Below are 110,902 nucleotides of genomic sequence, written 5' to 3' on the forward strand. Positions count from 1 at the left end.
CGACCGACCGTGTCCGCCGCCTCCCGCCCGTTCGGCAAGCACGTCACCAAGACCCACGCCTTGGAGTCGCTGGTGATCGCCGCGATCGAGCAGGTCTTCCCCGCCGCGCTGCGCCAAAGATGTCTGATCCATCGCCTGCGCAATGTCATGGCGAAGACTCCTGCGGGGATGCAGGCCGAGATCCGCGACAGCTACTGGGTCGTCTTCGACACCAGCGATCTGAAGACCGAGCCCGGTCCGCAACTGGTCGAGCTGATCGACCACCGCCTGAGCGAGTTCATCGACCGCTACCGCGCCACCTACCCTGCCGCGTAACCAGCTCGTGGACGGTCCGGTGATCGTGGCCAAGGTCTTTAGGATTGTGCGCCATCCGGCCCTGGCCCGGCGCCAACTCGTTAGATCATGCCCCCGGCGGCGTTGATGGTCTGGCCGGTGATCCAGCGGGCGGCGTCGGAGGCCAGGAACGCGACGACGTCGGCGATGTCGGCTGGTTCGCCCAGGCGGCCCAGCGGTGTGCGAGCCTTGGCATCGTCAATGACGTGCGGGGGCACGGTGTCGATGACGTCGGTACGGGTCAGGCCGGGCAGGACGCTGTTGACCGTGACGGATCTGGAGCCCACCTCCCAGGCCAGCGTACGGGCGAGCTGGTCACCGGCGGCCTTGCCGGCGGCCAGCAGCGCCATGCCGGGCAGCGGCGACACGGTCAGCGCGGAAGAGATCAAGATGATCCGGCCGTGATCGTTGATCCGCTGCGCGGCCTCGCGCAGGGCGACGAACGTGGCCCGCACGTTGGCGTGCAGGTATTGGTCGAAGTCGTCATCGGTGGCGCGGGCCAGCGGCCCAGCGGTCGCCGTGGCCGCGTTGTTCACCCACACATCCACCCGGCCGTACTGGCTCTCGGCCGCATCGAACAACTCCTTGACCGCCTCGGGGCGGGTGATGTCGGCGCGGACCGCGGTGGCCAGCCCGCCCGCGTCCTTGATCTGGTCCACCGCCTGCGCGGCCGTCTCCTGGTCGCGGGAGCCGATGACGACGCGCATTCCCGCCGCGGCGAGCCGGTCGCTGATAGCCCGTCCGATGCCGCGCGATCCGCCGGTGACGACTGCGACCCGATCGTCGATACGCATAACCTCTCCAATTGGTCGATGCCATGGATAGTCCACAGCATCGACTAATTTGGTAGAGAGTGTCAACTGTCCAGGTAGTAGACTGCCTGCCATGGCCGCCACACCCGATGACGAACTCGTCGAGACGCTGATCGGCGTCTTCATGGAGATCGACGGCCTGTTCAGCACGGCGAGCCGCCGGCTTGGACTAACCCCCCAGCAAGCGCAACTACTGTGCTTCGCCCAACATCTGCAGCCATCCTTCGGCGAGCTCGCGACCCTGCTGCACTGCGACAAGACCAACATCACCGGCCTGGTCGACCGGCTTCAGCGACGCGGCCTGCTCACCCGCCAACCCGACCCCAACGACCGCCGGATGACCCGTGTCCATCTCACCCCCCAGGGCGAGGCGGTCACCGGCCAATTCCAGCAAGCCATCAACACCACCCTGACCACCCGCTTCAGTTCCTGGCCCAGCACCCAACGCGACAGCCTCGTCCGCCTGCTCCAATCCGCCACAGCGGCACTACGTTCCTGATCTCAGCGGCCATCTCCGACCCCAACACGCCACCGGCCCGCAAAGACGATCACACCGAACCGCCACCGCACCGCGTGACCTCACCATGAAGCCGGAACCACACCCCCGATTCACACCGGACTCCGGACGCCACCGAAGGCCGTGTGCGGGTCCCGAGCGTCGGTTCGTCGGATCAGCCTGGTGCCGGCGTGCAGTTCATGCGCGTCGGCTACCGCAACCCATGAGGACACGGCAGACGACGATACGTTGAGCGTCACTAACGTCTGGAATGGAGCGGATGATGACAGGATCCGACGGGCCAGTGATGGCTGAGCTGGAGGACCTCATCGCCAAGGGACGCAAGCACGGGGCGCGCAAGCGGGTCATTCTGCTGCAGGCCGCCCGCCTGTTCGTCGAGCGCGGCTACGACGTCACCGGGATCGACGACATCGGCGCTGCGGCTGGTGTGAGTGGGCCTGCGGTCTATCGGCACTTCGCGGGCAAGCAGGGCATTCTCATCGCTCTGATCGAGTTGTCGATGGAGCGGTTGCAAGAAGGCAGCCGTGTCGTGCTGGAGGCTCGAGAGCGGGAGCCGGGGGAGCGGCTGGTCATGCTGGTGGACTGGTTTTCGGCCTTCGCTCTGGAGAACCAGGAGTTGATGCTGATCCTGCAGGGGGAACTGTCGAGACTGCCTGAGGAGGATCGGCGGCGTCTCCATCGCCAGATGCGGACTTTGCGTGAAGAGTGGGGCGCCCTGCTCGTCGAGGTGCGGCCCGATCTGTCCGGCCTGGGTGCCCAGATCGCGGTCACGTCGGTCCTCGGAATGGTCACCCCGGTGGTCGCCGCCCGTCTGGGGGGAGAGACTGCGGTCGTCCGCGAGCATCTGAGAGCTCAGATGCTCGCGGTGATGCGAGCATCCGCTCCTTCCTCACCGCTTCCGGCAAAAAGTTAACGGCACTATACTTTTTTCATGATCGGCGTGCGTGAGTGCCGTGCGCGGCAGCATGCCCATGAAGATGAGGTGCGCGGTGGAACAATGGATCGAGAGCAATGGCGTTCGACTGTGGTGCGAGGCCAGGGGAAATCCGGCCGACCCGGCGATTTTGCTGGTGATGGGTCTCGGCGCTCAGGGAACCGCCTGGCCAGAGGACCTGTGCGAGATGCTTCGAGCTGGAGGGCACTGCGTCGTTCGCTACGACAACCGGGACACCGGCCTGTCCGGGCGTGTCGACTACGAGGCGCGACCGTACACGCTGACCGACCTGGCCGATGATGCGGTCGGCCTGCTCGACGGGCTGGGTATCGAGACCGCGCACGTGGTCGGAGCCTCAATGGGCGGCATGATCGTGCAAGAGATCGCCTTGGAACATCCTGGGCGTGTGCGCACTCTGACGGCTGTCATGTCCGCGGCGGTCGCCATCGATCCCGAGACGGGCACCTTCCAAGGCTCCGAACGGGATCCGCGACTTCTCGAGTGGGACGCCCGGCAGGCCGCCGACCCGCCCGCCACGGAAGAACAGCAGATCCAGGCCAGAGTCGACCTCGCTCGTATCCTGACCGGCTCCCTCACCCCGTTCGATGAGACGGCGACACGCCAGATGATCGCGCAGGAGTTTGCCCGAGCTGGAGACATGGCGCACACCATGCAGAATCACATCCTCGCGGTGATGGCCTCACGTGACCGTTCCGAGCTCGTCGGCTCCATCACTGCCCCCACCTTGGTGATCCATGGCACGGAGGATCTCATGGCGCCCTTCGAGCAGGGCAGGGCGCTCGCCGCGGCGATCCCCGGCAGCGTCCTGGTGCCCATCGAAGGGATGGGCCATACCATGCCCACGCCGGCGCTTCCCCTCATCGCCTCCGCGATCCTCCAGCACACCAACCACGCAGGCCTCTGAACTCTGACCCCGAACGGCACAGGGGAGGGCCCGGCATCTGCCGGGCCCTCTTCATGCTTGAACGAGGTTCTCTGGCCGCTTGGTCCAAACGGGGCTCGGCGCAGCGGCCCACCCGGCGCAGCCCCTGGCACGCCTGGGGCGGTCCGTCGTTCGCGGTGGGTGCGCGATCGGCATGAGGCGTCGTATGGGTAGATTCGGGGCGTGATCCGGATCGAGCTGGATGAGCTCACGCTGGCCAGGACGAGAATCGCGACGAGCCCGCTCTGGGAGACGCTGTGCAGTCTCTTCCTGCTCCGCCGGGCGTACGTGCCCTGGCCGTACGACGGGTGGGCGGCGCGTGCCAGGTCGGTGCTGGCCACGGTTCCGGAGACCGCGCCTGTCGATCTCGTCCTCCGGCTCGGCTCGCGCTTCCCCGACTTTCTCTCACCGATTCCCCGATCGGCGTCCCCGACGATCGAGGAGGAACTCGACCGCCTGCGCGCCACCGGCCCCGACGTCATCGCCGCCGAGATGAACGTCCAGACGAGCACGCCTGATCTGGACCGGTTCCTCAAGGACCCGGTCCGGGCTCTTGGCGAGCTGGCGGACGGGCTCCAGGCGTACTGGGACGCGGCGCTGGCGCCGTACTGGCCGGCCATGTGCGGCGCGCTGGACGAGGAGATGCTCTTCCGGGCGCGGCTGCTGGCCGCCGACGGCCCCGACGCGCTCCTCGGGGCCCTGCACGATCGCGTCAGGTGGGAGTATCCCGTGCTCACGTTGGTCAAGCCGCCCGAGGCGGCCAGATCACACGAGCACGCGTTCGCCTTCGACGACCAGCGGCTGCTGCTGATCCCGTTGATCTTCTCGCGGGGCGCCCTGATGTGCTCCACGAGGGAGGAGGACGTGGTGGCCGTCTCCTACCAGGCTCGCGGCTCGGTGGTGCTCGCCGACAGAGGCCGGGAACGCCCCGAGGAGACGGAGCAGGACAGGCTCGCGGTGCTCCTCGGCAACGGCCGGGCCGCCGTGCTGCGCGCGCTGTACCCCCGGCCCTCGACGACGGCCGGGCTCGCGGCGACGCTCGGACTCGCGCCCAGCACCGTGTCCGAGCACCTGTCCGTCCTGGTGGCCGCTGGTGTCGCGCATCGCCACAGGGCGGGCCGCCGGGTGCTGTACGGCCTGGAGCCCGCCGGGCTCTCCCTGGTCGACCTGCTGGGCCCGCCGGAGGCGGTGCGCCTGCTCGGCTGAGCATTCGGCGGCTGCCGAATCCATCGCCGCCCGGCAGGCGGACGCGTACCGTCCCTTCCATGACGGACCATGTGATCGTGGCTCGTGACCTGCGCCGTTCCGAGGGCCGGGGAGTGAGCTTCGCCGTACGGCGGGGCGAGGTCTTCGGCCTGTTCGGCGCGGGAGCGGCCACCACCATCAGGATGCTCGCCACACTGCTCGCTCCGGCCGGTGGCACCGCCAGGGTGTGCGGCTACGACGTGGTCGAGCAGCGCCGGCAGGTGCGTCGCTGTATCGGTTCGGTGTCCGGCGGTCGCCTGTGGAGCGCGCTCTCCGCCGCCGACAACCTGCGCTTCTTCGCCGAACTGTACGGCGTGCCGCCCCGGGACCGGCGCGATCGGATCGAGGAGGCGCTCGATCTCGTCGGCCTTTCGGGAGGCGAAGGCGCCGGTGCCTGGTCGCCGCAGTCGCGCGTTCGCCTGCGGGTCGCGAGCAGCCTTCTGCGTTCGCCCGAGGCGCTTTTCGTCGACGAACCGTCGATCGAGATCGGCCCCGCGGTCTCCGCCATCGCGGCGCGTGGCACGACCGTGGTGCTGACCACTCGGGACGCCGCGCGGTGTGATCGGGTCGCGGTGTTCGCCGGCGGCGGCCTCGTCGAGCTGGGCCCGCCCGCCGGGTTGAGTACGCCCGCCGGACTGGGCACGCCCATCGAACCGGGCACGCCCGCCGAGCTGGGCACGCCCTCCGAGCCGGGCATGCCCGCTGGTCTCGATCGGTCGGCCGCGCGCCGGGCGGCCGGCGGGCATGATTCTCAGGGGGTGGCCGCGTGAGCGCGGGGCCGATTCCCTACCGAGGCGCGCCGCCGAAGCGGGACCCGCGCCGCCGGCGGGTGCTGCGTGCGCTGACGGTCGGCGTGTTCCTGCATCTCAAGCGGTTGGCCGTCGGTCGCCGGGGCGGGTTCTAGCCGGCGGCTCGGTGGGGGCCGATGTTCTCGACGATCTCGTGGCGCAGCGTCCCGGCGTCGATGCGGGCCTGGTCGAGGACGCGGCGGGCCAGGCCGTCGCCCCCGCGGAGCAGACCCAGGAGGATGTGGCCGTCGCCGATGTGCCTGTGCTTGAGGGCGATGGCCTCCCGCAGGGAGAGCTCCAGGGCTTTCTTCGCGGGGGAGGAGAACGGGATGTGACGGCCGCTGCGGAGGCGGCCACGGTGGTCTCGCTCCGGTTTCCGGTCGAGGGCGCCGGGGCCGAAGGCCGCTTCGACCTTCTCCCGGATCGCGTCGAGATCGATGCCGATCGTCTCCAGGGCGTCCCTGTCCAGTTCCCCGGTCGGTGCGGGGCCGATGATGCGAACCACCGCGGCGGACGCCTCCGCGTGGTCGAGCCCGTGCCGGGCCAGAAGACGTGCCGACAGGGTGGCCGACTGCTCGCACAGGCCGAGCAGGAGATGCTCGGTGCCGATCTGGTTGTGGTGAAGCCGCCGGGCGTTCGCCTGCGCGAGCGTCACGACCTGCCGGGCTTCCTGGGTGAACCGTTCGAACATGCTATTTCTCCCGCCTCAACAGACCGCGGCCCCCTGCGTACTTCTTGTGCACCGCCTGCCGGGTGACTTCCAGGCAGTAGGCGATCTCCTGCCAGGACCAGCCCTGCTCCCTGGCGTTCTCCACCTGAAGGGCCTCCAACCTGTCGACCAGCATTCGCAGCGCTCGCACGGCCCGCAGGCCGACGGCTGGATCGCGGCTGCTCGCATCGGAGGCCAGCTGTGCCGTATCGCTCATGTATGTCAATTTAAGTTGACGCCACACACTTGTCAACTCTGATTGACGCATCGTTGGTCGGAAAATGGTTTGCCCGGCGAGACCGGGATTTGTCAGCCTGGAACGGCTATGCGCTCCTTACCTGCCGCCGATCCCGGCATTCCTGACGCCCGCAGCCCGATTCGATATCTGCGCTGGGTGGCCCGCAAGCAGGCGGGCACCCTCTTCCTCGGCATCGGCTATGCCACCCTGTGGTGGCTCGCCATGGCGTTGGTGCCGGCGGTGATGGGCAAGGGCATCGACGCCATCAGGGCCAAGGACATGACGGCCCTGCTCATCTGGGCCGCGGTGCTGTTCGGCCTGGGCGTCGTGCAGGCGCTCGCGGGCATCCTGCGGCACCGGATGGCCGTCTACAACTGGCTGAGCGCCGCCTACCGGACCGTCCAGGTCACCGTCAGGCAGGCGACCCGGCTGGGCGCGACCCTGCCCAAGCGCATATCCACCGGCGAGGTCGTCAGCGTCGGCAACTCCGACATCGCCCACATCGGCAACGCGATGGACATCCTGCTCCGGGGCACCGGTGCGGTCGTCACCATCGTCACGGTGACCGTCATCCTGATCAGGACCTCGCTGCCGCTGGGCCTGATGGTGCTGGTCGGCGTGCCGCTCATGGCCGCCGCGGTAGGCCCCCTGCTCAGGCCGCTGCACAAGCGCCAGCACGTCCACCGCGACCTGCAGGGCGACCTGTCCACCCGGGCCGCCGACATCGTCGCGGGCCTGCGAGTGCTGCGCGGCATCGGCGGCGAGCAGGTCTTCGCCGACCGCTACACCGCCGAATCCCAGAAGGTACGGCACGCGGGCGTGCGGGTGGCCTCGGTCGAGTCGGTGCTGGAGGGCGCGCAGATCCTGCTGCCCGGCCTGCTGATCGCCGGGGTGACCTGGCTGGGCGCGACCTTCGCGATGCGGGGCGAGATCACCGCGGGCCAGCTCGTCGCCTTCTACGGCTACGCGGTCTTCCTGATCGCCCCCATGCGGGCGCTCACGGAGGCGGCCGACAAGCTGACCAAGGGACACGTCGCCGCAGGCAGGGTGGTGCGCATCCTGTCGCTGGAGCCGGAGGTGAGCGGCGGCACCGGCCGCTCCGACGGGGGCCTGCTGCGCGACGTGGCCTCCGGGGTCGCGGTCCGCCCCGGAACGTTCGTCGCCATCGCGGCGGCCACGCCCGAGGAGGCCGTCGCGATCGCCGACCGGCTCGGCCGCTACGACGACGGCGACGTGGACTTCGGTGACGTGCCGCTGGACACCCTGCCGATCGCCGAGGTCCGCCGCCGGATCCTGGTCGCGGACAACGGCGCCAGGCTCTTCGCCGGCGTGCTCAGGGACGAGCTGGACGTCGCCGGTGAGGCCTCCGCAGAGAAGGTCGCCGACGCGCTGTACGCCGCGTGCGCCGAGGACATCGTCGAGGCGCTGCCCGGGGGCCTCGACGGGCACGTCGCCGAGTCGGGCCGGGAGTTCTCCGGCGGCCAGCAGCAGCGGCTGCGGCTGGCCAGGGCGCTGATCGCCGACCCGGAGGTGCTCGTCCTCATCGAGCCCACCAGCGCGGTGGACGCTCACACCGAGGCCCGCATCGCCGACCGGCTGGCCAAGGCCCGCGCCGGGAAGGCCACGCTGGTCTGCACGACCAGCCCGCTGGTGCTCGACCGCACCGATCACGTCTTCTACGTCGAGGACGGCCGCGTGCGCGCCCAGGGAACGCACCGGGAACTACTGGCCACCGCGCCGGCCTACAACGCCGTCGTCACCAGGGGAGAGGACTCTTGAGCAAGCGAGCCGGCGGGCGCCGCCCGCGTTCCGGCACAGGCTCCGAGCCGAGAAGGGAGGGGATCGCATGAGCAAGCAGATTCTGCCGGTCGCCGATGAGGCGCAGGTCCGGGCGTATGCCCGCAGGCTCACGCTGAAGTATCCCGGAGCCCTGACGGTGGCGCTGAGCCTGCACGGCCTGGCCGCCGTCGCGGGCCTGGCGGTGCCGTGGCTGCTGGGCCGGCTCGTCCAGGGAGTCGAGGACGGTTCCGGGATCGACGTCACCACGGTGGCGCTGGCCGTCGGCTGCTTCCTGGCCGCCCAGGCGGTGCTGGTCAGATACGCCGTCTACGCCTCCTCCAAGCTCGGCGAGAAGGTTCTCGCCGAGCTGCGCGAGGAGTTCGTCGACCGGGTGCTGGGCCTGCCGCTGTCCACGGTGGAGCGCGCCGGGTCGGGCGACCTGATCTCCAGGACCTCGCGGGACGTCGACTCGCTGTCGCGCACGGTACGGCACGCCGTACCCGAGACGATGATCGCGCTGGTCACCTGCGTGATCACCGTCGGCGCTCTGCTGCTCGTGGGACCGCTGCTCATGCTGCCCTCGCTGCTGGCGGCGCCGATCCTGTGGATCTCCACCCGGTGGTACCTCAAGCGGGCCCGGGACGGCTACCTGCGGGAGAGCGCCGCCTACGCCGACATGACCGACGGCCTGGCCGAGACGGTCGGCGGCGCCCGGGCGGTGGAGGCCCTGAACCTGCAGGACCGCAGGCACCGCCGTACCGACGCCGACATCGCCCGCTCATGGGCGGCCGAGCGCTACACCCTGGGACTGCGCACGGCCTGGTTCCCCGCGGTCGAGTTCGGCTACGTCGTCCCGATCGTGGCGACGCTGGTCGTCGGCGGCGTGTTCTACATCCAGGACTGGGTTTCGCTGGCCCAGGTCACCACGGCCACGCTGTACGTGCAGCAGCTCATCGACCCGCTCGACCGGCTGCTCATGTGGATCGACGAGCTGCAGGTCGGCGGGGCCTCCATGGCCCGGCTGCTGGGCGTCGCCGAGGTGCCCGACGACCGTGAGGCCGGATCCGGCGTTCCCGACGGCAAGGAGCTGCGGGCCACCGGTGTCCACTACGCCTACCGTGAGGGCCACGACGTGCTGCACGGCATCGACCTGGTGGTCAAGCCGGGGGAGCGGCTGGCGATGGTCGGCCCGTCCGGTGCCGGAAAGTCCACGCTGGGCCGTCTGCTCGCGGGCATCCACGGCCCGCGCGCAGGCTCGGTCATGGTGGGAGGCACCCCTCTGGTCGAACTCCCGCTGGACGACCTGCGCGGTCATGTCGCCCTGGTGAGCCAGGAACACCACGTGTTCCGGGGAACGGTGCGTGACAACATGCTGATCGCCCGCCCGGACGCCGACGACGACGCCGTCCGCGCGGCGCTCTCCGCCGTGGACGCCTGGGAGTGGGTCGCGGCCCTGCCGGACGGGCTGGACACGGCCGTCGGCTCCGGCGGCGAGTCGATCGCCGCCGCGCAGGCCCAGCAGCTGGCCCTGGCCCGCCTGGTCCTGGCCGATCCGCACACCCTCGTCCTGGACGAGGCCACCTCGCTGATCGACCCCAGGGCCGCGCGCGACCTGGAGCGGTCCCTGGCCGCCGTGCTCGACGGCCGTACCGTGATCGCCATCGCCCATCGCCTCTACACGGCGCACGACGCCGACCGGGTCGCGGTGGTCGAGGACGGCCGGATCAGCGAGCTCGGCTCCCATGACGAGCTCGTCGCCGCCGAAGGCTCCTACGCGGCCCTGTGGAGCAGCTGGCACGGCACCCCGAAGTGACGGCCGTCGCGGTGGCACGCCATCGCGACGGACGCCCGGGACCGGCGGAAGCGCGAGCCCCGGAGCCGGAACCGGCTCCGGGGCCCGCCGGTTCAGGACAAGGCCTTCTTCAGGAAGTCGACCTGGAGCAGGAGCAGGTTCTCCGCCACGACCTCCTGAGGGGTCATGTGGGTGACCCCGGACAGCGGCAGGACGTTGTGCGGGCGGCCCGCCGCCAGGAGCGCGGACGACAGGCGCAGCGTGTGGGCGGCGACCACGTTGTCGTCGGCCAGACCGTGGATCAGCAGGAGAGGCCGGTCCAGCTTCTCGGCGTCGGCGAACAGCGACGAGGAGTCGTAGTGACCCGCGTCGGGGTGGCCGAGGTAGCGCTCGGTGTAGCAGGTGTCGTAGAGGCGCCAGTCGGTCACCGGGGCCCCGGCGATGGCCGCGTGGAAGACGTCGGGGCGGCGGAGCACGGCCAGGGCGGCCAGGAAGCCGCCGAAGGACCAGCCGCGGATGCCGACCCGGGACAGGTCGAGGTCGTCGGGGAATTGCGCGGCGGCGCCGTGGAGGGCGTCGATCTGGTCTTCGAGGGGCGGCGTGGCCAGATCGTGAAGGACGGCCCGCTCGAACTCCGGTCCGCGTCCCGGGGTGCCGCGGCCGTCGGCCACGACCACCGCGAAGCCCTGGTCGGCGAACCACTGGCTGGTCAGGTAGGCCCCGGAGGCGGCGAGGACACGCTGGGCGTGCGGCCCGCCGTACGGGTCCATGAGAACCGGCAGCTTCGCCGAGCCGGGCACGTGTCCCGAGGGGAAGAGCACGGCGGTGGACAGGTCGCGCTTGCCCGCGCGGACCAGGGAGACACGCAGGTCCAGACCGGGGCGTTCGGCGTGGGAGGCGATGTGGCCGCGGGCCGTGCCGTGATGGGAGACACGCGTCACGGACCCCTCGCTGCCGAGGGTCTGGCCGGTGACGATCAGGGTGCCGCCGGCGGTGTGGCCGCTGTAGACGCCGCTCTCGGCCGGGCTGACCAGCGTGATCCGGCCGTCCTTGTAGGCCCACAGGGCGATCTCCGTGGGCTCGCCGCTGGCGCGGAAGAGCACGGCGTCGCCGTCGATGTCGAGGATCTCGCGGACCTGGAGCGTGGCCGGGGTGACCGGCCGGTCGCCGATGATCAGGCGGTGGCCGCCCTCCGAGCTGGCGGCCCAGACCAGGGTGCCGTCGGACAGGCGGCCGGGAACGCCGGGGACGACGTCGATCCAGGCGGGGTCGGTGTCCTCGCGGACGACCGTGGAGGTCCCGGTGGCGGGGTCGACGTCGAGCAGGCGCATGGTCTTCTGGTCGCGCGGCATGGTGACGATCGTCAGGCCGTGGGTGTCCCAGGAGGCGGTGACCAGGTATTCGTCGTCGAAGGGGACGGGGGTGCGGGAGCCGTCCACGGTCAGGACGAAGAGCTCGACCTTGGCGTTCGCCGTTCCGGCGGCGGGATAGCGCTGTTCGGAGGCGGAGCGGGAGGGGTTGGCCGGGTCGGCGATGTGCCACTTCGCGACCGGGGACTCGTCGACCCGCGCGACCAGCACCGCGTCGCCGGAGGGCGACCACCAGTAGCCGCGCATGCGATTCAGTTCCTCGGCGGCGATGAACTCGGCCAGGCCGTACGTCACCTCGGGCGACTCGGGGCGGGCCAGCACGTGGTCGACCTCGTCCTCAAGGTCGTGGATGTGGAACGCGCCGCCGCTCACGTAGCCGACGTAGACGCCGTCGGGGGAGACCCGCGGGTCGATCACCTGGCCGGGCGTCTGCAACCGGCGCGCGCTCCTGGTCTTCAGGTCGATGACGTAGAGGTTGCCGGAGAGCGTGAACGCCGCCGTGGTCACCGCGGTGTCGGTGCTGTAGCCGACGATGCCGCCCGCCTGTTCCCGGCTGCGCTCGCGGCGCGCCCGCTCCTCGGGCGGAAGATCCTCGCCGTCCTCGCCGGCGGCGATGACCCGCGGGTCGGCGATCAGCCGCTCCTGGCCGCTGGCGACGTCGAACTCCCACAGGCAGGTGACCGGGTCGGAGCCGCCCTTCGTCCGCAGGAACACGATGTGCGAACCGTCCGGAGCGATGGTGAAGCCGCGCGGCACTCCCAGGGTGAACCGGCGGGTTCTGGCATGCAGACGAGGGAAGCTCTCACTCATACCAGTCATCTTGCCAGTTGCCGGTGGCGCCCCCGCTCTTCTGGGGATGGCTTGAGTGGCGGGTGTTGTAGAAGAAAATTGGGCAAGTGACGTTTGCTGCGCGAATCGCCCGCTCTCCAGGAACGCCTGCCGCACTGGCGTTCGTGTTCGTGCTCTGGGGGATCGGCATCCCGTCGTTCTGGCGGGACGAGTCGGTGAGCGTGATGGCCGCGACCATGTCGTTCGACGAGCTGGGGCGGCTGCTCGACGACATCGACGCCGTGCACGCGCTGTACTACCTGATTCTCAGGCCGTTCGCCGCGTTCGGCGGGGAGGCCGCCGCCCGGCTGCCCTCGGCGCTGGCGGTCGCCGGGGCGACGTTCGGGGTGGCGGCCATCGGGCGCAGGCTCGCCACGCCGCAGGTGGGGCTGTTCGCCGGGCTGGTCTACGCGCTGCTGCCCATGGTCAGCCGCTACGGCCAGGAGGCGCGGAGCTATGCCCTGGTCAGCACGGTTGCGGTCGCCGCCACATGGATCCTGCTCGGCGAGCGCCGGTGGCGATACGCCGGGTACGGCCTGCTGGTCGCGCTGCTCGGATGCTTCCACCTCTACGCGTTGCTCCTGCTGCCCGCCCACGCCCTCGTCGTCGCCCGCAGGCGTGAAGAGATCATCCCGTGGCTGGCGGCGGTGACCGGGGCCGGGGCGCTGCTCACGCCGCTCGTGCTGATCGCCTCCGGGCAGCGTGACGAGCAGCTCTTCTGGCTGAAGGTGCCCGGTCTCGCCGAGTTGGGGCAGTTCGGGGTGGAGGTGGCGGGCGGCCCGGTGTCGTGGCAGTCCTCGGTTCTGCCGGCGCTGTTCCTCGCCCTCCTCGTCGTCCTCACTCTGCTCGGGGTGTGGTACGGCACGCGGCCGGGCGCGGGGACCGCCGCACGGCCGGGTGCGGGGGCGGACGACGGAATCGGCGCGAGGGAAGGCGGGGCCGGACACGGGGAGGGAGCGGAGCCCCGCGCGGTGAGAACGCCGTCCCTGGTGGCGGTGGCGGTGCCCTGGGCACTCCTCCCGGTGGCGTCGTCCTTCCTCATCTCCCAGGTGCATCCGGTCTACAACCCGCGCTACGTCATGTTCGTGCTCCCGGCCGTCGCGCTGCTGGCCGGGGCCGGCCTGGCCGCGCTTCGCCGTACCCCGGCGAGCTGGGCGGTTCTCGCGGTCCTCGCGGCGCTCTCGGTGAGCGCCCACCTCACCATCCGCGGGCCCGCCAACCGCCCCGACGACCTGCGGGGCCTCGCCGCCACGCTGGCCGCCCGCGAGCGGCCCGGCGACGCCGTCCTCTACATGCCCGAGCGCTTCCGGCTGTTCGTCGTCGTCTACGGCGAGCCGTACCGCAGGCTGAAGGCCCTGGGACCGGACTCCGACCGGGTGTGGCTGGTCTCACGGCGCATCCGCGACGCCGAATGGCGGGAGGAACCCCGGCTGAGGGCGCTCAAAAGGGACTTCAAGCCCTGGCGGACCTGGATATCCGGGGCGGTCCGCATCACCCTCTACACACGCTCCCGGATACCCTCTGATGCATGACTGACCGGCGCCTGCTGCTCGTGCACGCCCACCCCGACGACGAGACGATCGGCAGTGGGGCGACCATGGCCAAATACGCCGCCGAGGGGGCCCACGTCACGCTGGTGACGTGCACCCTCGGCGAAGAGGGGGAGGTCATTCCGCCGGAGCTGGCCCACCTGGCCGCGGACCACGACGACACCCTTGGCGAACACCGCATCGGCGAACTCGCCGCGGCCTGCGAGGCCCTCGGCGTCACCGACCACCGCTTCCTCGGCGGCGCGGGCCGCTGGCGCGACTCCGGGATGATGGGCGCCGCCTCCAACCACCGCGGCGACGCCTTCTGGCAGGCCGACCTGGACGAGGCCGCCGGGGAACTGGTCAAGGTCATCCGGGAGGTGCGGCCCCAGGTCCTCGTCACCTACGACGAGAACGGCTTCTACGGCCACCCCGACCACATCCAGGCCCACCGCGTCTCCTGGCGGGCCTTCGCGCTGGCCGCCGACCCGGCGTTCGGCGAGGGCGAGCCGTGGCGGATCGCCAAGTTCTACTTCACCGCCCTGGCCAAGTCCACGATGCGCCAGTCCGCCGAGGCGATGAGCGAGGCCGACGTGACGTTCCTCGCCGAGGACAGCGTCGACGACCTGCCGTTCGGCTGCGCGGACGAGGACATCACCACCGAGGTCGACGCCCGCCCCTACCTCGGCCGGAAGCTCGACGCGATGCGGGCGCACGCCACCCAGATCAGCGTGGACGCACCCTGGTTCGCCCTGTCCAACAACATCGGCCAGGAGGCGCTGGGGGTGGAGCACTTCATTTTGCGTTCCGGGATGCCGGGACCCGCCCGGCCGGGGGCGCCGGTCGAGGTGGGAGGGCTCGGCGAGCCGTACAAGCGCGAAGACGATCTCTTCGCGGGGATCGGCTAGCCTCGATGGTTGTGATGGAGCAGGCCCAGGAGGTCGAGAGACCGCAGGCGGCGGCGGCGATCACCGCGGTGACGTACGCCGTGCTCGTCGTGCTCGGCCTCGTGATGGGCGTCGTCGGGGGCTTCCAGCACTCGTGGTACCTGTGGCCCGTTCCGATCTCGGCCATCGGCTGCGTCGCCGTGCTGTTCGCCGTCAGCTGGGGCGCCGGGCGCATGATGGGAGGCAAACTGGCCGCCCTCGTGCCCGCCGCGGGCTGGATGGTCACCACGTTGGTCTGGCTGGGCAGCCGCCCGGAGGGTGACGTCGTCATCGCCAACGACCTGTCCGGCTACTTCTACCTCTACGGCGGCCTGGCCGCACTCATGACGGCGGTCTTCCTCACCCCTTCGGCCGCGGGCGGATCGTGGCTGCTCACCCAGCACTCGTTCGGCCCCCGCCCGGCGGAGCCGCATTCGCCCATGGACCGGTGATCAGGCGCTCCCGCACCGCCGGCTCCGGGCGCCTCCCCGGCTCACGTCAGGACCTTGTCCAGGAAGGCGAACAGCTTGATCCTGGTGCGGTCGATCTGCTCCTCCACGGTCAGGGACTCCTCAAGACGTCCTCCCAGGTCGGGGATCTTCTTACCGCGTACGTACAGGGAGCAGGCGAGGTCGGTGCACACGTACACGCCGACCGAGTTGCTGTCCCGGCCGGCCTGACCCGCTCTCCGGGCGGTCATCAGGGAGACCCCATCGCCGGGGTGCGTGGTCAGGCACAGGGAGCACATGCCGCGATGGAGGTATCCGCGCTGCTGGGCGGAGCGCCGGAGCGCCACGCCGACGACCTCGCCGCCGTGCTCGGTGACGAGGTAGGCGCGATCGGGCGCGCCGGGGTCGCGCCATCCCAGGAAGTCCAGGTCGTCCCAGGGCTGCTCGTCCAGGTCCCGCGGGATCGCCAGCCGTTTGGCCTCCCCCTTGGAGCAGTTGACGAACGACGCGCGGAGTTCTTGCTCGTTCAGTGCTTTCATGGCGCCGAACGCTACATATCCTAGATATATTAGGCAACTGAATATTGATGCTAGGAAACGTGGCGTGGCGGATGGCTCGTGCGGGACTGACGGCGGAGCGCCTGACGGAATCGGCCCTCCACTTCACACTGGAGAACTGGCCCGCGGATCCTCGCGGTGCCGAAGGGCCTGCAGGGTGGCGTCCGGATCGTCGGTGAAGAAACGGATCGCGGTGGCTTCGGCGCGGCTGCCGAGGGGGCGGACGACGGTGACCGGTTCGGTCAGCTCGACGACCACGTTGGTCTGGGAGGACACCGCCACACCGAGCCGCCCGTCCGTCAGTGTGATCATGCCGGACTCGTTGTAGTTGCGCGACAGCCGTACCGAAGAGATCAGGTCGCGGGGGACGCGCAGGTCGAAGAACGCGCCGTAGCGGATGCGCAGTTCCCCGGGGGAGACGACGTGGGGCCGGGTGACGCAGGCGGCGATGACCGCGAGCGCGAACAGGATCCCGTAGGCGTCGACCACCAGGATCAGGGTGCGCAGGCCGGCCGGTGCGCCGAACGCCCGCAGCAGGATCTCCACGCCCACCAGCTCCACGATCATCATGAACAGGAACATCGTCATCGTGGAGGTCTGCGCGCGGGAGTAGGAGGCGGCGGTGGCCCCGGGCGGCACGCCGTCCCGGCGGCGCGTGATCCACAGGACGAGGCTGACCATGCCCTTCAGGTCGAAATCCATGATCCTGCGCACCCGCTCCGGCACCAGCCGGTCGACGGCCGCCCGCAGCGCCGTCCGCCGATCCGCACCGCCCCGCCGCTCGGCTCGAAACAGCCGGTAGACGGTCACCGTTTCCAGGACGAACACCGACGCGGCGGCCAGCTCGGCCACCACGATCACCCAGCCGGGCAGTGACACCCCTGACGCCAGCAGGATCACGAGCAGCAGTTCCACGGGAACCATGGCGGACAGCGCGCCGCGCGCGATCCCGAGCATCACGTTCTCTCCTTCAGCATGATCATGACCAGCCGGAACACTTCGCCTTGGGCGGAGGACATCTCGGTGAACATCGCCTCCAGCCACTGCCCGCCATCGGTGTTCTCCGCCGAGGCGGGTCCGGGCGGGCGCGCGTGGCCGGGGGACGAATCCAGACTCGCGACCATCGCCGCCGCCATCTCGTCGGGGATGTGGGCGACAAGGTCGGTGGCGAGCGTGGCGACGCGAGGATCGCCGGGGTCCGCGCCGGCGAGCTCGTCGAGTCGTTTGTAGAGGGCGTGTCCCCGTGCGAGCGCGTCAGGCTCGGTGAGCGGGCGCATCAGGTCGAGCATCCGGGCCCGGCCCGCCGGGTCGGCCATGCTGTCCACCAGCACCAGCAGCTCGCGGTCGAGCTCGGCGAACTTGGAGCCCTCGACGGGGAGGTCGCGCAGCACCGCCGCCATGTCGGGAGACACCAACGAGTCGGGATGCGGATCCGCCTCCGCCAGCAGCATGGCCAGCCGGTTTCGTCTGGCGCCGATCGCCTCCTGCTGCCTGGCCAGGTCGGCGTCCAGCTCCAGGAGCACTTCACGCAGTTCCCGGCCCTGGTCGTCGGCTAGCACGTCACGGATCTCGTCCAGCGACAGGCCCAGCTCGGCCAGGCGCCGTACGCGGGCGAGGATCACCGCGTCACGCAGCCGGTAGTCCCGATAGCCGTTGGCCAGCCGTACCGGCTCGGGAAGGAGTCCCAGGTGGTGGTAGTGGCGCACGGTCCGGGTGGACACCCCGGCCAGCGCGGCGAGTTCGCCGATCCGCATGCCCTCATTAGAAACGTTGACGTTACGGCAAGGTCAAACCGTCATCCGCCCGGCAGGACGACCGGGCAGGTTACGGCGACCGGGCAGGTTGCGTGAACGTGAAGGCCGGAGGTCAGCGACAGGCTGAGCCTCCGGCCGGTGGCGGGCGGGATCAGGGAAGCTTGACCGCCAGGAGATCCACGGGGTGGATGTCCGGAGCCTTGCTCAGCATGGTCTCCGCCGCCTCCATCAGCGCCGCGGCGATCCGGCCCTGCAGGTGGCCGGTGCGTCCCTGCTCGTCCTCGAAGGTGTCGAAGACCCCGAAGGTGGTGGCGTCTTCTTTGAAGGCGAACCAGGTGACGGTGTGCTCCTCCTCCTCGGCGAGCCGGAGCGCCTCGCGCAGCAAGGCCTCGACCTTGTCGGCGTACTCGGGCTTGGCTTCGATCCGGGCCAGGAGACCGATGTTCATGAAAGTCGCTCCGTATCTCTGTTCCGTCGTCCCTGCCATCCGGGACACCTGCGAACCTAGTGCCGCGCCCGGCGGCCTCCCAGTGTCGCGAACGACGCTTCTGATACCGTTCCCGCCATGGATGTGGCGGTGCTGGCCTACGATGGCGTGTTCGATTCCGGGCTCGCCGCGGTGCTCGACGTGCTGAACGCGGCCAACGCGATGCGGGAGGATCTCCCGCAGCCGCCACCCGCGTGGCAGGTCACCACCGTCGGTTTCCGCCGCCGGATCCGCACCGGCGCGGGGCATGTCGTGTCCACCGCGCCGGTCGCCGAGGCCGAAGGGGCGGACCTGCTGCTGGTGCCGGCGCTGGCCGAGCGGCGGCCCGACGCCCTCATAGCGCAGGCCTCGGGGCCCGGGACGGCGGCCGTGCGGCGCCTGGTGGCTGACGCGCGAGGGCGCGGCACACCCCTCGCGTCGGCCTGTACGGGCACCTTCCTGCTGGCCGAGTCGGGGGTGCTGGACGGCCGGCGGGCGACCACGAGCTGGTGGCTGGCCCCCCTCTTCCGCAAGCGCTATCCGGCAGTCACGATCGACGAGACCTGCATGGTGGCCACCTCGGACGGGGTGACGACGGCGGGCGCGGCCTTCGGCCACGTCGACCTCGCGCTCGCGGTCGTCCGGACGAGCAGCCCCGCGCTGGCCGATCTCGTCGCCCGCTACCTGGTGATCGACGAACGCCCGTCCCAGTCGGCGTACACCATTCCCAGCGCGCTCGCCCAGAGCGACCCGGTCGTCGCGGCCTTCGAGCGCTGGGCCCGCCTGAACCTCGACGAGCCGATCAGCATCGTCGACGCCGCCCGTGCGCTCGGCATCAGCGAACGCACCCTTCAGCGCACCGTGCGCCGGACGCTCGGGACCTCCCCCGTGCGGTTCATCCAGGACCTTCGGGTCGAGCAGGCCTCACACCTCCTGCGGACCACCGACCTGTCCCTGGACGCCATCGCCCGCAAGGTCGGCTACGAGCACGCCAACACCCTGCGCATCCTGCTGCGCGAACGCACCGGTAACACGGCAGGCGCCCTCCGCGCCCGCTGACGCGGGGCCGCCGGATGGCGCACAATCCCGGTATGCGGCGGTTGCATCGGGTACGGCGGGCACTCAACTATGTGAACCTGTCCACGCCGCTGGGGCTGCTGGTGGCACGCCTCGGCCGGGCTCGGGTGTCGGCGGGACCCGGCGGGCTGATCCTCGCCCACGGGTATCGCATCCCGTTTCCGGTCGCGGGGGCGTTCACCGTCGGCAACGTGGTGCTGACCCGGTACGAGGAGGGCTACCTCGCCGGTGACCTGCTCAGGCACGAGGACCGGCACGCCTGGCAGTACATGGTCTGCGTCGGCCTGCCGATGCTCCCGCTGTACGTCGTCGCGGTGGTCGTCTCCGTGCTGGTCTGCGGAAACCCGGCCTCGTGGAACGTCTTCGAACGGCTGGCCGACCTGGACGACGGAAACTACCCCCGCACGTCGCCCTGGTGGTCCCGGGCGAAGACCTCTCACGACAAATGAGAGGACAGCTCGAACAGGGCCGAGGCTCCGCGTTCCGCGCGGAGCCTCCTCGCCGGCCTCTCACCCTCGAGGTCCGGCCTCCGCCCTCTCACCGCCCGGGTCCCGCGCCCTCACGGCGTGAGGGTCAGGGTGTTGGCGGCGGCCTTCTTGACGGACTCCTCCCGGGCGAGCATGGGAGTGGTCTTCCCGCTCGCCCACAGCGGGGCCTGGTCCCAGTAGTTGTCATGGAAGGCATGGCCCGAGGCGCCGGTCAGGTTGATCCACTCGGACTTGTCCATGTCTGACAGGTCCACGACCATCCGCATGGACGGCAGCCAGCCCACGGTGTAGTCCTCCTGCACGTCCCAGCCCGCGGCGTTGACCGCGTCGTCGTTGCCGCTCACCGGGAACGGCCCGCGGTTGAACAGCCACTCGATCGGGGCGATTCCGGAGGTGCCGAAGGTCTGGTTGGTGAGCTTCAGCGTGTGCAGGTCGCCCCAGCGCCAGGCCTTGACGTCCGGGCCGATGCGGGCGCTCAGCTCGTCGTAGGCCATGGCCATGGCCCGGCGCAGCATGTCGTCGCGGGTTTCCGCGTTGGGGGTGCGGGTGTCGTTCCAGAACGGGTCGCCGGGCCTGTCCAGCATGACGCGGACCACCTCGAACCAGCGGTCGCCACCGCCCGGCCAGGAGCTCTCCGGCAGGTCGTCGTTGAACGTCTCGATGAGCAGGTGCCGCCAGACGGCGTTGAAGTACGCCGCCGGGGCCGACTCGGTTCCCTGGGAGTAGTCCCAGGTGCGCAGCAGTTCGCGGGCGTCGGCGGCGGGTCCCGCCACGTTGAGGTCCAGCAGCTTGGGCACCAGGAACTGGGCGAAGCCGTTGTAGGTGTCCTGCTGCACCCGGCTCATGGTCGCCGCGTCCACCTTGCCCTTCTGGAGCTCGGTCTTGAGGCGCTCCAGGATGCGTTGGGAGCGGTAGCCGTACGCCCAGTCCTTGGTGAGCATGTGCGGGTAGCGCTCCGGGTCGATGACCGCGTTGTTGGCGGTCACGATGTAGCCCTCGGGCGGGTTGTAGACGCTGGGCAGCTCGTTGAAGGGGATGGTGTCCTGCCAGGAGTATTCGCCGGTCCAGCCGGGCACCGGCCAGGTGCCGTCGCCCCGGGTCCGCACCGGGATCCGGCCGGGCGCCTGGTAGCCGATGTTGCCCTCGGTGTCGGCGTAGACGAGGTTCTGCGAGGGCACGTCGAACTTGCTCGCTGCGGCCCGGAACTGGTGCCAGTTCTGCGCGGTGTCGAGTTCGAAGATCGCATCGGCGCTCTTGCCGGGATCCAGCGCCGTCCACTTCAGCGCGACCGCGTCGGCCTGCTCCTGGAAGGCCGCCGCCGCGCCGGGCAGGGTGTCCTTCACGCTGTTCATGGCGTCGGAGAGGATCGGCCCGTGCATGGTCTCGCGGACCTTGAGCTGGACCGCCTCGCCACCGGCCACCTTGATCGTCTCGGTCCTGGTGGTGAGCGGCTTCCACGCGCCCATGTACAGGTAGGAGTCGTCCTTCGTCCGCTCCAGATACAGGTCGGCGACGTCGGGGCCGAGGTTGGTGAAACCCCAGGCGACCTTGTCGTTGTGGCCGATGATCACGCCGGGCACGCCGGAGAAGGTGAACCCGGTGACGTCGAACGGGCACTCGGCGCCCACGACGCGGCAGTGCAGCCCGGCCTGGTACCAGACCGAGGGCATGTTGGCCGACAGGTGCGGGTCGTTGGCGAGCAGCGGCTTGCCCGACCCCGTGTGCTTGCCGCTGACCACCCAGGAGTTCGAGCCGATGCCGTTGCCGCCCTTGGGGTCGCCCATCAGGTTCGGTACGGCCCGCATGGCCTCGGCGGCCCGGGTCAGCGCGCCCGTGTCCAGCCGCGTGTCGTTCCTGCCCGGCTCCTCGTTCTGGTCGAATCCGCGTTCGGTGACCATGCCCTGGTTGACGATCGGCTGGTGGGTTTCGAACGGGTAGCCGGGCCAGAGCTGCTCCACCCGCTCGCGCGGCAGCCTGCTCGCCGCGAGCGCCCGGCCGATCTCGTCGGACATGTTGGAGCGCAGGTCCCAGGCCATGGCCTTGAGCCAGGCCAGGGAGTCCACCGGGGTCCACGGCTCGGGCTCGTAGCCGAAGTTGGTGAGCTTCAGGACCGAGTACTCCAGGCTCTTGGCGGTGAAGCCCTTGTGCTGCTCCATCCAGGAGTTGACGCCCTTGGCGTAGGCGTCCAGATAGTGCCGGGTCGCCTCGGAGAGCGCCGGCAGCTCTTTCTCGGCCACCTTCCGCCACCCCATGGTGCGGATGACCTTGTCCTCGGTGAGCGTCGCCGAGCCGAACATCTCCGACAGCCGCCCGGCCGTCACGTGCCGTCGGAAATCCATCTCGAAGAACCGGTCTTGCGCGTGCACGTAGCCCTGGGCGAGGAACAGGTCCTCGGGAGAGTCCGCGTAGATATGCGGGATCCCGGTTTTATCGCGATATACGGTGACTTTTCCGGTCAGGCCGTCCACTTTGAGCTCCCCCGCGAGCTGCGGGAAGGACTCGCGGACGGTCCATACTCCGACCCCGGCGAGGATCAGTCCGAGCCCCACGAAAACGGTAAGCGTCCGAGCGAGCCACTTGAGCGGCCGGGGCATCCAGGCATACGGCCGGAACCTCACAAAGACCTCCTATGCGACGTGCTCGAACAAGTTTGGCAGCACCCCGAGGCCGAAACACCGTTTTCAATTAGTCAGAATGCGGCGCAGAGGTCACCTTCACTCCGGGCGCGTGGCTCTACAGCGACGAGGACGGCATCCTGCTCAGCTCTCACGCCCTGTTCTAGCCGCTCCGGCTGGTTCATGATGATTTGGGCCGCCCCCGGATTCCGGATCTAGAGCGGCGCCTCCAGGACGACGGACCGCATGGCGAAGCCGTTGCGCTCGTAGAAGCGGACGGCTCCCTCGTTGCTCGCGTATGCGGTCACACCTGCGTATTGCGCTCCGTTGCGGGCGGCCCACGCCTTGAACTCCGCCACCAGCCTGGCCCCGACCTTCTGCCCGCGGTAGACAGGCTGCACGTAGATGCTGCCCAGCGTGGCGACCGTGACCGGGCGCATCGGGGTGGGCCCGGACAGCGTGCCGGTCAGGTGGCCGATGATCCGGTCACCGTCCTCGGCGACCATCACCAGGCGGCCGGGGGCGCTCAGCGCCTCCATGAACCGGGCCAGGCCGTGCTCCCGGGGCCAGTTCAGGTTGAGGGTGGAGTCACGGGCTCCGGCGTCTTCGGCGAAGAGCGCGGAGCTGCAGGCCACGATCCCGTCCAGGTCCGCAACCGTGCCAGGCCGTACGGCAACGCCAATCTCACTCATGATCGGGACGTTATCGGCCGCCACCGACATTAAACGCGATCCACTGTCACGGCCTGCGAAAACATGGCCGTTCCATGCTGGATCGCATGAAGTTTCGACGCCGGGTCTAGTGCCGGAAATCCGACCAGACCTGGCCCTCGGGAGTGTCGGCGACCTTCACGCCGAGGGCGGCCAGTTCGTCGCGGAGGCGGTCGGAGGCGGCCCAGTCTCCGGCCTCGCGTGCCCGCCCGCGCTGCTCCAGCAGCTCGGCCGCGCCCGGCGGAAGGCTCCTGGGCTTGCCGATGTCGGAGGGCAGGTCCAGGCCGAGGATCCGGTCCAGGTGGAGGAACGCCTCGAACCGGGAGCCGGGCGCGATCGAGTCGTCGCGCTCCAGCTCGCGGAGAAGACGCAGAGCCAGCGGGGTGTCGAGGTCGTCGTCGAAGGCGGCCTCGATCCGGGCGACCCGCTCGGCGGGCATCGGCCGGCTCGGGGACTCCGACCACTCGGCGACGCGGGAACGCCAGCGCAGCAGGGTCTTGTCCGCGGCCCGGAGGGTGTCCCAGGTGAGGTTCATCTGCTGGCGGTAGCGGTGCTCCAGCAGGGCCAGCCGTACGGCCAGCGGATCCAGGCCCGCCTCCGCCACGTCGCCGAGCACGACCACGTTGCCGGTGGACTTGGCCATCTTGCGCCCGTCGAAGAGCAGGTGCTCGCCGTGGACCCAGTGGTCGACCACCTCGTGCCCGGCGGCGGAGTCGGACTGGGCCCGCTCGTCCTCGTGATGCGGGAAGCGCAGGTCGATCCCGCCGGTGTGCACGTCGATGCGCTCGCCGAGGAACCGCAGCGACATGGCCGAGCACTCGATGTGCCACCCGGGAAAGCCCCGGCCCCACGGGGTGTCCCAGGTCATCTCGTGGTCCGAGGGCTTCCACAGGGCCCAGTCGGCGTGGAAGCGCTTGCGGGGATCGACGCCTTCTATGCGGTGACCCGGCCTGAGCCGGTCGAGCCGGTTGCCGGAGATCTCGCCATAGGCCGGGAAGGAGGCCGCGTCGAAGAAAACCGACCCGTCAGGCGTCGCGTAGGCGTGTCTCTTCTCGATCAGCTTGGCGATCATCTCGATCATCAGGCCGATCGTCTCGGTCGCCCGGGGGGAGTGCTCGGGCGGTCGTATGTTCAGCGTGGCCGTGTCCGCCCGGAAGGCCTCCTCGTAGGACCGCGCGATCTCCAGCCAGGTCCGCCCCTCGGCCCGCGCCTGGGCCAGGATCTTGTCCTCGCCGTCCGGGTCGATCTCGGCGTCGTCCACCAGGTGCCCGACGTCGGTGATGTTCCGGCAGACGACCACCCGGATCCCGCGTCGCTCGCCGACCCGCCTGATGAGGTCCGACAGCAGATAGGACCGCAGGTTGCCCACGTGCGCGTACCGGTAGACGGTCGGCCCGCAGGTGTACATCCGCATCGACCGTGCCCCTGCGGGGACGACCGGTTCGACCTGGCGGTTCCGCGTGTCATACAGGCGCAGCATCCTTCGAGCCTATTCTCAGGCGGAACCCTCCAGGAAGGTGAGGATGTCGCGGTCGCCGCGCTCACGCAGGCGGCCGATGACCTCTTCGCGGGCGCAGCCGTCGGGCAGGCCGATGCGGGCGCCGATCAGGCGGATCCCCTCGGCCTCCGAGGCGACCGGGGCCGTGTAGCCGATCAGGTGGAGAGCCCGGTTCAGGGCGGGGATGCCCGGCGCCGCGGCGGGCAGGTAGCGGGTCAGCAACTCGCCGCCGTCGGAGACCGTCAGGAAGACGTGGTCGCCCTCGGAGGCATTGGAGGCGACCAGGATCGGGCGGATGGAGCCCATCGTCGGCTGGTTGTGCCAGCTGATCACCACGTCGCCCGACGGGGTCGAGGCGGTCAGCTGGCCGCCGGGGGCCATGCCCAGGTGCGCGGCGAAGCCGGTGGGCAGGGGGGAGCCGGAGCCGCGCAGATGCTCGGCGTTGACATCCACCCGGTGCCACCAGCGCCCGTCGCGGCTGCGGAAGCAGCGCCGGGTGGCCGAGACGTCGCGACGCGGCTGGTAGCCGGCCTGATCGGAGCCGGCCACCCGGATCCACCCGCGCTGGGTGCGTTCGAACCCGGGCCCGCCCGCGTAGGCGCGGACCGAACTCTCGCTCACGTCGTAGCGTGAGGTCAGGTTCGTCACGATCGTGTTGACCGACGCCTCGCCGTTGGACCGTTCGATCTCCCGGACGATCATCTCCCTGATGCCCAGGTACTGCTCGCCGCCCCAGCGCGCCAGGCCGTACTTGTTGCGGTCGAGCCGCAGGAACCGGTCGTCGGCGGTGAGCTGGTTGCGAATACCGACGAGGCTGTAGTCCTCGCCGATGCGTTCCTGGATCTCCTCGGGCGTCAGCGCGCTGCCGGCCACCGCGAGCACGGCCTCGGCCTTGTCGTTGACGCTGCGGGGCCACAGCACCACGTGGTTCTCGAAGACCCGGAGCTGGGGCACGGCCATGAGCCAGCGCTCGGCCACGTCCTCGCGGATGCCCAGCTGGCTGACCAGCGTGACGGCCTCCTCCAGGGGGCGCGGCCCGTCGGTGAACAGCTGCCGGGTCTTCTCGCGCAGCTCGTCGGTGCCGCCCGCGACCAGCCAGCCGTCCACCTGGTCGTAGCCGGACAGCAGGGTCCGCACGAACCGCCAGGCCGGGATGCCCAGGGTGGACAGGTCGGCGCGGTGCCACGGCACCGCCGCGGCCAGGTCGTCAGCCGGTACGGCGGAGCCGAGCCGGCCTCGCAGCCATGACACGTGGGCGACCAGCGGCGCCGCTTCGTCGCCCGCCAGCCACTCTTCGACGTGGTCGCGCAGGTCGCGCTCGATCTGCCGGATGCGCTCCCTGGTGACCGAGAACCGCTGGGCCAGCTCGTCGAGCGTGGCCCGCTGCGAGGCGTAGAGGCGGTCCCTGGCGATGGTGCGCTGCCGGTCGTCCAGGGTGGCGAAGACCTCGTCGATCAGCTCGGGCAGCGGCCGGTCCGGCCGGGAGGGACGCACCTGGGCGGCGGCGATGCTTTCCTCGGTGACGGGTTCGAGGAGGCGTTCCAGCACCCCGGTGAACAGCTTGTGCACCCCTTCGCGGCCGAACCCCTCGGGCGTGCGGACGCTCGACGCCGGGTCGGCGAACCTGAGCAGGGGCAGCACGTCGCCGAGCATCAGGTGTCCCCAGCAGGTGAGGGCGAGGTCGGCCAGACGTCCGGCGACCTCTGAGGTCCCGATGGTGGAGCAGGCCCGGTCGAGGGGGAGCGCCTGCCACCACGCCTCGGGGAGACGGGGGTCGGTTGCGATCGGCGCTACCTGGCCGGGGGAGGTCCAGCGCAGGGGTGGCGCGATGTCGCTCAGGCTGAGGTTCATTGAGGTCCAACCGGCAAAGGGGAATATATCCGCAGTTCAGAGTATGTGATCAGGTGGGAAGAAAGGGACTGGCTCGCCCAGAGTGAGAAACATAAAGCAGTTCTCTGGCACGGGTGCAAGCCACGTAGAGCAGACCGCGTTCGCGCTGGAGATCGTGTGCCCGGGCCGCGGGGTCCTCGTCGGCGGGGGTGAGTGACTCCGGAGCGGGCACGATCCCGTCGGTCACGCCGATCACGGCGACCCGCCGGAACTCCAATCCCTTCATGCCGTGCAACGTCGTCACCCTCACCCCCGTCTCGCGCAGGGCGGCCCGTGCGTCACGCACGAGGCCTGCGGTCCTCGCGGCCACCCCGATCTCCCGTGGCGGCACGCCGTCTTCCACCCACTGTCCCACTTGTGTGACCAGACCGGTCAGTTCTTCTTGCGGTGAATCGTAAGCTCGGACCATCGGGCGGAGCCCGTGCCGCGTGGCGCGAAAGCCGTACAGCTCCTGGACCCCGTCCACCAGCCCGTCGGCGGGGCCGCCGCCGCGCAGCCTCACGCCCCAGGAGAGGATCTCCTGGGGCAGCCGGTACGACACCTGAAGCCGGTGCCGGATCGCGTCGATCCCGACCGAGCTCAGCGACACCCGCGTGTCGAAGATGCGCTGATGCGGGTCGCCCACGATGAACAGGTCGTCGGGGGCGTGCGGCACGGCCGCGCGCAGCAGCCGCCACTGCGTGGGGTGCAGGTCCTGCGCCTCGTCCACCACGATGTGCCGGTACGGCTCCCGCCGCGGCGCGGTCTCCTCCAGCAGGTCCCCGGTCGTCTGGCTCAGCAGCACGGACGCCTCGGCCGCCAGCTGGAGCAGGGTGCGCTTGCCGCGCTCCCGCAGCTGCCCGGTGACGTGCTCGATGGCCCGCCAGACGGCGGCCCGCTCCTGCTCTCCCAGCTCGACGCTGCGGCCGGTGCGCGGGGCGGTCAGATATTCGTCCACGGTCCGGAGGTTCTGCGCCAGAACCACCTGTTCCCACTCCCGCAGCAGGAACGCCGGGCTGTGGTCGCTCTCCGTCTCCCGCCAGAGCGCGGTCAGCTCGGAGGCGCCGACCAGCGCGGGCGAGCGCCCCTCGGCCTCGGAGACGATGCGGTGGGCCAGCCGGTCCACGTTGCCGACCTCGACCCGCTTGCGTGTCACCTCGTCCTCGAACAGCAGGTCGAGCCGGGCGGCGAGGTCGGCGCTCAGCCCCTGGGAGAAGGTGACGAGGAGCACCTGGCCGGCGCCGCGCCTGGCCAGGAAGGCGGACCTGTGCAGGGCGACGAGGGTCTTTCCGGTGCCCGCGCCGCCGGTCACCAGGGCCGGCTGCTCGTAGGACCTCCAGTGGGACAGCCGGTGCTGCGGGGGGTGCAGGAACACGCACCAGTCGGGCGCGTCGAGCACGTGGTTCAACTCGCGAGGGCTGCCGACGAAGACGGCGCGGTCCGGGCTGCGCAGGAGCGCGGCGCCGAGGTCGTCGGGGTCGACCCGATCCCCGGTGGGAGGAACCGCGCGGCAGGCCTCCAGCTCCCGCCAGGCACCGGCCACCGGCTCGCCCCTGGCCAGCGCGGACAGCGGCTGATACTGCGTCGGCGGCAGCAGCGGCTCCAGCGCCTCCAGCATCAGCTCGTCGGTGATCTGCCGGACGAGCGGCAGGAACCGGCCGTCGATGCCCAGCTCGGCCATGTCGGTGTCACAGGTGTCGGCGAACAGCCGTGCCGGCGTGGACTCGGCCGACCTGCGCACCGCGGACTCCACCCGTTCGAGCGCCGCGGTGTCCCACATGTCGACCACGCCCAGCGCGGTGTTGACGCTGAACCGGTACCGCTGGGCGTAGGCCCACGCCTCGGCGTCCGGCAGCACCGTCAGCAGCCAGTAGACATCCCGTTGCTTGACCGCGACGCCGCGATGTCCGTCGGTCAGCCGGAGGGTGACGATCCGGGGGTCCTTGGCACCTCTGACCCGTTCCGGATGCGGCGCGCCCGCCACGTTCTGCATGAACCGGCGCACCGCGACCACGACGTCCCGGCGCACCGGCTGGGCCAGGGCGCTGAGTTCCGCGGGGAACTCCGGGGAGATCGCGAGCCGGGGCATCGGCTAGGCCAACAGGGACAGCAGATCGCGGTCCCCGCGCTCTCGCAGCCGGCTGAGGAGCTCGGGCAGCCCCACCGGGCCGGTCATGCCGACCCTCGTGGCGATGACCCGGCCGGCCTGCTCGACGGTGCCGCCCGGCGCGGTGTAGCCGACCAGCCGTAACGCCTGCGCGATCGGTTCCACCTCCTCGCCCACGGCCGGCAGGTGTCTGGCACGCAGGACCCCCTCATCGGACAGTGTCAGGAACAGGTGACTTCCTTGCTTGGCGCCGACGTCCGAAAGGAGCGTCCTAAGTGATTTCACAACAGGCCGGTCCTGCCAGACCAGGGCGAGTTCGCCCACCGCGCTGCTGACCGTACGGCTGTTGCCGGGCGACATGCCGAGGTAGGCGGCGAACCCGCTGGGCAGCGGGCACTCGGAGCCCTGGATGTGCTCGGCGGTGATGTCGACCCTGAGCCACCACCGGCCGTCCGGCTGCCGGAAGCAGCACTTGGTCAACGAGACGTCCTTGAGGGGGCGGAAGGACCCCCCGCCCGGTTCGCCGCCCGGCGCACCCGCGGCGCCCAGCAGGCTCACCGTGCTCTCCACGGACTTCGCGGCCTTCGCGGGAGCCATGGCCGTCGCCTTGGCCTGCGTTCCGTTCGAGGCCGGGGGCGTCCGCTGGCCGGTGGCCAGGATGCGGAGCTGGGGGACGTTCTCCAGCCACTCCTTCGACACCTCGGGGTGAATGCCGAGGGAGGTGACCAGGGCGAGGGCCTTGGTCATGGTCAGCGGGGGCTTGGCACTGCTGATCACGTCGCGGGTGTGGTGGCGCAGCTCGGTGATGTCGCCCTCCACCAGCCACTCGTCGACCAGGTGGTAACCGGGAAGGGTGGCGAGCACGAACTGCCACGCGGGCACGTCGAGGGAGTGGATCTCACGCGCGTGCCAGTCGGCCGCCGCGATCAGGCGCGTCTTGGGCGCGGCCTTGCCGAGGACCTTCCGCACCTCGGCGAGGTGGTCCCGGTACGGCGCCGCCTCGTCCGAGGCGAGCCAGTCCGCCAGCCGGAGTCGCAGGTGGGCCTCCAGGTCGCGGATGACCTCCGGCTGCACCGCGAACAGCTTGGCCAGTGCCTCCACGCTCGCCGGGGCATCGCTGAACACCCTGTTCTGCGCGATGGCCCAGCTTTTGTCGTCGAGGTCGGCGAAGGCGCCGTCCAGCAGGGCGTGAAGGCTCTTGGCCGGTCGCGATGATCGTCTCTCGTCCGTGCCGGTTCCCGGGGCCATGACCGGCACCGCCGCGGCCTCCTCTTCCGCCCCGGCCGATGCGGGCCCGGCGTCCGCGACGGGCACGGGTGCGGGTTTCGGGGCGGGCACGGGCTCGGGCTCGGGTTCCGGGACGGGCTCGGGTTCCGGGGTGATGTCCGCGACGTTCGGGACGGGCTCGGGTTCCGGGACGGGCTCGGGTTCGGGTTCGGGGGTGACGTCCTCGGCGGCCGGCGCGGGCTCCGGGGCGACGGGCTCGGGCCGTACCGGTGCGGGTTCGGCGGAGGCATCCGGAGTCACTCCGGCGCTGTGACGTTCCGCGCCGGTTCCCGCCGCGACGGGCTCGGCTCCGGAGGCGAAGGCCGGCACCGGCGTCGGGAAGTCGGAGTCGGCCGCCGCCGGCATGGGGTGGGCCATGCGGGCGAAGACCGCGGCGAACAGGGCGTGCAGAACGGGCAGCGGCTGGATGAAGGGCTGATCGCGCAGTTCGTGGCCGGTGAGGGAGAGAAGGCCCGCCCAGGAGCCGGTGCGGTCGAGGGCGATGGCCGTGCAGGGCTCGTCGGCCTCGTCGGGGTCCAGGACGTACAGCGCGGGCAGCACGTCGCCCACGGCGGCGGCCGGCCAGTGTTCCAGGGCGATCGCGGCGAGGATCTCGGCCAGCTCCTCCGGATCCAGCACGGTGAGAACCCGGGCCATCGGCAGGCTGCGCCACCAGGCGTCCGGGAGGTCGGGCTGGTCGCGCAGAAGTGGAATCGTGGCCGCGTCGCTCCAGCGCAGCGGCGGCACGAGGTCACTCAGACAGAAGTTCATCCGTTCCCTTCACCAGCCCCTCAAGCCGCCCGAGTCACTCCACGTCGCCGGGGAAAGAGACTCATGAACAGACCATAGTCTGGCAAATCACCCCGGCGCATCGGGTCCAATCAGCGGCGTACGGCTGCGAACCGAAGTCGCACGTAATCGGCCATCCATCCGGTCTCCCGCCGTAGAGCCGGCGCGGCCAGCTCGTTCACCCGGCGGAGCAAGGATTCGGCCAGTTCCGGGGGCACTCCGTGAAGTATCGACCCGGCGAACATCCGCACCCAGTCGGCGGCTCCGTTGGGGCACTCGTCAAGCGGGGTCGGCCGGTCGAAGTACTCCAGCAGCCGGACGACGAACCCACCCTTCTCCAGCCGGGTGGCGTACTCGGCCGGAGTCGGGAAGTACCACGGCAGGCTGGGCTCGAGCAGCCCGTGTTCTCGCCACGCGGTGGACAGCGCCGCCGTCAGCGCGGCGCAGTTGCCCGCGCCGCCCATCTCGGCCACGAACCGCCCGCCCGGGGTCAGCGCCTCGCGCACGCTGGATATCACCGCGTCCGGCTCGCGGCCCATCCAGTGCAGGGCCGCGTTGGAGAAGACCGCGTCGTACGGCTGGGCGACGGTGAAGTCGCGGCCGTCGCCGACGATGAAGTCCAGCCCCGGATACTGCGCCAGAGCCTTTTCGATCATCGCTGGGGATCCGTCGATCCCCAGGACGTGGGCGCCACGGGAGGCGATCTCGGCGGTCAGCACCCCGGTGCCGCAGCCGAGGTCCACGATGCGCTCCCCGGGCTGAGGGTCGAGCAGCTCAACCAGGGGGGCGCCATGTGCCGAAACGTATCCGAAGCTGCTGTCATAGGCGCGAGCGTTCCACCTCGTCAGGCTCGGGGCGTCGTATCGCAAGACGATCAGCTCACATTCTGAGACGCCACGGCCTCTTATCGGTGCTCTCCAGACACTTTAGGGCCTCAGAGATGTCCCGACATATCAGTCTCAACAGCCCCAGGCTTATCCGACCTTTCCGGCCCACTTGCGCTGGAGGTACACCTTGGCGGCGTCGATCTCCGGGATGGTCATGATCACTGGCTTGGCGGTCGTGGCGGGAAGCTTGGCGGCGAGTGCCTTGTCCAGCGTGCCGCGCATCTGGAGGGCCTCCATCCGGGCCGGTCGGGCGAAGCCCTTGAGGAAGAGGTTCTGGCCCTTGTCGGAGAACAGGAACTCCTGCCACAGCCGGGCGGCGGCGGGGTGCGGGGCGTTCTCGTAGATGGCCTGGACGTTGTAGGAGCTGAGCACCGTGTTACCCGGGATCGCGACCGCCCAGCGCGGCCGGTCGGAAGTCTCGGCGGCCGCCCGCCCGGCGTTGTCGTAGTCCCAGTCGACGACGACCGAGGCCGTCCGCTCCGTCGCCGAGAGGTTCCCGGCCTTCCTCAGCCGCTCGAAGAGCTCCACGCCTCGCTCCGCCTCGACCTTGTTCCCCCTGAGCGAGGCCGCCATCACCCCGTTGAACGCCGCGGCGTTCTGCCGGGGGTCCCCGGGCAGCGAGACGCTGTAGCCGGGTTTGAGCAGATCGGCGTAGGAGGCCGGGGCCGCGACCTTGCTCGGGTCGTAGCCGATGGACATATACCCCCCGTATCCGGCGTACCAGCGCCCGGCGTAGTCCTTGACGCGGTCGGGGATGTCCTGCCAGGTCTGCACCTTGTACGGGGCGAAGAGTTTGGCGTTGGCCACCGCCACCTCCAGGCTCAGGTCGAACACGTCGGGCTTGAGCCGGGCCGCGGCCTGGATCTCCTGCTGGCTGCTCGCACCCGGCTCCAGCTGGTTGACCTTGATTCCGTAGTCCTCGGAGAAGGTGTCGATGATCTCGCCGTAGTTCACCCAGTCGCGCGGCAGCGCGATCACGTTGAGCGCGCCCTCCTTCCGGGCCGTCTCAATGAGGCGCTCCATCGTCGAGAACCCCGGTTGCAAGGAGGTGGCCTTGAGCTGGACCGGGGGAAGCTGTTTGTTTTCGGTAGCCGGGGCGCCACATCCGGCGATTGTGGCGGTGAGAATCACGGCGGCGGCTGCACTGATGCGTACGGTCACCTGCCGAATACTCCTCGTGGTGGCCAAATGGGTCGAGGAGGCGCGGCCTTTTTTGGTGAACGACTTACGCCTCGCGGGGCATGAGAGCGTGCCGGTTCTCCAGAGCCCGGCCGGTGCGGTCGGCTCAGCGGGCCGGCCGGCTCGGAACGACCTTCGCCGCCACGAGCGTGTCCTCGGCGATCTCAACCAGGGTGCCGTCGCGCTTGCGCACGCCCAGCACGCCGTTCCGCCAGAATTCGAGCTCGCCCACCGCGTCGCGGAACCCCTCCGGGACCCGCCGTCGTGTGGTTACTCTTTTGCCCACGTCGGAAGGGGTTATGGTGATGCTTAGGCGAGCGCCGAGGCCTGGGGTCACCGTCTATTGCCCCCTCCCGTTTCAGGCATTTGGTGGGCACGGCAATACTAGGGCGTAGCAACCCGCGGTCGAAGTCGTGCCTAGGTGCGCGGTAAAGAAGAAGGAGCCCGAGGTGACCTACGTCATCGCGCAGCCTTGCGTGGATGTCTTGGACAAGGCGTGCATCGAGGAGTGCCCCGTCGATTGCATCTACGAGGGCGAGCGCATGCTCTATATCCACCCCGACGAGTGCGTGGACTGCGGTGCGTGCGAACCCGTCTGCCCCGTTGAGGCGATCTTCTACGAGGACGACCTTCCCGAGCAGTGGAAGGACTTCTACAAGGCCAACGTGGAGTTCTTCGAGGAGCTGGGATCTCCCGGAGGCGCCTCCAAGGTCGGCAAGATCAACAATGATCACCCGGTCGTCGCGGCCCTGCCCCCGCAGGCCGAAGACCACTGAGTGCTTTTGACAGCAGGGACGGCGGGCGTGGGGCCGTCCCTGCTGTCGGAATGCTTCGTGGGAGATAAATCTTTTTCCCGGCCTGATGCGGGCCGGGGCCATGCCTAGCGGGGAGAACTGTGATCGGCCTGCCAGACTTTCCATGGGATCGGCTCACGCCGTTCAAAGAACTGGCGCAGTCGCACCCCGACGGGATCGTCGACCTGTCGGTGGGCACCCCCGTCGACCCGGTGCCCGCCGTCGTACGGCAGGCGTTGGCGCAAGCCGCGGACAGCCCCGGTTATCCGCTCACCTACGGCACCCAGCGGCTCCGCTCGGCCGCCGCGGGCTGGTTGCGGCGCAAGCACGGCGTGGCCGTGGACCCGGCGAACGTGCTGCCGCTGATCGGCTCCAAGGAGTTCGTGGCCTGGCTGCCGACGCTGCTCGGCGTCGCCCCCGGCCAGCGGGTGATCTTCCCCGAGCTGGCCTACCCCACCTACGACGTGGGAGCCCGTCTCGCGGGTGCGCAGCCGTACGCCACGGACGGGCTGCTGGCGCTCGGGCCCGAGCAGGTTCCGCTGGTCTGGGTGAACTCCCCGTCCAACCCGACCGGCAAGGTCCTGCCCGCCGAACACCTGCGCAAGGTCGTCTCGTGGGCGCGTGAGCACGGCGCGGTCGTGGCCTCCGACGAGTGCTACATCGAGCTGGGCTGGGAGTCGCAGCCGATCTCGATCCTGCACCCGGACGTGTGCGGCGGTTCGCACGAGGGCCTGCTCGCGGTGCACTCGCTGTCCAAGCGCTCCAACCTGGCGGGATACCGCGCCGGGTTCGTCGCGGGTGACCCGGCGCTCATCCAGAGGCTGCTGGAGGTCCGCAAGCACGCGGGCATGATCATGCCGGAGCCGGTCCAGGCGGCGATGGCCGTCGCCCTGGACGACGACGAGCACGCCGAGGAGCAGCGGGCCCGCTACGCCGCCCGCCGCGCGGCGCTTCGTCCCGCCCTGGAAGCGGCCGGCTGGGAGATCGAGCACTCCACCGCGGGCCTGTACCTGTGGGCGTCCAACGGCACGGACTGCTGGAAGCAGGTGCGTGTGCTGGCCGATAAGGGGATTTTGGTCGCACCCGGCGATTTCTACGGAAAGGCTGGTGGGGCGCATATCCGGATCGCCGTAACCGCCAGCGACGAACGCATCAGTGCGGCAGTGCGCCGCCTCCAGTAGGATCGCGCGGCATGACCCCCGAGGTCGTCGTGATACTGGGATTGAGCGCGGTCACCCTTGTCCTGTTGCTTGGCGCGTTCTTCGCGACCACGCGCCAGGACAGGAAGCCGCGCGCTTCCGAGTCTTCCGGCGAGAGTCCCCTCCAGCAGGCTGAGACCGCGCCACCGCCGCAGCCGGGCATGGGCCATGTCGGCATCGACTACCCCGACCCCCGCACGATCACGGTGGGCGACACGATCGACTGCCAGGGCTTGCGGACCCGCGTTCTCGGTGCCATGTACCTGTCGTGGCAGGGCAACCAGTGGACCGAATACCTGCTCGACGACGGCAGCGGCCGCTACCAGTGGCTGTCGGTCGAAACGCGTTCCGGCCTGAATCCGGGCGACTCGCCTCATCTTGAGGTGCTGCTGTGGACGCCGGTGCCCACGCAGGGCATGATTCCCGCCAAGACCACGCTGAGCGTCGAGGGCGTCGAGTTCTTCCCGGTGGATCGGGGCACCGCGGCCTTCCGCGCGGAGGGCGTCATCTCCATGCCCGAGCGGGGCCTGCTCGACTTCGCCGACTACCGGGCCGCCGACGGCCGCCTGCTCAGCTTCGACCGGCTCCAGGGCCAGCCCTGGAACTCCTTCCACGCCCAGCCGCTGCCCCCGGGATCGATAAAGATCGAGAAGAAGGCGTAGGGAGTGTTCGCCGATCTTCGCCGTGGCGGGGACCGGACGGACGGATGCGCCGGCTAGGAGATCTCCACCCGGCTCGCGGGGGCTTCGGTGTCGGCCCTCCACCCGTCGTCGCCGTTGGCGGAGGTCCATGACTGGCCGCTGTAGCGGACCCGGCGCAGTCCGAACTGCTGGGCGTGGGCGACCGACCAGGTGGCCACCAGCCAGCCGTACTTCTGTGAGGCGGCGTTGAGCGAGGTCCCGGATCCGAGCGCGCGGGCGAGCCCTCGCTTGGCCTTGTCGGCGCCGGGCAGGGGGGTCTTGCCCTTGGGGGCGGGGAACCAGCAGTGCACGGCCTTGGGCACTCGCCCGGTGAACGCGGCGGCCAGGATCTTCCCCTCGTCCTCGTGCTGGGCGTAGGCCGACCCGTCGGCCGAGCGCTGCACCTCCTGGGCAGCCTTGTGGAGCGGCAGCTTGAGATAGTTCTTCACCTTCACCAGCGCGGAGAAGAACCTCCCCGTGGCGTAGACCGGGTCGGCCAGCTGCGCGGGTTTGCCCCAGCCCTGTGAGGGCCGCTGCTGGAACACCCCGATCGAGTCGCGATCGCCGAACGGCAGGTTCACCAGCTTGGACTCCTGGATGGCGGTGGCGTAGGCGATCACGACGGCCCGTTCGGGCAGCTTCCTGCGGGCGGCCACAGCCGCGATGGTCGAGGCGACCTCAGCCTGCACGATGTCCAGATCCAGGGAACCGGCCGGGGTGGTGACCGTGCAGCCCTCGCCCTGCTCGGCGAGTGGGGTGACCCGGTCGAGCAGTTTGAACACGCCTACGGTGATGGCCACCGCGAGCACGATCACGATCGCGATGATCGCGATGACCCCTTTGGAGAAGCGCCGTCGCACGCTGAAGAACCTACCGTTCCCCGGCGATTGGGACGCGCCGCTGAATATTGCCGGAATTTTCAAGGAGAGCCGCCGCCCTCTGTTATCGTTCCACAGATTCTCCGGACAGGGCCTGTCCGTTACGACGCCCACGCGGCTCAGCGAGAAGCCGCCCTCGTCCAAAGAGCGGAGGAGTCACGATCCAGAGCTATGCCAGCCCGTTGTCACAGGTCGTCGATGAGCTGTGGGAGCGCCGGGCCGAGCTGGGCCCGGACGACGCCAGGGCGCGGAGCGTCGTCGTCCATGCCATCGACCTGCTCGACGCCGGCAAGGCCCGGGTCGCCACCGTATGCGACACCGGCGAGGTGGTCGTGGACGAACGGGCCAAACGGGCCATCCTGCTGGCCTTCCGGGTGCTCGGCATGGCCAGGTCCCAGGTGGGTGATTTCCACCACCACGACCGCGTCCCGCTGAAGACCTCCCTGGACGGCGTCCGAGTGGTGCCGGGGGCGATCGCCCGCTGGGGCTCCTACCTGGCGCCGGGCGTCGTGCTGATGCCCTCCTTCGTCAACATCGGCGCCTACGTGGACGCCGGGACCATGGTGGACACGTGGGCCACGGTCGGCTCATGCGCCCAGATCGGCAAGAACGTCCACCTGTCCGGTGGAGCCGGCATCGGCGGCGTCCTGGAACCGCCGAACGCGGTTCCGGTGGTCGTCGAGGACGACGCGCTGATCGGCAGCCGCGCGATGATCGTCGAAGGGGCCCGGGTGGGCCGGGGCGCCGTGGTCGGCGCGGGCACGATCCTGTCCGCCTCGATGCCGGTCATCGACGTGCGGACGGGCGAGGAGCTGAGCCGGGGCCGCATCCCCGACTGGTGCGTGGCGGTCGGCGGCACCCGGAACAAGGAGTTTCCCGGCGGCACCTTCGGGCTGCCCTGCGTGCTGGTGCTGAAGCGCCTGGAAGAGGGGCGGCGGCACGACAAGGCGGAGCTCAACGAGATCCTCCGCGAGCACGGAGTCAACGCGTGATGAGCTCGACGGCCCTGCGCTGAGCCGGCGACAGATCGTCGAGCACCGCCGTGCCGGGCACGGCTCCCGCCCGGTCACCGGACGGCGTGTAGCCGAGGAAGGGCCGCAGCGCGTCGGCGAACTCGGCGGCGAGCTCCGCGACCTCCGGATCGCCGGGGGAGACGTGTCGCAGCGCCTCGAAGCGGAGCCCGAGATCCCACATCCGGTGCTGAAGCTTCTCGTCGCCCATCGACAGCCGGTAGACGTCGGTCAGCGCCCTGGCAGTCTCCGGCGCGACCGTCTCCAGCAGGGCGATCGTTTCCCGCTCCCGCTCCAGCAGCGGGTGGCCGGGGAAGACCTGCTCCAGTTCGGCGACGATCTGGCTCAGCTCGGGCGTCAGCGCCGGGTCGCGGCCGGTGTGCCGGAGCTCGGCGAGCATGGCGCGCTGACGGCGCACCGCCTCTTCCTCCCTGGCCAGGTCGGCGTCCAGGTCGGCCAGCGCCTTGTGCAGGTCCTGCCTGGGGCTGAGCACCCGGCCGATGTCGGGCAGGCTCATGCCCAGAGCCGTCAGCCGCCGGATCCTGATGAGGCGGACCACGTCCGCCATGCCGTACAGCCGGTGGCCCGTCGTGGTCCGCGGCGGTTCGGTGAGCAACCCCACCTGGTGGTAGTGCCGGATGGTCCTGGTCGTGACGCCGGCCAGTGTGGCCAGTTCGCCGATGCGCAACACGCCTTCCAGTAAAACCCATGGTCGGGGATAGGGTCGCGAGCATGAGTACGCGTCTGGATCTAACACAGGACGTCGGGGCGCTCACCGCGCGGATTGTGAACGTCGAATCGGTCAGCGGTGACGAAAAGGTGCTTGCCGATGCGATCGAGGAGGCACTGCGCCCCCTTCCGCATCTGAGCGTGCATCGCGACGGCGAGGCGATCGTGGCCCGCAGCGAACTGGGCCGTGCCGAGCGGGTGGTGATCGCCGGGCACATCGACACCGTCCCGGTCGCCGGCAACCTGCCGAGCCGGGTCGAGGGCGACCTGCTGTACGGCTGCGGCACCTCCGACATGAAGGCCGGTGTCGCGGTCGCGCTGAAGCTGGCCGCCGCGCTCCGGGCCCCTAGCCGGGACGTCACCTATGTCTTCTACGACTGTGAGGAGATCGAGGCCGAGCGCAACGGTCTGCTCCGGCTCAGCCGCGAGCACCCCGACTGGCTCGCCGGAGACTTCGCCGTGCTCATGGAACCCACCGACGGTGTGATCGAAGGCGGTTGCCAGGGCACGCTCCGAGCCCAGATCACGACCAGTGGCAAGCGCGCGCACAGCGCCAGGTCCTGGCTGGGGGTCAACGCCATCCACGCGGCCCAGCCGGTGCTCGAAATCCTGAACGCCTACCAGGCCAGGTTGCCGGTCGTGGACGGGCTGGAGTACCACGAGGGCCTGAACGCGGTGGCGATCGGCGGTGGCGTCGCGGGCAATGTGATCCCCGACGAGTGCGTGGTGACCGTCAACTACCGCTTCGCCCCCGACCTGTCGCTGGAGGCCGCCCAGGCACACGTGAGCGAGGTGTTCGACGGTTTCGAGGTCCGGTTCACCGACGGGGCTCCCGCCGCGCGGCCGGGTCTGACCCATCCGGTGGCCCAGGCTTTCGTGGACGCCATCGGCGGCACGCCGAGGGCCAAACTCGGCTGGACCGACGTCTCGCTGTTTTCCGGTCTTGGCGTTCCCGCGGTCAACTACGGTCCTGGAGATCCGAATCTGGCGCATCAGCGCGGGGAGTTCGTCTCACTTGAGAAGATCGCCGATTGCGAGCGCAGAATGCTCGACTGGCTGGGCTGACGGCCACCTGACCTGGGAAACCTGGGAAAAATGAAAGTGGCTTTCCTCGCCGGCCATTTGACGGGGAAAGCCACTTTCAGTCCCGAGCAGCACCCTCGGCAGTTAGACGTGGCCCCCGCGAAATCCGGTTCCGTGTTTTCATGGAGATTTTTCAAGATTTTTCTGGAGGCGGCGCTAGCGTGTTCGCCATGAAGAAGACACGTCCGGAACGCCGTCAGGGGGGCGCCGTGGTCCGCGGCGACCTCGTTTCCGACTCCACCCACGACCAGCGGCTTCTCGACCGCAGAGGACCCGCCGACTGGCTGCACATGGACCCGTGGCGGGTGATGCGCATCCAGTCGGAGTTCGTCGAGGGCTTCGGCCAGCTCGCCGAACTGCCCCAGGCGGTCACCGTCTTCGGATCCGCGCGGACCCCCGAAGGCGCGCCCGAGTACGAGATGGGTGCCGAGCTCGGCCGGAAACTCTCCATGGCGGGCTACGCCGTGATCACCGGCGGCGGGCCCGGGTGCATGGAGGCGGCCAACAAGGGCGCCAGAGAGGCGGGAGGGATCTCCGTCGGCCTGGGCATCGAGCTTCCCTTCGAGCAGCACATGAACGACTACGTGGACCTCGGCATCGAGTTCCGCTACTTCTTCGTCCGCAAGACCATGTTCGTGAAGTACTCCTGCGGCTTCGTCGCGCTGCCGGGAGGCTTCGGCACGCTGGACGAGCTGTTCGAGGCTCTGACCCTGGTCCAGACGCGCAAGGTCACCTCCTTCCCCGTGGTGCTGATGGGGACGGAGTTCTGGGGAGGGCTGCTCGACTGGATCAAGTCCACCCTCGTGGGAACGGGCAAGATCTCTCCAGCGGATCTGGACCTCATCTACCTCACCGACGACGTGGACGAGGCCGTGCGGATCATCGCCGACGCCGACCGCGACCGGGCGAGCCGGCTCAAGGAAGAGCGCAGGGCGGCCATGAACACGGTCGGCGACGCCCAATAAGGTGCACGCGTGTTCATATGCGTATTCCTGGCATCGAGCCAGAAGATCGACCGGAAATACCTGACGCTGGCCGAGGATGTCGGCACCGAGCTGGCCAGGCGAGGACACACGCTGGTCAGCGGGGGTGCCAAAGTCTCCTGCATGGGGGCGGTGGCCAGGGCGACACGTGCGGGGGGAGGCCGCACCGTGGGAGTCATTCCGCAGGCCATGGTGGACGTCGAAATCGCCGACGTCGATTCCGACGAGCTGATCGTCACCGCCGACATGCGTGAGCGCAAGGGCGTCATGGACGCCCGCTCCGACGCTTTCCTGGTGCTGCCCGGCGGCATCGGGACGCTGGAGGAGCTGTTCGAGATCTGGACCACGCGGACGCTCGGTATGCACGACAAGCCACTGGTGATCCTGGACCCGTGGGGCATCTACAGGCCCTTGAGGGACCTGGTCGAGAACATGCACGCGGAGGGCTTCACCCGGCCGAACGTCTTCGACGCGATCTCCTGGACCACCACGGTCGAGGAGGCGTTCCAGCACCTGGAGAAGGCGGCCCCGCACCTGGCGCCGCACGCCGAGGAGCTAGGCGAGGCCTCGGCGGGTTAGCGCCGGTGGGCGCCGCCCGGCCAGGGACTCGGTCATCTCGACGGCGAGCCGTACCTGATCGGGGCGGGTGGTGCGAAAGACCCGGGCGCCGTTCCAGGCGCAGATCGAGGCCGCGGCCAGCTCCGCGGCCTCCTGGTCGTCTCCGGCCAGCGCCGCGGGCGTGACGGCGACCGTACGGCCGGCACGGACGAGCTCCGTGATCTCGGCGATCGAGCGGGCTTCGGCCCAGCCCGGGTCGCCAAGGTCATCGGGCCCGATTACCACGAGAGCTGTCATGGTGTGATCCTAGATCAGGGGAGTTGTGGCACGATTCGTATGTGCTGGTCGTACTCGCCCTCGCTGCCGTAGCCATTCTCGCCGGTGTGGTGGTGGTCGCCATGGGACGGGGTGGCGAAATGAGTGAGTTCGCTCCCGACGTCCCTCCGCTGGACCTGCCTGACGCCGGTCGGCTCAGCGCCGTCGACTTCATGACCCTGCAGCTCCCGGTGAGCCTCGTCGGGTATCACACGCAGAGCGTGGACGAGACGTTGAGCCGCGTCGCGAACGCGCTGAGCGAGCGGGACACCAGGATCGCGGTGCTCGAACAGCGGGTGTCGGAGCTGCTCGCCAGCAGGCTCCAGGCACGTCAGGAGGTCCACGCCGCCCCGTTGAGCGACCCGCGCACCGAGCACGAGCCCGAAGGACCCGCGGAGCCGGCCGAGCTGTCCGAGATCCCGCCGGAGTCCCTCGCCGGGCGGAACGGTGACGGGCGGGCCGTTCACAACGGCAACGGGAAAACCGGTCGCGACAGCGATGCGGAAAGCGGGCGGAACGGCGACGCGGAAGGCGACCCTGACGGCGACGCGACCGGTGAGCTGGACGGTGAACCGGCCAGAGACCTGGACGGCGGCGTGGAGGGCGGCGTGGAGGGCAATCTGGACGGCGGCGTGGACGGAGATTCGGAGGGCGACCTGGACGGCGGCGGAGAGCGCGGCCGGACGGCGGTGCCGGACGTGAAGGAGGCACGATGACCGAGATCGAGCAGCCCGTGCGCTGCGGCTGGGTGACCTCGGCCTCCGACTACATCGCCTACCACGACGAAGAATGGGGCCGCAGGGTCGAGGGCGACGACCGGGTGTTCGAGCGGCTCACCCTGGAGGCTTTCCAATCCGGTCTGTCCTGGATCACGATCCTGCGCAAGCGTGAGAACTTCCGGGCCGCCTTCGCGGGGTTCTCGATCCCGGCCGTCGCGGCGTTCGACCAGGCGGACGTGGAGCGCCTGCTGGGTGACCCGGGCATCGTCCGCAACCGGGCCAAGATCGAGGCCGCGGTCGCCAACGCCAGGGCCGCCCTCGAGGTCGACCTGTCCGACCTCGTCTGGCGCCATGCCGATCCGGACTCTCCCGTTCCGAAGACCCTGGCGGACGTCCCCGCCCAGACCCCCGGCTCCAAGGCGCTCGCCAAGGAGCTCAAGTCCCGCGGCTTCCGGTTCGTCGGTCCCACCACCGCCTACGCGCTGATGCAGGCCATCGGCCTGGTCAACGACCACCTGGCCGACTGCTGGGTGCGCGAGGACTGCCGGTAGTCCCTTCCCGCCCGGCCCTCAGCCCGTCGGCCGGGGCCCGGCGGTGCCGTGACCTCGGCCGACCCGGCGAAGGACCGCTCAACGACCCTCGAAGGTGGGCCGCTCCTTGTTGAGGAAGGCCCGGGTGGCGTTGAGGTGGTCGTCGGTCTTGGCGCAGGCGTCCTGGAGGTCGGCCTCCAGGGCCAGAGCCTCGGGCAGGGAGCTGTTCGCGGCGAACTCCAGGGCGCGCTTGGTCGCCCCGTAGGCGCTCGTCGGGCCCTGTGCCAGCCGTACGGCCAGAGCGCGGGCCGTGGGGATCAGCTCGTCGGCCGGGACGACCTTGGAGACGACTCCCAGCTCCAGCGCGCGGGCCGCGTCGAGCGGCTCGCCGAGCAGCAGGAGCTCGGTCGCGCGGGCCCGGCCGACCAGGCGCTGGAGGGTCCAGGACGCGCCGGAGTCGGGGGCCAGGCCGATGCCCGCGAAGGCCATCGCGAACTTGGCCTTGTCGGAGGCGATCCGCAGGTCGCAGGCGAAGGCCAGGGAGGCGCCCGCGCCCGCGGCGACGCCGTTCACCGCTGCGATGACCGGTTTGCCCATCTCGGTGATCGTGCGGATGATCGGGTTGTAGTGCGTGCGCACCGTGTCGTTCAGACCTCGGCCCGCCTCCAGGTTGGTGACGTGCTCGTTCAGGTCCTGGCCCGCGCAGAACGCCCGGCCCGATCCTGTCAGCAGCACCGCGCGTACGGCATAGGCCTGCGAGGCCTTGGTCAGCGCTTCGAGCAGGTCGGCCTTGGCCTGCACGGTCAGCGAGTTCATCGCCTCCGGCCGGTCCAGGGTGATGGTGGCGACGGCGTCGTCGACGGAGTAGAGAACGTCGTTCAACGGACAGGCTCCTTACGGTTCGGTGAGGTGACGGTCGACGAACGCGGCGGCGGCGGGGAGCAGGTGGGCGGCCTCCTGCTCGAAGTAGGCCCTGGCCTTCTCCCCCGGCCAGCCCGGCGGCAGGAGTTCGGCGGGGAGCCCGGGATCACGGAACAGGAAGTTGCGCCAGCCGTGCAGCAGCCTGCTGCGGGTGGCGAACACCTGGTCGTCGGCGGCGTTCTCGGGAAGCCGCCCGACCAGGTCCATCGCCTGGGCCAGCCACTCCTCGTACGCCGATCCGATGCCGCGCAGGTCCCAGAGCCTGGCGACCAGCTCCCTGGGGTCGCCGTCGAGCACCGCGTCGAACCGGTCGGCGTGGATGCCCTCTCCGCTGAGGATCAGGTCGAGCTCGGGGGAGGGGCGGGGGCCGATCCAGGTCGTCTCGGAAAGCGGGGCGTATCCGAGAAAGGACAGGTCGGCCTTGAGCCGCTCCCGGCGAGCCCGTTCGCGGACCGGCTCGACCACGATCATGTGCCACCGGCCGGTCCAGGAGATCGTCCCAACTCGGTAAATTCTCAGAGCCGCCTCATCGAGGCGGCGCACGCACTTGGGGGTGGCCTCGTAACCCGGTCCCCGGGGCAGCCTGGCCGGGGTCAGCCAGCCCTGCCGTACCATCCGCGAGACGGCGGTGCGGACGGCGGGAGCGGCGATGTCCAGGGGGGCGAGCAGGCGGACGAGGGCCGCCACGGACGCGCGGCCGCCCCGGGACCGCAGGTGGTCCCCATACAGGTCGAACAGAGCGGCACGGGCGTTCACGAAGACAAGTTTGGTCGTCTGAAGGGTCTCGGACAACGGTCTTGATTGCCCGATGAGTCGATGCTGAGGCTGATCGTTCCCATTCCAAGCGCGGAGACGGGATAATAGGACATCACAGAAGACGTGAATGCGTCGGCCACCCTCGGGTCAGTCGGAGATCCGGAGCCCGAAGCAGGAAGGGATACACGCATGGCGGCTATGAAGCCGAGGACCGGTGATGGTCCGCTGGAGGTCGTCAAGGAAGGTAGGGGCATCGTCATGCGGGTCCCCCTTGAGGGTGGCGGGCGACTCGTCGTCGAACTCTCGGCGGATGAGGCCACCGCCCTCGGCGAGGAATTGAAGAAGGTCGTCGGCTGATCCCGATCTAGACCCAGCGGTGAAGCCGGGCCTGTCTGATCTCGCTTCACGAGTATGGCACCTGCTATGGCCCGCGCAACCGTGACTCGATGAACACGGCCCTGGCCGCCGGACCGCTTCCAGAGCGGCTCGCGCCAGGGCCGTGGTGTTTCCCGGCTGATGACTGGAGTTCGCATGCCCATCTCTTCCTATGTGCTACTGCCTCACACGTCCCGCGAGCAGGTCCCGTCCGCCGCGACGCCCACGCGGGCCGGCGAGAACGGGAAAGCCGCGGAGCACCCGGCCGGAGCCGAGCTGCTCGCGGTTCCCTTCGCGGCGGACCGCGCGCCTCAGATCGAGCTACCGGTGCCCACAGACGCCCTGCTGGCCCACTACCAGGCCAAGGGCGAGGCCGGTGAGATCGTCGAGGTTCCCGTCGCGAACGGCGACACCGTCGGCAGGGTGTTGCTCTACGGCGTCGGTGACGGTTCGGCCACCGCCCTGCGCAAGGCCGGCGCCGCGGTGGCCCGGCGGGGCAAGGGCCGGGACGCGATCAGGATCGTGCTCCCCGAGGGGCCGGTGGCCGCGTTCGTGGAGGGTGCGCTGCTGGCCACCTACACCTTCCGGATCGGCGAGGAGAAGTCCAAGCCGGTGGCGACGGTCGAGTTCGTCGGAGAGGGAGTCGAGGCCGAGGTCGCCAAGGGTGAGGTGATCGCCGGGGCCGTGGCGCTGGCCAGGGACCTGACCAACATGCCCTCCTCGGTGAAGAACCCCGCCTGGCTCGCCGAGCGCGCCGTCGAGCATGCCGCCGCGCAGGGCGTCACCGCGAAGGTGTGGGATGAGGCGGGGCTCCGCTCCGAGGGGTTCGGCGGCCTCCTGGCCGTCGGCCAGGGCTCGGTGAGCCCGCCCCGGCTGATCCAGCTCTCCTACGAGCCCGAGGGCGCGACCGAGCACGTGGTCCTGGTGGGCAAGGGCATCACCTACGACACCGGCGGCCTGTCGATCAAGCCGACCGAGAGCATGAAGTTCATGAAGACCGACATGGCCGGCGGCGCGGTCGTCATCGCGGTCCTGGGCGCGCTGGCCTCCCTCGGCGCGCGGGTGCGGGTCACCGGTCTGGTCGCCGCCGCGGAGAACTCCTTCTCCGGTACGGCCCAGCGCCCCTCCGACATCATCACGCAGTACGGCGGGCGGACCGTCGAGGTTCTCAACACCGACGCCGAGGGGCGCCTGGTGCTGGCCGACGCACTGGCCTACGCCGACGCCGAGCTGGACCCGGACGCCATGGTGGACATCGCCACGCTGACCGGGGCGATCAGCATCGCCCTGGGCAAGGACCTCGGCGCGGTCTTCGCCTCTGACGACGACCTGGCGGCCGAGCTCACTGTGGCCGGTGAGACCACCGGCGAGCGGCTCTGGCGGATGCCGCTGATCGAGGACTACGTTCCGGCTCTCGACTCCAGCGTGGCGGATCTGTCCAACATCGAGGCCGGATCGACCTACGGTGCGGGCTCCATCACCGCCGCGCTGTTCCTGCGGGAGTTCACCGGCAAGCGGCCGTGGGCGCACCTGGACATCGCCGGAGTCGGCCGCAGCGGCGTGGACGAGGGCGTCTTCAGCAAGGGCGCCACCGGTTACGGCGTGCGCCTGCTGCTGGAGTGGCTGTCTAGTCGGTGAGTTTGATGGCGGCCAGGATGCCGTCGCCGAGGGGCACCATCAGCGGGCGGAGCCGTTCGTCGGAACGGACCAGCTTGCCCAGTTCCCGAACGGCGACGGTGTCCGGGTCGCGGTGGGCCGGGTCGGCGACCCTGTTGTGCCACAGGGCGCTGTCGAAGACGACGATGCCACCGGGGCGGAGCAGGCGGACGGACTCGGCCAGGTAGTCGGCGTACTCCTGCTTGGCTCCGTCGCAGAAGACCAGGTCGTAACCGCCGTCGGACAGGCGGGGCAGGACGTCCAGGGCGCGACCGGTGATCAGCCGGATCCGGCCGCCCGAGAAGCCTGCCTGGGCGAAGCTCTGCCGGGCCAGGCGCTGGTGCTCCGGCTCCACGTCCACGCTGGTGAGCGTGCCGTCCTGGCGCATGCCACGGAGCAGCCACAGGCCGGACACACCGCAGCCGGTGCCGATCTCCACGACGGCACGGGCGTTGATGGCTGTGGCGAGGAAGCAGAGAGCGGCGCCGCCGCCGGGCAGGATCGGGGGGGCCCCGACCTCCGCGCCGCGCTGCCGCGCGATGCGCAGAATCTCGTCCTCCGTGTGGAACTCCTCGGCATAGGCCAGAGTGGCCTCCAACGGACTTGTCGGCGTCCCTGCCATCGGCCTCTCCTCCCGCTTTCTCCGTACACCGTCATATAGGCACTGGGTCGCAGCCTAAGGGAGGCAGGCCCGATCGGGAACTCATGTAACGCCCGGTGCGTTGCACGGTTTAAGCGGCCTTTGCCGGTCCTGAAGGTACCGAGTACGCACGAAGGGACGAAACCAGGCACTATGGCGATAGCGGTGGTCCCGAGGAGAGGAGTGCTGGTGGAGGAGTCCGACCACCAGACAGATGCTCCCGTGTCTGACTGGACACCTCCCACATGGGAGGAGGTGGTCCGAACTCATTCGGCGCGTGTCTACCGTCTGGCCTACCGGCTGACCGGTAACGTGCACGACGCCGAGGATCTGACCCAGGAGGTCTTCGTCCGGGTCTTCAGGTCCCTGTCGAACTACACGCCGGGCACTTTCGAGGGTTGGCTGCACCGCATCACCACCAACCTGTTCCTCGACATGGCACGGCGCAAGCAGCGCATCAGGTTCGAGGGGCTCGCCGACGACGCCGCCGAACGGCTGCGCGGGCGTGAGCCGTCCCCCGCCCAGGTATACGACGACACCCACCTGGAGCCTGACATCCAGGCGGCACTCGACGCACTCGCACCGGAGTTCCGCGCGGCCGTTGTTCTATGTGACATCGAGGGGCTGTCCTACGAGGAGATCGCCGCCACGCTGGGCGTGAAACTCGGCACGGTTCGCAGCCGCATCCATCGCGGCCGGGCGCAGTTGCGCGACGCGCTGGAGCATCGCGCGCCGCGTGGTGACCAGCTCCCCCCGACCATCACTCGTGGGGAGGAATTCGCATGAGAAACCGCAGTCATGACGAATGTCACGACGAGCCACGTGGCAAGGAGTGGGCATGAGTCATCTTGGAGAACGCGTTTCCGCACTGGTCGACGGTGAGCTGAACCACCACGAGCGTGACCGTGCCCTGTCGCATCTGGCCTTCTGCTCCGACTGCCGGGGCGAGGTCGAGGCCATGAGGGCGCTGAAGAGCCGGCTGCGCTCCCTGGACGGCCCCGCCGTACCCGCTGACCTGACCATGTCGCTGCTGCGGATGGCCGAGCCCGGTGACCCGGTGCCGCCGCGCGAGCGGCCTTTCCCGAACTCGCGGACCTTCGGCGGGGCGCCGATCCCGAGCATGCACAGCGTCGCACCGCCGGACAACCGGCCCCGTGGCCGTGCCGGAGGCCCCCGCCGGGGGAGAAGGATGGGCTACGTCGCGGTGGGCGTCGCATCTGCGGCCGTGGCGCTCGGCACGCTGTTCGTCGTGGGCGGGTCCGATGTCAACCAGCGTGGCGTGCCGCCGGTCGACATGTTCGCCAACCAGCACAAGAACACCGTGCCCTACCAGGGGCCGGTGACCCCGTCCCTCTCGCCCACTCCGTGACCCCGCTGCCCGTCACCGTCGTCCTCGCCGCCGTCATGCCGCTGGGATCGGTGGCGGGCAGTCCCGTGTGAACTGTTCGTTTCGCCGGGCGACGCCGGAAGCGGGGCCGTTTCGGGCGGGAGGCGCTCGCCCTGCCCGCCGGGGAACGGGGTTCCCGGCCGCCTTGTCCAGTCCCTCGGACTGTTCGCCGTGTACGGCGCCTCTCCTGGATACTTGTGCCTGAGATGTTCAGATGGGCTGCTAGTTACGTCCGTTTTTAACCATTTTGGTGTGCTTGGTGAGAAACAGCTCCATGGCTGGCATGCGTAACAACGGAACGGGCATACGATCGGGATGCGGGACTCGGTCGAGCAGGAGGCGATCTGGGCGAGTGGGGGTCATGTCTGTGCCGTCTTCTCGGGTGCTCTGGCCGACATGGGCCGACGCCGCCGTCGCGCTCCCACGGGCCCACGCGCAACCTGGAGACGCGGCCAGGCCGAGGCACGAACCCTCTACTACTGCCCCGGGTCAGGCCTTCAGGCGCCTCAGGCTTTACAACTCTCGTATGTTGTTCGGGGGAAGATTGCCGGATGGCCCCGCTGAGCGGCCTCATGCGAGGCAAGGAGTGGTGAATATTCGATGACCGACGAGACCCGTACCCACGAGGCGCGTAATGCCGAGGGGCGTACGCCGTCGGACTTCGCCGACGACAGAAGCCCAGCGCCGGAGTCCTCCCGTCCGGACTTCCTACCTGCGGACGAGGCGGCGTCCTTCCATGGTGAGCGGCCTCGCGACGACGGCTGGAGCCAGCTCGGCGAGCCGCCGGGTCAGGTTCGATGGGACCAGGGCGGACAGCAGGGCCACGGCGAGCAGCCCTACGGCGACAGGGGCGGGCAGCCCGGCCAGAGCGCCTACGCGGGCGAGAGCGGCTGGGGCGACCCGTCGGGCAGGCCCCGGCAGGACACGGCGGTCTTCACCACCCCGCTCGGTCCGCCGCCTCCGCCCTCCCAGGCGTTCGGCATGGGCGCGGGCTGGGCACCGCCCCCCGGAGTTCCCGGGGGCGCCGCGGTTCCCGCCCGGCGCGGTCCGCGCACCAGCACGCTGGTCATCCTCGCGTTGATGATCGCGCTGCTGGCCTCGACGCTGGGAAGCGTCGGCACCTACCTGCTCACCCGCCCGCCGACCTCGGGCACCGACCCCTCCTTCCGGCTGGGGACGGCGCCGAGCGGCTCCAACGCCCGGCCTCCGGACTCGATCGCGGGAGTGGCCTCCAGGGTCCTGCCCAGCGTGGTCTCACTGGTCGTCAACGGCGGCAGCAGCGCGAGCACCGGCTCCGGCTTCCTGATCAAGGGAGGCTATGTGGTCACCAACAACCACGTGGTCGCCGGGGCAGCGCAGGGCGGCGAGATCCAGATCCAGTTCAGCAACCGCAAGACCACCCCGGCCCGGATCGTCGGCCGTGACCCCGAGTCCGACCTCGCCGTGGTCAAGCCCGAAGACACCTTCGGAGCCCCGCAGATCGCCCTCGGCAACTCCGACAACGTGGTCGTGGGCGATCCGGTCGTGGCCATCGGCTCCCCGCTCGGCCTGAGCGGCACCGTCACCTCCGGCATCGTCAGCTCGCTCAACCGTCCGGTCCAGGCGGGGGAGGAGAACAGCTCCGACACCACCTGGTTCAGCGCCATCCAGACCGACGCCGCCATCAACCCCGGCAACTCCGGCGGTCCACTGGTCAACGCCAACGGCGAGGTCATCGGCGTCAACTCGGCGATCGCCACACTCGGCAGGTCGCTCGGCGGCCAGAGCGGCAGCATCGGCCTCGGCTTCGCGATCCCGGTGAACCACGCACGCCGGATCGCCGAAGAACTGGTCACCACCGGTGTCGCCAAGAAGTCGCGGATCGGCATCACCATCGACTCGACCTACCAGGGCGCAGGGGTCCGCATAGAGACCGAGGCCAAGGGGGGCACCCAGCCGATCGAAGCGAACGGCCCCGCCGACAAGGCGGGTCTCAAGCCCGGTGACGTCATCCTGGAGGTCAACGGCATAGTGCTGCAGGACGGCGCCGAACTGATCGCGCTGATCCGGAACAAGGCCCCCGGCGAGAAGGTGACCGTCAAGTTCCAGCGTGGTGGTCAGGAGAAGACAGCCACCGTGACCGTCGGAACCGCGTCTCCCCAGCCCAAGCCTGAGCATTCCTGACCAAGTGATCGTGTGGGGGCGCATGCTCGGGCTTGAGGGCATTAGTCTGGAAGCTCTCGGGGCATATGCCCCGAGAGCTGCCCCAGCATCACCTTGGTAGGAGATCACAGTGTTCGGACTCGGCTGGCCTGAGATCGCGGCGCTCGTGGTCATCGCCCTGTTGGTCTTCGGGCCGGAGAAACTGCCCCAGGCCGCCGCTCAGGCGGGCAGGACGCTGCGCAACCTGCGCCAGATGGCCAACAACGCGAAATCAGACCTACAGTCCGGGCTGGGCCCCGAGTTTGCCAACTTCGACCCGGCGGACCTCAACCCGAAGAACTTCGTCCGCAAGCACCTCACCGCCGACCTTGAGGACGACTGGAACGGCACCCCGGCGACCACGACGGCCACCGCGCCCGCCTACGTCGACTCCTACGCGGCCGAGGCGGCCGGCGAACTCGGATACGGCGAGATCCCGCCGTACGACTCAGAAGCGACCTGAGCCCAGGCGAGATCCCGTCGCGCGAGTCGGTGGCGACTCAGAAGCGACCTGAGCGCCGGGGACCTCTTCGCGGATCGCGAGCGGAGACCGTGAGGCTACGGATGTGGCGGGACGGAGGTCTGTTCCGGCGACACGTCGCCGAGGCTCGCGAGTAGTTTGCGCAGCAGTTCCGCGAGGTGCTCCTGCTCGCTTGGACTGAGTGCCGTCAACAGCCGTGTTTCGTGGTCGACGTGGTCGACCACGAGGTCGTCCACGAGCCGGCGGCCACGATCGGTGAGGGTGATCAGCACGCTGCGCCGGTTTTCCGGATCGGTCTCACGGGTCACCAGGTCTTTGGCCGCCAGCCGGTCGATCCGGTTGGTGATGGCTCCGGAGGTGACCATGGAGGCTTCGACGAGCCCACCTGCTGTCAGCCGGTAAGGGTGCCCGCTCCGGCGGAGAGTGGCCAATATGTCGAACTCTCCCGGCTGCAGGTCGTGGGAGGCGAAGTGGTCGCGCAGCTTGCGCTCCAGCAACCGGGAGGCTCGCGAGATGCGGCCCACCACGCCCATCGGCGTGGGATCGATGTCCGGCCGCTCGGCCTTCCACTGCTCCAGCAGCCGATCGACGTTGTCCCTCACAGAACTCCTCAACGTTGAAGTGTTTGACTCAAAACTAGCAGAGCTGTACTATTTCAACGTTGAAAAATTCAACGTTAAGGAGTTGTTGTGAGGATCCCGGCCGCGAGACCGGCGTTCCCGCCGTCGACGGGAACGCCGTGGGAACGCCGGCGGGAGCGGCGTTGGGAAACCTGTGTGGACTGTCGTTGCTCGTTGAAGCTGGCATTTGCTCACACTTGTTGCCGTGAAGGTGGCAAGTGGTCAGTGATCTTGTCGTGTTGAACACGTTCTTGAGACGATCAACGGCGAGTCGGGCGGCAAGAGCGGCTGTCGACTTGGCGAGCCGTGTCTGCTCAAGGATCCGGTGATGCGCTGGCTCTGCCAGGAACATGACAGGTTGGTTGAGCGAGAAGCCGCTCGGCTCGCCACCCCTTAGTTGTCAACGCCCAGCTCGCCGACGTCGGTCACGGTCAGCTTCGCTGCGCGCCGACATGGACCGAGGGCTCATGAGCATTGCCGCACTGGCTCCGGTGACGTACGGCGCGATCCGCAGGTGACCGCAGGTGACCGCAGGTGACCGTCGGGCCTCTTTCCCCGGATCGTCCGCCGCTTTCCGTCGAGATCCGCGGGCTTCCGGCACGCCTCAGAACGTGCCCCGGAGTCTGTGACCGTGGCCGGCCCTTCGCCGCCGGCGCCACAGCCGTGCCCTCACACACGTCCTCAGACCGGTCTCGGTGACCCGAGGTGGGGCCGACTGACTGAAAGAACCTGAAAGGAGTTGAGAACCATGCGCGTCACAGTGTTCGGAGCAGCCGGAAACGTGGGAAGCCGGGTGGTGGCCGAGGCGCTGTCCCGCGGCCATGAAGTCACCGCCGTCGTGCGTGATCCGGCCCGTTTCCACGAACTGCCCCCCGCCGCCGAGGCCCGCGTCGGCGACGCCGCGAACGTCGAGGACGTGGCCGAGCTGAGTGCCGGCCAGGACATTGTGATCAGTGCTACCCGCCCGGCGCACGGCAGCGAGCGCGAGCTCGTCGCGGCCACCAGGGCACTGCTGGTCGGCCTCGCCCGGACCGGTGTTCGGTTGCTGGTCGTCGGCGGTGCCGGCAGCCTGACCGTGCCCGGGACCGACGGTGTCACCGTGATCGACACCCCGGACTTTCCCCCCGCCTGGCGGGCCATCGCGCTGGCGTGCAACGACCAGCTTGAGGCCTGCCGCACCGAGGCCGGGGTGGACTGGGCCTATCTGAGTCCGGCCGCGCTGCTGGAGCCGGGAGAGCGTACGGGCACCTACCGGGTGGGTGCCGACGAACTGCTGGCCGACGCCGAAGGCAACTCGACGATCTCCATGGAGGACCTCGCGGTGGCGCTGCTGGACGAGGCCGAGCGGCCCAAGCACCACCGGACCAGGTTCACCGTCGCATATTGAGACCCCTGGCCGGAGGTGCTCATCTCAGGCGCCAGGCCGGGCGCTTCGAGGAGCGGCCGGCCTGGCGGTGTGGACCATTCGACCCACCTGACACTGACCAACCCATCTCTAAGGAGACATCCCATGTCTGATGACACGACGACCGCGCAGGTCATCTCTCAGTTCAACGACGCGTTCACCAAGCACGACCCCTCGCTGCTCACCGGCCTGGTCGACGAGGACTGCGTGATGGTGACCGTCCAGCCCGCACCCGACGGCACCCGGTACGAAGGCCAGGACGCCTGCCTTGCCTTCTGGCAGGAGCTGGCCGCCGACCCGAACACCGAATTCACCCCCGACGAGGTGTTCGTGTTCGGCGACCGAGCGGTCATCAAATGGCACGTCGCATTCCGGCACGGCCAGGTAAGCGAGGTGTTCGGCGACGCCCATGCGGAATCCACCTCCGTGGCGGGCGTCAACCTCATGCACATCCGTGACGGCCGCATCGTCGAGGCCCTGGGCTACAGCAAGACCCCGTGAGGAGCAGGCGACCGCACGCCCTGGGCGGGTGCTGCCCCTTGGGGCGGAGGTGACCGAGACGAGATTCTCGCCGAGCCGTTCACCCTGCGCCGCCTGACCGACGCCCCCGCCTGAGACGCCTCCGCACCAGCGGGTCGCCCGCGAGGCCTTCCTTCCGCGAATCCTCAAGGAAGGAAGGCCTCACGGGTGGTGTCCCCGCTCACCGAGACCAGGAGCAGGACGCGAACACGACGCTCCGCCAATCCCGACCCATCCTGGCCGTCCCCGACCGGCGAAGTCCCTCCTGGCCACCGACAAGCAAAAGAACGGGAAACCCCCATGCGCAGCTACCACCTCAACAGCGGGGCCGGGATCACCGGCCTGTCGATCAAAGAACATCCCGACCCCCGGCCCGGTCCCGGACAGGTGCTCGTCGCGGTGCGCGCCGCCTCCCTGAGCTACCGCGAGCTGATGATCGCGCGTGGCGACTACGTGCTCCCGGTGAAACCGGACGTGGTGCCGGTCTCCGACGGGGCCGGCCAGATCGTTGCGGTCGGCCCTGGCATCCGCACCGCGAAGATCGGCGACAGGGTCACGGCCACCCTGTTCCCGAGCTGGCAAGACGGCCCGTTCGGTGTCCAGCACCTGGCGCAGCTGGGCGGCTCACTGGACGGCATGCTCACCGAACTGGCGCTGCTCGACGAAAGCGCGCTCGTGCCGATCCCCGATCACCTGTCCTACCAGGAGGCGGCGACGCTCCCGTGCGCCGCCGTCACCGCCTGGAACGCCCTGACCGGCGACGGCTCCGGCCCGTTGTCCGGCCGGACCGTCGTCACCCAGGGCAGCGCAGGCGTGTCCCTGTTCGCGCTTCAGTTCGCCAAGGCGCTCGGCGCCCGGGTCATCGCCACCACCAGCAGCCCGGCCAAAGCCGCCCGCCTGGTCGAGCTCGGCGCCGACGAGGTCATCGACTACCGCACCACACCCGACTGGGCGGCCCAGGTCCGCGAGCTGACCTCGGGACAGGGCGCCGAACGCGTCATCGACATCGCCGGCGATCTGAGCCAATCACTCAAAGCAGCCGCGATCGCCGGCCACGTCGCCAGCGTCGGATTCGTCTCCGCCGACCCCCCGCTCCTCGACCCCCGGGCGATCTTCAACTCCGGAGCCACGGTTCGCGGCATCGCGGTCGGCAGCCGCGCCCAGTTCCTCGCCATGAACCAGCTCATCGAGGCCCACCGGATCCACCCGGTCATCGACCGCGTCTTCCCCTTCGACCAGGCCCCCGACGCCTACCGCTACTACGCCTCGGGCCAGGCGTTCGGCAAGATCGTGATCACCATGTGACACCACGGTGTCGGGCCGGGCGCTGGTGGGCAGTCGGTAGTCCTCTCACGGTAACCGCGCCCACCTGCGCCGACGCCGGATCGAAGCCGTCATCCCCAAGACGACCGACCAGGCGGCCGACCACAAGAAACGCCGCTCCCGTGGCGGCCGCCCGGTCAGCCACGATCCAGATCTCCACCAGCAGCGCAACACAGCCGAACACCGCGTCAACCGGGTCAAGGAGTGGCGCGGGGCCGGCCTTCCGCTTCGGCGAAACTCCCGAAAGCGTCCTCGCCGATCTTCGTCGGCGCAGAGCCATCTTGTGGATCCGAAGCCTCCGACCCGCTGGGGATTCGAAGTCCGTACAGACCCTAGCGGCCCCGGGTAGGGGAGATGCCGAGCTGGAGACCCTTGAGGCTGCTCGACTTCTTGCTCAAACCGGCGGCGATGCGGTGCAACTCGGCCGCGGCCGGGGCGTCGGGGTCGGTGAGCACCAGCGGCTTGCCCTCGTCGCCGCCCTCACGCAGCCGCATGTCGATCGGCACCTGGCCGAGGAGCGGCACGCGGGCGCCGAGGGTGCGGGTGAGCGCGTCGGCCACGGTCTGGCCGCCGCCCTCGCCGAAGACGGCGATCCGCTCGTCACAGTGCGGGCAGGGCAGCCAGGCCATGTTCTCGATGACGCCGGCGATCTGCTGGTGGGTCTGGATGGCGATCGACCCGGCGCGCTCGGCCACCTCGGCGGCGGCCTGCTGCGGGGTGGTCACCACGAGAAGCTCGGCCGACGGCATCCGCTGCGCCACCGAGATCGCGATGTCACCGGTGCCCGGGGGCAGGTCCATCAGGAGGACGTCGAGGTCACCCCAGTAGACGTCGGCGAGGAACTGGTGCAGCGCCCGGTCCAGCATCGGGCCGCGCCACACGACCGGAGTGTTGCCCTCCGGCTTGAACATGCCGACCGAGATGACCTTGATGTCATGCGCCACCGGCGGCATGATCATGTCCTCGACCTTGGTCGGACGCTCGGAGACGCCGAGCATGCGGGGGACGCTGTGGCCGTAGATGTCGGCGTCCACGACGCCGACCTTGAGGCCGTTGGCGGCCATCGAGGCGGCGAGGTTCACGGTGACGGAGGACTTGCCGACACCGCCCTTGCCGGACGCGACGGCGAAGACGCGGGTCAGCGAGCCCGGCTTGGCGAAGGGGATCTCCTTCTCGGGGCCCCTGTTGCCGCGCAGCTTGGTCTGGAGCGCCTTGCGCTGCTCGGTGCTCATGACGTCCATCTCCACCTGGACGCCGGTCACCCCGTCGACCCTGGAGACCGCACCGGTGACGTCACGGGTGATGGTGTCCTTCAGGGGACAGCCCGACACCGTGAGGAAGATGCCGACGCGCACCACCCCTTCAGGGGAGATGTCGACGCTCTTGACCATGTCGAGCTCGGTGATCGGCCGGCGGATCTCAGGGTCGTTGACGGTCGCGAGAGCGGCCATCACCAGTTCCGTTGTAGGTGCCATCGAAGTGTCGGCAACAGGCCGTCACCCTGAGGCGACGGGGGAGATGCCGTCCCTCCTTGTCTATGGTGTCCAGGCGTTCTACGGGCAGGGCTGTCCGTCGCGACGCCCATATGGCTTAGCGAGGAGCCGCTCCCGGGAGGGAACGGAGAAGCCGCGGGCCCATGGTATGAACCCATGGACACCACGAGGAATTCCGGGATCCGGCTGCGAAAGTCAGATTCGGACAATTCGCTGTGTAGATGCGCGTGCAACGTTCTAAGGTTACTCCGTGACCCTGATGGCAGGCGAGTCAAGAGAGGCCATCAGCTCTGAGGAGCTGGCGGTCTGGCGTATGTTGCAGCGGGCCCAGGTGCGCATCACCCGGGCTCTGGAGGCGGACCTGCTGGTTCAGCACGACCTGCCCCTGGCCTCGTACGACGTGCTCATGCAGTTGTCGGAGTCGCCCGACCGGCGGTTGCGGATGAACGACCTGGCCGACCGGGTGCTGCTGTCGCGCAGCGGCCTGACCCGGCTCATCGACCGCCTTCAGCGCGACGGCCTGGTCGAGCGCGAGGCCTGCCCGAGCGACGCACGGGGGCTGTACGCGGTTCTCACCGGCGACGGCGCCGTACGGCTGGCCGAGGCCACACCGACCTTCCTGCGCGGCGTCCGCGCCCAGTTCCTGGACGTGCTCGACGCCGGTGAACTACGCCAGTGCGCGGCCATGCTGAACAAGCTTTTCCCTGACCAGGCCCCTGATCAAGCCCTCGATCAAGACTGGCGCGGACCGGTGGAGACCCGGCCGCCGGCCGGGGCCTAGAGAGCTTCCCTGGGATGAGGACCGGCCTGCGTGTAGGGCGGCTCCTGAAGCTCTTCCTGGAGGTGCTGGAGTTCCGAGCGGATGTAGTCGCGGGTGGCCACCTCGCCGAGCGCGATGCGCAGGCCCGCGATCTCCCGGGTCAGATACTCGACTTCGGACTGGTTCCGCTCGGCCGCCCTGCGGTCCAGCTCGCCCTGGATCCGATCCCGGTCGGCCTGCCGGTTCTGCGCGAGCAGGATCAGCGGTGCGGCGTAGGAGGCCTGGAGGGAGAGCATCAGCGTGAGGAAGATGAACGGGTAGGGGTCGAAGCGCCAGTTCACCGGGCCGAAGGCGTTCCACAGGACCCAGACCGTCACGAAGCCGGTCATGTAGACGAGGAACCTGGCGGTGCCGAGGAACCGGGCGATCTGCTCCGACAGCCGTCCGAAGGCCTCAGGGTCGTAGTGCGGTCGCAGTCGCGGCCCCCGCTCCCTCGGCAGGTCGAGCCGCTCAGCCATGTCCGTTCCCCGATCCGGGGTCCTGCTCGCGCCAGTCGTCGGGGAGCAGGTGGTCGAGCACGTCGTCCACGGTGACGGCGCCGACGAGGCGGCCGACCTCGTCCACCACGGGGACCGCCATGAGGTTGTAGGTGGCCAGGTAGGAGGTCACCTGGTTCAGGGTGTACTCGGGTTTGATCGGGTCGATGGAGGTGTCCATGATGGCGCCGAGCAGGACCGACGGGGGTTCGCGCAGCAATCGCTGGAAATGGGCTAGGCCGAGATAGCGCCCGGTGGGTGTCTCGATCGGCTGCCGGGCCACGTAGACCTGTGCGGCCACCGTCGGGGTGACCTCCCGCTGGCGGATGTGGGCCAGCGCCTCGGCGACCGTGGCGTTCGGGGGGAGGACGACGGGTTCGCTCGTCATCATGCCGCCCGCCGTGTTCTCGGGGTAGACCAGCAGCCGCCGGATCGGCGCGGCCTCCTCGGGCTCCATCAGCGCCATCAGCGCCTCGGCCTGTTCCGGGGGAAGGTCCTGCAGCAGGTCGGCCGCGTCGTCGGGGTTCATCTCCTCCAGCACGTCCGCCGCCCGATCCGGGCTGAGCCGGCTCATGATGCCGATCTGGTCGCGTTCGGGGAGTTCCTCAAGCACGTCGGCGAGCCGTACGTCGTCCAGGGCCGCGGCCACCTCCACCCGTCGCTTGTCCGGCAACGCGTGCAGGGCGCTGGCCAGGTCGGCCGCGCGCATGGTCTCGAAGGCGAACAGCAGGTTGGCCGCGCCCTGATCCTTCTGGATCACGTTGAAGCCGCTGACCTCGCCCCAGTCCACGATCTTGGTCGGGCCGCGCCGCCGCAGTCCTATGCCCGAGCCGCCCGTGACCACCGCCACCTTGGTGACCACCCATTCGGCGTGTCTGGTCTCCTCCATGGCCAGGTCGAGGACCGTCACCCGATCGCCCTCGACCTCCACCTGAAGGTCGAGCATCTCGCCGATGACCAGGGATTCCGTCGCCCGCTGTTCGAACCGGCGCATGTTGATCTGGCCGCTGAAGACGACCGATCCGGCTTCGATGCCCCGCACCCGGGTGATCGGCAGGAAGACCCGGCGCCGGGGCTGGACCTCGACGACCAGCCCGTGCACGCGGGGTGGCGCGCTGCCGGCCATGGCGACCACCACGTCCCGCACCCGCCCGATCTGGTCGCCGGCCGGGTCGAAGACCGGAGTACCGGCGAGCCGCGCGATGAAGATCTTCACATTTGCAGCGTAGGCCGCATGTCGCGTGTGCCGGTTCAAGGCACGCTCACATTTCGGACGTCCTCTTGCTGCCCCTTATCCTGTCATGACAGGATCAAAAGGCTTAAACGGTAGTTACATGGATGGTGGCTTATGAGGCGTGCCGGCCTTCTGATCGCGTTCGCGTCGTCTTGGTGTTTCGCCTTCTCCGGACCGATGGCCAAATACCTCGCCGCCGCCGGGCTGGCTCCGCTGGAAGCCGTCTGGGTGCGGATGGCGGGAGCCGGGCTGCTGCTCGTCGCGGTCCTGGCGTTCGTCAGGCCCCAGGCCCTGCGCATCCCGCGCTCGCGGCTGTCGTTCTTCCTGGCCTACGCGGTGATCGCGGTGGCCGGGGTGCAGGCGCTGTACTTCGCGGCGATCACCCGGTTGCCGGTGGGTGTCACCCTGCTGATCGAGTACACCTCGCCGGTGCTGGTCGTGCTCTGGGTGCGTTTCGTGCGCCGGGTACGGCTGCCGCGCGAGGCCTTCATCGGCGCCGTGGTCGCGGTCATCGGGCTCGGCATCGTGGTCGAGGTCTGGTCGGGTCTCGCCCTGGACTCGGTGGGCCTGCTGCTCGCCCTGGCCGCGTCGGCGTGCTGCGCCGGATACTTCCTGCTCAGCGACGGCTTCGGCGATGACGTCGACCCGCTCGGCCTGATCGCCTGGGGCCTGCTGGGCGCGGCCGTGGTGCTCACCCCGATCTCCCGGCCGTGGGACATCCCGTGGGCGGCGTTCACCCGGACCGTGGCGCCCGAAGGCGGCTACGCCCTGCCGGTGCTGGTGGCCGTGATCTGGATGATCGTGATCGCCACGGTCGCCGCCTACATCCTCGGCGTCAACGCGGTCCGCCGCTTGTCGGCCGCGATCGGCTCCACGGTCGCCTCGCTGGAGGTCATCGCCGGAGCGGTGATCGCCTGGATCCTGGTGGGCGAGGCCCTCGGGCCCTTCCAGATCATCGGCGGTCTCACCGTCCTGACCGGCGCCTACCTGGCCCAGCGGGCCACGGCGGATCTGCCGGTGGCAGTGCCGCCGGAGGTCAGGGAGCCGGTTCGCGTGGTGTGAGCCGTACCACCTGCGAGTGGGCGGCCCAGCGGTCCAGCAGACCCACGCTGTCGACGGCGTTGAGTCGCTCCTTGGCGAGCGCGGCCACCGCCTCGGTCTCCCGGGCCTGGTCCACCACCTCGACGGAGGCGTCGAAGGCGATCAGCCGCCCGCCGTTGTCCTTGCTCCGCAGCGTCACCCGGACCTCGTCGGACTCGGTCAGGCCGGGCAGCGGCTGCTCGCCGCCGCCGGTGACCACGTAGATCGCGTTGTCGTGCCACGTGTGCCAGGCCAGCCGAGGCCGGTCCAGTGAGAGCCACAGGACGCCCGACTTCTTGGCGCCCTCTTCGATCACACCCATAAAACGAATGTACGGCCTGCGCATCCCGAAGCGGATGCGCAGGCCGTACACGATTGACGGCTCAGCGGCGGGCGAGCTTCCACGCCGCCGGGAGCAGTCCGGCCGCAACCGCGATCTTGAGCGCGTCGCCGGCCAGGAACTTGGCCATGCCCACGACGAACGCGTCACCCAGGCCCAGGCCGGTGACGGCGATGAGGACCGGCAGGCCGAACGCGTAGATGATCAGATTGCCGAAGGCCATCGTGCCGACCGTGCGCAGGACGGTGCGGTCACCGCCACGCTCGGCGAGTTTGCCCACGACGGCGGCGGCGGCGATGAAACCGATGACGTAGCCGAAGGTGGGACCGCCGAAGCCCGAGGAGCCGCCGGCGAACCACGGCACGCCCGCCACACCGGCAAGCGTGTAGAGCATCATGCTCAGCACCGCGCGGTTCATGCCGAGGGTCGCACCGACCAGCAGGACCGCGAAAGTCTGGCCCGTGACCGGGACCGGCCACATGGGGAAGGTGAGCTGCGCGGCCAAACCGGTCAGGATCGCGCCGCCGACCACGAGCGCGGTGTCGCGGACGCGAGACCCGGGGATGAGGTCGGACAGTACGGCGGGCCGGGCCACCGAGGAGGCGTTTGCCATCGTGCATATCTCCCTTTGCGGATGTCTGATTCAGATTATTCGGACATCTGTTATGAGAGCCGCACAAGGCTGGCGCCAAGAACGGGGCGCAGACTTTGTATGGCCGCCATAGCTCAACCCTGCCTGCCGCGTACGCCCAAGCGCCCGCTACCGTGTGGCCATGCGCTCCCGACGTTCGTGCCTCGCGGTTCCCGGTAGCAATCCCCGCTTCCTGGAGAAGGCCCAGGGCCTGCCCGCTGACGAGGTCTTCCTCGATCTGGAGGACTCCGTCGCACCGCTCGCCAAGGAGGGCGCGCGGAAGAACGTCGTGGCCGCCCTGCGCGAGGGCGACTGGTCGGGCAAGACCCGGGTCGTGCGGGTGAACGATCTGGGCACCCAGTGGACCTACCGGGACGTCATCGAGGTCGTGGAGGGCGCCGGGGAGTTCCTCGACTGCCTGATGCTGCCCAAGGTGGAAGACCCCGCCCAGGTGATGTGGCTGGACACGCTGCTCACCCAGATCGAGAAGGCGAACGGCCTGGAGGTCGGCCGGATCGGCATCGAGGCCCAGATCGAGAACGCCCGGGGCCTGGTCAACGTGGACGCCATCGGCGGCTCGTCCAGGCGGCTGGAGACGTTGGTCTTCGGCCCGGCCGACTTCATGGCCTCGATCAACATGCGGACCCTGGTGGTCGGCGAGCAGCCCCCCGGCTACACCGAGGGTGACGCCTACCACTACATCCTGATGCGCATCCTGATGGCCGCCCGCACGCACGACCTGCAGGCCATCGACGGCCCCTACCTGGCGATCAAGGACCTGGACGGCTTCCGCCGGGTGGCGGGCCGGGCCGCGGCGCTCGGGTTCGACGGCAAATGGGTGCTCCACCCGACCCAGATCGAGGCGGCCAACGAGGTTTTCTCGCCGTCGCAGGAGGACTACGACCACGCCGAGCTGATCCTCGACGCGTACGAGTACTACACGACGGTCGAGAAGCGCGGCGCGGTCATGCTCGGCGACGAGATGATCGACGAGGCCTCCAGGAAGATGGCGCTGGTGGTGGCGGCCAAGGGCAGGGCGGCCGGTCTCGGGCGAAGCACGGCCTTCACCCCGCCTACAGCGTGACCCCGATCGTGGTGAAGAACCACAGCGACGAGGTCAGCCAGAGCCCGGTCAGGGCGGTGAACGTCAGGCCGCCGAGCACCGGAAGGCTCCAGCCGGGCAGCCCCCGCTTCGGCAGGGCGAGCATCTTCGCGGTGAAGACGCCGTAGAAGAAGCAGCCCAGCAACGAGTGGATCATCACGCGGGGCGCGTCGAACTGGGCGCCCAGCGCGTACAGGCAGTGGAACGCCACCGGGATCGTCAGCAGGAAGGCCACCCGGCCCGACCAGCGGTGCGCGGTGCCGATCCACGGCACATCCAGCTTGATCCGGCCCCACATCACCATGGCTGACAGGAGCTGGAACAGCGCCAGCAGGAACGCGCCGGTGGTGAGCCAGGACTTCATGGGCAGCGGCGCGGAGAACCCGGCCGGGCCGATCGCGTAGCCGGTGGGAGTGTGAAGGCGCCCGTACACGCCCAGGGCGACCGCGACCAGACCGCCGACGACGAGCGGTACGAGCAGCGGGGCGAGGTTCTGCTCGCGCGCGACCTGCGTGTCACTCATCAGAACTCTCCAATGAACTCGTCGACATCCTTGGGATCGACCGTTTCGCCGTTGACGGTCGCGTTCTCTCCGGGCTCGGGGATCGCCACGTCGGCGGGTGCGCCGTCAACGACGGTCAGCCCGACCCGGCTGCCGTCATCCAGGTAGATCCAGCCGGCCCGGACGGTCGCGCCGCGGACGATCGCGCTCGCCCGGTAGAGCCCGGACGGCTTCTTCACGGTGGGCGCGCTGAACTCCCACTCTCTGCCGCCGAATTCGAGCTTCCCGGTGGCCTTGCCGCCGCCGAGCCGGGCGACGACGGAGGAGCCGCCCCGCCCGGACAGGGTGACCCCGCCGTCGGTGGCCTTTCCCTTGAGCCAGGCCTCGATCCTGCCGTCACAGAAGTAGGCGATCGCCTTGCCGCCACGGACGGAGACGGCGATGAGCCCGCCGTTCCCCCGGACCCGCCCGGCGTAGTCGGCCTTGGCGGGAGTGGGCCTGGAGGTTTTGCCGGCCTTGGGCGTGGCCGAGGCCTCGGAGGTGACCTGGGCCGCCGGGGCGTCTTGCGCGTTCACGTTCTGGGCCGCCGGTGAGGTGATGGCGCTGAGCGCGCCGAGCGCGACGGCCGTCGCCGCCCCGGCCGCCAGCGTGTGGACAGGCCCCAGCCTTTTCATCGTCGCTCCCTGGGGTGGTGGTCTTCTCACCGCCAGGTGTACACGTCCCGGCTGAGGGTGTCTGTGAACTAATCCGCACAAGAGGCGTCACTCGCGCGAGACCGGAGAAGAGCGGCGCCGCCATGGCGGACGCCGTACGGCACCGCGGCCTGGCGGGGTTTCGGGTGGCCCTCCATGAGAGTGATCTCGGAATTTAAGCAGCAAACAGTGATAATTCCGGCGCTGGAGCGATAAATCTGACTAGAGAGGTCTCGTCATCGCGGCTCTGGCGTGTTGCTCTGGACTGTGTACGGCCGAGCGCCGGCCGCCCGGCGGGTAAGAGGTGATCGTTTCGGCGGAACAGGGTAGTAGTAGGGTCGCGTGCGATCCGCCGCTCCCGTAAGGGATCGCGGTACAGAGTCATGGAGACGACTGGAACGGTCCGGGTGGCGACCCCGGGCTGAAACGGGCTTCCTGCAAGGAGGTGCTGAGCGTGGCCCCGGGCCCCCACGACCCGCGCTCGCGAGAGTGGCCGGCGGACGACGACGGTCTCCACGACGACGCACGAGACGCATCTGAATCAAGTGACACACGGGACGCGCACGGGTTGGGTGCCGCACGGGATGTGTCTGGATCGGGTGGTGGACGGGACGCGCACGGGTTGGGTGTCCCGCGAGACGCACCGGGATCAAGTGGCATACAGGACGCGCACGGTTCAGATGACGCGCAAGGCACATACGAGTCACAGGACACTGGGGAGTCCCCTCCGACGATCCAGCACTCACCGCCCGGTCCCTCCGACGACAGCACCCGGGGCCTCCCGCTCGCCTCTCCGTGGATGCTTCCCCCGTTCGCCTCGCCCATCCCCGAGGAGAGCGAACCCCTCCAGGCTCGTCCCGAAGGTCTGGGTGGCGAACGCCGTCGCCCCCACACCCAGCCCTACGCCTCCGCCCCGGGCCGAACCCCCACCGGCCCACCTTCCGGCCAGCCCTTCGCCTCCCCCTCAAATCCCCCTTCCGCGAATCCGCCGTCCTCGGCCTCCGCCCCGCGCCGACCCCCCACCGACCCGCCGTCCCGCCCTCCTGACGCCGATCACCTGCCCGCGGGCGGGAGGGCCTCCGAGCGCGGGCGCGAGGACGCCGCGCCTGAGCGGGGCTCCCGGCGGCGGTCGGCGGACCGGCCGGATCTTCTGGTGGCCTCCGGCCCGCCGCGTGAGCCGAGAAAACCGAGGGGTGAGAAAGACGAGAGCCGTGGGGATCGGCCGGGATCTCCGGCTGCCCCCGACCCGGTACGCGAGCCCGGGGGCGGGAGGAACGGGGGGCGACCGGATCTCCTGGTGGCCTCCGGCCCGCCGCGTGAGCCCAGGGAACCGAGAGGCGAGGGCCGTGCCGAGCCGGGGGATCCGGCCGCTCCGGAGCCGATTTCCGGCGGGCCTGCCGTACCCGGCCATGATGATCCCGTCGTGTCCGACCAGGGTGATCTTGCCGTGCCCGGCCACGATGACCTCGCTGTATCCGGCCAGGACGATCCTGTCATGCATGGCCGGGATGATTTCGAGCCGGTGCGTCGCGTAGGGCGTCCTCCGGAAGGCCGTCCGGCCCGGCCGGACGTGCTGGTCGCCCAGGGGCCGCCCGGCAGGCGGGGGCCGAACGGCGGGCGGCACCACCGCGCGGCCCCCGCGCCCTCCGCGGTCCGCCGCTCCAGCCCGACCAGGCGCAGGCGCGGCCGTGGTCTGGTGATCCCGTTCCTGATGGTCCTGGTCCTGGCCGTCGCGGTCGGCGGAGGCCTGGTGCTGTGGGAGTGGGTGAGTGACCCGTTCAGCGCCGGGCTCCGGCTGGTCGGCGACGAGGTGCGTTCGGGTGACGCGAACTTCGTGCCGCAGCCCAACGCCGGCGGCGACGGCTCAAGCCAGGTTCTCAACGCCGTGGCCTCGGTGGGCTCTACCACGGTCGCGGTCGGCAGCGACACCACGAGCCCGGTTCCCCGGCCGCTGTTCCTGGTCTCCCCGGACGGCGGCGCGAACTGGCAGCTGGGCAAGGTGACCGGGTCATCGGGTTACGAGACCGGGCCGACCACGGTGGGCCTGGTGGCGGGCGGCGACGGGCGCTGGCTGGCCGCGGGGAACGATCTCTTCAGCACCGGCCCCGGCACCGACACCGGTCCCGGCCTGTGGGTGAGCACCGACGGCCGCAACTGGAGCGCGGTGGACCCCGGCGAGCCGGGGGCGTTCCCGGACGGGGACAAGATCATGGACCTGGCCAGGACCTCCTCCGGGTTCGCCGCGGTGGGCACGACCGTCCTCCCGGACGGCACCACCGGGGCCGTCGCCTGGACCTCGCCCGACGGGCGAAACTGGGACCGGGTGGACACCCGCGAGATCGGCATGCCGGACAAGGTCCGGGGCCTCAAGGCGGTCGTGGCCGAAGGCGACACCGTGGTCGCGCTGGGAGACCCGGCTCAGGACCAGTCCACCTCGGTGATCCTGCGTTCGGCCGACGGAGGGAAGACCTGGCTGCGGACCGGCACGGCCCCGAGCGGCGTCATCCCCGAACGGGGCACCCTGGCCGTGGGGTCGGGCGGGTTCGTGCTGGTCCCGACCCAGCAGCGCAGCGACAAGGGCGAGGTCGGCGTCTACTGCTCGCCGGAAGGCGACGACTGGAACCGATGCGGCACCATCACCGGCCTGGCCCGTGACGGCTCGGGCGTCAAGAGGCTGGCCTCCTTCTCAGGCGGAGTGGCCGCGATCACCGAGTCGGGTTTCGAGCGCTACGCCGTCTACACCAGCAAGGACGGCCGTGACTGGCGCAAGACCACCGACCTCGGCGAGGTCCCCGGCTCGCTGAGGGCGCTCGCCGTCTCCGATGCGGGCACGCTCGTCGTCGGCGGCGACGAGCGGGCCGCCGACGTGGACAACCGCCTGGTCCTCATCACCGCGCCCAAGGGCGGTCAGGCGCAACCGGTCTCCCTGGCCGCGATCGACGGCCTCACCAGGGCCGCCCGCGAGACGGCCAGGGTGGCCGCCGGGGAGGGCAGGTTCGTCGCCGTGGGCGCCGCGTCCGGGGACGCGGGCATCTGGACCAGCACGGACGGCCAGAGCTGGAAGGCCGGTGGCCCGGCGCAGATCCTCGGCGGCCCTCGGCGGCAGGCGCTCAGCGACGTCGCGCAGGGCAGGCGGGGCTGGCTGGCCGTGGGCAGCACGATGATCGACGCCTCCTCCACCGAGCCCCTGCTCGTCACCTCCGCCGACGGTGAGAGCTGGCGCAGGGTTCCGATCATGGGTTCCCTCGCCCCGGCCGGTGACCACGACTTCCTCGCCCCCCACGCGGTCGCCGCGGGCCCGTCCGGGTATGTCCTGGCCGGTGAGGACCGGGGCCCGGCCGGGACGGTCCCGGTCCTGTGGTTCTCCTCCGATTTGAAGCGCTACACCAGGGCGGGGAAGCTTCCCGCGGGCGGCGGCGGGGTGCGGCTGTACGACGTCTCGGAGACCTCGTCCGGATATGTGGCCGTCGGCGGCACAGGTACGACGGAGCACGAGGTCGGTGTGGTGTGGGTGTCGGCCGACGGGGTCAACTGGACCGCGCGAAAGCCGGTCCTGCCGCCCGGGGCGACATCGGCGGGACTGCGGCACGTGGTCCTGTACGGCGGGCACATCGTCGTGGCCGGTACCGCCCAGACCGAGAACGGGCGGCGGGCTTTCGGCGCGGTGTCGGACGACAACGGGTCGACGTGGGAGTTCTCCTGGTTCCCGGCGGACCAGGCGTCCGCCGTACAGGATCTGGCCGCGGCAGAGGAAGGCGTGGTGGCGGTCGGCTGGCACGGCGTCCCCGGAGAGGGCGACAGCGTGGCCTGGACCTCCGAGAACGGGCTGACCTGGCAGCGCCACGCCCCCACCCAGGGCAGCCTGGGCGGCGACGGTGCCCAGTGGCTCGGCGCGGTCGCGGTCTCCGGCGGGCAGGTCGTGGCCCTGGGCAGGTCCACGACCTACAACGCCGACCACCTCACCCTGTGGCGGTCAACCCTGACGTCGGCTCGATGACCTTCCATCCGACAAGGGCGTCCACGAGACCGGGGGAAAGCGGGAGCCGTACCAGCTCGTCGTGGGCGAACCACCGGGCGTCGGCGGCGTCGTCTCCGGCCGAGAGAGTGCCGCCGGAGACCTCGGCCAGGTAGTCGCGGATCTCGTAGACGACGCCGCCCGGTCCCGGGCGGTCGACGGTGCCGACCCACCGGCCCGCCGTGACCGCCAGGCCGGTCTCCTCCAGCACCTCGCGGGCCACCGCCTCGGCATCGGACTCGCCGGGCTCGACCCGGCCGCCGGGAAGCGACCAGAGCCCCTGGCCTGGCGGGCGTCCGCGGCGGACCAGCAGCATCCGCCCGGAGCTGTCATGGACGATCGCTCCGACACAATTTACGCGCACATAGATAAGATTACGGCTGCATAACGAGGAGGGCTCTTGACGAATGGGGCGCCGACAAAGCAGCGTGGGTAGGCGTGAGATCTGCGCCTACCTGCCCACGGTGTTTCGGCCCGCTCCGTCCGCCGAGCGCTTGGTCGAGCGCCTGGCGATGTGGCCCGCACGGCGACGTCCTGCCGCTACAGCCGCCCAGACGCCCGTCCACCGCCGCCGTGGAGGCCGTCAGCCAGAACTCTCTCGTCCCCGTGTGGTTACCGTGGCCCCTGCCGGCGGGCTGGCTGGTCACCGGCCTGGCCGAGGCGGGTGACGAGCGCAGCGGCATCAGGGCCACCGTGGTCGCGCTCTCCGGCCCCTCGCTGACCCACGGACCGGCCGACCTGCTGATCATCGCCGAGGAGCCCGGGGTGGGTCTGGGCGCGGGGTTCGCCGGGCTGGACAACACCGACCCGGGCACGGGATTCGACGAGGGGCCGCCACACGCCAAGGTCGAGATCAAGGGGCATCCCGCCGCCCTGTGGTGCGTGTGCACGGGCACGGCCACGGACCGGGCGGTCTACGCGGGCGAGGCGCTGGGCAACTGGCTGTGGGTGGTGGTCTGGCCGCCCGAGGCGGCCTACATGATCACTCTGACCGAGTTCTCCCTGCGGGATCTGCGAGATCAGGACCAACTCCTCGATCTGCCCTTCGGGGCGTTCTCCCCACGCCTGGGCGGCGAAGGCATCTGAACCGACCATTCACCTCCCCCTCGCGAGATGACCAGGGGGACGTGCGTGTTCGACTTTCAATTCTTCGTCGAGGCGTTCGTCACCATGTTCGTCATCATGGACCCGCCCGGCATCATCCCGCTCTTTCTCGCCTACACCAGTGGCCGCACGATGCAGGAGCGCAAGCGGATCGCCCGGCAGGCGCCCGTCGTCGCGTTCTGCCTCATCGTGATCTTCGCGGTCTTCGGTCAGGCGATCCTGGGATATCTGCACGTCGAGGTGGCCGCCATGCAGATCGCCGGTGGCCTGCTGCTCCTGCTGGTCGCCCTGCAACTCCTCACCGGCGAAACCGAGCCGCCTCCCAACACGATGAAGTCCAACGTGAACGTCGCCCTCGTCCCGCTCGGCACCCCGCTGCTCGCCGGACCGGGGGCGATCGTCGCGACGATCGTCTTCGCCCAGCAGGCCGGGCGCAAGGACGGCGGCATCCTGGCCCTGGCCCTGGCCATCGCGGCCGTGCACATCCTGCTCTGGGTGTTCATGCGCTTCTCGGTGACGATCATGCGGGTCATCAAGGAGAACGGCGTCGAACTCGTCACCCGTATCGCGGGCCTGCTGCTGTCCGCGCTCGCCGTGCAGCTCATCATCACGGCGATCCGCACTCTCCTGAAGACGGGCTAGGCGTGAGAGAGAAGAGTTGGCGGATGGGACAAAAGGGAGGTCATCCGTTACCCGCGCTCAAGCCGTCCGGCCAAGCGAGGCAGTAAAGTTCGGAAGCGTGACAGCGCGTATCGAACGAGTGGTGACCGAGGGCGTCGTCGATGTCGACGGCGTCGAGCACAAGGTCGAGAACAACACCTGGATCGTGGGTGACGATGAGGAGGTCATCGTCATCGACCCCGCGCGTGACGCGGAGAAGATCCTGGAGAAGGTCGGCGAGCGGGAGGTGCTGGCCGTCGTCTGCACCCACGGCCTGCCCGACCATGTGAGTGCGGCCATCGAGGTGGCGGCACGGGACGAAGCCGTGGTCGCCCTCCACCCCAAGGACCGGCCGCTGTGGCGGCTGACCTGGCCGGACACCTGGCCGGACATCGACATGGAGGACGAGGGCCTGTTCGGCGTCGCCGACGTCGAGCTGGAGGTCATGTCCACCCCCGGTGTCTCCCACGGTGGTGTCTCGCTGTACTGCGAGGCCCTCGGAGCGGTCTTCACCGGCAAGTCGCTGCAGGCCGACGGGCCGGGCAAGGTGGGTGGGGAATATCCCGCGCTGGCCGACCAGCTCACCGCGATCGGCGGCCGCCTGTTCACCCTGCCTCATCGCACCCGCGTGCTGCCCGCACACGGTGAGGAGACCACCATCGGCGCTCTGGAGCCGCAGTTCGACTCCTGGCTGTCCGGTTCGCTGACCCGCGGTGGGGAGGCTGAGGAAGACGAGAACAAGGGCCCGCTGACCGACGGCACGCGGGCGGCGGGGATTCGCCTGAACAACTTCCGCCACGAGTAGTCCTCGATGGATCAGCTCCCTCTGGAGGGCATGCCGCGGCGGTTGTACTCATGCACGCCGTCGCGGCTGAACAACTGGCTGGACTGTCCCCGGCGCTACCGCTTCACCTACATGGACCGGCCGTCGCCCCAGAAGGGGCCGCCGTGGGCGCACAACAGCGTGGGGATCAGCGTGCACAACGCCCTGGCCGGCTGGTGGCGTGAGCCGTACGAACGGCGGACACCGGAGGTGGCGGGTCTTCTGGTCGCCAAGGGGTGGATCGGCGAGGGTTTCCGCGACGCGGAGCAGTCGGCGGCCTGGCGCGATCGGGCCCGCGAGATGACCGCCGGATATGTGGCGACCCTCGATCCCGCGGAGGAGCCGGTCGGCGTCGAACGGACCGTGGCCGCCAAGACCTCCGTCGTCGCCGTCTCCGGGCGGGTCGACCTGCTCGACCGAAGGGGCGAGGAGCTGGTCGTGGTCGACTACAAGACCGGCCGGCGTCCGCTCACCGCCGACGACGCCCGATCATCGCTCGCGCTGGCCGTCTACGCCATAGCCTCCTCCCGGACGATGCGCCGCCCCTGCCACCGGGTGGAGCTCCACCATCTGCCGACCTGTTCGATCGTGGAGTGGGAGCACACCGACGAGTCCCTGGCCCGCCATCTGGGCCGGGCCGAGGAGATCGCGATCGAGGCCTCCGAGGCCGACGACCGCTACAGGGTCTGGTCAGGTAAGGCGCGCACCGCGAGTGCCGCCGATCGCACTCCGCCCCGGGTTCCGCCGGAGATCGACGCGATCTTCCCGCCCAAGCCCGGTCCGCTCTGCTCATGGTGCGATTTCCGCCGGCACTGCCCCGAGGGCCGGGCAGCCGCGGGCGACCGCCGGCCCTGGGACGGCCTGGCCGAGACCTGAGCGTACGGCCCGGCCACAGACATCGGATGAAGTGGGGATCCATGGTGATGGATCCCCCTTTTTTTGTAGCTGTGTAGTTGATAGATCCGATGTATTTTCCCGGAAGTCATTGACGAGAGCTGTCTTCTCGGTTCATAACGTGTGTAACCCCTACCGCACGTCATAGGGAAGGCGGGTGCGTGCTCATGGCGGATTCCAAGGAGCAGGGCAGGAAACAACCTCCCCGGATCCACGGCAAGCGAGTGAAGGTGCGGGGAGAGGAGACGACCTGGCACAAGCCCGGATACCAGGTCATCGAGGCCTCGATGGAGATGTCGGCCTACTTCCTGAACACCAGATAGCCGAGGGGGATCACGCCGTGCGACTGCGAGTTCTGGGCACCGCGGCGGGCGGTGGCGTCCCCCAGTGGAACTGCGCGTGCCCCGGGTGCGCCGGGGCACGCGCGAACCCCGGGTGGCGGCGGAGACACGCCTCCTTGGCCGTGGAGGGGCACATCGTCAACGCCACTCCCGACATCGCCGACCAGATCGAGGCCTGCGAATGGCTGCGTCCCGGTCCCGATCCGAGGCAGACGCCCGTCGCGGGAGTGATCCTCACCGACGCCGAGCTCGACCACACGCTGGGGCTGCCCCGGCTGCGCGAGGCCGGTGAGCTGGAGATCATCGCGACGCCCGTGGTCCGTGGCGCTCTCACCCGGTGGCTCCGGCTGGACGATGTGCTCTCCCCCTACACCGGGCTCCGCTGGCGTGATCTGCCGCAGGACGATGCGGTGCCCCTCGCGGGCGGCGTACGCGTCCAGGCCGTGCCGGTGTCGGGAAAGCGGCCGCGCTACGCGGCGGGGGACGGGCCCGCCTCGGGGTGGGTGGTGGCCCTGCGACTCACGGATCCGGCCACCGGGGGGACGTGCCTGTACGCGCCCTCCCTCGGGATCTGGTCCGCCGAGTGGGAGAAGGCCGCGGCCGAGGCCGACTGCGTGATCGTCGACGGCACTTTCTGGGACGACGAGGAGCCCCGCCGTACCGGGATCTCCTCCCGCACGGCCACCGAGATGGGGCACCTGCCCGTCGAGGCGACGGCCGGGCGGCTCGCGCGGCTCCCCGGACGGTGTCTCTACACGCACCTGAACAACACCAACCCTCTCGTGGACCCGGACGCACCCCAGCACAAAAGGCTGGCCGAGCTGGGCGTCGAGACGGCCGCCGACGGGATGGTGATCGAGCTTTGAACGCCGAGCCCTGGACAGCCCTGGAGTTCGAGGCCCGTCTGCGGGCCGTGCCCGAGGCGCACTACCACCACCGCCACCCTTTCAACCTGCGCATGCACCGCGGCGAGCTGAGCCCCGAGGAGATCCGGCGGTGGATCCTGAACCGGTTCCACTACCAGCGCAACATCCCGATCAAGGACGCGCTCATCCTCGCCAAGCTGGAAACGCCTGAGCTGCGCCGCATCTGGATCCGCCGCATCCAGGACCACGACGGCAGGAGGGCAGGAGAGGGCGGCATCGAGCGCTGGCTCCGCCTGGGCGAGGCCGCGGGCCTGGACCGCAAGGTGCTGCTGTCAGGGGAGGGCGTCCTGCCCGGCGTACGGTTCGCGGTGGAGGGCTATGTGAACCTGTGCCGCCTGGGCACACCGCTGGAGGCCGTAGCGGCGTCGCTGACCGAACTGTTCGCGCCCGACCTGATGCGGACCAGGATCGACGCCTTCGAGCGGCACTACACCTGGCTCGACCCCGCTGGCCTGCAGTACTTCAGGAGCAGGATCAGCCAGGGGCGCCAGGACAGCGGGGAAGCCCTCGGGCTGGTCATCGAGTGGGCGCGCGGACGGGCCGACCAGGAACGGGCCCTGGCCGCGCTCTCCCGCAAGTGTGACGTGCTGTGGGCGCTGCTCGACGCGGTGGACCAGGCGTCGTGACCGGCGGCTGGAGACCCGTCGTGGCCCCGGCGATCGTGCTGCGGCACGACTCCGTGCGCCAGGCCGACCTGCTGGTCATGCCCGAGCGGATCGTGCTTCTGAACGGCGAGGCGGCTGCGGTGCTGCGCCTGTGCGACGGCAGCCGGACCGTCGCGGAGATCGTCGAGGAGCTGGACGCCGAGTTCCCCGGGGCGCCGGTCGCCGACGACGTTCCGGAGTTCATCGACCGGGTCCGGGCCGAGGGGTGGCTGCGATGAGTGAACCGGCCGCCGGGAGTGAACCGGCCGCCGGGAGTGAACCGGCCGCCGGGAGCGGGCCCGCGCCGCCGTGGGCCATGCTCGCCGAGCTCACGCACGGCTGCCCGCTGCACTGCCCTTACTGCTCCAACCCTCTCGCCCTCATACCGCGCTCCCGCGAGCTGGCCACCGCCGACTGGTGCCGGGTCATGGAGGAGGCCGCGGCCCTCGGTGTCGTCCACGCCCACCTGTCGGGCGGTGAGCCGTTGCTCCGAGCCGACCTGGCGGAGATCACGGGGGCCGCCGCCCGGGCCGGGATCTACACCCAGCTGGTGACCAGCGGTGTCGGGCTCGGCCGGGCACGGCTGGAGGAGCTGGTCACGGCCGGTCTGCACAGCGTGCAACTCTCGGTGCAGGCCTCCACCGCCGGGGCGTCCGACCTCATCGCCGGAACCCGGTCGTTCGCAGCCAAGGAGCGGGCCGCCGGGCTGGTGCGGGAGGCGGGCCTGCCGCTCGGGCTCAACGTCGTGCTCCACCGGCACAACCTCGACTCCGTCGAAGAGATCGTCGCGCTGGGCGTGGCCTGGGGCGCCGAGCGCATCGAGCTGGCCAACACCCAGTTCTACGGCTGGGCACTGCGGAACCGGCGGACACTGCTGCCCACACGCGACCAGCTCGCCCGGGCGAGGGAGAGCGTGGAGCGGTGGCGGGAGCGGCTTTCGGGCGTCGAGCTGATCTGGGTCGTCCCCGACTACTTCGACGGCGTGCCCAAGCCGTGCATGGGCGGCTGGGGGGCGATCTCGCTGACCGTCGCGCCGGACGGCGCAGTGCTTCCCTGCCCGGCCGCCTACGACCTGCCGCTGGAGTTCCCCAGCGTCCGCGAGCACTCGCTGGCGTGGATCTGGAGGAGGTCGGCGGCCTTCGAGGCCTACCGGGGCACGGCCTGGATGAGCGAGCCGTGCGCGAGCTGCCCCCGGCGTGACGTCGACTTCGGCGGCTGCCGTTGCCAGGCCTACGCGCTCACCGGGGACGCGCGCCGTACCGACCCGGCCTGCCGGTTCGCGCCCGACCACCGTCTGATCACCGAGCTGGTCGAGTCGGCGGGAGACGAGGCGCTGGTCTATCGGCGGCCGGGACGGCTCACGCGGCCTTCGGCACGTCCCGCGGCCAGCGACGAGGATCTGTCAGGCCCTTGAGCCCCTTGCTCACGTCGTAGCCTGCGGCGCCCAGGCGCGTCCGGGCACCGGCGAGCATGTCGCGGGTGGAGGGCATGAACGCGTGGTCGTGAACGGTCTCGGGTATGGAGTTCATGCTCAGCCGGAAGGCTCGGAGCGCGGCGGTCACCGCACTCGGCGGCACGTCGGGCAGCACGCCGTACAGCTGCCTGGCCCAGTCGGGCAAGGAGTAGTAGCACAGCGCGCCGAACGGGAAGTAGGCCGGTTTGCCGGGGGTGAGCATGCGGAGCTCGGCGGGCAGGCGCGGCCACAGCAGGAAACGCACGGTGGCGGCGGCCTCCCGGGTCACCTTCAGCCGGGGCCGCATCGCGGCGAAATAGTCGTCCATCTCCGCCAGTGAGCCGGGCACGTCTTCGGCGTGCAGGCCCACATAGGTGGCGCTGTGGCGTTGCTCGGCCAGGTAACGGTCGGCCTGGCGGTCGGTGAGGCCGAGGCCCGCCCTTCGCGCCACGGACAGGTAGGACGAGACCTCGGCGCAGTGCACCCAGAGCAGCAACTCGGGGTCGTCCACCCGGTGGTTCCTGCCCGTGTCGGGGTCGTTGACGCGCAGCCGCCGGTGGATCCCCCGGACCCGGCGGCCGATCTCGTCGGCCTCCTGCGGGCTGCCGAACGTGACCCGGCCCACGAAGTCCGCCGTACGGCGGAGCCGCCCGAACGGATCCTGCTGGAAGTTGGAGTTCTGCCAGACCCCGTACATCGCCAGGGGATGCAGCGCCTGAAGCATGAGGCCTCGAACACCACCGACCCACATGGAGCGATCGATGTGCACCAGCCAGGTCGCGGTGTGCGGGGGCTGGACGACGATGTCTTCAATGGTCGCCATAGTAAGTAGATAATTACATGACATCCGGCGGAAGGTCGAGCAGGGGTCGCCTCCCGGGAGAAAGCACTGGTGAAGCGCATTGGGAGCGTGGAGCCGGGGCCGGGAGGGCCTCGGCCCGGCGGGTGTCGCCTCAGGCGGGAAGGATCCGGATCGGCAGGCGTGCCTCGGCCGCGTTCCAGAACCGGGTGAGGGCGGCGGCCGTCGTCTCCGGAGCCTCCACCGCGGGTGAGTGGGCGGCGCCCGGGACGACCACGCATTCGGCGTTCAACCGGCGAGCCATCTCGGCCTGCTCCCGCGGGGGCCAGCCGTCGTCGTGCTCGCCGTACAGGACCAGGATGGGAATCCCGACCTCGGTGAGCTCGTCGCACCGATCCGGTGCGGAGAGCACCTCCCGGGCCATCGCCGTCATGGCCGTCGGGGAGTTGGAGAACAGCCGCTTGCGCAGGAACGCGATGATCTCGTCCTCCACCCCGGCGGCCAGGGCGTCCGGCTCCATCCGGGCGTGCCACAGGTGCTCGACGCCGAGCTCGGGCAGCTCGGTGAGCATGGTCCGGCCCGCGCGCTCGCGCGTTCCGACGATCGCCGAAGGGCCCGAACTCATCAGCGTGTAGGACGCGAACTTGGTGCGGCCGTCGATGACCGCCTCCCGGGTGACCAGGCCGCCGAAAGAGTGTCCGACCAGGTGGACGGGCCCGCCCTCGCCGATCGCCTGCGCCAGGAGGTCGACGTCGTTGCCGAGCGCCGCGCAGGTGTAGGCAAGGGGGTCGTCAGGGCCGCTCGTCTCGAACTGCCCCCGCATGTCGATCGCGACGACCCGGCGGCCCGACTGGGCGAGCGTCTGCAGGACCGCGAGGAAATCCTCCTTGCTGCCCGTCAGGCCGGGGACCAGCAGGGCGGGCCAGCGCTCAGGGATGCCGCTGACCGGCAGGGCCTCCAGTACGGCGAACGCGCCCGCCGCCGTTTCGATCTGACGGGAGCGGACGCCAGGGGGAAGGCTCAGAAATCGCGGCGTACTCACGTGGCCCCACGATACCTCTCTTGGTGGCATGGCTCTGCGCGTCCTGCAGACGCGGAAAGGGGCGCCACCATCACGGTCGCGCCCCTTTCACAACGGTACGGCTAGCTCGGGCGGCGCGGGCCGCGCTGCCCCCTGGCCGGCGGGCGACGGCGGTTCTGTGCCCGCTCGGAGGCCGCCGACGGGGCGATCTCGTCGTCGTCCGTCGCGAGATCCGGCGACTGGAAGATCACGGTGAACGGGCTGGCCGGGATGATCTTCTCCGGCTGCATCGGAGGCGCGGGCGCCTCCGCCACCGGCTCGTCGTCCCAGCTGTCGGCCACCGGCTCGTCGTCCCACTGCGGGACCTCGGCCACCGGCTCGCGCCTGCGGCGCGTCCGGCCCGTCTCCTCCGCCGTCTCTCTGCGGGCCTTCACCTCGGTGTCCTCGGAGAGGCTCACCTCGGGGTTCAGCCCGGTCTTACGGGTCCGGCCCCTGCGGGGCGCGGTCTCGGCGGGCTGGTCGTCACGGATGTCCTTGCGGGGCGTCACATCCACATCCACCTCGGCGAGCTCGACGATTGGGCTCTGGATTCCCTCGGCCGCGAGCGGCGCGGAGGTCTCCTCGGTGACGCGACCGCCACGGGTGCGGCGGCGCTTGGGCTCTTCGACCGGCGCCTCGACGACCGGTGCCTCGACGACCGTCGTCTCGACGGTCTCCGCGGGCTCCAGGGTTTCCGCGCTCTCCACGGCCTCAGGAGTGGTGCGTCCGCCGCGGGTGCGGCGGCGCTCGCGGGGCGTGCGCTCGCGGCGCTCACGGCGCTCCTCCCGGTCCTCCTCGCGTCCCCTGCGGGGGCCGCGGGAGCGGACGCGACCGGTCTCGCCCAGATCCTCGACCTCTTCGGCCGCCAGGCCCGCCCGGGACCGGTTGGCGTGCGGCAGCACGCCCTTGGTGCCCTCGGGAATGCCCAGCTCGCTGAAGATGTGCGGGGAGGTCGAGTAAGTCTCGACCGGCTCGGCGAAGTCGAGCGAGAGCGCGTTGTTGATGACCTTCCAGCGGGTGAGGTCTTCCCACTCCACGAAGGTCACCGCGACGCCGGTCCTGCCGGCCCGGCCGGTGCGGCCGATCCGGTGCACATAGGACTTCTCGTCCTGCGGGCAGTCGTAGTTGACGACGTGCGTGACGTCGTCGACGTCGATGCCACGCGCCGCGACGTCGGTCGCGACCAGAACGTCGATCTTGCCGTTGCGGAAGGCCCGCAGGGCCTGCTCGCGCTGGCCCTGCCCCAGGTCTCCGTGGACGGCCGCGGCGGCGAATCCGCGCTCCTTGAGCTCGTCGACGACCTTGTCGCAGGCGCGCTTGGTCTCACAGAAGATCATCGTGAGCCCGCGCCCCTCGCACTGGAGCAGGCGGCCCAAGATCTCGATCTTGTCCATTCGGTGCGCGCGCCAGACGAACTGGGTCGTCTGCGGCGTGGCCTCGGCCTCGGCGTCGTGGTTCTCGGCCCGCACGTGGGTGGGGCGGTTGAGGTAGCGCCGGGACAGGGCGACGATCTCGCCCGGCAGGGTCGCGGAGAACAGCATCGTCTGCCGCTGCTCCGGGACGAGCTTGATGATCCGCTCGATGTCGGGCAGGAAGCCCAGATCGAGCATGCGGTCGGCCTCGTCGAGGACGAGCACGTCGATCCGGCCGAGGTCGAGGTGCTTCTGCTTGACCAGGTCGAGCAGGCGGCCCGGGGTGCCGACGATGACGTCGACGCCCTGCTTGAGCGCCTCGATCTGGGGCTCGTAGGCGCGCCCGCCGTACACGGTGAGGATTCGCGAGCCGAGCTTTCCGGCAGCCGTCACCAGGTCTTCGGTGACCTGGATGGCCAGCTCGCGGGTCGGCACGACGACCAGCCCGCGGGGCTTCTTGCGGTTCTTTCTGGGCTTGCCGACACACTGCAGCATCGCCACGCCGAAGGCGTAGGTCTTGCCGGTGCCGGTGCGCGCCTGGCCGATGATGTCCTGGCGGTTGAGAGCCAGTGGGAGTGCCATCTCCTGGATCGGGAACGGCGTGGTGATGCCCTCGGTCTCGAGGGCATCTGCGATCTCTGGTGTGACTCCGAGGTCTCGGAACGTCGTCAGCTTGGCCTGCCTAGGTCTCCGTTGAAGGCAGTCCTGCCGGGACCACGGGCTGAAAAAATTTTCCCCGTGCCGGGTCCTCGCGGAAGGGCCAGCCCTCTCATGTCATCAGCGACCGCTGCGACGTCATGCCGACTTTTGGGGGCGTCCAGGAGCAGATCTCCAGGATTAACACGGTGCGGCCGCACTTTCACAGAGCAGTGTACTCGATACCACAACGTAGAACCGATTTCTTGGTATTCCGGCTGAATCGCCAGGTGAGTCAACTCGTAGGCTGCCTGCATGAGTGATTCCTCTCCCGGTGTCGTCGACCTGCTCGGCGTCCTCGCCTATGCCGAGCTGACCGCGTTCCTCCGCCTCGCCGAGGACGCCACGCGGCATGCTCCCTCACTGACCGACCGCGCCGCACTCGGCGACCTGGCCGCAACCGAGTACGCCCATTTCCGCCTGCTCCGCGACCGGATCGCCTCGCTCGAGGTGGATCCGGAGCAGGCGATGGCGCCGTTCGTGGGGCCGCTGGACGACTGGCACGCCCAGACCGCCCCGGGAGACTGGCTGGAGGCCCTGGTCAAGGCATACGTCGGTACGGGAATCGCCCTCGACTTCTACCGCGAGGCGGCCGCTGGTGTGGACACCGCGACGCGGGAACTCGTCGAGGAGGTGCTCGCGGACGAGGGGCGGTCGCAGTTCGCGGTGGAGCGGGTCAGTGCCGCGATCGAGGCGGATCCCACGCAGAGCGGACGGCTGGCGCTGTGGGCCAGGCGGCTGGTCGGGGAGGCGTTGAGCCAGGGGCAGCACGTGGCCGCGGCCCGGCCGGAGCTCGCGAAGCTGCTGATCGAAGCGGCGGGGGAGGATATCGCCCGGATGTTCGCCCGCCTGACGGAGGCGCACGGCAAGCGGATGGCCGCGCTGGGGCTGACCCCGGGGCCGTAGGTTCAGGGTGGGGCGTCCACCGTCCACCGGACGGGCCGGCGGGCCGCCGGACGTCATTCCCGTCCGGCCTGAAGAGCGAAGCATCTCGGCGAGACTCGGGCATGAAGGCCTCAACGGCTGTACCGTGCGAGGTATGAGGGCCTCGCGCCGCTACGGCAGTTCCTTCACGAGATGTGGTCCGAATCGATGGGCTTTCCGCGCCGTGCTACGCAGGGGAAGCGCGGACTGCCCGGCCGTCAGCCTGGGACGGCATCATGTTCACCGGGCCCGCCGTCCCCATGGCTGCGGGTTCGGGGAACGAGAGGAATGCCCGGGAAGCTGAACGGCACCGCCGCCCTCCGCGAGCCGGCCCACGGGCCGCGCCATGGCCGGTTGGACATGACCTGGCGCGAACCGCACGGGGCCCGCAGGACGCCTCTTGAGGGATGTCGCTTTGGAGGGCGCCGTTTAGAGGGTGCCGCCGAAGCCCACGGGGCGGGCCTCCTCCTCACCGATCTCGATGAAGCCGAGCGAGGTGAGGGGGACGAGAATCCTGCGGCCCTTGACGTCGGTGAGGCTGAAGACACCGCGGTCCATGGCGAGAGCCTTGCTGAGCTCCTCCTCGACCTGTTCGGCCGAGAGGTCGGTCTCCACTACGAGTTCACGGTGCACGGAACGCACGCCGATCTTGATTTCCATCGTGCTCCCTTTCGACGAGGGTTGCTCGTCCCATGGTCGCCCCACAGGAGGCACGACGCGCCGGTTGATCGCGTCAAGCGAACAGATGCGTCAGTGATCGGTTGTGGTGCGAGGAAAACCGGAGATGCCGCGCCAGGACAGGCGGGCCATGAGCTGGGTGGCGGCATCCTTGGGAATGGAGCCGTTGCTGCTGATCCAGTATCGGGCGCTGACCTCGGCCATGCCGACCAGGCCGACGCCGAGGAGACGGGCCTCGTCGCTTGAGCAGCCGGTGTCCTCCTGGATGACCTGGCTGATCATCTCGGCGCTCTCGCGGAGGTTGCGCTCGATGCGCTGGCGGACCGGGGCGATGTTGCGCAGGTCGGACTCGAAGACGAGGCGGAACGCCTCGCCCTGGGTGGAGACGAAGTCGAAGAAGGCGCCGATCACGGCCTGGACACGCTGCTTGTTGTCCCTGGTGGAGGCGAGGGCGTCGCGGCAGCGGGCGATCATGTCGTCCACGTGCAGGTCGAGAAGAGCCAGGTAGAGCTCCTGCTTGCCCGGGAAGTGCTGGTAGAGCACCGGCTTGCTGACCCCGGCACGCTCGGCGATCTCATCCATCGCGGCCTGGTGGTAGCCGTTCTCCACGAAGACTTCCTGTGCCGCGCTGAGCAGCTGGCGGCGACGGGCCATTCGGGGCAGCCGAGTGCCCCGGGGCTTGGCATCCGGGGTAGCGGTCACGGCGTTCTCCTTGCGGGTGCTCCTGCTGTTTCGAATCATCCTACGCAGGGGTAACCAGGTCAGCGATAGTCGTCCTCGTCAAGCTCCACGGTGCGACTTTGTTCGGCGGTGTCCGCGGGGTCCGCCTCAAGCGGAATGTGGTCGGGCCATTCGGGGGTGCCTTCGTGCATCGGGCGATGTTGCTCGGCCGCGTCGGCTTCGGTCGCTTCCAGGGAGATCTCCTCGGGCAGGGTGTCGTCGGAATCCTCTTCCAGGCCCTCGCCGCGCACATCCATCTCTGACATCGGCTCTTCTCCCTGTCCTTCTGCGAACACCGGACATTGCCCAGCGTACGGTGTCGAATCCCGCCCGCTGAGAAAGGCCGGGCATCGGACCTCCCATGACGGGTACCTGCCCGGTTGGTGAGTGTTTACATCCACCTGCCGATACTTCCGAACACGCGTGCGAAACTTGATGGGGAAGCTCCAATCTAGGGAGACGTCATGCGGAGCATCTGGAGAGGCGCGGTCTCATTCGGGCTGGTCACGATTCCGGTCAAAGTGCATGCCGCGACCGAGCAGCGCAACGTCACCTTCCACCTGGTGCACCAGGAAGACGCCGGCCGCATCAGGCTCCGCCGGATCTGCGTGGTCTGCGAGGAGGAGGTTCCCTACGCCGACGTGGCCAAGGGATACGAGCTCCCGGCGGGAGAGATGGTGGTGCTCGGCGACGACGACTTCGAGGACCTGCCGCTGTCCACCTCGCGCCGGATCGAGGTGCTCCAGTTCAGCCCGGCGGACCAGATCGATCCGATCCTGTTCGGCAAGTCCTACTACCTGGAGCCCGACCCTTTGGGCGTGAAGCCGTACGTGCTGCTGCGTGACGCGGTCGAGCGGTCCGGGCAGCTGGCGATCGTGAAGGTGGCGCTGCGGCAGCGCGAGTCGCTCGCGGTGCTGCGGGTCCGGGAAGGCGTGTTCGTCCTGGAGACGATGCTCTGGCCGGACGAGGTGCGCCCGGCGGACTTCACGTTTCTTGAGGAGGACGTCGACATCCGGTCTCAGGAGCTCCAGATGGCGGAGTCGCTCATCGAGAGCATGGTCGCGGACTTCGACCCCTCGCAGTACAAGGACACCTACCGGGAAGCACTCCAGGAGGTCATCGAGGCGAAGATCACGGGCAGAGAGGTCGTCGTGCCCTCCGAGGCTCCGGCCGGGCAGGGTCCCCAGGCCGACCTGATGGCCGCGCTCCGCGCTAGCGTCGAAGCGGCCAAAAAAGAGCGGGCGGGTGGGGCTCCGGCCAGGAGGAAGACCTCCGCCGAGCCTGCCGAGGCAACCGATGCGAGGGAGGAGAAGGCCCCTCGCAAGCGAAAGGCGCGCCATCCGGCGTGAACGCGGAAGGGGAAAAGGTTTCCCGCGAACGAAAGACCTGTCATCAGGCGTGAACGTGGCGCGTCATCAGGTGTGAATACGGCGCGTTGTCAGGTGTGAACGTGGCGCGGAGAAAAACCGCTCTCGCGGAGCGAGGGCTCCATGGATTCGGCCCGGTGGAGCCCTCTTCCGGATGCCGGGCAGAATCGGTCTCACGCCCGGCCGGTGGGTGGTTTTTCGGAGCTCGGGTGGAGTGCCCGTGTTCTTCGTGTGGTCGTCGTCTTCCGGTGGAGGACGTCGGTTGTCGTCGAACACGGGCACCTTGGCCCTTCCGCCATGGGCCGGAGCTCACGGTGACCGGAGGACCGGTCGCGTGCGGTCGGCCGGTGCGACTGGTCGCCTGGTCCGACCGCGTTTCGCGCTCACGTCAGAACGTGCTCGCGAGCTGGTGGTCAGTCAAGAGGCAGGGTGCCGCCGCCACCGTAGTAGTACGGGTAGCCGTACTTCTTCTGCTTTTCCCACTGCCACTGGTACTGCCACTGGTCTTCCTTCTGCTTCTGCTCCTGCTCCTGGATGTTGCGCAGGTTGTTGTTGTTCACGTTGGCGACCTTGACCCTGACACGGTTGCGGTTGCAGTCCCGGTGGCAGCCACCGCCGCAGCCGCCGCAGCCCCAGCCGTGGCCACAGCCGCCGCCGCAGCCCATCTGAACGGCCGTGCCAGCGGTGGCGGCGGTGGTCACCGCGCCGAGGCTGACGAGGCCGCCGGTCAGCACGGTGCTGACCGCGAGACCCGCGAGGATGCTCTTGAACATTGTGTTTTCCCCTTTTCGAGGTGCGCCATTCGGCATTGCTGCCGTGATGAGGTAAATCGGTTTTTTGCGTGACGAGGGCTCCGGGAATTCGCGTCCGATGGAGCCTTCGTTGGGAATGCCGGGCAGGATTAATCTCACGCCCGGCCGGTGAGTGGTTTTTCGGAGCTCGGGTGGGGTGCCCGTGTTCTTCGTGTGGTCGTCGTCTTCCGGTGGAGGACGCCGACTTTCGTCGAACACGGGCACCCTGGCCCTTCCGCCATGGGCCGGAGCTCACGGCGACCGGAGGACCGGTCGCGTGCGGTCGCCTGGTGCGACCACGTTCCGCACTCGAATCAGAGCGCGATCACGACTCAGCGGCTACTGAGCCGTCTCGCCACCCGTGCCACCGGTGCCGCCGGTGCCCGGTGCGCTGGAGCTGCCGCTACCGGAGCCGTAGTAGGGGTAGTACCCGTACTTCTTCTGCTTCTGCCACTGGTACTGCCACTCCCACTGGTCCTGCTTCTGCTTCTGGTCCTGGTCCTGGACGTTGCGCAGGTTGTTGTTGTTGACGTTGGCGACCTTGACCCTGATGCGGTGGTGGTTGCGGTTGCAGCTGCGGTGGCAGCCGCCGCAGCCCCAGCCGCCCCAGCCGCCGCCGCAGCCCATCTGGACGGCGGTGCCGGCGGTGGCGGCGGTGGTCACCGCGCCGAGGCTGACGAGGCCGCCGGCCAGCGCGGTGCTGACCGCGAGACCCGCGAGGATGCTCTTGAACATGGTGTTTTCCCCTTTGAGGTGCGCCATTCGGCATTGCTGCCGCGATGGTGTAAATCGGTTTTTTGCGTGACGAGGGCTCCGGGAATTCGCGTCCGATGGAGCCTTCGTTGGGAATGCCGGGCAGGATTAATCTCACGCCTGGCCGGTGAGTGGTTTTTCGGAGCTCGGGTGGGGTGCCCGTGTTCTTCGTGTGGTCGTCGTCTTCCGGTGGAGGACGTCGGTTGTCGTCGAACACGGGCACCCTGGCCCTTCCGCCATGGGCCGGAGCTCACGGCGACCGGAGGTCCGGTCGCGTGTGGTCAGCTGGTGTGGCCACGTTCCGTGCTTGAGCTAGAGCGCGATCCGCCGCTCAGCGATCACGGGTTCGTCTCGCCGCCCACGGGAGGAACGGAGCCGCCGCCGTAGTAGTACGGGTAGCCGTAGTGCTTCTGCTTCTGGTACTGCCACTCCCACTGCCACTGGTCCTGCTTCTGCTTCTGGTCCTGGTCCTGGACGTTGCGCAGGTTGTTGTTGTTGACGTTGGCGGTCTTGACCCTGATGCGGTGGCGGCTGTGGCAGTGCCCGCCGCCGCAGCCGCCGCCGCAGCCCCAGCCGTGACCGCAGCCCATCTGAACGGCCGTGCCGGCGGTGGCGGCGGTGGTCACCGCGCCGAGGCTGACGAGGCCGCCGGCCAGCGCGGTGCTGACCGCGAGCCCCGCGAGGATGCTCTTGAACATGGTGTTTTCCCCTTTTTTGAGGTGCGCCATTCGGCATTGCTGCCGCGATGGGGTAAATCGGTTTTTTGCGTGACGAGGGCTCCGGGAATTCGCGTCCGATGGAGCCTTCGTTGGGAATGCCGGGCAGGATTGACTCACGCCCGGCCGGTGAGTGGATTTCGAGAGCTCTTTTTGAAGTGCCGGTGTTCGGAGAACGGGGCACCCTGGTCCTTCCGCCATGGGCCGGAGCTCGCGGCGACCGGGGGTCCGGTCGCGTGTGGTCAGCCGGTGTGACCACGTTCCGTGCTTGAGCTAGAGCGCGATCCGCCGCTCAGCGATCACTGGGACGCGCCGTTCGTGGGAGGCGCGTAGGTCGTCATGGTGACCACGGGCTTCGGCAGCTTCTGCTTCTGCCACTGCCACTGCCACTGGTACTGGTCCTGCTTCTCCTTCTGGTCCTGGTCCTGGACGTTGCGCAGGTTGTTGTTGTTGACGTTGGCGGTCTTGACCCTGACGCGGTTGCGGTGGCGGTTGTGGCAGTGCCCGCCGCCGCAGCCGCCGCAGCCCCAGCCGTGACCGCAGCCCATCTGAACGGCCGTGCCGGCGTTGACGGAGGTGGTCGACGCGCCGAGGCTGACGAGGCCGCCGGCCAGCGCGGCGCTGACCGCGAGCCCCGCGAGGACGCTCTTGAACATGGTGTTTTCCCCCTTGAGGTGCGCCATTCGGCATTGCTGCCGTGATGGGGTAAATCGGTTTTCGCGGCGCGAGGTCTCCGTGGGTTCGCGTCCGGTGAAGCCCTCGTCCGGAATGCCGGGCAGGATCAGCCTCACGCCCGACCAGTGAGTGGTTTTCGGAGCTCGGGTGGAGTGCCCGTGTTCTTTGTGTGGTCGTCGTCTTCCTGCGGGGAAACGCCGGTTTTCGTCGAACACGGGCACCCTGGCCCTTCCGCCATGGGCCGGAGCTCACGGCAACCGCGAGTCCGGTCGCGTGTGGTCGCCTGGCGAGACTGGTCGTCTGGGTTCGACCAGGTTCCGCGCTCGAATCAGAGCGCGATCGCGGTTAAGCGATCACGGGGTCGTGCCGCCGCCGCCACCGTTGCCGTAGTAGTAGGGGTAGGAGTACTGGTGCTGCTTCTCCCACTGCCACTGCCACTCGTCCTGCTTCTGCTTCTGGTCCTGGTCCTGGACGTTGCGCAGGTGGTTGTTGTTCACGTTGATGACGCGGATCTTGATCCGCTGGCGGCCGCAGCCCCGGTGGCCGCAACCGCAGCCGTGGCCACAGCCGCAGCCCCAGCGCCAGTTCCGGTTGCAGCCGCAGCCGCAGCCGGTCTGGAAGCCGACGGTGGTCTGGGCGGCCACGGCGGCGTTGGCGGCGGTCGAGGTGGTCGCCGCGCCGAGGCTGACGATTCCGCCGGCCAACGCCGTGCTGATGGCGAGCCCCGCGAGGACGCTCCTGGAGTTGGGCATTGCGTTTCCCCCTTGAAAGGATCGGTTGCCCCGTTCTCGACATTTTCCAGAACTTGAAAAATGCCCGAGATGGCCGGTAATGGGCCATCCCGTCGGGGTCTTGATTTCCTCCCATGCCGGGCGACAAACGGAGATTGGCGGCTTTTACTCTCTGCTTATCTCTTTATTGACGACGTTGGACACGTATTAATTGTTTTGCTGGGAAATGTCTTTGATGTCGCTTTTGTGTGATCAGTTGGGCGGGGAGCTATCGTCGAAACAGAAGGCGAACAAAGGAGGACGCGTGAGTGTCGAGCCGATTCCGAGCTGGCCCGGAGAGCTGGTCGACCTGGGGGAACAGCGGGTCCACGTGAGGTCGACCCCGCCCGGCCCCACCGAGACCGCCGTCTACGTGCACGGCCTCGCGGGCTCGGCGACCAACTGGACCGACCTGATGGGCGAGCTGTCCGACGTGGTCACCGGTCACGCGATCGACCTGCCGGGGGCCGGATACTCACCGGAGCCGCCCGGCCGCGACTACTCCATCGACGCCCACGCCCGAGCCGTCGCCACGCTGATCGAACGGGTCTCCACCGCTCCCGTCCACCTGTTCGGCAACTCCCTGGGTGGCGCGGTCTCGGTGCGGGTCGCCGCGACCCGCCCGGACCTGGTCCGCTCGCTGATCCTCATCTCACCGGCCCTGCCCGATTTGCTCCCGAGGTACGGCCCGGCGCGGGTGGCCCTGTCCGCGGTTCCCGGGCTCGGGGAGTGGGCCTTCGAGCGGTTGCGCGTCCTGCCCGCCGAGCGCAGGCTCAACGCCACGCTCGGCATGTGCTACGCCGACCTCGGCCGGGTCCACCCGGAGCGGCTCCGGGAGGCGGTCGAGGAGCTGCGGCGGCGCGACGGCCTGGAATACGCGGGAGCGGCGCTGATCAACTCGGCGCGCGGAATCGTCGCCGAATACTTCAGGCGCGGCGCGGAGAGCCTGTGGTCACAGGCCGCCCAGGTGGAGGCCCCCACGCTGGTGATCCACGGTCGCCACGACCGGCTCGTCAACCCGCGCATGGCGGCTCGGGCGGGGCGGACGTTCCCGCACGTGCGGCTGGTGTTGCTGCACGACGCCGGGCACGTGGCGCAGATGGAGCTCCCCGGGACGGTGGCCCGCGAGGCACGGCGTCTCATCGGTGAGGCGTCCTCTATCTCGATCGGTGAGACTTCCCCCTTCTCGGTTGGGGAATGACCGGGGCGTCACATTAAGTTGTGAGTGGTGCGTGCTGTGCTAGCCGTACCGTGAAGATCCCCTGAAATGGGAGCAGAACTGTGTCCTTGCCACCGCTGGTAGAGCCGGCAGCCGAGCTGACAGTCGACGAGGTGCGCCGCTATTCGCGTCACCTGATCATCCCCGACGTGGGCATGGCCGGGCAGAAGCGCCTGAAGAACGCCAAGGTGCTCTGTGTGGGCGCCGGCGGCCTGGGATCCCCCGCGCTGCTGTATCTCGCGGCCGCGGGTGTGGGCACGCTCGGCGTCATCGACTTCGACGTCGTCGACGAGTCCAACCTGCAGCGCCAGATCATCCATGGCCAGTCGGACGTCGGCCGTCCGAAGGCGGAGAGCGCCGCGGCCAGCGTCAAGGAGATCAACCCGCTGGTCAACGTGATCGTCCACAACGAGGTGCTCAGCACCGACAACGTCATGGACATCTTCTCCGGCTACGACCTGATCGTGGACGGCACCGACAACTTCGCCACCCGTTACATGGTGAACGACGCGGCCGTCCTCCTCGGCAAGCCGTACGTCTGGGGTTCGATCTACCGCTTCGACGGCCAGGCCAGCGTGTTCTGGGCCGAGCACGGTCCCTGCTACCGCTGCCTCTACCCCGAGCCCCCGCCTCCCGGCATGGTTCCCTCCTGCGCCGAGGGCGGCGTGCTCGGCGTGCTGTGCGCGTCCATCGGTTCCATCCAGGTCAACGAGGCGATCAAGCTTCTGGCCGGCATCGGCGAGCCGCTGGTCGGCCGTCTGATGATCTACGACGCCCTGGAGATGACATACCGCTCGGTCAAGGTCCGCAAGGACCCCGAGTGCGTGCTCTGCGGGAAGAACCCGACGGTCACCGAGCTGCTGGAAGACTACGAGGCGTTCTGCGGAGCGGTCTCCCAGGAGGCCCAGGAGGCCGCCTCCGGTTCCACGATCACCGCGAGCGACCTCAAGTCCATGCAGGACGCGAACGAGAACATCTACGTGATCGACGTCCGCGAGCCGAACGAATACGAGATCGTCTCCATCCCCGGCGCCGTGCTCATCCCCAAGGGTGAGTTCCTGAACGGCTCCGCGCTGGAGAAGCTCCCTCAGGACAAGCGCATCGTCCTGCACTGCAAGTCGGGTGCCCGGTCCGCAGAGGTCCTGGCGATCGTCAAGAACGCCGGTTTCTCCGACGCCGTCCACGTGGGCGGTGGCGTGCTGAGCTGGATCAAGACGGTCGACCCCAGCCTGCCGACCTACTAGGCCTACCAGCCTCACCGGCCTCGTACGGCGACGCCCCGTGGAGCCTCCGCTCCGCGGGGCGTCGTGTCGTTGAGGGGAGAATCGCGGGAAGAGCCCCTGGATCCGGACGGAACGGCGGATGCCACCCTCCTCGCCGCATTAAGGTCGAGGGCGTGAACGAAGTGCCAGATCAGCGGCGGCATGCCTGGCCGGTGCTGATCGTGGCGTCCGTTCTGACGCTGATCTGCGCGGCCGTGGCCGCAGTGGCGTCAAGCGCCGCCGGGGCGGAACTCACCCGTGGCCCGAGCTCGGCGGAGCTCGACAGGGCCGCCATCGACGAGATGACCCGGCGCTGGCAGTCGTGGCCCGCCGGACGGATCTTCCCCGAGACCATCCGTTACGCCGCCGAGCAGGGCGGGGAGGAGAAGGCCCGCCGCGTGGGCATCTCGCCGGAGACCCGCTGTGACAGGGCGGTGGACGCCGCGCTGGGGAAGGCGTTGCGGCGGGCGGGCTGCCAGGGCGTCCTGCGCGCCACCTATCTTGACGCGCTCCAGGGCGTCGTCGTCACCGTCGGCGTGGCGGCCTTCGCGGGAGAGACGGGTGCGGCCGAGGCCAGGGCGGCGCTGCCCAGGGACGGCCGTCCCTCACCGGGTCTGCGGGCCCTGGCCTTTCCCGGGACCGTCACCGACCGGTTCGGCCAGGCGGAGCGGCAGAGCAGCCTGGTACGGCAGGCCGGGCCGTACGTGGTGATGACCACGGCAGGTCAGGTCGACGGCCGTCCCGCCAAGGCCGTGGGGGAGCAGCGACCGGCCTTGTTCGCCTTCACCGGCGACATCGCCGACCGGATCCTCGCCGATCTGTCCACGCCCGTACGGCCCGACTGCGTCTCCGAGGAGTGGCGATGCTGAGGCGGGCGGGTGTCGCCGGGCTGCTCGCCCTGATCGCTCTGGGCGCGGCCCCCGTGGTGCACGCCGACGATGTGCGGGGCAGCCAGCGGCAGGTGCTGCGGACCCTCGACCTGTCCGGCGCCTGGCGGACGTCCACGGGCAAGGGCGTGACCGTGGCCGTGCTGGACTCGGGGGTGGACCCGGACCACAGCGACCTGGTGGGCTCGGTGACCGAGGGCAGGGATTTCACGGCGGGAGCCAACCCGCCGGGTGTGGCCCCCCTGCGGCTGCACGGCACCTACATGGCGTCGCTCATCGCCGGGCACGGGCACGGTCCCGGCGGAGCCGACGGGGTGATCGGCGTGGCGCCGAAGGCGAGGGTGCTGTCGGTGCGGGTGATCCTTGAGGACGAGGAGCCGGGCTTCCGGGAGTTCAACACCGCGGAACGCTTCGAAAACGTCGTGGCCAGGGGCATCAGATACGCCGTGGACCATGGCGCGGATGTGATCAACATGTCGATCTCCAAGGAGCTGGCGACGAAGGAGGAGCGGGCGGCGATCCACTACGCGATCTCCCGGGGGGTCGTGCTCGTCGCGGCGGCGGGGAACGAGGGGGCAGGCAAGCCCGACTCCACCGGTTACGCCCCCTACTCCTATCCGGCGTCCTTCCCCGGTGTGGTCTCGGTCGCGGCGGCGGATCGGAGACTGCGCAGGGCCTCGTTCTCCAACTGGAACCCCTCGGTGCTGGTGGCCGCGCCCGGGGTGGACATCCTCGGCGCGGGTCCCGGCGATGAGTACTGGGTCGGCCGCGGCACCTCCCAGGCGACCGCGCTGGTGTCTGGCGTCGCCGCCCTTATTAAGGCGAAATATCCGAAAATGTCGCCCGCGTTGGTTGTGCAGGCGCTCAGCGCCGGGGCGACCCGGCGCCCGGCCGGGGGCTACAACACCGGCATGGGGTTCGGCGTGGTCAACGCCTCCCGGGCGCTCGCCGAGGCCGCCAGGATCTCCCGGCACACCCTCACCGCGAAGGGAGCCGGCAGCCAGGATCCCGCCCGCCCGCTGGGCCGGGCGGCAGGGCCGGTACAGGTGATCCACCGGGACCGGCACAAGATAACCCTGTACGGCGGGGTGGCCGTGGTCGCCGGGCTCTGCGCGGTCGTCTCCCTGGCGGTGGTGGCCGTGTTCGTCGGCCGCGCGCGATCGGCGAACGCGTCCGAGGAGGCCACGTGAGGCCCGGTCGCCTCCTGACCGGGGCGCGACGGCCTGACCGGGGGAGGCGCGGGGCGACCGTCTCGCATGAAGGCCTCCGGCATAAACACACTCCAGAGATAGGGCGGCGGGGCCCTGCGACGTAGCATCGAAGTATGTCGAAGCCCGGGCGGTCCCAGGAGCCAGAGCGGCACCTGGAAGCCTCGGCGCCCCGTGCCCGTGGTGGCTGGCCGCCGCCGGGTTCCAGAGTGCCGGGCGGCGGCAGCGCCCGAGTGCGGCGCGCGCCTCCGTCCGCCGCGAGGCGAGTCCGGGTCCGGGCCTGGCCGGCCGGGGCCCGCAACCGCATGGCGGTGGAGCGCGCCGAGCGGATGACCCTGGAGCAGGGCATCCGGTTTCGTACCATCTTCCTGATTCTGCTGGGCATGATCCTGGCGATCGCCGTGAGCAATGTGCTGACCGGCACCGTCGGGCTGTTCCGCGAGACCAGGGCTCGTCCGCTGACGGCCGCCGAACAGGCCCGCTACATCAAAGAGGAGATCGCCGGGCGCTGGCACGCCTGGTCCGCGGATCTGGTCTTTCCGACGGAGCTGCAATACATCGGCCTCGGCCGGGCGCAGCAGTACGCCCGGCGGATCGGCGTCGCCCCCGAGACCTCCTGCAGATCCGGCCTGGACGCACCGACGGGCTCGATACTCGGTGAGTCCGGTTGCCGCACGCTGCTGCGCGCCACATACGTGGACCAGACCTCCACGTTCGTCATCACCGTGGGCATCGCCGTGCTCGACGACGAGGAGAAACGGGTCACCGCGACTTCGCAGATGACCGTGGACGACCGGGTGGGGGTGCGGCCCGTGGCGTTCCCCGGCACGGCGAGCGAGCTGTTCGGCGCCGCCCAGCGGCAGCGCAACGCCTGGATCCCGGTCGGCCCTTACGTCGTCTTCTCCACCGCCGGCTACGCCGACGGGCGCACCCGCGAGTCGATCTCTCCGGAGGAGATCCTGCACAGCGAGCTGTGGCCGACGGCCCAGGCGATCGCCGGCCGTATCGCCCACGCCCTGGGCGACGAGCCCAACGCCGTGCCCCGATGCACCCAGGGAAACGTGTGTTGAGGCGGCGGCGTTTCTGGGCGGCGGGCGCCCTGGTGGCGGCCTCCTTGACGGTCTCCGTGCCGGTGGGGGCCGCCGACGTGCGGGATGAGCAGCGCTGGGTGCTGGAGACGATGAACGTCGAGCAGGCCTGGAAGGTCACCAGGGGTGCGGGGGTCACCGTGGCCTTGGTGGACAGCGGGGTGGACGGAGACGTCGCCGAGCTGCGCGGAAAAGTCGTCTACGGGCCCGACATGGGTTCGGTGAAGCTGGACAGGGACAGGCCCGCCGCGGGCTGGCACGGCACCGCGATGGCGTCGCTCATCGCCGGGGCGGGCAACGGGAAGGGCGGTCTCCTCGGGATCGCGCCTGAGGTGCGGATCCTCTCGCTGCCACTGGTGTTGCAGAAGAAAGAGGGGGACGGCTCCATCTCACCGGACGTGGACGTGCGGACGCCCAACGACAGCCCGCTGGCTCGCGCGATCCGCTACGCCGTCAACCACGGGGCCAAGGTCGTCAGCATGTCGCTGGGCGCCTACGGGCCGCACAAGGCCGAGCGGGAGGCGGTCTCCTACGCGTTGTCCCGGGGAGTGGTGCTGGTCGCGGCCGTCGGCAACGACGGCGACTCCGAATACGCGTCCAACAACGCCACCTCCTTCTGGAACTTCCCCGCCGGATACTCCGGGGTCATCGGAGTGGGAGCGGTTGATTCCGCGCGCAAGCCGGCCCTGTTCAGCAGTGACAACCTGTCGGTCCTGGTCTCCGCGCCGGGCGTGAACGTGCCGGTGGTGGTCCCCGGCGGGGGTTACGGCTCTTCGGAGGGGACCAGCTCGGCGACCGCGCTGGTGGCGGGAGTGGTCGCACTCATAAAGGCTAAATATCCAGACATTCCTCCATATATGGTTTCGCGGGCTCTGACCTCCACCGCCAAATCCGTTCCCACCGCCGGATACGACGACCACGTCGGATTCGGCGTGGTCGACGCCGGGGCAGCGCTGGCCAGGGCGGGAGAGCTGCTCAGGAGTGCGGTGGAGGGCCCGGCAGCCGAGAGCGGGCATTTCGGCAAGGACTTCCCGCCCCGGGAGCTCACCCCGCCCGGCCCCGACCCGTTCCGGCTGTGGCTGTACGGCGCGGGCGTGTTCGGCGGTCTGCTCGCGTTCGGAGGGGCCGTGGCGATGCTCGCCCGGCGGCCTGAGCGGGCCGGCCGGGAGCGCGACGCCGAGGAACGAGCCGGTGTGTGAGCGGGCGACGCGACCGCGAATGCGAGCCGGGGATGTTCCCGGAATTGAATTCGATTCAAACGCTTTTTGGACACTGTTCGGACGCGGTCGAGCGGATGTCGGCCTCCGGGCACCGGCGGCCGTCGAAGATTCGCTAGGGTCGCCCGTCATGGGGTACGAGTTGCGCATGGAGCGCCCGGCGCCTCTCACCTTCGCGGAACTCGCGACTGTGCTGGGGCAGGCGGGGTTCGAGTTCCGCGGTTCGCAGGAGTCGGGCGAGGTTCTGGGGCGCCATGGTGACGGGGTCCATGCCATCGCCGTCTGGAACGGCAATCTGTCCGGTACGCCCGCTTCCGACTGGCAGGTGGCTCAGCTGGCGCGGATGGCGGCGCTGCTGAGCGCGCGCCTGGTCGGTGAGGACGGTGAGTCCTATGCGCTCCGTGACGGCATGGTCGAGCAGTTGAACGGCTCGACGGCCTACGAGTTCGGCAAGCTCGACGAGATTCTCGCGGCCGGACCAGCCCTATGGAGCCGGTAGGCCTCCCGACTCCGTACGCGGAGCAGGTGCTCGACCTGGTCGAGCGCATCCCGCGGGGCATGGTGATGTCCTACGGCGACATCGCCGAATATCTCGGAGAAGGTGGGCCGCGCCAGGTCGGGAGAGTCATGTCCGTTTGGGGTGGCGGCGTTCCCTGGTGGCGTGTCGTTCATGCCGATGGGACCCCTCCGCCGGGCCACGAGCAGAGGTGTCTGGCCAAATGGCATGAGGAGCGGACCCCGTTGAGGGGCGCCCGCGCGGACATGCGCACGGCGAGATGGAATGGAACGCCGGAAAACACGGCGTAATTGGTTCTTCGTGGCCCACTACCATGGCGTAGGAAAGCGGTCTGTCCGAAAGGCGGTGCCTTCTCCATGGCCAGCGGCGCCACCCCCGCGCGAGCCGGCGGCGATCCCGCCGTCGACCGCCTACGAGTCGTTCAAGATCTCTGCGATCGGGGCGAGCCGCTCGAATCGATCATGGCGGCGGTGCTGGCCGAGGGGCTGACACCGGACCAGCGCCGCCGGTTCGACGCCGACGCCCTGGCCGGTCCACTCGGCTCGCGCCTGGATCTGGCGGTCAAGCGCGGCGCCGCCCGCCGCCGCGAGTTCGTCACGCTCCTCAAGCCCTATCTCGCCGGTGTCGACGCGCGGGTGAAGCGTGAACTGCCGGTGGCCCGCAGGATCGCCTTCCACCTGGTCGAGCAGCGGGAGGTGGACGACCTCGCCGACGGCGATGCACTGCAGAAGATCATCACGGCCGCCGCGGAGCCGTCCAAGCGGATTCGCAAGAACCTGCGCTGGTATGCCGACCTTCCCTTCCGCGACGAGCTTCCGGAAAGCATGTTCCGGCTGCGCGCGGCCGACCTGACCCCGATGACCCAGGTCGAGAGCATCTCCTGGTCCGGCGGGCGGCTGCGGATCAGCGGTCATGCCTACCTGGCGGGGCTCTCGGTCCGGGGGCCCCGCTTCAACCGGGCCACCGTCGTGCTGCGCGGCCCTCGCTGGCTGCCGCCGGTGCGGCTGCGCACCCGGCGGGTCTTCCAGCCGGAGGCCACCTACCGAGCCTACGAGGCCGGTTGCAACTACGACTGGTCCGGTTTCGTCGCCGAGCTGAACCCGTGGGCGCTGCGCTGGCGTGCCGCCGTGCGGGCCGTCGTGCGCGGCGGCAAGCGGCTGCTCCGCCGCCGCGCCACCGTACGGGACACCACCACCTGGCGTGCCGAGATCGTGATCTGGAGCCGGGGCGCCCGCGCCACCGGCCTGCTCCGGGGTCCCTCCACCGGCCGCACGGAGCGCCCTTCCGGATGGGATCTCGGCGACCGCTGGTGGGTTCGCCCGGTCTGGACCTCCGATCGGGCGCTCCAGGTGGTGTTGCAGCCCACCCGGGCCGAGCTGACCGGGGTGCGGCTGGACGGCGACCGGCTGGAGCTGAAGGTGTTCCTGCCGGGCAAGCCGGACAGCAGGGGTCACGCGCGTCTGGACGGCCACCGGATATCGGCTGACTTCACCCCGCTGGAGGGGGGCACCGAGGTCGTCATTCCGCTCGCCGTACCCTCGCTGCTGCAGGAGCGTGACGGCGGGAGACTCTGGATCGAGCCCAAGGGCGACCCCGCGGCCGCCGTCATGCTCGGCGGCGCCGCGGAGAGCCGCTCGGTCGTCGGCGAGCGGGAGATCACCGTCCTGGGCGACCGGCGCGACCGCGTGATCGTCTCCGCGCACCGGATCCGTCCCGTCATCTCCGCGGCCACCTGGGGCGAGGACGGCACGCTCACCCTCGAAGGCTCCTACCCGGGCTCCGAGCCGGCCGAGCTGACGCTCCGGCACCGTAGCGGGCTGATCCACGCGGTGGCGCTGGAGCGGGCGGACTCCCGTTTCTCGGTGCGGTTCGCGCCGGCCGCGATGCCCCGCTTCGGGCAGACCGTGCCGCTGGGCAGCGGCACCTGGAGCATGGCGGTGCGTGACTCCTCCGGGCAGACCGTGCCGGTCCGCGTCGACCACGCCATCCTCGACTCGCTGGACGAGGACCCGAAGGTCCGCGACGGCCGGGAGTATCGCCTGGTCTCCACCCGGTTCGACGTGCCGGTGCTGACCGTCGCCGAGAGCCGGCCGGACGACGAGCGGGGCGCGGGTGGCCTGTACGCGCTGCAACGCTCGTTCTACCCGGCCCAGCGGACCGCCGAGCTGACCGACGCGACCGTCTACGTCGCCTACGACGGACGGCAGTACGAAGGCAACGTCCGCGCGATCTACGAGGAGCGAGTACGGCGCGGCGACGATCGCGAGCACATCTGGGTGGTCAAGGACGGTGCGTTCGTTCCGCCGGGGTCGTCGGAGCTCGGCTTCGGCCCGGAGATCCGGCCGACCGTGGTGCGCGCGGGCAGCCGCGAGCACTACGCCGCGCTCGCGCGCTCGCGGCATGTGGTGACCAACGGCTTCCTGCCGCCGTGGTTCCGGGCGCGCGAGGACCAGATGGTCGTGCAGACCTGGCACGGCAGCCCGCTCAAGCGTCTGGGCAACGACCTGCCGCACATGTCCCGCGACCCGCGGCCACCGGCCTGGCACCGCCAGGCCGCCGAGGTGCGTGGCTGGGACCTGCTGATCTCGCAGAGCCCGTGGGCGACCCCGGTGCTGCGCCGGGCGTTCGGCTACCAGGGCGAGGTCCTGGAAAGCGGCTATCCGCGCAACGACGTGCTGTCGTCCCCCGACAGGGACGAACTGGCCGCGCGGGTGCGCCGCAGGCTCGGCATCGCCGAGGGCGTCAAGCTGGTGCTCTACGCGCCGACTTTCCGTGACTACGACCGCAAGAACGCCTCGCTCCGGCTGAACCTGAGCGAGGCGCGGCGGGTGCTCGGCCCCGACCACGAGTTCCTGATCAGGGCGCACTCGATGCAGGCGGCGCCCAACATGCCCGAGGGGTTCGGACTCGATGTCACTACCTACCCGGATATAGCGGATCTGCTGCTGGTCGCCGACGTGCTGGTCACCGACTATTCCTCCGTCATGTTCGACTTCGCCGCGACCGGGCGGCCCATGCTCTTCTTCACCCATGACCTGCAGCGTTACTCGGCCAAGCGAGGTCTCTATCTCGACCTGGCCGCCGAGGCCCCCGGCCCGCTGCTGTCCACCGGAGCCGAGGTGATCGAGGCGATACGGACGATCGACGAGGTGAGCGCCGCGCACGCCGAGCGGTACGAACGCTTCCAGCGCACCTACGCGCCCCGCGACGACGGCAAGGCGACCGTCCGGCTGGTCGACCACGTCTTCACCTCCTGACGCCTCCTGGCGGCCTCAGGGCGCCTTCGGAAAGGCTCCCTGAGGTTTCCTGAGGCCTCACACGCGGACTCGGCACGATCATTGCCCGAGATCTGGTGGAATGGCGAGCTGTGAGTGGTCAGGGCTGGCGGTTGGTGCGTCGTGAGGGTGCGGGGAGACCCGCTGCCCCTGTGCTTGACGAGCACCAACGGGCCGTAGTGGCTCATGGGAGCGGCCCCCTGCTCGTGCTCGCGGGGCCCGGCACAGGCAAGACCACCACGATCGTGGAGACCGTGGTGGACCGGATCGAGCGCCGGGGAGTGGATCCCGAGCGGGTGCTCGTCCTCACCTTCAGCCGCAAGGCGGCAGAAGAACTGCGTGAACGTATCACCGGCCGGATGCTCCGCACCACCCGCACACCCCTCGCCCTGACCTTCCACAGCTACGCCTACGCGCTGCTCCGACGCGAGGCCGTACTCGCCGGTGGCGTGCCGCCGCGCCTGCTGACCGGCCCGGAGCAACTCCTGGAGGTCCGCCGCCTGCTCCACGGCGAGCTGGAAGACGGTGCCACGCAGTGGCCGGAGGACATGCGCGAGGCGCTCAAGACCCGCGGCTTCGCCCAGGAGCTGCGCGACTTCCTGGCCCGCGCCGCGGAGCGCGGCCTCGACGGCGAGGACCTGGTCGAGCTGGGGCGCCGCCACGGCCGCTCCGAGTGGGTGGCCGCCGGGCGGTTCGCCGACCGCTACCAGGCCAGGTTCGACCTGGACCTGGAGCCGGTGCTCGACTACACGGAGCTGATCCGCGCCGCCGCGGCCCTGCTCACCGACCCCGACGTACGGCTCCGCGAGCGATCCGCCTACGACGTCGTCTTCGTCGACGAATACCAGGACACCGACCCGGCCCAGGAGTTCCTGCTCCAGCAGCTCGCCGGAGAGGGCCGCGACCTCATCGCGGTCGGCGACCCCGACCAGTCGATCTACGGCTTCCGCGGCGCCGACGTGCGCGGGATCATGAGGTTCCCCGACGTTTTCCGCGGGGCCGACGGCGAGAAGGCCCCCGTCGTCGCCCTGCGTGTCTGCCGCCGCAGCGGGTCCGAGCTGCTGAAGGCCTCTCGCCGCGTCACCACCCGCCTTCCCGTGCCTCCCGGCGGCGCCGCGCACCGGGATCTGCGGCCGCTGCCCGACGCCGAGCCCGGCGACGTCCGGGTGGTGGTGACCGACGGGGCCGCCCAGGAGGCGGCGGTCGTCGCCGACACGCTGCGCCGGGCGCACCTGCTGGAGGGGGTCCCCTGGTCGCGGATGGCGGTGCTCGTGCGGTCGGCCACTCGCCAGGTGCCGTTGCTGCGCCGCGCCCTGGTCACGGCCGGGGTGCCGGTCGTGGTCGGCGGCGGTGAGGTGCCGCTGTTCCAGGAACCGGGCGTGCGGCCGCTGATCAGGCTGATCCAGGTCGCGCTTCATCCCGAGACCCTCGACGAGGGCATGGCCGAAGAACTGCTGACCGGCGCGCTCGGCGGCACCGACATGATCGGTGTGCGCCGTCTGCGCCGGGCCCTGCGGATCGCCGAGCACGAGGCGATGACGCACCCCGACGAGCGCGACATGGCCGACCACTCCGGTGAGCGCGACGTCGCCGGCCCGCGCTCGTCGGGCGAGCTGCTGGTCGCGGCGTTGAAGGACGCGCGGGAGCTGGTCCGGGTGGAGCCGCACGTGGCACTGCCCGCCGAGCGGCTGGCGCGGCTCATCTCCGGCGCGGCCGAGGCCGTACGGCAGGGCGGCACCGCCGAAGACGTGCTCTGGACCGTCTGGCAGGCCACCGGGCTGGCCGAGAAATGGTCGGAGACGAGCGCCACGGGCGGATTCCGGGGATCCATGGCCGACCGCGACCTCGACGCGGTGATGGCGCTGTTCGACCACGCGGCCAAGTTCGTGGACCGCCTGCCGCACGCGGGCGTCGAGGTCTTCGTGGAGGATCTGGTCTCCCAGGAGATCCCCGGCGACTCCCTCGCCGAGCGTGCCCCGGACGGCGACTCGGTGCGCATCCTGACCGCGCACCGCTCCAAGGGACTGGAGTGGGACGTCGTGGTCGTCGCCGGGGTCCAGGAAGGATCCTGGCCGGACCTGCGGCTGCGCGGGTCCATTCTGGGCACCGACGACATGGCCGCCAGGGCCGAGGGATCCGAGCACGAGCACCCCGCCGCCGTCTCCGCCGCACTGGTCTCCCAGCTCCTGGCCGAGGAGCGCCGGCTGTTCTACGTGGCGGTGACCAGGGCCAGGAGCAAGCTCGTCGTCACCGCGGTGGGCGGCGAGGACAACGAGGAACGGCCCTCCCGGTTCCTCACCGAGCTGGTGCCCGGCGCGACCGAGGACCCGGGCGTGGACGAACGCTCCCGCTGGCTGAGCATGTCAGCCCTGGTCGCCGACCTGCGCTCGGCGGTCTCCGACCCGACCCGGCCCGATCCGCTCCGCAGGGCCGCCGCCGGGCACCTGGCCAGGCTCGCCGCCGCCGGGGTGCCGGGCGCCCACCCCAACGACTGGTACGCCCTCACCCCGATCTCCGACGACCGCCCGCTGAGCTGGCCCGACGACGTCGTGCGCATCTCGCCCTCGGCGGTGGAGAACTTCACCAAATGCGGCCTGCGCTGGTTGCTGGAGACCTCCGTGGGCGCGAGCGGCACCGACGCGGCCCGGGGTCTGGGCACGGTCATCCACGCGCTGGCCGTGCTCGCCGCCACCGGCATGCCCACCGAGGACACCCTCGGCAAGCGTCTGGACGACATCTGGCACGAGCTGGACTTCGGCGGTGTCTGGTACAACCGCAAGCAGCGCCGGGCGGCCGAGGAGATGCTCTCCAAGTTCGTCCGCTGGCACCAGGACAACCCCCGCGAGCTGATCGGCCTGGAGGAGGCGTTCACCGCCACGGTCTCCGAGGGCGTGCAGATCAAGGGACGAGTGGACAGGGTCGAGCGCGACGCCGACGGCCGAGCGGTGATCATTGACATCAAGACCGGGAAGAACGGGCCGAAGGACGGCGAGATCGAGCGCCATCCCCAGCTCGGGGTCTACCAGCTCGCCGCGCTGCTGGGCGCCTTCCGGAGGCACGGGATGACCGAACCCGGCGGTGCGGCCCTGGTCCAGGTGGGCGACGCGGCGGGAAAGAAGAACGCCAAGGAGCAGATCCAGCAACCCCTGTCGGAGGACCCCGACCCCGGTTGGGCCCGTGACATGGTGGACACCGTGGCGCTCGGCATGTCCGGGCCGTTCTTCCAGGCCAAGGTCAACGATGGGTGCCGCACATGCGCCGTGCGGGCGAGCTGCCCGGTCAGCAAGAACGGAGATCAGGTGTGCTGAGCCGTACCACCGGCCGCGGCGGTGTTTCCGTGTCTGGCCGTGCCCTCAGGTGCGGCGGTGTTTCCACGCCGGGCCGTACCACCCGTCACGGGGGCGCGCAGTGCTGAGCCCGGTCCAGCTCGCGGCCAAGCTGGGCATCCTCCCCCCCACCCCGGAACAGGCCGCGGTGATCGAGGCCGGTCTCGAACCGATGGTGGTGGTCGCCGGAGCGGGGTCGGGAAAGAGCGAGACCATGGCCGGACGGGTCGTCTGGATGGTGGCCAACGGCCTGGTCCGCCCCGAACAGGTGCTCGGCCTGACCTTCACCAGGAAGGCCGCGGGCGAGCTGGCTCACCGCGTGCGCGAGCGGCTCAACAGCCTGGTCGCGGTCGAGCAGGTGCCCGCCGAGCTGCTGGAGGGCGAGCCGACCATCTCGACCTACCACGCCTACGCGGCCCGGCTGGTCACCGACCACGCCTTGCGTGAGGCGCTGGAGCCGACCATGCGCCTGGTCACCCCGGCCGTCTCCTGGCAGCTCGCCCAGCGGGTGGTCAGCGCCTACGACGGGCCGATGGAGCAGATCGAGTGGGGTCCGGCCACCGTCACCCGGGCGGTGCTGGAGCTGGCCGGAGAGCTGTCGGAGCATCTGCGCTCCCCGCAGGACGTGCGGGAGGTCGGCGCGTGGCTCGCCGAGCGGTACGGCGAGCTGCCCGGCTCGCCCACCCTGGCCCAGCGCAGACCGCTGGCCACCCAGCGGGTCAGGGAGCAGCTGCTGCCACTGGTCGAGGCCTACGACCGGCTCAAGCGCAGCAGGGAGGTCGTCGACCACGGTGACCAGATGGCGCTGGCCGCCCGGATCGCCGTCAAACACCCCGAGGTCGGCGAGATCGAGCGGGGCCGGTTCGCCGTCGTCCTCCTGGACGAGTACCAGGACACCAGCCACGCCCAGCTCGTCCTGCTCCGCTCGCTGTTCGGCGGCGGCCACCCGGTGACCGCCGTGGGCGACCCCTGCCAGTCCATCTACGGCTGGCGCGGCGCCTCGGCGGGCAACCTCACCGGGTTCCCCCGCGACTTCAGGACCGCCTCGGGAGAGCCCGCTCCGATCCGCCGCCTGTCGGTCAGCTTCCGCAACGGCGACGCCGTACTGGACGTCGCGGCCCGGGTGCAGATCCCGCTCCGGATGGAGGCGCGGGAGGTGCCGGTCCTCGTGCCGGGCGGCAACCGGGTCGAGCGCGGCCGGGTGGTGTGCGCCTTCCACGAGACCGCCGACGACGAGGCGGAGTGGGTCGCCGACGGGATCGCCAAACTGCTGGGGAGCGAGAGCGCGCCCGACGGCATGCCCTGGGGCGACGGCGAGCGCAAGAAGGCCAAGCAGAGCGTCTGGGGCGGTCCTCAGTGTCTCCAACCTCACGACGTGGCGATCCTGGCCCGCAAGCGGTCACAGTTTCCCGTGCTGCGCCGGGCGCTGGAGGCCCGGGGCATCCCGGTCGAGGTGGTCGGCCTGGGCGGTCTGCTGACCGTTCCGGAGGTCACCGACATCGTCTCCACTCTGCGCGTGCTCTACGACCCGACCGCGGGGGACGCCCTGGTCCGGCTGCTGTCCGGCCCCCGGTGGCGGATCGGCCCGGCCGACCTGAAAGAGCTGGGCGAACGGGCGCGCGAGCTGAATCGGGAGAACTGGGACGACGGCCCCACGGCGGAGGACCCGCTGGACCAGGTCGTGGCGGACCTGGCCGAGGAGCGCGGGAGTCTGGTCGACGCCCTCGACGAGCTGCCCGACCGTCCCGAGTGGCAGGACCGTTTCTCGCCCTTGGCGCGGGTACGGCTGCTCGCCATGGCGCAGGAACTGCGGATCCTGCGTGCCCACACCGGCCAGCCGCTCCCCGACCTGATCACCGAGATCGAGCGCAGGCTCGGCCTGGACATCGAGGTGACGGCGCGGGGGACGGCCGTCGGCGTGTTCGCCGCACGGGCCGACCTGGACGCCTTCCAGGACGCCGCCGCCCGGTTCGCGGGTGACTCCGAGGATCCGACACTCGGGGCGTTCCTGGCGTTCCTGAAGGCGGCCGACGAGGAGGAGAACGGGCTGGACGCCGGGCGCGTGGGCGAGAGCAACAGCGTGAAGCTGATGACCGTCCACGCGTCCAAGGGCCTGGAATGGCCCGTCGTCGTGGTACCTGGCATGTCCCAGGCGTTGTCGAAGGCCGGGACGCTCACCGTGGGCACGATGTTCCCGGCCCGCCCCGTGACCAGCCCCAAGTGGACGGAGAACCCGCGCAAGCTGCCTTATCCGCTCCGCGGTGACGCCTCCGACCTGCCCCGGCTGACCGGGTTGTCCAAGGAGGAACTGGCCGAGTTCGACGAGCGCTGTCGTGACCGCGACCTGCTGGAGGAACGCCGCCTGGCTTACGTGGCCGTCACCCGCGCCCACTACCTCCTGATCGCCTCCGGCTACCGCTGGGGCAGCGCGACCAAGCCCCTGGAGCCGTCCGACTTCCTGGTGGAGATCCGCGAAACGTGCGGTCGCGTGGCGGTCTGGGCCCCCGAGGCCGAGGAGGGCGCCACCAACCCCCTCCTCGCCGAACCCGCCGAGTCCGCCTGGCCCGTCACCCCCGGCGGCCTGCGCCACGAAGCCATCCTCGACGGCGCCGCCATGGTCAAGGACGCCCTCGCCGCCCTCACCGGCCAGAGCGGCGGCCTGGCCGGTTCCCCGTCACACGGCCCGGTCGGCTCCCCGTCACGCGGCCGGGACCTGCCCCTCTCCGCTTCTTGGGACCGGGGGGTCTCCGTTCCGCTGGATCGGGACGCCCCTTTCCCCGAGCCCCCGCGGGACGACTTCCCCGAGCCCTCGTGGGAGGAGATCCCCTTCCCCGAGGCTCCGGACGACGATGTCCCCTTCCCCGACTTCTTCGAGGACCCGGACGACTTCTCCGACGTCCCGAGTGACTTCGCCGGTGGTCTGGACGGTGTTCCGGCCGACGCCGTACACCGGGGCGAGCGCGTGCCCGAAGGTGGGCCGGAATCGGGGAACGAGCACTCCGGGGCCCTCGCCGAGCTGCGCGGCTGGGACCGGGAGCGGGCCAAGGCCTGGGAGCGGGACACCGAACTCCTGCTGAGAGAGCGAGAGACGAACCGGCGGCGCGGTGGCGGGCAGGTGGAGCTGCCCAGCCGCCTGACCGTGTCGTCCTTGGTCACGCTCGCCGCCGACGCCAAGGCGCTGGCCCGGCAGATCCGCCGTCCGGTGCCCAAGAAGCCGGCCCCGCTGGCCCGCCGGGGCACCTCCTTCCACAGCTGGCTGGAGTCCCGGTGGGGTCAGCAGCGGCTGATCGACGAGTTCGAGCTGCCCGGTGCGACCGACGGTTTCGAGGAGACCGACGTCCAGCTCGACGAACTGCGCGACCGGTTCGAAGAGAGCGAATGGGCGGACAGGGAGCCGCTGGACATCGAGATCCCCTTCGAGACGATGATCGCCGACCGGCTGATCCGGGGCCGGATGGACGCGGTGTTCCAGACCCCGGACGGCCGCTACGAGGTCGTCGACTGGAAGACCGGACGACGTCCCCGGGGCAAGCAGGCCAAGGCCGCCGCGGTCCAGCTCGCCGCCTACCGCCTGGCCTGGTCACACCTGGCCTCCGTCCCTCTGGACCAGGTGAGCGCGGCCTTCCACTACGTCCGTCTCAACGAGACGGTCAGACCGGTCAACCTCCTCGACGAGCACGGCCTGGTCCGGCTCATCGAGTCGATCCCCGCCCTCGGCTGACCCGAGGAGACGGCGGGAAACCGAGGAGACAGCGGGAAAGGGGAAGGCTCCTCCTCATCGCCGATGCTCTTGTCCTCGGTCCGGCCGCCCGGTCTTTGCCTCGATCTACCCATCGCTATGGATGATGAGAGATACCTATCCACGGCGGGCTTCGCCGTCCCAACCGGTCCTGGCTTCTGGGAGCGCGGCGACGCTGAGGCCGAGGTTCGTGAGGACGGAGACCACGCATGAGCAGCGGAGCCGTTCCGAAGCCCATAGCGGGCGTGAGCAGCTTCATCGACGACCGCATCGGGGCGGGGAACTTCCTCAAGCGTAATTTACGGAAGATCTTTCCTGACCACTGGTCGTTCCTGCTGGGTGAGATCGCGCTCTACTCGTTCGTCATCCTGCTGCTGACCGGCACGTTCCTGACGTTCTTCTTCAAGCCCTCCATGGGCGAGGTCGCCTACGAGGGCTCCTACGAGCCGCTCAAGGGCGTCATGATGTCCGAGGCGTACGCCTCGTCGCTGCACATCAGCTTCGACGTCCGCGGTGGTCTGCTGATGCGGCAGATGCACCACTGGGCCGCCCTGCTGTTCGTCGCCGGGATGATGGTGCACATGCTCCGGGTGTTCTTCACCGGTGCGTACCGCAAGCCGCGTGAGTTCAACTGGTTGATCGGTGTCAGTTTGCTGACGCTGGCCCTGTTCGAGGGCCTGACCGGTTACTCGCTCCCCGACGACCTGCTCTCCGGCGCCGGTCTGCGGATCACCGAAGGTGTGATGATCTCGCTGCCGCTGGTGGGCACCTGGATCACCTTCTTCCTCTTCGGCGGGGAGTATCCCGGCGAGGATGTGATTCCCCGGTTCTACTCGCTCCACATCCTGCTCATCCCGGGCATCCTGCTGGGGTTGATCACCGCCCACCTCATGTTGATGTGGGTGCAGAAGCACACGCAGATGCCGGGCAAGGGCCGCACGAACGCCAACGTGGTGGGCGCCCCGCTTTACCCGGCCTTCATGGCCAAGTCGGGCGCGTACTTCATGTTCACGTTCGGCGTCATCGCGCTGCTGGGCACCTTCGCGCAGATCAACCCGATCTGGCTGTTCGGCCCCTACACGCCGGCGGACATCTCGGCGGGCTCCCAGCCCGACTTCTACATGGGCTTCCTGGAAGGCGCGCTCCGCCTGATGCCCTCCTGGGAGATCAACTTCCTGGGCTTCACGCTGCCGTTGAGCGTGCTGATCCCGGCGCTGGTCCCGATGGGCATCATCATGACGGGCCTGGCCCTGTATCCGTTCATCGAGCGGTGGGTCACCGGAGACCGCAGTGAGCACCACATCGCCGACCGTCCCCGCAACAACCCGCACCGCACCTCGATCGGCATCTCCGCGATCACGTTCTACGGTGTCCTGTGGCTGCTCGGCGCGAACGACGAGATCTCCGCGTTCTTCCACGTGTCGCTGAACTGGACGACCTACGTCGGCCGGGTGCTGGTCTTCCTCGGCCCGGCGCTGGCCTACGTCATCGCCTACCGGTGCTGCCTGGGTCTGCAGCGCGGCGACGCCGCGGTGATCGGGCACGGCGTGGAGTCCGGCGTCATCAAGCGCCTGCCTTCGGGCGAGTACATCGAGGTCCATGTTCCGCCGAACGAGGGCATGGAGGCCCACGTGCGGGGCAAGACCGCGGTTCCGATGATCGCCGGAACCCAGGCCGACACCGACGGCGTTCCCCCCAAGAGGATGCGCGGCCCGCTCGGCAAGCTCCGCGCCAAGATGAGCGAGGCCTACGGCGGCGAGAAGATCCCGCTGGACGAAGGCCACGGTCACGGGCACGAAGAGCACGCGGTCGTCGGCTCGGACGTCAAGGAGGACAAGTCACCGCCCTCCTGACCGGTTCCGGCCGGGGCCACGGTTCCGGCCGGCGCCTATCGTCATCGCTTCGAGGCGGGTGAACGACGAGTCGACCATAAGAGCGGTCCGGCTCATCCGGATGCGCTTCGATGCCGACCGGCCGCCCACGCCGCTGGGCTGCCGCTGGTGCGGCCACTCGCCGTACGCCCACGACGACCGGTGCCTTCCTCACAGGCCACGACATGACTACGACCGGCCGACCCAGGCCCAGTTCCGGGCGCGGTTGGCAGAGTGGTGGCGGCTGGGATTCGCGCGGCGGATGCCTTCGGCGGCGCCGGTAGGCCCGCTGGGAACGCCGCCCTTCGACGCCGTCACAAAGGGATTCCGGAATCAAGACCGTCACTTCCGGCTCGGGGAGATGGCGGACACCGGATCACCCGGCCTGTTCGAGCGGGGTCGTTCCCCGGACGGTTCTCCTCCTGTGAGATCACGCGAGCCGTACCCCCGTGATCGGTACGTTCGGAGGGCCGCGTGAAAGGGCGGCATCGGAAGGGATCGCACGCCGAACCAGGAGTTCGGCGGGAGTGGGACCACGGCCAGCGGGCGCTTGCCGCTCGTCTGGATCAGGCCGAGGTGGGTTGGACGGTGATGTACGGCGTGGGCGGACGCCGGTTCTATGCCATGGCCACCACGCAGATCCTGGAGCCACTGGTCGTGGAGGCCCGAACCGTCGAGGAGTTGCGCACACTGATCCGCGAGGCCGAATCGGTGACGGCGCCACCCTCACCCGCGCGGACGCCTGCCGTACCCCACCGTCACCGACAAAGAGCCTCGATGATCGCAAACACCCCGGAAGGCCTCCGGACCGTGGGCTGGGATCTCCCTTGCGACCCGGCGATCATCCACGAGGTCCGCGCGATGGTGCGCGAGACCTTCACCACGTGGGACCTGCCGCCCGATCTCGTCGATGACATGGTGCTGGTCGTCAGCGAGCTGGTGACGAACGCGGCCCGGTACGGCGATCCGCCGATCCGGCTGTCGCTGTGGGCCATGCCGGAGGGGGTTTGCGTGCGGGTCACCGACCACGGTCCTGGACGACCCCACCGGCTCGACCTCGGCCAGGACGCCGTCTCCGGGCGGGGGATCGGGATTGTCGAGGCACTCGCCGACCAGTGGGGCGTCGTCCCTGTCCGGAATAAGGTCGGCAAAACGGTGTGGGCCGCGTGGCGGCTTCCCTGCGAGCGGCCCGGAACACCCCGCACCGTCGGTTGCGCGGACTCGTTCCCGTCCCACTCCTGAGTCCATGCCTGACCGCCACCCCTGGACCAGGCGAGCGTAGCCTTCCACTACGCCCGTCTCAACGAGACGGCCCGCCCGGTGAAGTGGGCAGCAGCTCTGGGTTTCGAGATTCGGGGGCTGGACCGGTGCCTGCCACCGTTCGGCCCGAAGGCGGGCAGCCCAGGCGGCGGTATTTTCCGGGGGCCATGCCGTACTCGCGCTTGAAGGCGTTGGCGAAGGCGAACTCCGAGCCGTAGCCGACCGCGGCGGCGATCTCGCTCAGCGCGGCGTCGGAGTCGCGCAGCATGCGCGCGGCCGTGCCCAGCCGCCACCAGGTCAGATAGGTCAGCGGCGGCTGCCCGACGAGCTGGGTGAACCGGCGGGAGAACGCCGCGCGGGACAGCCCGGCGCGGCGGCCGAGCGACTCGACCGTCCACGGGTGGGCAGGGTCGCGGTGAATGCGGTCGAGCGTGGCGCTGATGGCCGGGTCGGCCAGCGCGGCGGCCCAGCTGTCAACCTTGCAGTGCTCCATCGAGACGTCGAACCAGGCACGCAGGATGTACAGCAGCAGCATGTCCAGCAGCGCCGACACCACCATGTCCGCGCCTGGCCGCGGGTCGTCGATCTCCTTGCCGAGCAGCTCGACGGCGGCGCGCAGCTCGGTGTTGTGCCCCAGCCTGGCGGGCAGGTGGATCATCTCGGGCAGGGCTCTGAGCAGCGGATGCGCCCGGTTGGAGTCGAGCTGGTAGCCGCCGCAGAGCGTCACGGTGACGGGCCCGGTGCCCTCCATGGAGGCCGAGGAGAACAGCTCGGCGTGGGCATATGGGTCGCAGTCGGGCTCCGCGATGGGGCTGGTGGGCGAGTCGGCCAGCGCATAGCCGTGCCCGTGGGGGAAGAACAGCACGTCGCCCGTCCCGACCGGGATCGGCTCGCCCTCCGGCGGGATCGCCCAGCACGAGCCTTGCAGCACCACCTGGAAGCCCGCCGAGCCAGGCACTGACGGGAACCGCTGCCCCCAGGGCGCCGGCCACTCGACACGCGCCGAGCGCGGCACGCCCATGCGCATGGAGGTGATCACGTCGCTCAGCACATCCATGACGTAAGTCTAATGTGGGAGACGATCGCGTATAAATCGCAGACAGAAACGCATTGGATGCCTCGCAAAGGGCTCCTATGGTTGACGGCATGACAAAAGCCCTGGTCACCGGAGCGCCCGCGAGCACGTTCGAGACGCGGGCGAGTGAGCACGCCGCGGACTTCCTCGGCACCATGCGGGCCGCCCGCATCCACAAGTACGGCGACGCCTCCGTGATCTCGCTGGACGAGGTGCCGGTGCCGAAGCCGGGGCCGGGCGAGGTGCTCATCAGGGTGGCCGCGACGTCGTTCAACCCGTCGGAGGTCGGCCTACGGATGGGCCTGCTGCAGGACGTGCTCGGCGTCACGCTGCCGCACACGCTCGGCTGGGATGTCGCGGGCACCGTGGTCACCGGGGCGGGTGACCTCGTCCCCGGCGACCGGATGATCGGCCTCATCGGCGGGGCGGCGGCCGAGTACGCGGTCGCGAAGGCGAGCGTGCTGGCCAGAGCACCGGAGCGGATTCCGCTGGCGGACGCGGCTGCCGTGCCGGTGGCCGGGCTCACCGCGTGGCAGGCGGTCTTCGAGCATGCCCGCATCGGCCGCGGCAGCCGGGTGCTGATCAACGGGGCTGGCGGCGGCGTCGGGCTGTTCGCCGTGCAACTGGCCAAGCACGCGGGCGCGCACGTGGTGGCGACGGCCAGCCCGCGCAGCGCCGCCGCCGTGCGGGCGCTGGGCGCTGACGAGGTCGTCGACTACACCACCGCTCCGCTGCCGGGCGGCAACGACGTGCTGATCAACCTGGTGGCCGATGTGCCCGCCTCGATGACGCGGCTGGCCAAGGAGTTCGTTTCGATCACCCAGCCGATTGAGCATCCGCGCGCCGTCCGGTTCGTGGCCCGCAACGACCCGGGCCAGCTGAGCGAGCTCGTGGCGCTGATCGACAAGGGTGTGGTGGACGTCGAGGCGGATGTTCGCCCCCTGGAGTCCCTGGCAGACCTGCACCGGGCTGCCGAGCGCGGCGTTATCCGTGGAAAAGTCATAGTGAAGGTGGAGACATGATCAAGATTGGCATCATCGTCGGCAGCACGCGGCCGGGACGCAATGGCGAGGCCGTTGCCCGCTGGGTCCACGACCACGCGGTCAGGCGCGGCGACGCGCACTACGAGCTGGTCGACCTGAAGGACTACGACCTGCCCCACCTCGACGAACCGCTCGCCGCGGCCACCGGGGTCTATGAGCACCCGCACACCAAGAGGTGGTCCGACACCATCGCCGGCTTCGACGGCTTCGTCTTCGTGACGCCCGAGTACAACCACTCGACCACCGGTGCGCTCAAGACCGCCATCGACTTCCTCTTCGCCGAGTGGCACGACAAGGCAGCAGGCGTGGTCGGCTACGGCGTCAGCGGCGGCGTGCGGGCGGCCGAGCACCTGCGGCAGGTGCTCGGCCAGGTCAAAGTGGCCGACGTCCAGGTGGCCGTGGAACTGCTGATGCACGTCGACTTCGAGGACTTCACCACCTTCAAGCCCGCCGCGCGCCAAGAGGGCATGCTGAGCAAGCTACTCGACCAGGTCGTCTCTTGGAGCACGGCGCTGCGACCGCTCAGAGTGTGAAGTGCCGCAGCACCTCAGGGTTGGCCATGGCGTCCGGGTTGGCGGCCTGCGACGTGTCCACCGTGGTGTCGCTGCCGACCGGCAAGGCGCTCACTGTCGTTGCGGCCCGCCGACCGAGGCGTGGGAGGCCGAGCGCATCGAGTGGGTACCACTCGCTGACATTCGCGAGTTGGTCGGCAAGGGCGACATTGTCAGTGGCACCAGCATGGCCGCGCTGCTCTACGTCCTCACCGAGGCATAGGAAGCGCTCCGTGCGCCTTTGAAGCCTTCCGTACTTCTCGCGCCCGGTCGGCCGACCCGGTGCCTGTTACTCGGCCGATGGCGGGGATGGCTTGGTGTCGGTCCAGCCGGAGGGGGTTTGCGTGCGGGTCACCGACCACGGTCCTGGACGACCCCACCGGCTCGACCTCGGCCAGGACGCCGTCTCCGGGCGGGGGATCGGGATTGTTGAGGCGCTCGCCGACCAGTGGGGCGTCGTCCCTGTCCGGAACAAGGTCGGCAAAACGGTGTGGGCCGCGTGGCGGCTTCCCTGCGAGCGACCCGGCACACCTCGCACCGTCGGTTGCGCGGACTCGTTCCCGTCCCACTCCTGAGTTCATGCCTGACCGCCGCTCGATGAACCTCCTCGACGAGCGCGGCCTGGTCAGGCTCATCGAGTCGATCTCCGCTCTGAAGTGGCCCGGGTGAACGGCGCCGAAGCCCATATGCCGGACCGCATGAGCCACGGGTCTCATTCCAGAGGCAGAGGACGGCGTGGCACGGGTGCGGTGTGGATGAGAGACGTGGTCGTGTGACCGTACGGGGTGAACAGGTCGAGGATCGGTTCGAGCTCTTCGACCGCCCGCAGATGCATTGTGAAGTAGAAGCAGTCGTCGCCGGTCATTCTGTAGCACTCGACGATCTGGGGGACCTCCTGGGCGATCTTGGAGATGCGTTGCAGCTCCCGGATCGCCGGACGGATCCGGACCATCACGGTTACGGGAAAGCCCAGGGCCCGCGGGTTGACCTCGGCGTGATAGCCGGTGATCACGCCCACCTCCTCCAGCCGCTGCACCCGGTCGGCCACCGCGGGCGCCGACAGGGCGACCCGGCGGCCCAGTTCGGCGAAGCTCACTCTGGCGTCGACCTGTAGCTCGGCGAGGATACGAAGGTCGAGGGTGTCGATTCCCTTGGGTTCGTATGCCCGCCCGGGTCTGATCTTTCGATTCGCCATTCTCCCAAATTACGGGCTGCTCGACGATGGAGCCATGCCGCTCACCGGCCCTCGCGCCGTCCTGTCCGAGGCGCCCCCATGGTCCTACTTCATTGGGAGCGCCGTCTTCCACTACCTCGGTCCGGCTTTCGCCGTGCTGCTGTTCTCCAGGCTCGCGCCACTCGGGGTAGCGGCCCTGCGGATCTGGAGCGCCGTGCTCGTTCTCGCGCTCTGGCGGCGGCCCTGGCGGATCCTCGCCCGGCTCGACGCCGACGGCCGTCATACGATCATCGCCTGGGGCGCGGTGCTCGCGGTCATGAACGTCTGTTTCTACCTGGCGGTCGCCCGTGTGCCCCTTGGGACCGTCGCCGCGATCGAGTTCCTGCCCGTTGTCGCTCTGGCCGCGTTTGGTGCTCGTACGGCTCGCAACGTCGTGGCACTCGTGGCGGCCGTCGGAGGCGTCTATGTGCTGACCGACATCCGGCTGGCTGGAGCACCGCTGGGTTTCGTGTTCGCCTTCGCCAACGCGGCGCTGTTCGCCGCCTACATCGTGCTGGCCCACCGTGTCGCCCGGCGCCTGCGCGGCGCCGACGGTATCGACGGGCTGGCCGCCGCGATGCTCGTCGCCTCCGTGTGCGTCGCGCCGATGGGTGTATGGCAGGCCGCTTCCGCACTGGCCGACCCGGTCGCGCTCGCCGCAGGGGTCGGGGTCGGGATCTGCTCGTCGGTGATCCCGTACGTCTGCGACCAGCTCGCGATGGCCCGGATGGCCCGTTCCACGTACGCACTGCTGGTGTCGCTGCTTCCCGCCACGGCCACGGTGATCGGCATCGTGATGCTCCGGCAGTTCCCCTCACCCGCCGAACTCGCCGGAGTCGGCCTCGTCGTGCTCGCGGTCGCCCTCTACCGCGAGCTTCGGGCTGCCCCTCATGAGGAGGGAGCCACCCCACTACAGGAAGGCAAGACGGAATGCGGTACGTGAAGCTGGGCTCGTCGGGGCTGAAGGTCTCCCAGATCTGCCTGGGCATGATGAGTTACGGCGATCCCGCCTCCTGGGCGTGGATGCTGCGTGAGGCCGCGGCCGAGCCGATCGTGCGGCGCGCGGTCGAGGCCGGGGTGACGTTCTTCGACACCGCCGACATGTATTCGGACGGCGTGAGCGAGGAGATCACCGGGCGGCTGCTGGCGAAGCTCTTCGCGCGCAGAGATGACTACGTCCTCGCCACGAAGGTCTACTTCCCCACAGGCCCGGGACCGAACGACCGGGGGCTGTCCCGCAAGCACGTGCTGGCCGGCATCGACGCCTCGCTGACCAGGCTCGGCACCGACCACATCGACCTCTACCAGATTCACCGCTGGGACTCCGAGACCCCGATCGAGGAGACCATGGAGGCCCTGCACGA

The 110,902-nt window shown here is 69.8% G+C and carries 111 protein-coding genes (1 of these 111 running past the window's edge); 65 read left to right on the forward strand and 46 right to left on the reverse strand.

The window, feature by feature from the left end:
- The first annotated feature begins 9 nt into the window (after positions 1-9).
- Positions 10-315 (forward strand): transposase, encoded by a 306-nt coding sequence (locus tag ACFY2X_RS12190; RefSeq protein WP_389936405.1) that lies wholly within the window; start codon positions 10-12, stop codon positions 313-315.
- Positions 316-395: 80 nt separating this feature from the next.
- On the opposite strand, the gene ACFY2X_RS12195 is transcribed toward ACFY2X_RS12190, so the two are convergent.
- On the reverse strand, positions 396-1,127 hold the full coding sequence (locus ACFY2X_RS12195; RefSeq protein ID WP_389936408.1) for an SDR family NAD(P)-dependent oxidoreductase: 732 nt from the start codon (positions 1,125-1,127) through the stop codon (positions 396-398).
- A 91-nt stretch (positions 1,128-1,218) separates the two neighbouring features.
- Here ACFY2X_RS12195 and ACFY2X_RS12200 point away from each other — a divergent pair, with 91 nt between their 5' ends.
- The 6 genes from ACFY2X_RS12200 (at position 1,219) to ACFY2X_RS12225 (ending at position 5,688) form a co-directional block, all read left to right on the forward strand.
- Positions 1,219-1,644 (forward strand): MarR family winged helix-turn-helix transcriptional regulator, encoded by a 426-nt coding sequence (locus tag ACFY2X_RS12200; protein ID WP_389936411.1) that lies wholly within the window; start codon positions 1,219-1,221, stop codon positions 1,642-1,644.
- A 268-nt stretch (positions 1,645-1,912) separates the two neighbouring features.
- On the forward strand, positions 1,913-2,575 hold the full coding sequence (locus tag ACFY2X_RS12205) for a TetR/AcrR family transcriptional regulator (RefSeq protein ID WP_389936414.1): 663 nt from the start codon (positions 1,913-1,915) through the stop codon (positions 2,573-2,575).
- 31 nt (positions 2,576-2,606) lie between these two features.
- On the forward strand, positions 2,607-3,521 hold the full coding sequence (locus tag ACFY2X_RS12210) for an alpha/beta fold hydrolase (RefSeq protein ID WP_389936417.1): 915 nt from the start codon (positions 2,607-2,609) through the stop codon (positions 3,519-3,521).
- A gap of 201 nt (positions 3,522-3,722) precedes the next feature.
- Positions 3,723-4,745 (forward strand): ArsR/SmtB family transcription factor, encoded by a 1,023-nt coding sequence (locus tag ACFY2X_RS12215; RefSeq protein WP_389936419.1) that lies wholly within the window; start codon positions 3,723-3,725, stop codon positions 4,743-4,745.
- A gap of 59 nt (positions 4,746-4,804) precedes the next feature.
- Positions 4,805-5,554, forward strand: a complete 750-nt coding sequence (locus tag ACFY2X_RS12220; RefSeq protein ID WP_389936422.1) for an ATP-binding cassette domain-containing protein — start codon at positions 4,805-4,807, stop codon at positions 5,552-5,554.
- Complete coding sequence (locus tag ACFY2X_RS12225; protein ID WP_389936425.1) at positions 5,551-5,688, forward strand: hypothetical protein; 138 nt, start codon at positions 5,551-5,553, stop codon at positions 5,686-5,688. Before ACFY2X_RS12220 ends, ACFY2X_RS12225 begins: the two co-directional genes overlap by 4 nt.
- Here ACFY2X_RS12225 and ACFY2X_RS12230 read toward each other — a convergent pair.
- Positions 5,685-6,263, reverse strand: coding sequence for a Clp protease N-terminal domain-containing protein (locus tag ACFY2X_RS12230; protein WP_389936428.1), 579 nt, complete (start codon positions 6,261-6,263; stop codon positions 5,685-5,687). The genes ACFY2X_RS12225 and ACFY2X_RS12230 overlap by 4 nt on opposite strands.
- Position 6,264: 1 nt before the next feature.
- Positions 6,265-6,498, reverse strand: a complete 234-nt coding sequence (locus ACFY2X_RS12235; RefSeq protein WP_389936431.1) for an RNA polymerase subunit sigma-70 — start codon at positions 6,496-6,498, stop codon at positions 6,265-6,267.
- Between the two features lie 108 nt (positions 6,499-6,606).
- Between ACFY2X_RS12235 and ACFY2X_RS12240 the strand changes: the two genes are divergently transcribed.
- Complete coding sequence (locus ACFY2X_RS12240; RefSeq protein ID WP_389936434.1) at positions 6,607-8,298, forward strand: ABC transporter transmembrane domain-containing protein; 1,692 nt, start codon at positions 6,607-6,609, stop codon at positions 8,296-8,298.
- A gap of 67 nt (positions 8,299-8,365) precedes the next feature.
- Positions 8,366-10,111 (forward strand): ABC transporter ATP-binding protein, encoded by a 1,746-nt coding sequence (locus ACFY2X_RS12245; protein WP_389936437.1) that lies wholly within the window; start codon positions 8,366-8,368, stop codon positions 10,109-10,111.
- Positions 10,112-10,203: 92 nt separating this feature from the next.
- Here the strand turns inward: ACFY2X_RS12245 and ACFY2X_RS12250 are convergent, their stop codons facing one another.
- The gene (locus ACFY2X_RS12250; RefSeq protein ID WP_389936440.1) at positions 10,204-12,270 is read right to left on the reverse strand and encodes a prolyl oligopeptidase family serine peptidase; all 2,067 of its coding nucleotides are present in this window, start codon (positions 12,268-12,270) and stop codon (positions 10,204-10,206) included.
- Positions 12,271-12,356: 86 nt separating this feature from the next.
- Between ACFY2X_RS12250 and ACFY2X_RS12255 the strand changes: the two genes are divergently transcribed.
- From ACFY2X_RS12255 to ACFY2X_RS12265, 3 genes are read left to right on the forward strand one after another with little or no spacing between them, the layout of a single operon-like run.
- Positions 12,357-13,820 (forward strand): hypothetical protein, encoded by a 1,464-nt coding sequence (locus ACFY2X_RS12255; RefSeq protein ID WP_389936443.1) that lies wholly within the window; start codon positions 12,357-12,359, stop codon positions 13,818-13,820.
- Positions 13,817-14,725 (forward strand): N-acetyl-1-D-myo-inositol-2-amino-2-deoxy-alpha-D-glucopyranoside deacetylase, encoded by a 909-nt coding sequence (mshB, locus tag ACFY2X_RS12260; RefSeq protein ID WP_389936446.1) that lies wholly within the window; start codon positions 13,817-13,819, stop codon positions 14,723-14,725. Before ACFY2X_RS12255 ends, mshB begins: the two co-directional genes overlap by 4 nt.
- Positions 14,726-14,730: 5 nt before the next feature.
- A complete protein-coding gene (locus tag ACFY2X_RS12265) occupies positions 14,731-15,195 on the forward strand; it encodes a DUF6113 family protein (RefSeq protein WP_389936449.1) in 465 nt (154 codons plus the stop codon).
- A 41-nt stretch (positions 15,196-15,236) separates the two neighbouring features.
- Here ACFY2X_RS12265 and ACFY2X_RS12270 read toward each other — a convergent pair whose 3' ends face one another.
- The 4 genes from ACFY2X_RS12270 to ACFY2X_RS12285 form a co-directional block, all read right to left on the reverse strand.
- The gene (locus tag ACFY2X_RS12270; RefSeq protein ID WP_389936452.1) at positions 15,237-15,731 is read right to left on the reverse strand and encodes an FBP domain-containing protein; all 495 of its coding nucleotides are present in this window, start codon (positions 15,729-15,731) and stop codon (positions 15,237-15,239) included.
- 123 nt (positions 15,732-15,854) lie between these two features.
- On the reverse strand, positions 15,855-16,706 hold the full coding sequence (locus tag ACFY2X_RS12275; protein WP_389936840.1) for a hypothetical protein: 852 nt from the start codon (positions 16,704-16,706) through the stop codon (positions 15,855-15,857).
- Positions 16,706-17,503: a MerR family transcriptional regulator gene (locus ACFY2X_RS12280; protein ID WP_389936455.1), complete on the reverse strand. Its 798-nt coding sequence runs from the start codon at positions 17,501-17,503 to the stop codon at positions 16,706-16,708. Before ACFY2X_RS12280 ends, ACFY2X_RS12275 begins: the two co-directional genes overlap by 1 nt.
- A 151-nt stretch (positions 17,504-17,654) precedes the next feature.
- Entirely contained in the window at positions 17,655-17,951 is a 297-nt protein-coding gene (locus ACFY2X_RS12285) for a putative quinol monooxygenase (protein WP_389936458.1), read from the reverse strand.
- Between the two features lie 117 nt (positions 17,952-18,068).
- On the opposite strand from ACFY2X_RS12285, the gene ACFY2X_RS12290 reads away from it, so the two are divergent.
- A complete protein-coding gene (locus ACFY2X_RS12290; RefSeq protein WP_389936461.1) occupies positions 18,069-19,028 on the forward strand; it encodes a GlxA family transcriptional regulator in 960 nt (319 codons plus the stop codon).
- Positions 19,029-19,060: 32 nt separating this feature from the next.
- Positions 19,061-19,495 carry a hypothetical protein gene (locus ACFY2X_RS12295; RefSeq protein ID WP_389936464.1) on the forward strand — a complete coding sequence of 145 codons (435 nt, stop codon included), beginning with the start codon at positions 19,061-19,063 and terminating at the stop codon, positions 19,493-19,495.
- A gap of 110 nt (positions 19,496-19,605) precedes the next feature.
- Here ACFY2X_RS12295 and ACFY2X_RS12300 read toward each other — a convergent pair whose 3' ends face one another.
- The 9 genes from ACFY2X_RS12300 to ACFY2X_RS12340 all read right to left on the reverse strand — a co-directional run bounded on the left by ACFY2X_RS12300 (position 19,606) and on the right by ACFY2X_RS12340 (position 32,740).
- Positions 19,606-22,128 carry a penicillin acylase family protein gene (locus tag ACFY2X_RS12300; protein ID WP_389936843.1) on the reverse strand — a complete coding sequence of 841 codons (2,523 nt, stop codon included), beginning with the start codon at positions 22,126-22,128 and terminating at the stop codon, positions 19,606-19,608.
- Between the two features lie 236 nt (positions 22,129-22,364).
- Positions 22,365-22,841 carry a GNAT family N-acetyltransferase gene (locus ACFY2X_RS12305; protein ID WP_389936467.1) on the reverse strand — a complete coding sequence of 159 codons (477 nt, stop codon included), beginning with the start codon at positions 22,839-22,841 and terminating at the stop codon, positions 22,365-22,367.
- Between the two features lie 106 nt (positions 22,842-22,947).
- Positions 22,948-24,339, reverse strand: coding sequence for a cysteine--tRNA ligase (cysS, locus tag ACFY2X_RS12310; protein ID WP_389936470.1), 1,392 nt, complete (start codon positions 24,337-24,339; stop codon positions 22,948-22,950).
- Between the two features lie 15 nt (positions 24,340-24,354).
- Entirely contained in the window at positions 24,355-26,208 is a 1,854-nt protein-coding gene (locus ACFY2X_RS12315) for a sigma factor-like helix-turn-helix DNA-binding protein (protein ID WP_389936473.1), read from the reverse strand.
- Positions 26,209-26,257: 49 nt separating this feature from the next.
- On the reverse strand, positions 26,258-28,315 hold the full coding sequence (locus tag ACFY2X_RS12320; protein ID WP_389936476.1) for a UvrD-helicase domain-containing protein: 2,058 nt from the start codon (positions 28,313-28,315) through the stop codon (positions 26,258-26,260).
- Between the two features lie 3 nt (positions 28,316-28,318).
- Positions 28,319-30,370 (reverse strand): hypothetical protein, encoded by a 2,052-nt coding sequence (locus ACFY2X_RS12325; RefSeq protein ID WP_389936479.1) that lies wholly within the window; start codon positions 30,368-30,370, stop codon positions 28,319-28,321.
- A 110-nt stretch (positions 30,371-30,480) separates the two neighbouring features.
- A complete protein-coding gene (locus tag ACFY2X_RS12330) occupies positions 30,481-31,257 on the reverse strand; it encodes a class I SAM-dependent methyltransferase (RefSeq protein ID WP_389936482.1) in 777 nt (258 codons plus the stop codon).
- A 105-nt stretch (positions 31,258-31,362) separates the two neighbouring features.
- Positions 31,363-32,298, reverse strand: a complete 936-nt coding sequence (locus ACFY2X_RS12335) for an ABC transporter substrate-binding protein (protein ID WP_389936489.1) — start codon at positions 32,296-32,298, stop codon at positions 31,363-31,365.
- Between the two features lie 262 nt (positions 32,299-32,560).
- Positions 32,561-32,740 (reverse strand): hypothetical protein, encoded by a 180-nt coding sequence (locus ACFY2X_RS12340; RefSeq protein ID WP_389936491.1) that lies wholly within the window; start codon positions 32,738-32,740, stop codon positions 32,561-32,563.
- A gap of 163 nt (positions 32,741-32,903) precedes the next feature.
- Here ACFY2X_RS12340 and fdxA point away from each other — a divergent pair, with 163 nt between their 5' ends.
- The 3 genes from fdxA (at position 32,904) to ACFY2X_RS12355 (ending at position 35,109) form a co-directional block, all read left to right on the forward strand.
- Positions 32,904-33,230 carry a ferredoxin gene (gene fdxA / locus ACFY2X_RS12345; protein ID WP_389936493.1) on the forward strand — a complete coding sequence of 109 codons (327 nt, stop codon included), beginning with the start codon at positions 32,904-32,906 and terminating at the stop codon, positions 33,228-33,230.
- 119 nt (positions 33,231-33,349) lie between these two features.
- Positions 33,350-34,429, forward strand: a complete 1,080-nt coding sequence (dapC, locus tag ACFY2X_RS12350) for a succinyldiaminopimelate transaminase (protein WP_389936495.1) — start codon at positions 33,350-33,352, stop codon at positions 34,427-34,429.
- A gap of 11 nt (positions 34,430-34,440) precedes the next feature.
- A complete protein-coding gene (locus ACFY2X_RS12355; RefSeq protein WP_389936498.1) occupies positions 34,441-35,109 on the forward strand; it encodes a DUF4178 domain-containing protein in 669 nt (222 codons plus the stop codon).
- 53 nt (positions 35,110-35,162) lie between these two features.
- Here ACFY2X_RS12355 and ACFY2X_RS12360 read toward each other — a convergent pair whose 3' ends face one another.
- Complete coding sequence (locus tag ACFY2X_RS12360; RefSeq protein ID WP_389936501.1) at positions 35,163-35,987, reverse strand: hypothetical protein; 825 nt, start codon at positions 35,985-35,987, stop codon at positions 35,163-35,165.
- Positions 35,988-36,166: 179 nt separating this feature from the next.
- On the opposite strand from ACFY2X_RS12360, the gene ACFY2X_RS12365 reads away from it, so the two are divergent.
- Entirely contained in the window at positions 36,167-36,997 is an 831-nt protein-coding gene (locus ACFY2X_RS12365) for a 2,3,4,5-tetrahydropyridine-2,6-dicarboxylate N-succinyltransferase (protein WP_389936846.1), read from the forward strand.
- Here the strand turns inward: ACFY2X_RS12365 and ACFY2X_RS12370 are convergent.
- On the reverse strand, positions 36,987-37,706 hold the full coding sequence (locus tag ACFY2X_RS12370) for a MerR family transcriptional regulator (RefSeq protein WP_389936504.1): 720 nt from the start codon (positions 37,704-37,706) through the stop codon (positions 36,987-36,989). The genes ACFY2X_RS12365 and ACFY2X_RS12370 overlap by 11 nt on opposite strands.
- Positions 37,707-37,747: 41 nt before the next feature.
- Between ACFY2X_RS12370 and dapE the strand changes: the two genes are divergently transcribed.
- The 3 genes from dapE (at position 37,748) to ACFY2X_RS12385 (ending at position 40,389) form a co-directional block, all read left to right on the forward strand.
- Complete coding sequence (gene dapE / locus ACFY2X_RS12375) at positions 37,748-38,809, forward strand: succinyl-diaminopimelate desuccinylase (RefSeq protein WP_389936507.1); 1,062 nt, start codon at positions 37,748-37,750, stop codon at positions 38,807-38,809.
- Positions 38,810-38,997: 188 nt separating this feature from the next.
- Positions 38,998-39,792 (forward strand): TIGR00730 family Rossman fold protein, encoded by a 795-nt coding sequence (locus ACFY2X_RS12380; RefSeq protein WP_389936510.1) that lies wholly within the window; start codon positions 38,998-39,000, stop codon positions 39,790-39,792.
- A 9-nt stretch (positions 39,793-39,801) separates the two neighbouring features.
- Positions 39,802-40,389, forward strand: coding sequence for a TIGR00730 family Rossman fold protein (locus ACFY2X_RS12385; RefSeq protein WP_389936513.1), 588 nt, complete (start codon positions 39,802-39,804; stop codon positions 40,387-40,389).
- Here ACFY2X_RS12385 and ACFY2X_RS12390 read toward each other — a convergent pair.
- Positions 40,366-40,665, reverse strand: a complete 300-nt coding sequence (locus ACFY2X_RS12390) for a hypothetical protein (RefSeq protein WP_389936516.1) — start codon at positions 40,663-40,665, stop codon at positions 40,366-40,368. The genes ACFY2X_RS12385 and ACFY2X_RS12390 overlap by 24 nt on opposite strands.
- A 41-nt stretch (positions 40,666-40,706) precedes the next feature.
- On the opposite strand from ACFY2X_RS12390, the gene ACFY2X_RS12395 reads away from it, so the two are divergent.
- Together ACFY2X_RS12395 and ACFY2X_RS12400 are read left to right on the forward strand one after the other, a co-directional pair.
- Positions 40,707-41,399, forward strand: coding sequence for a hypothetical protein (locus ACFY2X_RS12395; RefSeq protein WP_389936519.1), 693 nt, complete (start codon positions 40,707-40,709; stop codon positions 41,397-41,399).
- On the forward strand, positions 41,396-41,953 hold the full coding sequence (locus tag ACFY2X_RS12400; RefSeq protein WP_389936522.1) for a DNA-3-methyladenine glycosylase I: 558 nt from the start codon (positions 41,396-41,398) through the stop codon (positions 41,951-41,953). Before ACFY2X_RS12395 ends, ACFY2X_RS12400 begins: the two co-directional genes overlap by 4 nt.
- Positions 41,954-42,031: 78 nt before the next feature.
- On the opposite strand, the gene ACFY2X_RS12405 is transcribed toward ACFY2X_RS12400, so the two are convergent.
- Positions 42,032-42,814 (reverse strand): enoyl-CoA hydratase-related protein, encoded by a 783-nt coding sequence (locus ACFY2X_RS12405; protein ID WP_389936525.1) that lies wholly within the window; start codon positions 42,812-42,814, stop codon positions 42,032-42,034.
- Between the two features lie 12 nt (positions 42,815-42,826).
- On the reverse strand, positions 42,827-43,609 hold the full coding sequence (locus tag ACFY2X_RS12410; RefSeq protein WP_389936528.1) for a PaaX family transcriptional regulator C-terminal domain-containing protein: 783 nt from the start codon (positions 43,607-43,609) through the stop codon (positions 42,827-42,829).
- Between the two features lie 189 nt (positions 43,610-43,798).
- On the opposite strand from ACFY2X_RS12410, the gene ACFY2X_RS12415 reads away from it, so the two are divergent.
- The gene (locus tag ACFY2X_RS12415) at positions 43,799-43,966 is read left to right on the forward strand and encodes a DUF3117 domain-containing protein (protein WP_326825585.1); all 168 of its coding nucleotides are present in this window, start codon (positions 43,799-43,801) and stop codon (positions 43,964-43,966) included.
- 174 nt (positions 43,967-44,140) lie between these two features.
- On the forward strand, positions 44,141-45,622 hold the full coding sequence (locus ACFY2X_RS12420) for a leucyl aminopeptidase (protein WP_389936532.1): 1,482 nt from the start codon (positions 44,141-44,143) through the stop codon (positions 45,620-45,622).
- On the opposite strand, the gene ACFY2X_RS12425 is transcribed toward ACFY2X_RS12420, so the two are convergent.
- Entirely contained in the window at positions 45,612-46,262 is a 651-nt protein-coding gene (locus tag ACFY2X_RS12425) for an O-methyltransferase (protein WP_389936535.1), read from the reverse strand. The two genes, ACFY2X_RS12420 and ACFY2X_RS12425, sit on opposite strands and share 11 nt — an antisense overlap.
- 171 nt (positions 46,263-46,433) lie before the next feature.
- On the opposite strand from ACFY2X_RS12425, the gene sigE reads away from it, so the two are divergent.
- The 4 genes from sigE (at position 46,434) to ACFY2X_RS12445 (ending at position 50,311) form a co-directional block, all read left to right on the forward strand.
- Entirely contained in the window at positions 46,434-47,066 is a 633-nt protein-coding gene (gene sigE / locus ACFY2X_RS12430) for an RNA polymerase sigma factor SigE (protein WP_389936538.1), read from the forward strand.
- A gap of 52 nt (positions 47,067-47,118) precedes the next feature.
- Positions 47,119-47,649 carry an anti-sigma factor family protein gene (locus tag ACFY2X_RS12435; protein ID WP_389936541.1) on the forward strand — a complete coding sequence of 177 codons (531 nt, stop codon included), beginning with the start codon at positions 47,119-47,121 and terminating at the stop codon, positions 47,647-47,649.
- A gap of 618 nt (positions 47,650-48,267) precedes the next feature.
- The gene (locus tag ACFY2X_RS12440) at positions 48,268-49,830 is read left to right on the forward strand and encodes a trypsin-like peptidase domain-containing protein (RefSeq protein ID WP_389936544.1); all 1,563 of its coding nucleotides are present in this window, start codon (positions 48,268-48,270) and stop codon (positions 49,828-49,830) included.
- Positions 49,831-49,939: 109 nt separating this feature from the next.
- Positions 49,940-50,311 carry a sec-independent translocase gene (locus tag ACFY2X_RS12445; protein WP_389936546.1) on the forward strand — a complete coding sequence of 124 codons (372 nt, stop codon included), beginning with the start codon at positions 49,940-49,942 and terminating at the stop codon, positions 50,309-50,311.
- A gap of 95 nt (positions 50,312-50,406) precedes the next feature.
- Here the strand turns inward: ACFY2X_RS12445 and ACFY2X_RS12450 are convergent, their stop codons facing one another.
- Positions 50,407-50,931, reverse strand: a complete 525-nt coding sequence (locus tag ACFY2X_RS12450) for a MarR family winged helix-turn-helix transcriptional regulator (RefSeq protein WP_389936550.1) — start codon at positions 50,929-50,931, stop codon at positions 50,407-50,409.
- Positions 50,932-51,697: 766 nt separating this feature from the next.
- Between ACFY2X_RS12450 and ACFY2X_RS12455 the strand changes: the two genes are divergently transcribed.
- The 3 genes from ACFY2X_RS12455 (at position 51,698) to ACFY2X_RS12465 (ending at position 54,178) form a co-directional block, all read left to right on the forward strand.
- Complete coding sequence (locus ACFY2X_RS12455) at positions 51,698-52,336, forward strand: NAD(P)-dependent oxidoreductase (protein WP_389936552.1); 639 nt, start codon at positions 51,698-51,700, stop codon at positions 52,334-52,336.
- 123 nt (positions 52,337-52,459) lie between these two features.
- Positions 52,460-52,855 carry a nuclear transport factor 2 family protein gene (locus ACFY2X_RS12460; RefSeq protein ID WP_389936555.1) on the forward strand — a complete coding sequence of 132 codons (396 nt, stop codon included), beginning with the start codon at positions 52,460-52,462 and terminating at the stop codon, positions 52,853-52,855.
- Positions 52,856-53,173: 318 nt separating this feature from the next.
- Positions 53,174-54,178 carry an NAD(P)-dependent alcohol dehydrogenase gene (locus ACFY2X_RS12465; protein ID WP_389936558.1) on the forward strand — a complete coding sequence of 335 codons (1,005 nt, stop codon included), beginning with the start codon at positions 53,174-53,176 and terminating at the stop codon, positions 54,176-54,178.
- Between the two features lie 350 nt (positions 54,179-54,528).
- Here ACFY2X_RS12465 and ACFY2X_RS12470 read toward each other — a convergent pair whose 3' ends face one another.
- Positions 54,529-55,671 (reverse strand): Mrp/NBP35 family ATP-binding protein, encoded by a 1,143-nt coding sequence (locus tag ACFY2X_RS12470; RefSeq protein ID WP_389936561.1) that lies wholly within the window; start codon positions 55,669-55,671, stop codon positions 54,529-54,531.
- Positions 55,672-55,948: 277 nt separating this feature from the next.
- On the opposite strand from ACFY2X_RS12470, the gene ACFY2X_RS12475 reads away from it, so the two are divergent.
- A complete protein-coding gene (locus tag ACFY2X_RS12475; protein WP_389936849.1) occupies positions 55,949-56,470 on the forward strand; it encodes a MarR family winged helix-turn-helix transcriptional regulator in 522 nt (173 codons plus the stop codon).
- On the opposite strand, the gene ACFY2X_RS12480 is transcribed toward ACFY2X_RS12475, so the two are convergent.
- Together ACFY2X_RS12480 and ACFY2X_RS12485 are read right to left on the reverse strand one after the other, a co-directional pair.
- On the reverse strand, positions 56,467-56,967 hold the full coding sequence (locus ACFY2X_RS12480; RefSeq protein WP_389936564.1) for a DUF1003 domain-containing protein: 501 nt from the start codon (positions 56,965-56,967) through the stop codon (positions 56,467-56,469). The two genes, ACFY2X_RS12475 and ACFY2X_RS12480, sit on opposite strands and share 4 nt — an antisense overlap.
- Positions 56,960-58,201: a magnesium transporter MgtE N-terminal domain-containing protein gene (locus tag ACFY2X_RS12485; RefSeq protein ID WP_389936567.1), complete on the reverse strand. Its 1,242-nt coding sequence runs from the start codon at positions 58,199-58,201 to the stop codon at positions 56,960-56,962. The genes ACFY2X_RS12480 and ACFY2X_RS12485 overlap by 8 nt, the downstream gene beginning before the upstream one ends.
- 132 nt (positions 58,202-58,333) lie before the next feature.
- Between ACFY2X_RS12485 and ACFY2X_RS12490 the strand changes: the two genes are divergently transcribed.
- Positions 58,334-59,281, forward strand: a complete 948-nt coding sequence (locus ACFY2X_RS12490; RefSeq protein WP_389936570.1) for a DMT family transporter — start codon at positions 58,334-58,336, stop codon at positions 59,279-59,281.
- On the opposite strand, the gene ACFY2X_RS12495 is transcribed toward ACFY2X_RS12490, so the two are convergent.
- A complete protein-coding gene (locus tag ACFY2X_RS12495) occupies positions 59,256-59,621 on the reverse strand; it encodes a hypothetical protein (protein WP_389936573.1) in 366 nt (121 codons plus the stop codon). The two genes, ACFY2X_RS12490 and ACFY2X_RS12495, sit on opposite strands and share 26 nt — an antisense overlap.
- A 61-nt stretch (positions 59,622-59,682) precedes the next feature.
- Entirely contained in the window at positions 59,683-60,252 is a 570-nt protein-coding gene (locus tag ACFY2X_RS12500; protein WP_389936576.1) for a biotin transporter BioY, read from the reverse strand.
- Between the two features lie 160 nt (positions 60,253-60,412).
- Here ACFY2X_RS12500 and ACFY2X_RS12505 point away from each other — a divergent pair, with 160 nt between their 5' ends.
- Positions 60,413-61,354, forward strand: coding sequence for an HpcH/HpaI aldolase/citrate lyase family protein (locus ACFY2X_RS12505; RefSeq protein WP_389936579.1), 942 nt, complete (start codon positions 60,413-60,415; stop codon positions 61,352-61,354).
- Here the strand turns inward: ACFY2X_RS12505 and ACFY2X_RS12510 are convergent.
- The 3 genes from ACFY2X_RS12510 to ACFY2X_RS12520 all read right to left on the reverse strand — a co-directional run bounded on the left by ACFY2X_RS12510 (position 61,344) and on the right by ACFY2X_RS12520 (position 64,067).
- Positions 61,344-61,895, reverse strand: a complete 552-nt coding sequence (locus ACFY2X_RS12510; RefSeq protein WP_389936582.1) for a DUF6529 family protein — start codon at positions 61,893-61,895, stop codon at positions 61,344-61,346. The two genes, ACFY2X_RS12505 and ACFY2X_RS12510, sit on opposite strands and share 11 nt — an antisense overlap.
- Entirely contained in the window at positions 61,895-62,548 is a 654-nt protein-coding gene (locus ACFY2X_RS12515; protein ID WP_389936585.1) for a hypothetical protein, read from the reverse strand. The genes ACFY2X_RS12510 and ACFY2X_RS12515 overlap by 1 nt, the downstream gene beginning before the upstream one ends.
- Before the next feature lie 982 nt (positions 62,549-63,530).
- On the reverse strand, positions 63,531-64,067 hold the full coding sequence (locus ACFY2X_RS12520; protein WP_389936588.1) for a hypothetical protein: 537 nt from the start codon (positions 64,065-64,067) through the stop codon (positions 63,531-63,533).
- On the opposite strand from ACFY2X_RS12520, the gene ACFY2X_RS12525 reads away from it, so the two are divergent.
- Positions 64,062-66,563: a hypothetical protein gene (locus ACFY2X_RS12525; protein WP_389936591.1), complete on the forward strand. Its 2,502-nt coding sequence runs from the start codon at positions 64,062-64,064 to the stop codon at positions 66,561-66,563. The two genes, ACFY2X_RS12520 and ACFY2X_RS12525, sit on opposite strands and share 6 nt — an antisense overlap.
- Here ACFY2X_RS12525 and ACFY2X_RS12530 read toward each other — a convergent pair.
- A complete protein-coding gene (locus ACFY2X_RS12530) occupies positions 66,526-66,945 on the reverse strand; it encodes an NUDIX hydrolase (protein WP_389936594.1) in 420 nt (139 codons plus the stop codon). The genes ACFY2X_RS12525 and ACFY2X_RS12530 overlap by 38 nt on opposite strands.
- Before the next feature lie 74 nt (positions 66,946-67,019).
- Here ACFY2X_RS12530 and ACFY2X_RS12535 point away from each other — a divergent pair, with 74 nt between their 5' ends.
- From ACFY2X_RS12535 to pqqE, 9 genes are all read left to right on the forward strand, one after another.
- Positions 67,020-67,667: a DUF6758 family protein gene (locus ACFY2X_RS12535; RefSeq protein WP_389936598.1), complete on the forward strand. Its 648-nt coding sequence runs from the start codon at positions 67,020-67,022 to the stop codon at positions 67,665-67,667.
- Positions 67,668-67,712: 45 nt separating this feature from the next.
- On the forward strand, positions 67,713-68,327 hold the full coding sequence (locus tag ACFY2X_RS12540) for a MarC family protein (RefSeq protein WP_389936602.1): 615 nt from the start codon (positions 67,713-67,715) through the stop codon (positions 68,325-68,327).
- A 97-nt stretch (positions 68,328-68,424) separates the two neighbouring features.
- Entirely contained in the window at positions 68,425-69,150 is a 726-nt protein-coding gene (locus ACFY2X_RS12545) for an MBL fold metallo-hydrolase (RefSeq protein WP_389936605.1), read from the forward strand.
- A gap of 6 nt (positions 69,151-69,156) precedes the next feature.
- The gene (locus ACFY2X_RS12550) at positions 69,157-70,044 is read left to right on the forward strand and encodes a RecB family exonuclease (protein WP_389936608.1); all 888 of its coding nucleotides are present in this window, start codon (positions 69,157-69,159) and stop codon (positions 70,042-70,044) included.
- A 185-nt stretch (positions 70,045-70,229) separates the two neighbouring features.
- Positions 70,230-70,385, forward strand: coding sequence for a hypothetical protein (locus ACFY2X_RS12555; protein WP_389936611.1), 156 nt, complete (start codon positions 70,230-70,232; stop codon positions 70,383-70,385).
- Between the two features lie 17 nt (positions 70,386-70,402).
- A complete protein-coding gene (pqqB, locus tag ACFY2X_RS12560) occupies positions 70,403-71,269 on the forward strand; it encodes a pyrroloquinoline quinone biosynthesis protein PqqB (RefSeq protein WP_389936614.1) in 867 nt (288 codons plus the stop codon).
- Entirely contained in the window at positions 71,266-71,955 is a 690-nt protein-coding gene (gene pqqC, locus ACFY2X_RS12565; protein ID WP_389936617.1) for a pyrroloquinoline-quinone synthase PqqC, read from the forward strand. The genes pqqB and pqqC overlap by 4 nt, the downstream gene beginning before the upstream one ends.
- A 20-nt stretch (positions 71,956-71,975) precedes the next feature.
- Positions 71,976-72,212 carry a pyrroloquinoline quinone biosynthesis peptide chaperone PqqD gene (gene pqqD / locus ACFY2X_RS12570; RefSeq protein WP_389936619.1) on the forward strand — a complete coding sequence of 79 codons (237 nt, stop codon included), beginning with the start codon at positions 71,976-71,978 and terminating at the stop codon, positions 72,210-72,212.
- On the forward strand, positions 72,209-73,387 hold the full coding sequence (gene pqqE / locus ACFY2X_RS12575; RefSeq protein WP_389936623.1) for a pyrroloquinoline quinone biosynthesis protein PqqE: 1,179 nt from the start codon (positions 72,209-72,211) through the stop codon (positions 73,385-73,387). The genes pqqD and pqqE overlap by 4 nt, the downstream gene beginning before the upstream one ends.
- Here pqqE and ACFY2X_RS12580 read toward each other — a convergent pair.
- From ACFY2X_RS12580 to ACFY2X_RS12590, 3 genes are all read right to left on the reverse strand, one after another.
- Positions 73,332-74,249: an oxygenase MpaB family protein gene (locus ACFY2X_RS12580; protein WP_389936626.1), complete on the reverse strand. Its 918-nt coding sequence runs from the start codon at positions 74,247-74,249 to the stop codon at positions 73,332-73,334. The two genes, pqqE and ACFY2X_RS12580, sit on opposite strands and share 56 nt — an antisense overlap.
- A 130-nt stretch (positions 74,250-74,379) precedes the next feature.
- A complete protein-coding gene (locus ACFY2X_RS12585; RefSeq protein ID WP_389936629.1) occupies positions 74,380-75,267 on the reverse strand; it encodes an alpha/beta fold hydrolase in 888 nt (295 codons plus the stop codon).
- Positions 75,268-75,368: 101 nt separating this feature from the next.
- Complete coding sequence (locus ACFY2X_RS12590; protein WP_389936632.1) at positions 75,369-77,279, reverse strand: DEAD/DEAH box helicase; 1,911 nt, start codon at positions 77,277-77,279, stop codon at positions 75,369-75,371.
- A gap of 369 nt (positions 77,280-77,648) precedes the next feature.
- On the opposite strand from ACFY2X_RS12590, the gene ACFY2X_RS12595 reads away from it, so the two are divergent.
- The gene (locus ACFY2X_RS12595; RefSeq protein WP_389936635.1) at positions 77,649-78,299 is read left to right on the forward strand and encodes a ferritin-like fold-containing protein; all 651 of its coding nucleotides are present in this window, start codon (positions 77,649-77,651) and stop codon (positions 78,297-78,299) included.
- A 447-nt stretch (positions 78,300-78,746) separates the two neighbouring features.
- Here the strand turns inward: ACFY2X_RS12595 and ACFY2X_RS12600 are convergent, their stop codons facing one another.
- The 3 genes from ACFY2X_RS12600 to ACFY2X_RS12610 all read right to left on the reverse strand — a co-directional run bounded on the left by ACFY2X_RS12600 (position 78,747) and on the right by ACFY2X_RS12610 (position 79,981).
- Complete coding sequence (locus ACFY2X_RS12600) at positions 78,747-78,977, reverse strand: DUF3107 domain-containing protein (protein ID WP_389936638.1); 231 nt, start codon at positions 78,975-78,977, stop codon at positions 78,747-78,749.
- A gap of 90 nt (positions 78,978-79,067) precedes the next feature.
- Positions 79,068-79,697, reverse strand: a complete 630-nt coding sequence (locus ACFY2X_RS12605) for a TetR/AcrR family transcriptional regulator (RefSeq protein WP_389936641.1) — start codon at positions 79,695-79,697, stop codon at positions 79,068-79,070.
- Between the two features lie 59 nt (positions 79,698-79,756).
- Positions 79,757-79,981, reverse strand: coding sequence for a hypothetical protein (locus ACFY2X_RS12610; RefSeq protein WP_389936644.1), 225 nt, complete (start codon positions 79,979-79,981; stop codon positions 79,757-79,759).
- 198 nt (positions 79,982-80,179) lie between these two features.
- On the opposite strand from ACFY2X_RS12610, the gene ACFY2X_RS12615 reads away from it, so the two are divergent.
- On the forward strand, positions 80,180-81,064 hold the full coding sequence (locus ACFY2X_RS12615) for a Ku protein (RefSeq protein ID WP_389936647.1): 885 nt from the start codon (positions 80,180-80,182) through the stop codon (positions 81,062-81,064).
- Positions 81,065-81,495: 431 nt separating this feature from the next.
- On the opposite strand, the gene ACFY2X_RS12620 is transcribed toward ACFY2X_RS12615, so the two are convergent.
- From ACFY2X_RS12620 to ACFY2X_RS12640, 5 genes are all read right to left on the reverse strand, one after another.
- Entirely contained in the window at positions 81,496-81,855 is a 360-nt protein-coding gene (locus tag ACFY2X_RS12620; protein ID WP_389936651.1) for a hypothetical protein, read from the reverse strand.
- A gap of 357 nt (positions 81,856-82,212) precedes the next feature.
- Positions 82,213-82,608, reverse strand: a complete 396-nt coding sequence (locus tag ACFY2X_RS12625; protein WP_389936654.1) for a hypothetical protein — start codon at positions 82,606-82,608, stop codon at positions 82,213-82,215.
- Positions 82,609-82,964: 356 nt separating this feature from the next.
- Positions 82,965-83,324: a hypothetical protein gene (locus ACFY2X_RS12630; protein ID WP_389936657.1), complete on the reverse strand. Its 360-nt coding sequence runs from the start codon at positions 83,322-83,324 to the stop codon at positions 82,965-82,967.
- Between the two features lie 317 nt (positions 83,325-83,641).
- Positions 83,642-83,998: a hypothetical protein gene (locus ACFY2X_RS12635; RefSeq protein ID WP_389936660.1), complete on the reverse strand. Its 357-nt coding sequence runs from the start codon at positions 83,996-83,998 to the stop codon at positions 83,642-83,644.
- 372 nt (positions 83,999-84,370) lie between these two features.
- Positions 84,371-84,769 carry a hypothetical protein gene (locus tag ACFY2X_RS12640; protein ID WP_389936663.1) on the reverse strand — a complete coding sequence of 133 codons (399 nt, stop codon included), beginning with the start codon at positions 84,767-84,769 and terminating at the stop codon, positions 84,371-84,373.
- Between the two features lie 283 nt (positions 84,770-85,052).
- On the opposite strand from ACFY2X_RS12640, the gene ACFY2X_RS12645 reads away from it, so the two are divergent.
- The 13 genes from ACFY2X_RS12645 (at position 85,053) to ACFY2X_RS12705 (ending at position 105,638) form a co-directional block, all read left to right on the forward strand.
- Entirely contained in the window at positions 85,053-85,988 is a 936-nt protein-coding gene (locus ACFY2X_RS12645; protein ID WP_389936666.1) for an alpha/beta fold hydrolase, read from the forward strand.
- 80 nt (positions 85,989-86,068) lie between these two features.
- Positions 86,069-87,250: an adenylyltransferase/sulfurtransferase MoeZ gene (gene moeZ / locus ACFY2X_RS12650; RefSeq protein WP_389936669.1), complete on the forward strand. Its 1,182-nt coding sequence runs from the start codon at positions 86,069-86,071 to the stop codon at positions 87,248-87,250.
- Between the two features lie 152 nt (positions 87,251-87,402).
- Positions 87,403-88,137 (forward strand): hypothetical protein, encoded by a 735-nt coding sequence (locus ACFY2X_RS12655; RefSeq protein ID WP_389936672.1) that lies wholly within the window; start codon positions 87,403-87,405, stop codon positions 88,135-88,137.
- Complete coding sequence (locus ACFY2X_RS12660; RefSeq protein WP_389936675.1) at positions 88,131-89,345, forward strand: S8 family serine peptidase; 1,215 nt, start codon at positions 88,131-88,133, stop codon at positions 89,343-89,345. Before ACFY2X_RS12655 ends, ACFY2X_RS12660 begins: the two co-directional genes overlap by 7 nt.
- Positions 89,346-89,479: 134 nt before the next feature.
- Positions 89,480-90,433 (forward strand): hypothetical protein, encoded by a 954-nt coding sequence (locus ACFY2X_RS12665; RefSeq protein WP_389936678.1) that lies wholly within the window; start codon positions 89,480-89,482, stop codon positions 90,431-90,433.
- Positions 90,430-91,650 (forward strand): S8 family serine peptidase, encoded by a 1,221-nt coding sequence (locus ACFY2X_RS12670; protein WP_389936680.1) that lies wholly within the window; start codon positions 90,430-90,432, stop codon positions 91,648-91,650. The genes ACFY2X_RS12665 and ACFY2X_RS12670 overlap by 4 nt, the downstream gene beginning before the upstream one ends.
- 148 nt (positions 91,651-91,798) lie before the next feature.
- A complete protein-coding gene (locus tag ACFY2X_RS12675) occupies positions 91,799-92,167 on the forward strand; it encodes a hypothetical protein (RefSeq protein WP_389936684.1) in 369 nt (122 codons plus the stop codon).
- Positions 92,155-92,475 (forward strand): MGMT family protein, encoded by a 321-nt coding sequence (locus ACFY2X_RS12680; protein WP_389936689.1) that lies wholly within the window; start codon positions 92,155-92,157, stop codon positions 92,473-92,475. The genes ACFY2X_RS12675 and ACFY2X_RS12680 overlap by 13 nt, the downstream gene beginning before the upstream one ends.
- A 66-nt stretch (positions 92,476-92,541) precedes the next feature.
- Positions 92,542-95,442: a CDP-glycerol glycerophosphotransferase family protein gene (locus tag ACFY2X_RS12685; protein WP_389936692.1), complete on the forward strand. Its 2,901-nt coding sequence runs from the start codon at positions 92,542-92,544 to the stop codon at positions 95,440-95,442.
- A 170-nt stretch (positions 95,443-95,612) separates the two neighbouring features.
- On the forward strand, positions 95,613-98,768 hold the full coding sequence (locus tag ACFY2X_RS12690; RefSeq protein ID WP_389936695.1) for an ATP-dependent helicase: 3,156 nt from the start codon (positions 95,613-95,615) through the stop codon (positions 98,766-98,768).
- A gap of 100 nt (positions 98,769-98,868) precedes the next feature.
- Positions 98,869-102,507: a UvrD-helicase domain-containing protein gene (locus ACFY2X_RS12695; protein WP_389936698.1), complete on the forward strand. Its 3,639-nt coding sequence runs from the start codon at positions 98,869-98,871 to the stop codon at positions 102,505-102,507.
- Between the two features lie 227 nt (positions 102,508-102,734).
- Positions 102,735-104,378: a cytochrome bc complex cytochrome b subunit gene (locus tag ACFY2X_RS12700; RefSeq protein ID WP_389936701.1), complete on the forward strand. Its 1,644-nt coding sequence runs from the start codon at positions 102,735-102,737 to the stop codon at positions 104,376-104,378.
- A 492-nt stretch (positions 104,379-104,870) separates the two neighbouring features.
- Positions 104,871-105,638 carry an ATP-binding protein gene (locus ACFY2X_RS12705; protein WP_389936704.1) on the forward strand — a complete coding sequence of 256 codons (768 nt, stop codon included), beginning with the start codon at positions 104,871-104,873 and terminating at the stop codon, positions 105,636-105,638.
- 58 nt (positions 105,639-105,696) lie between these two features.
- Here the strand turns inward: ACFY2X_RS12705 and ACFY2X_RS12710 are convergent, their stop codons facing one another.
- On the reverse strand, positions 105,697-106,713 hold the full coding sequence (locus tag ACFY2X_RS12710) for an AraC family transcriptional regulator (protein ID WP_389936708.1): 1,017 nt from the start codon (positions 106,711-106,713) through the stop codon (positions 105,697-105,699).
- 89 nt (positions 106,714-106,802) lie between these two features.
- Between ACFY2X_RS12710 and ACFY2X_RS12715 the strand changes: the two genes are divergently transcribed.
- The 3 genes from ACFY2X_RS12715 to ACFY2X_RS12725 all read left to right on the forward strand — a co-directional run bounded on the left by ACFY2X_RS12715 (position 106,803) and on the right by ACFY2X_RS12725 (position 108,900).
- On the forward strand, positions 106,803-107,753 hold the full coding sequence (locus tag ACFY2X_RS12715; protein ID WP_389936711.1) for an NADP-dependent oxidoreductase: 951 nt from the start codon (positions 106,803-106,805) through the stop codon (positions 107,751-107,753).
- Entirely contained in the window at positions 107,750-108,307 is a 558-nt protein-coding gene (locus ACFY2X_RS12720) for an NADPH-dependent FMN reductase (RefSeq protein ID WP_389936714.1), read from the forward strand. The genes ACFY2X_RS12715 and ACFY2X_RS12720 overlap by 4 nt, the downstream gene beginning before the upstream one ends.
- Before the next feature lie 362 nt (positions 108,308-108,669).
- Positions 108,670-108,900 (forward strand): ATP-binding protein, encoded by a 231-nt coding sequence (locus tag ACFY2X_RS12725; RefSeq protein WP_389936717.1) that lies wholly within the window; start codon positions 108,670-108,672, stop codon positions 108,898-108,900.
- A gap of 137 nt (positions 108,901-109,037) precedes the next feature.
- Here the strand turns inward: ACFY2X_RS12725 and ACFY2X_RS12730 are convergent, their stop codons facing one another.
- Entirely contained in the window at positions 109,038-109,520 is a 483-nt protein-coding gene (locus ACFY2X_RS12730) for an Lrp/AsnC family transcriptional regulator (protein WP_389936721.1), read from the reverse strand.
- Positions 109,521-109,554: 34 nt separating this feature from the next.
- Here ACFY2X_RS12730 and ACFY2X_RS12735 point away from each other — a divergent pair, with 34 nt between their 5' ends.
- Positions 109,555-110,481, forward strand: a complete 927-nt coding sequence (locus tag ACFY2X_RS12735; protein WP_389936725.1) for a DMT family transporter — start codon at positions 109,555-109,557, stop codon at positions 110,479-110,481.
- On the forward strand, positions 110,469-110,902 hold the beginning of the coding sequence (locus ACFY2X_RS12740; protein WP_389936728.1) for an aldo/keto reductase. The gene runs 547 nt beyond the window's last position; the window shows 434 of its 981 coding nt (coding positions 1-434); the start codon lies at positions 110,469-110,471; the stop codon falls past the right edge of the window. Before ACFY2X_RS12735 ends, ACFY2X_RS12740 begins: the two co-directional genes overlap by 13 nt.

It is taken from the genome of Streptosporangium sp. NPDC000396, from assembly GCF_042898655.1.
In the GTDB taxonomy this organism is placed as follows: domain Bacteria; phylum Actinomycetota; class Actinomycetes; order Streptosporangiales; family Streptosporangiaceae; genus Streptosporangium.

Excerpts from the sequence above, each read along its gene's own strand:
- ACFY2X_RS12525 (WP_389936591.1), top strand. The coding sequence starts at position 64,062 with ATGCATGGCCGGGATGATTTCGAGCCGGTGCGTCGCGTAGGGCGTCCT.
- ACFY2X_RS12400 (WP_389936522.1), top strand. The coding sequence starts at position 41,396 with ATGACCGAGATCGAGCAGCCCGTGCGCTGCGGCTGGGTGACCTCGGCC.
- ACFY2X_RS12515 (WP_389936585.1), bottom strand. The coding sequence starts at position 62,548 with ATGAAAAGGCTGGGGCCTGTCCACACGCTGGCGGCCGGGGCGGCGACG.
- ACFY2X_RS12315 (WP_389936473.1), bottom strand. The coding sequence starts at position 26,208 with ATGAACCTCAGCCTGAGCGACATCGCGCCACCCCTGCGCTGGACCTCC.
- ACFY2X_RS12685 (WP_389936692.1), top strand. The coding sequence starts at position 92,542 with ATGGCCAGCGGCGCCACCCCCGCGCGAGCCGGCGGCGATCCCGCCGTC.
- ACFY2X_RS12440 (WP_389936544.1), top strand. The coding sequence starts at position 48,268 with ATGACCGACGAGACCCGTACCCACGAGGCGCGTAATGCCGAGGGGCGT.
- ACFY2X_RS12495 (WP_389936573.1), bottom strand. The coding sequence starts at position 59,621 with ATGGGTGTGATCGAAGAGGGCGCCAAGAAGTCGGGCGTCCTGTGGCTC.
- ACFY2X_RS12470 (WP_389936561.1), bottom strand. The coding sequence starts at position 55,671 with ATGGCACCTACAACGGAACTGGTGATGGCCGCTCTCGCGACCGTCAAC.
- ACFY2X_RS12505 (WP_389936579.1), top strand. The coding sequence starts at position 60,413 with ATGCGCTCCCGACGTTCGTGCCTCGCGGTTCCCGGTAGCAATCCCCGC.
- ACFY2X_RS12475 (WP_389936849.1), top strand. The coding sequence starts at position 55,949 with ATGGCAGGCGAGTCAAGAGAGGCCATCAGCTCTGAGGAGCTGGCGGTC.
- ACFY2X_RS12625 (WP_389936654.1), bottom strand. The coding sequence starts at position 82,608 with ATGTTCAAGAGCATCCTCGCGGGTCTCGCGGTCAGCACCGCGCTGGCC.
- ACFY2X_RS12660 (WP_389936675.1), top strand. The coding sequence starts at position 88,131 with ATGCTGAGGCGGGCGGGTGTCGCCGGGCTGCTCGCCCTGATCGCTCTG.
- ACFY2X_RS12710 (WP_389936708.1), bottom strand. The coding sequence starts at position 106,713 with ATGGATGTGCTGAGCGACGTGATCACCTCCATGCGCATGGGCGTGCCG.
- ACFY2X_RS12270 (WP_389936452.1), bottom strand. The coding sequence starts at position 15,731 with ATGAAAGCACTGAACGAGCAAGAACTCCGCGCGTCGTTCGTCAACTGC.
- ACFY2X_RS12220 (WP_389936422.1), top strand. The coding sequence starts at position 4,805 with ATGACGGACCATGTGATCGTGGCTCGTGACCTGCGCCGTTCCGAGGGC.
- ACFY2X_RS12455 (WP_389936552.1), top strand. The coding sequence starts at position 51,698 with ATGCGCGTCACAGTGTTCGGAGCAGCCGGAAACGTGGGAAGCCGGGTG.
- ACFY2X_RS12200 (WP_389936411.1), top strand. The coding sequence starts at position 1,219 with ATGGCCGCCACACCCGATGACGAACTCGTCGAGACGCTGATCGGCGTC.
- ACFY2X_RS12555 (WP_389936611.1), top strand. The coding sequence starts at position 70,230 with ATGGCGGATTCCAAGGAGCAGGGCAGGAAACAACCTCCCCGGATCCAC.
- ACFY2X_RS12290 (WP_389936461.1), top strand. The coding sequence starts at position 18,069 with ATGGATGTGGCGGTGCTGGCCTACGATGGCGTGTTCGATTCCGGGCTC.
- ACFY2X_RS12285 (WP_389936458.1), bottom strand. The coding sequence starts at position 17,951 with ATGAACATCGGTCTCCTGGCCCGGATCGAAGCCAAGCCCGAGTACGCC.
- ACFY2X_RS12425 (WP_389936535.1), bottom strand. The coding sequence starts at position 46,262 with ATGGCAGGGACGCCGACAAGTCCGTTGGAGGCCACTCTGGCCTATGCC.
- ACFY2X_RS12700 (WP_389936701.1), top strand. The coding sequence starts at position 102,735 with ATGAGCAGCGGAGCCGTTCCGAAGCCCATAGCGGGCGTGAGCAGCTTC.
- ACFY2X_RS12460 (WP_389936555.1), top strand. The coding sequence starts at position 52,460 with ATGTCTGATGACACGACGACCGCGCAGGTCATCTCTCAGTTCAACGAC.
- ACFY2X_RS12665 (WP_389936678.1), top strand. The coding sequence starts at position 89,480 with ATGTCGAAGCCCGGGCGGTCCCAGGAGCCAGAGCGGCACCTGGAAGCC.
- ACFY2X_RS12195 (WP_389936408.1), bottom strand. The coding sequence starts at position 1,127 with ATGCGTATCGACGATCGGGTCGCAGTCGTCACCGGCGGATCGCGCGGC.
- ACFY2X_RS12305 (WP_389936467.1), bottom strand. The coding sequence starts at position 22,841 with ATGAGTGAGATTGGCGTTGCCGTACGGCCTGGCACGGTTGCGGACCTG.
- ACFY2X_RS12595 (WP_389936635.1), top strand. The coding sequence starts at position 77,649 with ATGAGTGATTCCTCTCCCGGTGTCGTCGACCTGCTCGGCGTCCTCGCC.
- ACFY2X_RS12520 (WP_389936588.1), bottom strand. The coding sequence starts at position 64,067 with ATGCATGACAGGATCGTCCTGGCCGGATACAGCGAGGTCATCGTGGCC.
- sigE (WP_389936538.1), top strand. The coding sequence starts at position 46,434 with ATGGCGATAGCGGTGGTCCCGAGGAGAGGAGTGCTGGTGGAGGAGTCC.
- ACFY2X_RS12730 (WP_389936721.1), bottom strand. The coding sequence starts at position 109,520 with ATGGCGAATCGAAAGATCAGACCCGGGCGGGCATACGAACCCAAGGGA.
- ACFY2X_RS12380 (WP_389936510.1), top strand. The coding sequence starts at position 38,998 with ATGAAGAAGACACGTCCGGAACGCCGTCAGGGGGGCGCCGTGGTCCGC.
- ACFY2X_RS12420 (WP_389936532.1), top strand. The coding sequence starts at position 44,141 with ATGCCCATCTCTTCCTATGTGCTACTGCCTCACACGTCCCGCGAGCAG.
- ACFY2X_RS12480 (WP_389936564.1), bottom strand. The coding sequence starts at position 56,967 with ATGGCTGAGCGGCTCGACCTGCCGAGGGAGCGGGGGCCGCGACTGCGA.
- ACFY2X_RS12675 (WP_389936684.1), top strand. The coding sequence starts at position 91,799 with ATGGGGTACGAGTTGCGCATGGAGCGCCCGGCGCCTCTCACCTTCGCG.
- ACFY2X_RS12680 (WP_389936689.1), top strand. The coding sequence starts at position 92,155 with ATGGAGCCGGTAGGCCTCCCGACTCCGTACGCGGAGCAGGTGCTCGAC.
- mshB (WP_389936446.1), top strand. The coding sequence starts at position 13,817 with ATGACTGACCGGCGCCTGCTGCTCGTGCACGCCCACCCCGACGACGAG.
- ACFY2X_RS12550 (WP_389936608.1), top strand. The coding sequence starts at position 69,157 with ATGGATCAGCTCCCTCTGGAGGGCATGCCGCGGCGGTTGTACTCATGC.
- cysS (WP_389936470.1), bottom strand. The coding sequence starts at position 24,339 with ATGCTGCGCCTGTATGACACGCGGAACCGCCAGGTCGAACCGGTCGTC.
- ACFY2X_RS12335 (WP_389936489.1), bottom strand. The coding sequence starts at position 32,298 with ATGGAGCGCCTCATTGAGACGGCCCGGAAGGAGGGCGCGCTCAACGTG.
- ACFY2X_RS12325 (WP_389936479.1), bottom strand. The coding sequence starts at position 30,370 with ATGAACTTCTGTCTGAGTGACCTCGTGCCGCCGCTGCGCTGGAGCGAC.
- ACFY2X_RS12720 (WP_389936714.1), top strand. The coding sequence starts at position 107,750 with ATGATCAAGATTGGCATCATCGTCGGCAGCACGCGGCCGGGACGCAAT.
- ACFY2X_RS12490 (WP_389936570.1), top strand. The coding sequence starts at position 58,334 with ATGAGGCGTGCCGGCCTTCTGATCGCGTTCGCGTCGTCTTGGTGTTTC.
- ACFY2X_RS12390 (WP_389936516.1), bottom strand. The coding sequence starts at position 40,665 with ATGACAGCTCTCGTGGTAATCGGGCCCGATGACCTTGGCGACCCGGGC.
- ACFY2X_RS12610 (WP_389936644.1), bottom strand. The coding sequence starts at position 79,981 with ATGTCAGAGATGGATGTGCGCGGCGAGGGCCTGGAAGAGGATTCCGAC.
- ACFY2X_RS12265 (WP_389936449.1), top strand. The coding sequence starts at position 14,731 with ATGGTTGTGATGGAGCAGGCCCAGGAGGTCGAGAGACCGCAGGCGGCG.
- ACFY2X_RS12415 (WP_326825585.1), top strand. The coding sequence starts at position 43,799 with ATGGCGGCTATGAAGCCGAGGACCGGTGATGGTCCGCTGGAGGTCGTC.
- ACFY2X_RS12630 (WP_389936657.1), bottom strand. The coding sequence starts at position 83,324 with ATGTTCAAGAGCATCCTCGCGGGGCTCGCGGTCAGCACCGCGCTGGCC.
- ACFY2X_RS12275 (WP_389936840.1), bottom strand. The coding sequence starts at position 16,706 with ATGCTCGGGATCGCGCGCGGCGCGCTGTCCGCCATGGTTCCCGTGGAA.
- ACFY2X_RS12235 (WP_389936431.1), bottom strand. The coding sequence starts at position 6,498 with ATGAGCGATACGGCACAGCTGGCCTCCGATGCGAGCAGCCGCGATCCA.
- ACFY2X_RS12590 (WP_389936632.1), bottom strand. The coding sequence starts at position 77,279 with ATGGCACTCCCACTGGCTCTCAACCGCCAGGACATCATCGGCCAGGCG.
- ACFY2X_RS12465 (WP_389936558.1), top strand. The coding sequence starts at position 53,174 with ATGCGCAGCTACCACCTCAACAGCGGGGCCGGGATCACCGGCCTGTCG.
- ACFY2X_RS12320 (WP_389936476.1), bottom strand. The coding sequence starts at position 28,315 with ATGCCCCGGCTCGCGATCTCCCCGGAGTTCCCCGCGGAACTCAGCGCC.
- ACFY2X_RS12355 (WP_389936498.1), top strand. The coding sequence starts at position 34,441 with ATGACCCCCGAGGTCGTCGTGATACTGGGATTGAGCGCGGTCACCCTT.
- ACFY2X_RS12250 (WP_389936440.1), bottom strand. The coding sequence starts at position 12,270 with ATGAGTGAGAGCTTCCCTCGTCTGCATGCCAGAACCCGCCGGTTCACC.
- ACFY2X_RS12230 (WP_389936428.1), bottom strand. The coding sequence starts at position 6,263 with ATGTTCGAACGGTTCACCCAGGAAGCCCGGCAGGTCGTGACGCTCGCG.
- ACFY2X_RS12245 (WP_389936437.1), top strand. The coding sequence starts at position 8,366 with ATGAGCAAGCAGATTCTGCCGGTCGCCGATGAGGCGCAGGTCCGGGCG.
- ACFY2X_RS12435 (WP_389936541.1), top strand. The coding sequence starts at position 47,119 with ATGAGTCATCTTGGAGAACGCGTTTCCGCACTGGTCGACGGTGAGCTG.
- ACFY2X_RS12735 (WP_389936725.1), top strand. The coding sequence starts at position 109,555 with ATGCCGCTCACCGGCCCTCGCGCCGTCCTGTCCGAGGCGCCCCCATGG.
- ACFY2X_RS12280 (WP_389936455.1), bottom strand. The coding sequence starts at position 17,503 with ATGCGGATCGGCGAACTCGCCGCGCTGGCCGGGGTGTCCACCCGGACC.
- ACFY2X_RS12295 (WP_389936464.1), top strand. The coding sequence starts at position 19,061 with ATGCGGCGGTTGCATCGGGTACGGCGGGCACTCAACTATGTGAACCTG.
- pqqE (WP_389936623.1), top strand. The coding sequence starts at position 72,209 with ATGAGTGAACCGGCCGCCGGGAGTGAACCGGCCGCCGGGAGTGAACCG.
- ACFY2X_RS12580 (WP_389936626.1), bottom strand. The coding sequence starts at position 74,249 with ATGGCGACCATTGAAGACATCGTCGTCCAGCCCCCGCACACCGCGACC.
- ACFY2X_RS12640 (WP_389936663.1), bottom strand. The coding sequence starts at position 84,769 with ATGCCCAACTCCAGGAGCGTCCTCGCGGGGCTCGCCATCAGCACGGCG.
- ACFY2X_RS12500 (WP_389936576.1), bottom strand. The coding sequence starts at position 60,252 with ATGGCAAACGCCTCCTCGGTGGCCCGGCCCGCCGTACTGTCCGACCTC.
- ACFY2X_RS12620 (WP_389936651.1), bottom strand. The coding sequence starts at position 81,855 with ATGTTCAAGAGCATCCTCGCGGGTCTCGCGGTCAGCACCGTGCTGACC.
- ACFY2X_RS12715 (WP_389936711.1), top strand. The coding sequence starts at position 106,803 with ATGACAAAAGCCCTGGTCACCGGAGCGCCCGCGAGCACGTTCGAGACG.
- ACFY2X_RS12615 (WP_389936647.1), top strand. The coding sequence starts at position 80,180 with ATGCGGAGCATCTGGAGAGGCGCGGTCTCATTCGGGCTGGTCACGATT.
- ACFY2X_RS12240 (WP_389936434.1), top strand. The coding sequence starts at position 6,607 with ATGCGCTCCTTACCTGCCGCCGATCCCGGCATTCCTGACGCCCGCAGC.
- dapE (WP_389936507.1), top strand. The coding sequence starts at position 37,748 with ATGAGTACGCGTCTGGATCTAACACAGGACGTCGGGGCGCTCACCGCG.
- ACFY2X_RS12635 (WP_389936660.1), bottom strand. The coding sequence starts at position 83,998 with ATGTTCAAGAGCGTCCTCGCGGGGCTCGCGGTCAGCGCCGCGCTGGCC.
- ACFY2X_RS12600 (WP_389936638.1), bottom strand. The coding sequence starts at position 78,977 with ATGGAAATCAAGATCGGCGTGCGTTCCGTGCACCGTGAACTCGTAGTG.
- ACFY2X_RS12510 (WP_389936582.1), bottom strand. The coding sequence starts at position 61,895 with ATGAGTGACACGCAGGTCGCGCGCGAGCAGAACCTCGCCCCGCTGCTC.
- ACFY2X_RS12300 (WP_389936843.1), bottom strand. The coding sequence starts at position 22,128 with ATGCCCCGGCCGCTCAAGTGGCTCGCTCGGACGCTTACCGTTTTCGTG.
- ACFY2X_RS12205 (WP_389936414.1), top strand. The coding sequence starts at position 1,913 with ATGGAGCGGATGATGACAGGATCCGACGGGCCAGTGATGGCTGAGCTG.